At 44.2% G+C, this 96,691-nt stretch carries 84 protein-coding genes and 1 tRNA gene; 52 read left to right on the top strand and 33 right to left on the bottom strand.

From position 1 onward, the window contains the following. Positions 1 to 193 precede the first annotated feature (193 nt). From ACYVE4_RS24630 to ACYVE4_RS24645, 4 genes are all read left to right on the top strand, one after another. On the top strand, positions 194 to 964 hold the full coding sequence (locus ACYVE4_RS24630; protein WP_461042929.1) for a hypothetical protein: 771 nt from the start codon (positions 194 to 196) through the stop codon (positions 962 to 964). Between the two features lie 35 nt (positions 965 to 999). Beyond that, on the top strand, positions 1,000 to 1,281 hold the full coding sequence (locus tag ACYVE4_RS24635; protein WP_461042930.1) for a hypothetical protein: 282 nt from the start codon (positions 1,000 to 1,002) through the stop codon (positions 1,279 to 1,281). A 101-nt stretch (positions 1,282 to 1,382) separates the two neighbouring features. Continuing rightward, entirely contained in the window at positions 1,383 to 1,883 is a 501-nt protein-coding gene (locus tag ACYVE4_RS24640) for a hypothetical protein (protein ID WP_461042931.1), read from the top strand. A 232-nt stretch (positions 1,884 to 2,115) separates the two neighbouring features. Next, positions 2,116 to 2,202, top strand: a tRNA-Ser gene (locus tag ACYVE4_RS24645). A gap of 198 nt (positions 2,203 to 2,400) precedes the next feature. Here ACYVE4_RS24645 and ACYVE4_RS24650 read toward each other — a convergent pair. Beyond that, on the bottom strand, positions 2,401 to 2,598 hold the full coding sequence (locus ACYVE4_RS24650) for a hypothetical protein (RefSeq protein WP_461042932.1): 198 nt from the start codon (positions 2,596 to 2,598) through the stop codon (positions 2,401 to 2,403). A gap of 240 nt (positions 2,599 to 2,838) precedes the next feature. Between ACYVE4_RS24650 and ACYVE4_RS24655 the strand changes: the two genes are divergently transcribed. From ACYVE4_RS24655 to ACYVE4_RS24695, 9 genes are all read left to right on the top strand, one after another. Then, positions 2,839 to 3,084: a 4a-hydroxytetrahydrobiopterin dehydratase gene (locus ACYVE4_RS24655; RefSeq protein WP_461043016.1), complete on the top strand. Its 246-nt coding sequence runs from the start codon at positions 2,839 to 2,841 to the stop codon at positions 3,082 to 3,084. Positions 3,085 to 3,168: 84 nt separating this feature from the next. Continuing rightward, positions 3,169 to 3,900: a 16S rRNA (cytidine(1402)-2'-O)-methyltransferase gene (rsmI, locus tag ACYVE4_RS24660; RefSeq protein ID WP_461042933.1), complete on the top strand. Its 732-nt coding sequence runs from the start codon at positions 3,169 to 3,171 to the stop codon at positions 3,898 to 3,900. 10 nt (positions 3,901 to 3,910) lie between these two features. Then, the gene (locus ACYVE4_RS24665) at positions 3,911 to 5,143 is read left to right on the top strand and encodes a lipoprotein N-acyltransferase Lnb domain-containing protein (protein WP_461042934.1); all 1,233 of its coding nucleotides are present in this window, start codon (positions 3,911 to 3,913) and stop codon (positions 5,141 to 5,143) included. A gap of 63 nt (positions 5,144 to 5,206) precedes the next feature. Beyond that, positions 5,207 to 6,502, top strand: a complete 1,296-nt coding sequence (locus ACYVE4_RS24670) for an acetylxylan esterase (protein ID WP_461042935.1) — start codon at positions 5,207 to 5,209, stop codon at positions 6,500 to 6,502. A 71-nt stretch (positions 6,503 to 6,573) separates the two neighbouring features. Further along, on the top strand, positions 6,574 to 7,506 hold the full coding sequence (locus ACYVE4_RS24675) for a D-2-hydroxyacid dehydrogenase (protein WP_461042936.1): 933 nt from the start codon (positions 6,574 to 6,576) through the stop codon (positions 7,504 to 7,506). 20 nt (positions 7,507 to 7,526) lie between these two features. Then, positions 7,527 to 8,954 (top strand): enolase C-terminal domain-like protein, encoded by a 1,428-nt coding sequence (locus ACYVE4_RS24680; RefSeq protein WP_461042938.1) that lies wholly within the window; start codon positions 7,527 to 7,529, stop codon positions 8,952 to 8,954. 202 nt (positions 8,955 to 9,156) lie between these two features. Beyond that, positions 9,157 to 11,877 carry a DNA gyrase/topoisomerase IV subunit A gene (locus tag ACYVE4_RS24685; protein WP_461042939.1) on the top strand — a complete coding sequence of 907 codons (2,721 nt, stop codon included), beginning with the start codon at positions 9,157 to 9,159 and terminating at the stop codon, positions 11,875 to 11,877. 15 nt (positions 11,878 to 11,892) lie between these two features. After that, entirely contained in the window at positions 11,893 to 12,261 is a 369-nt protein-coding gene (locus tag ACYVE4_RS24690) for a VOC family protein (RefSeq protein WP_461042940.1), read from the top strand. Then, positions 12,262 to 12,963: a SanA/YdcF family protein gene (locus ACYVE4_RS24695; RefSeq protein ID WP_461042941.1), complete on the top strand. Its 702-nt coding sequence runs from the start codon at positions 12,262 to 12,264 to the stop codon at positions 12,961 to 12,963. Positions 12,964 to 12,987: 24 nt separating this feature from the next. On the opposite strand, the gene ACYVE4_RS24700 is transcribed toward ACYVE4_RS24695, so the two are convergent. Further along, complete coding sequence (locus tag ACYVE4_RS24700) at positions 12,988 to 14,499, bottom strand: capsule assembly Wzi family protein (RefSeq protein ID WP_461042942.1); 1,512 nt, start codon at positions 14,497 to 14,499, stop codon at positions 12,988 to 12,990. Positions 14,500 to 14,723: 224 nt separating this feature from the next. Here ACYVE4_RS24700 and ACYVE4_RS24705 point away from each other — a divergent pair, with 224 nt between their 5' ends. From ACYVE4_RS24705 to rplT, 8 genes are all read left to right on the top strand, one after another. Continuing rightward, on the top strand, positions 14,724 to 15,296 hold the full coding sequence (locus ACYVE4_RS24705) for a DinB family protein (RefSeq protein ID WP_461042943.1): 573 nt from the start codon (positions 14,724 to 14,726) through the stop codon (positions 15,294 to 15,296). 81 nt (positions 15,297 to 15,377) lie between these two features. Beyond that, positions 15,378 to 15,797, top strand: a complete 420-nt coding sequence (locus tag ACYVE4_RS24710) for an EVE domain-containing protein (RefSeq protein ID WP_461043017.1) — start codon at positions 15,378 to 15,380, stop codon at positions 15,795 to 15,797. A 61-nt stretch (positions 15,798 to 15,858) separates the two neighbouring features. Continuing rightward, positions 15,859 to 16,752 carry a class I SAM-dependent methyltransferase gene (locus ACYVE4_RS24715; protein WP_461042944.1) on the top strand — a complete coding sequence of 298 codons (894 nt, stop codon included), beginning with the start codon at positions 15,859 to 15,861 and terminating at the stop codon, positions 16,750 to 16,752. A 59-nt stretch (positions 16,753 to 16,811) separates the two neighbouring features. Then, positions 16,812 to 18,038, top strand: coding sequence for a tetratricopeptide repeat protein (locus ACYVE4_RS24720; protein ID WP_461042945.1), 1,227 nt, complete (start codon positions 16,812 to 16,814; stop codon positions 18,036 to 18,038). Positions 18,039 to 18,171: 133 nt separating this feature from the next. Then, positions 18,172 to 20,115, top strand: a complete 1,944-nt coding sequence (thrS, locus tag ACYVE4_RS24725) for a threonine--tRNA ligase (RefSeq protein WP_461042946.1) — start codon at positions 18,172 to 18,174, stop codon at positions 20,113 to 20,115. A gap of 193 nt (positions 20,116 to 20,308) precedes the next feature. Beyond that, positions 20,309 to 20,863, top strand: coding sequence for a translation initiation factor IF-3 (gene infC / locus ACYVE4_RS24730; RefSeq protein WP_461042947.1), 555 nt, complete (start codon positions 20,309 to 20,311; stop codon positions 20,861 to 20,863). Between the two features lie 151 nt (positions 20,864 to 21,014). Continuing rightward, positions 21,015 to 21,209 (top strand): 50S ribosomal protein L35, encoded by a 195-nt coding sequence (rpmI, locus tag ACYVE4_RS24735; RefSeq protein WP_461042948.1) that lies wholly within the window; start codon positions 21,015 to 21,017, stop codon positions 21,207 to 21,209. 128 nt (positions 21,210 to 21,337) lie between these two features. Next, complete coding sequence (gene rplT, locus ACYVE4_RS24740) at positions 21,338 to 21,682, top strand: 50S ribosomal protein L20 (RefSeq protein WP_461042949.1); 345 nt, start codon at positions 21,338 to 21,340, stop codon at positions 21,680 to 21,682. Between the two features lie 94 nt (positions 21,683 to 21,776). Here rplT and ACYVE4_RS24745 read toward each other — a convergent pair whose 3' ends face one another. Further along, positions 21,777 to 22,217 (bottom strand): nuclease A inhibitor family protein, encoded by a 441-nt coding sequence (locus tag ACYVE4_RS24745; protein WP_461042950.1) that lies wholly within the window; start codon positions 22,215 to 22,217, stop codon positions 21,777 to 21,779. A gap of 125 nt (positions 22,218 to 22,342) precedes the next feature. On the opposite strand from ACYVE4_RS24745, the gene ACYVE4_RS24750 reads away from it, so the two are divergent. After that, positions 22,343 to 22,891: a hypothetical protein gene (locus ACYVE4_RS24750; protein ID WP_461042951.1), complete on the top strand. Its 549-nt coding sequence runs from the start codon at positions 22,343 to 22,345 to the stop codon at positions 22,889 to 22,891. A 58-nt stretch (positions 22,892 to 22,949) separates the two neighbouring features. On the opposite strand, the gene ACYVE4_RS24755 is transcribed toward ACYVE4_RS24750, so the two are convergent. Next, complete coding sequence (locus ACYVE4_RS24755) at positions 22,950 to 24,662, bottom strand: hypothetical protein (protein ID WP_461042953.1); 1,713 nt, start codon at positions 24,660 to 24,662, stop codon at positions 22,950 to 22,952. 64 nt (positions 24,663 to 24,726) lie between these two features. Then, positions 24,727 to 27,135: a TonB-dependent receptor gene (locus ACYVE4_RS24760; protein WP_461042954.1), complete on the bottom strand. Its 2,409-nt coding sequence runs from the start codon at positions 27,133 to 27,135 to the stop codon at positions 24,727 to 24,729. Between the two features lie 186 nt (positions 27,136 to 27,321). Between ACYVE4_RS24760 and ACYVE4_RS24765 the strand changes: the two genes are divergently transcribed. The 3 genes from ACYVE4_RS24765 (at position 27,322) to ACYVE4_RS24775 (ending at position 30,669) form a co-directional block, all read left to right on the top strand. Further along, the gene (locus ACYVE4_RS24765; protein WP_461042955.1) at positions 27,322 to 28,167 is read left to right on the top strand and encodes a class I SAM-dependent methyltransferase; all 846 of its coding nucleotides are present in this window, start codon (positions 27,322 to 27,324) and stop codon (positions 28,165 to 28,167) included. Between the two features lie 187 nt (positions 28,168 to 28,354). After that, on the top strand, positions 28,355 to 30,280 hold the full coding sequence (gene dnaK / locus ACYVE4_RS24770) for a molecular chaperone DnaK (protein ID WP_461042957.1): 1,926 nt from the start codon (positions 28,355 to 28,357) through the stop codon (positions 30,278 to 30,280). A gap of 215 nt (positions 30,281 to 30,495) precedes the next feature. Beyond that, positions 30,496 to 30,669: a hypothetical protein gene (locus ACYVE4_RS24775; RefSeq protein WP_461042958.1), complete on the top strand. Its 174-nt coding sequence runs from the start codon at positions 30,496 to 30,498 to the stop codon at positions 30,667 to 30,669. A gap of 11 nt (positions 30,670 to 30,680) precedes the next feature. On the opposite strand, the gene ACYVE4_RS24780 is transcribed toward ACYVE4_RS24775, so the two are convergent. Continuing rightward, positions 30,681 to 31,091 (bottom strand): hypothetical protein, encoded by a 411-nt coding sequence (locus tag ACYVE4_RS24780; RefSeq protein ID WP_461042959.1) that lies wholly within the window; start codon positions 31,089 to 31,091, stop codon positions 30,681 to 30,683. A gap of 386 nt (positions 31,092 to 31,477) precedes the next feature. On the opposite strand from ACYVE4_RS24780, the gene ACYVE4_RS24785 reads away from it, so the two are divergent. Then, entirely contained in the window at positions 31,478 to 32,236 is a 759-nt protein-coding gene (locus ACYVE4_RS24785) for a DUF5958 family protein (protein ID WP_461042960.1), read from the top strand. Positions 32,237 to 32,298: 62 nt separating this feature from the next. Here the strand turns inward: ACYVE4_RS24785 and ACYVE4_RS24790 are convergent, their stop codons facing one another. Continuing rightward, on the bottom strand, positions 32,299 to 33,201 hold the full coding sequence (locus tag ACYVE4_RS24790; RefSeq protein ID WP_461042961.1) for a DUF2911 domain-containing protein: 903 nt from the start codon (positions 33,199 to 33,201) through the stop codon (positions 32,299 to 32,301). A gap of 149 nt (positions 33,202 to 33,350) precedes the next feature. Between ACYVE4_RS24790 and ACYVE4_RS24795 the strand changes: the two genes are divergently transcribed. The 5 genes from ACYVE4_RS24795 to ACYVE4_RS24815 all read left to right on the top strand — a co-directional run bounded on the left by ACYVE4_RS24795 (position 33,351) and on the right by ACYVE4_RS24815 (position 38,983). After that, positions 33,351 to 33,899: an NUDIX hydrolase gene (locus ACYVE4_RS24795; protein WP_461042963.1), complete on the top strand. Its 549-nt coding sequence runs from the start codon at positions 33,351 to 33,353 to the stop codon at positions 33,897 to 33,899. Between the two features lie 72 nt (positions 33,900 to 33,971). Then, the gene (locus tag ACYVE4_RS24800; RefSeq protein WP_461042964.1) at positions 33,972 to 34,376 is read left to right on the top strand and encodes a hypothetical protein; all 405 of its coding nucleotides are present in this window, start codon (positions 33,972 to 33,974) and stop codon (positions 34,374 to 34,376) included. Between the two features lie 127 nt (positions 34,377 to 34,503). Then, positions 34,504 to 37,629 carry a two-component regulator propeller domain-containing protein gene (locus ACYVE4_RS24805; protein WP_461042965.1) on the top strand — a complete coding sequence of 1,042 codons (3,126 nt, stop codon included), beginning with the start codon at positions 34,504 to 34,506 and terminating at the stop codon, positions 37,627 to 37,629. Between the two features lie 23 nt (positions 37,630 to 37,652). Further along, positions 37,653 to 38,390 (top strand): LytR/AlgR family response regulator transcription factor, encoded by a 738-nt coding sequence (locus ACYVE4_RS24810; protein ID WP_461042966.1) that lies wholly within the window; start codon positions 37,653 to 37,655, stop codon positions 38,388 to 38,390. Positions 38,391 to 38,653: 263 nt separating this feature from the next. Beyond that, positions 38,654 to 38,983 carry a hypothetical protein gene (locus tag ACYVE4_RS24815; protein WP_461042967.1) on the top strand — a complete coding sequence of 110 codons (330 nt, stop codon included), beginning with the start codon at positions 38,654 to 38,656 and terminating at the stop codon, positions 38,981 to 38,983. Positions 38,984 to 39,014: 31 nt separating this feature from the next. Here ACYVE4_RS24815 and ACYVE4_RS24820 read toward each other — a convergent pair whose 3' ends face one another. The 12 genes from ACYVE4_RS24820 to msrA form a co-directional block, all read right to left on the bottom strand. Then, the gene (locus ACYVE4_RS24820) at positions 39,015 to 39,566 is read right to left on the bottom strand and encodes a DUF4256 domain-containing protein (protein ID WP_461042968.1); all 552 of its coding nucleotides are present in this window, start codon (positions 39,564 to 39,566) and stop codon (positions 39,015 to 39,017) included. Between the two features lie 53 nt (positions 39,567 to 39,619). After that, entirely contained in the window at positions 39,620 to 40,084 is a 465-nt protein-coding gene (locus ACYVE4_RS24825; protein WP_461042969.1) for an SRPBCC family protein, read from the bottom strand. A gap of 6 nt (positions 40,085 to 40,090) precedes the next feature. After that, positions 40,091 to 40,414: an ArsR/SmtB family transcription factor gene (locus tag ACYVE4_RS24830; RefSeq protein WP_461042970.1), complete on the bottom strand. Its 324-nt coding sequence runs from the start codon at positions 40,412 to 40,414 to the stop codon at positions 40,091 to 40,093. Between the two features lie 108 nt (positions 40,415 to 40,522). Further along, positions 40,523 to 41,110, bottom strand: a complete 588-nt coding sequence (locus tag ACYVE4_RS24835) for an O-methyltransferase (protein ID WP_461042971.1) — start codon at positions 41,108 to 41,110, stop codon at positions 40,523 to 40,525. An 18-nt stretch (positions 41,111 to 41,128) separates the two neighbouring features. Beyond that, on the bottom strand, positions 41,129 to 41,632 hold the full coding sequence (locus ACYVE4_RS24840) for an O-acetyl-ADP-ribose deacetylase (RefSeq protein ID WP_461042972.1): 504 nt from the start codon (positions 41,630 to 41,632) through the stop codon (positions 41,129 to 41,131). A gap of 24 nt (positions 41,633 to 41,656) precedes the next feature. Continuing rightward, on the bottom strand, positions 41,657 to 43,282 hold the full coding sequence (locus ACYVE4_RS24845) for a S8 family serine peptidase (RefSeq protein WP_461042973.1): 1,626 nt from the start codon (positions 43,280 to 43,282) through the stop codon (positions 41,657 to 41,659). Between the two features lie 202 nt (positions 43,283 to 43,484). Continuing rightward, on the bottom strand, positions 43,485 to 44,537 hold the full coding sequence (locus ACYVE4_RS24850) for an acyltransferase family protein (protein WP_461042974.1): 1,053 nt from the start codon (positions 44,535 to 44,537) through the stop codon (positions 43,485 to 43,487). A gap of 166 nt (positions 44,538 to 44,703) precedes the next feature. Then, a complete protein-coding gene (locus ACYVE4_RS24855; RefSeq protein ID WP_461042975.1) occupies positions 44,704 to 45,282 on the bottom strand; it encodes a hypothetical protein in 579 nt (192 codons plus the stop codon). Positions 45,283 to 45,301: 19 nt separating this feature from the next. Continuing rightward, positions 45,302 to 46,348, bottom strand: a complete 1,047-nt coding sequence (locus tag ACYVE4_RS24860) for a hypothetical protein (RefSeq protein ID WP_461042976.1) — start codon at positions 46,346 to 46,348, stop codon at positions 45,302 to 45,304. Positions 46,349 to 46,447: 99 nt separating this feature from the next. Then, positions 46,448 to 47,461, bottom strand: coding sequence for a hypothetical protein (locus tag ACYVE4_RS24865; RefSeq protein ID WP_461042977.1), 1,014 nt, complete (start codon positions 47,459 to 47,461; stop codon positions 46,448 to 46,450). A gap of 86 nt (positions 47,462 to 47,547) precedes the next feature. Beyond that, the gene (locus ACYVE4_RS24870; protein WP_461042978.1) at positions 47,548 to 48,243 is read right to left on the bottom strand and encodes a hypothetical protein; all 696 of its coding nucleotides are present in this window, start codon (positions 48,241 to 48,243) and stop codon (positions 47,548 to 47,550) included. 158 nt (positions 48,244 to 48,401) lie between these two features. Continuing rightward, complete coding sequence (msrA, locus tag ACYVE4_RS24875; protein WP_461042979.1) at positions 48,402 to 49,088, bottom strand: peptide-methionine (S)-S-oxide reductase MsrA; 687 nt, start codon at positions 49,086 to 49,088, stop codon at positions 48,402 to 48,404. Positions 49,089 to 49,220: 132 nt separating this feature from the next. On the opposite strand from msrA, the gene ACYVE4_RS24880 reads away from it, so the two are divergent. Both ACYVE4_RS24880 and ACYVE4_RS24885 read left to right on the top strand, forming a co-directional pair. Next, a complete protein-coding gene (locus ACYVE4_RS24880) occupies positions 49,221 to 49,817 on the top strand; it encodes a MiaE family protein (protein ID WP_461042980.1) in 597 nt (198 codons plus the stop codon). Between the two features lie 566 nt (positions 49,818 to 50,383). Further along, on the top strand, positions 50,384 to 53,368 hold the full coding sequence (locus tag ACYVE4_RS24885; protein WP_461042981.1) for a PD-(D/E)XK nuclease family protein: 2,985 nt from the start codon (positions 50,384 to 50,386) through the stop codon (positions 53,366 to 53,368). Positions 53,369 to 53,419: 51 nt separating this feature from the next. Here ACYVE4_RS24885 and ACYVE4_RS24890 read toward each other — a convergent pair whose 3' ends face one another. Further along, on the bottom strand, positions 53,420 to 55,240 hold the full coding sequence (locus ACYVE4_RS24890; protein WP_461042982.1) for an acyl-CoA dehydrogenase: 1,821 nt from the start codon (positions 55,238 to 55,240) through the stop codon (positions 53,420 to 53,422). Between the two features lie 150 nt (positions 55,241 to 55,390). Between ACYVE4_RS24890 and ACYVE4_RS24895 the strand changes: the two genes are divergently transcribed. The 7 genes from ACYVE4_RS24895 to ACYVE4_RS24925 all read left to right on the top strand — a co-directional run bounded on the left by ACYVE4_RS24895 (position 55,391) and on the right by ACYVE4_RS24925 (position 63,971). Then, positions 55,391 to 55,924, top strand: a complete 534-nt coding sequence (locus ACYVE4_RS24895) for a DUF2911 domain-containing protein (RefSeq protein WP_461042983.1) — start codon at positions 55,391 to 55,393, stop codon at positions 55,922 to 55,924. 245 nt (positions 55,925 to 56,169) lie between these two features. Then, on the top strand, positions 56,170 to 57,045 hold the full coding sequence (locus tag ACYVE4_RS24900; protein WP_461042984.1) for a hypothetical protein: 876 nt from the start codon (positions 56,170 to 56,172) through the stop codon (positions 57,043 to 57,045). Between the two features lie 100 nt (positions 57,046 to 57,145). After that, on the top strand, positions 57,146 to 59,101 hold the full coding sequence (locus ACYVE4_RS24905) for a sialate O-acetylesterase (protein ID WP_461042985.1): 1,956 nt from the start codon (positions 57,146 to 57,148) through the stop codon (positions 59,099 to 59,101). Positions 59,102 to 59,646: 545 nt separating this feature from the next. Then, entirely contained in the window at positions 59,647 to 60,306 is a 660-nt protein-coding gene (locus tag ACYVE4_RS24910) for a response regulator (protein ID WP_461042986.1), read from the top strand. A gap of 25 nt (positions 60,307 to 60,331) precedes the next feature. Further along, entirely contained in the window at positions 60,332 to 60,907 is a 576-nt protein-coding gene (locus ACYVE4_RS24915) for a hypothetical protein (protein WP_461042987.1), read from the top strand. After that, positions 60,907 to 62,067 (top strand): hypothetical protein, encoded by a 1,161-nt coding sequence (locus tag ACYVE4_RS24920; protein ID WP_461042988.1) that lies wholly within the window; start codon positions 60,907 to 60,909, stop codon positions 62,065 to 62,067. Before ACYVE4_RS24915 ends, ACYVE4_RS24920 begins: the two co-directional genes overlap by 1 nt. Continuing rightward, positions 62,067 to 63,971: a T3SS effector HopA1 family protein gene (locus ACYVE4_RS24925; RefSeq protein ID WP_461042989.1), complete on the top strand. Its 1,905-nt coding sequence runs from the start codon at positions 62,067 to 62,069 to the stop codon at positions 63,969 to 63,971. The genes ACYVE4_RS24920 and ACYVE4_RS24925 overlap by 1 nt, the downstream gene beginning before the upstream one ends. On the opposite strand, the gene ACYVE4_RS24930 is transcribed toward ACYVE4_RS24925, so the two are convergent. The 3 genes from ACYVE4_RS24930 to yidD all read right to left on the bottom strand — a co-directional run bounded on the left by ACYVE4_RS24930 (position 63,959) and on the right by yidD (position 66,961). Beyond that, complete coding sequence (locus ACYVE4_RS24930; protein ID WP_461042990.1) at positions 63,959 to 65,890, bottom strand: tetratricopeptide repeat-containing sensor histidine kinase; 1,932 nt, start codon at positions 65,888 to 65,890, stop codon at positions 63,959 to 63,961. The two genes, ACYVE4_RS24925 and ACYVE4_RS24930, sit on opposite strands and share 13 nt — an antisense overlap. Positions 65,891 to 66,293: 403 nt before the next feature. Beyond that, complete coding sequence (locus ACYVE4_RS24935; protein WP_461042991.1) at positions 66,294 to 66,674, bottom strand: co-chaperone GroES; 381 nt, start codon at positions 66,672 to 66,674, stop codon at positions 66,294 to 66,296. 77 nt (positions 66,675 to 66,751) lie between these two features. Next, complete coding sequence (gene yidD, locus ACYVE4_RS24940; RefSeq protein WP_461043018.1) at positions 66,752 to 66,961, bottom strand: membrane protein insertion efficiency factor YidD; 210 nt, start codon at positions 66,959 to 66,961, stop codon at positions 66,752 to 66,754. A 145-nt stretch (positions 66,962 to 67,106) separates the two neighbouring features. Here yidD and lgt point away from each other — a divergent pair, with 145 nt between their 5' ends. The 4 genes from lgt to ACYVE4_RS24960 all read left to right on the top strand — a co-directional run bounded on the left by lgt (position 67,107) and on the right by ACYVE4_RS24960 (position 72,683). Further along, positions 67,107 to 67,955 carry a prolipoprotein diacylglyceryl transferase gene (gene lgt / locus ACYVE4_RS24945; protein ID WP_461042992.1) on the top strand — a complete coding sequence of 283 codons (849 nt, stop codon included), beginning with the start codon at positions 67,107 to 67,109 and terminating at the stop codon, positions 67,953 to 67,955. A 196-nt stretch (positions 67,956 to 68,151) separates the two neighbouring features. Further along, the gene (locus ACYVE4_RS24950; protein WP_461043019.1) at positions 68,152 to 70,242 is read left to right on the top strand and encodes a S9 family peptidase; all 2,091 of its coding nucleotides are present in this window, start codon (positions 68,152 to 68,154) and stop codon (positions 70,240 to 70,242) included. Between the two features lie 41 nt (positions 70,243 to 70,283). Beyond that, positions 70,284 to 71,933, top strand: coding sequence for a M1 family metallopeptidase (locus ACYVE4_RS24955; RefSeq protein WP_461042993.1), 1,650 nt, complete (start codon positions 70,284 to 70,286; stop codon positions 71,931 to 71,933). A 120-nt stretch (positions 71,934 to 72,053) separates the two neighbouring features. Continuing rightward, a complete protein-coding gene (locus ACYVE4_RS24960) occupies positions 72,054 to 72,683 on the top strand; it encodes a transposase (RefSeq protein ID WP_461042994.1) in 630 nt (209 codons plus the stop codon). Positions 72,684 to 72,736: 53 nt separating this feature from the next. On the opposite strand, the gene ACYVE4_RS24965 is transcribed toward ACYVE4_RS24960, so the two are convergent. After that, positions 72,737 to 73,684 (bottom strand): carbohydrate kinase family protein, encoded by a 948-nt coding sequence (locus tag ACYVE4_RS24965; protein WP_461042995.1) that lies wholly within the window; start codon positions 73,682 to 73,684, stop codon positions 72,737 to 72,739. Positions 73,685 to 73,765: 81 nt separating this feature from the next. Beyond that, positions 73,766 to 75,301 carry an MFS transporter gene (locus ACYVE4_RS24970; RefSeq protein WP_461042996.1) on the bottom strand — a complete coding sequence of 512 codons (1,536 nt, stop codon included), beginning with the start codon at positions 75,299 to 75,301 and terminating at the stop codon, positions 73,766 to 73,768. Between the two features lie 121 nt (positions 75,302 to 75,422). Here ACYVE4_RS24970 and ACYVE4_RS24975 point away from each other — a divergent pair, with 121 nt between their 5' ends. From ACYVE4_RS24975 to ACYVE4_RS24995, 5 genes are all read left to right on the top strand, one after another. Beyond that, positions 75,423 to 76,859 carry a BamA/TamA family outer membrane protein gene (locus ACYVE4_RS24975; protein ID WP_461042998.1) on the top strand — a complete coding sequence of 479 codons (1,437 nt, stop codon included), beginning with the start codon at positions 75,423 to 75,425 and terminating at the stop codon, positions 76,857 to 76,859. Positions 76,860 to 77,092: 233 nt separating this feature from the next. Beyond that, a complete protein-coding gene (locus ACYVE4_RS24980) occupies positions 77,093 to 79,051 on the top strand; it encodes an SPFH domain-containing protein (RefSeq protein WP_461042999.1) in 1,959 nt (652 codons plus the stop codon). 103 nt (positions 79,052 to 79,154) lie between these two features. Then, the gene (locus ACYVE4_RS24985; protein ID WP_461043000.1) at positions 79,155 to 80,909 is read left to right on the top strand and encodes an ABC transporter ATP-binding protein; all 1,755 of its coding nucleotides are present in this window, start codon (positions 79,155 to 79,157) and stop codon (positions 80,907 to 80,909) included. Then, a complete protein-coding gene (locus tag ACYVE4_RS24990) occupies positions 80,893 to 82,656 on the top strand; it encodes an ABC transporter ATP-binding protein (RefSeq protein WP_461043001.1) in 1,764 nt (587 codons plus the stop codon). Before ACYVE4_RS24985 ends, ACYVE4_RS24990 begins: the two co-directional genes overlap by 17 nt. A 70-nt stretch (positions 82,657 to 82,726) precedes the next feature. Beyond that, on the top strand, positions 82,727 to 83,314 hold the full coding sequence (locus ACYVE4_RS24995) for a hypothetical protein (protein WP_461043002.1): 588 nt from the start codon (positions 82,727 to 82,729) through the stop codon (positions 83,312 to 83,314). 5 nt (positions 83,315 to 83,319) lie between these two features. On the opposite strand, the gene ACYVE4_RS25000 is transcribed toward ACYVE4_RS24995, so the two are convergent. From ACYVE4_RS25000 to ACYVE4_RS25035, 8 genes are all read right to left on the bottom strand, one after another. After that, the gene (locus ACYVE4_RS25000; RefSeq protein ID WP_461043003.1) at positions 83,320 to 85,722 is read right to left on the bottom strand and encodes an ABC transporter permease; all 2,403 of its coding nucleotides are present in this window, start codon (positions 85,720 to 85,722) and stop codon (positions 83,320 to 83,322) included. A gap of 27 nt (positions 85,723 to 85,749) precedes the next feature. Next, positions 85,750 to 86,250 (bottom strand): hypothetical protein, encoded by a 501-nt coding sequence (locus ACYVE4_RS25005; RefSeq protein WP_461043004.1) that lies wholly within the window; start codon positions 86,248 to 86,250, stop codon positions 85,750 to 85,752. Between the two features lie 44 nt (positions 86,251 to 86,294). Then, the gene (locus tag ACYVE4_RS25010; RefSeq protein ID WP_461043005.1) at positions 86,295 to 86,648 is read right to left on the bottom strand and encodes a PadR family transcriptional regulator; all 354 of its coding nucleotides are present in this window, start codon (positions 86,646 to 86,648) and stop codon (positions 86,295 to 86,297) included. A 174-nt stretch (positions 86,649 to 86,822) separates the two neighbouring features. After that, positions 86,823 to 87,965 (bottom strand): energy transducer TonB, encoded by a 1,143-nt coding sequence (locus ACYVE4_RS25015; RefSeq protein ID WP_461043006.1) that lies wholly within the window; start codon positions 87,963 to 87,965, stop codon positions 86,823 to 86,825. Between the two features lie 56 nt (positions 87,966 to 88,021). Beyond that, the gene (locus ACYVE4_RS25020; protein WP_461043007.1) at positions 88,022 to 89,107 is read right to left on the bottom strand and encodes a hypothetical protein; all 1,086 of its coding nucleotides are present in this window, start codon (positions 89,105 to 89,107) and stop codon (positions 88,022 to 88,024) included. A gap of 121 nt (positions 89,108 to 89,228) precedes the next feature. After that, positions 89,229 to 91,244: an alpha-amylase family protein gene (locus ACYVE4_RS25025; RefSeq protein WP_461043008.1), complete on the bottom strand. Its 2,016-nt coding sequence runs from the start codon at positions 91,242 to 91,244 to the stop codon at positions 89,229 to 89,231. Positions 91,245 to 91,369: 125 nt separating this feature from the next. Continuing rightward, positions 91,370 to 92,440 carry a branched-chain amino acid aminotransferase gene (locus ACYVE4_RS25030; RefSeq protein WP_461043009.1) on the bottom strand — a complete coding sequence of 357 codons (1,071 nt, stop codon included), beginning with the start codon at positions 92,438 to 92,440 and terminating at the stop codon, positions 91,370 to 91,372. Positions 92,441 to 92,575: 135 nt separating this feature from the next. Continuing rightward, entirely contained in the window at positions 92,576 to 93,127 is a 552-nt protein-coding gene (locus tag ACYVE4_RS25035) for a cob(I)yrinic acid a,c-diamide adenosyltransferase (protein ID WP_461043010.1), read from the bottom strand. Positions 93,128 to 93,362: 235 nt separating this feature from the next. Here ACYVE4_RS25035 and ACYVE4_RS25040 point away from each other — a divergent pair, with 235 nt between their 5' ends. The 3 genes from ACYVE4_RS25040 (at position 93,363) to tyrS (ending at position 96,524) form a co-directional block, all read left to right on the top strand. Continuing rightward, complete coding sequence (locus tag ACYVE4_RS25040; protein WP_461043011.1) at positions 93,363 to 93,872, top strand: hypothetical protein; 510 nt, start codon at positions 93,363 to 93,365, stop codon at positions 93,870 to 93,872. Further along, on the top strand, positions 93,865 to 95,103 hold the full coding sequence (locus ACYVE4_RS25045; RefSeq protein WP_461043012.1) for an S-adenosylmethionine:tRNA ribosyltransferase-isomerase: 1,239 nt from the start codon (positions 93,865 to 93,867) through the stop codon (positions 95,101 to 95,103). Before ACYVE4_RS25040 ends, ACYVE4_RS25045 begins: the two co-directional genes overlap by 8 nt. 116 nt (positions 95,104 to 95,219) lie before the next feature. After that, complete coding sequence (gene tyrS, locus ACYVE4_RS25050) at positions 95,220 to 96,524, top strand: tyrosine--tRNA ligase (protein ID WP_461043013.1); 1,305 nt, start codon at positions 95,220 to 95,222, stop codon at positions 96,522 to 96,524. The last annotated feature ends 167 nt before the right edge of the window (positions 96,525 to 96,691 follow it).

The raw sequence follows: 96,691 nt of genomic DNA on the forward strand, positions 1-96,691 counted from the left end.
AAACGTATGTCCAGCCGCAAATCCCTCCTTGCCCAAAAACGTATACGCTAGTCGCTTGTTCCCAAAAACCACCACTTCATGAAACAGCCTTGTTAAAAACTTGAAACAAAATTCAGCTTAGCCCTTTGGGCAGTGATTTAGACAAAGAAGACAATAACTAATTAATTTTCACAACTGTACATCCGTACTTGCTATGAGTGATGATAAGCTATTAACGTATTTTTTTATACTGATGGGAAGTGTCATCGTGATTCCCATTCTATATGGTTTGTTTTCCCTGGTAAAGTCGTTGAAAAAAAGAAAAGCATTGAATGAAAAGGTAAACCAACGCCAGAAAGCCGAACAGGAAAAAGAAGCGACAAAACTGGCCAATCGGGAAATCGCTAATCGGCACTACTCGACGGTCAATCAGGAGGACTGGCAACAGGAAGCCTATGAGGGGCGGCTCGATAGAGCGCCAATGGTTGAATTTAAAAACATCATCCTCTATTACCCGCGACATATTGACGAAACCACAAAAACAAGTAACGACAGAGTCAAAACAGGCAACTATTCTATTGACTCAGTTGGTACGATTAGACCTGAAACATTCTCACTTACCCATACTACCCGGACGGTACAATTGAAATTTCTTTGGCTCAATAATAATCCCTTTCCGGTCGATCTTCTCTTGCGGTTTGATACGTACCAAGAGCCAATTCGTAACAAAGACGGTATCTTTATTAAGATGTATACCGATACGCCAGAAGCCAGCCGAACGGGTCTACCTCCAGGCGAGACCGGGTTCGTGACCTTGGATTTAGATGGCTCTTTTAACAAAAAAAATCCTCATCCTGATAAAAATTATTTAGGCCGCCCCATAAAACTAGAAAGCGTTTTTGTCAGGCCGAGTGCTTCACATGAGGGGTGGAAGGAACATAAAGTGGATATAAAAGTCACACGTTTTAAAAGAAGTAAATCCTGATAACCGACTATATAACAGTCAAAAAGATTATACCTATGCCTGAAAATTCTACTATCAATACTGTAGCCCTCTATTCTGAAATAGCCAGCATCGCTGCCTCCTCGCTGACCAGCTTTGAATTACAACTAAAGGATTTATCCAAAGCCGAGCAGGTTTACTGGAAGAACAAACGGCGCAAGGTGGAACTGGATATTCTGATCAAATTCCTTACCCCGGATGGTGAGCCAAAGCCAACCGATGCTCCCTACGAAAAATTAATTCAGGAGCGGTATGAATTATCAATGAAGTTACTGGAGTACTATTCCGAAAATCCGTAGTAGGCTACCCAGGGGAGTTAAACGGCTTTGGAAATTGAGCCAGTCCCCAATTCTATAAATACATAAACCTCCCACCGTGAAACCGCTAAACCGTTGTAGAGATGGACGAGTTTCAATTAATAGATCAACTTTTAATCACACTGGAATCTGGTGGAATTGTAATCATTACCAAAAGTACAAATGATTCTGAGGTTGATGCAATTTTCAGAGCCGAAGCTTATGGGCTATTAATTCAAAGTGGCAATCGATACCGATTGACTCAAAGAGGTTATGAAGTAATCAATTCTGGAGGATTTAAAATTTGGGAGGAGACCAATCAACAACGAGAAAATGAGGCACATCGGGCAGTAATAGACAGTGCAAGCGCCACTGTTGATGCGGCCGGCTCGGCAAAGCGCTCAACGTATGCTGCATGGTTCTCAGGTGTAATTGCTTTGGTGGCTGTTGGCCTGACCTTCTATCAGATCTGGAAAGGTTCTGAATCCGATAAAGAGTTCAACGCATTAAAAAAGCGAGTTGAAATAATAGACTCGCTAAGGCGAGTCCCGCAGCCAGTCCCGAAACCCATAAAGGCTCCGAAAGAAACGAGAAAAAAGAAGTAAGCCTTTTCATACTATAAAGTTAACCTATATACGTCGCTAAAAACCGATCTCCTTAATACTATTTCCACCCAGACTTGCATAACTGCCCCAAAATCCCGTATTTCGCGTTCCGTTCGTCAATCGTTCGCTTTTAGTTCTGCTATTTACTTCCGATTTCGGGGCAAAATGAAGTTGAGACGAAGTTGGGGACAAAAATAACTTCCTAATTATCAACCAATTGGGTAAGGAAAATAGAGAGGTGTCCGAGTGGTTGAAGGAGCACGCCTGGAAAGTGTGTATACGGGTAACCGTATCGAGAGTTCGAATCTCTTCCTCTCTGCATATACCCTTGTAAATGTCTGTATCCTAGGCGTTTGCAAGGGTTTTTTGTTTAGTTGCAATCTGATTGCAACGAACGGAGTAGTTGACTAGTTGATCTAAGTTGCTGTTATTGAAAAAAATAGAACAAGCTGCCTAAACTGACCTCAGTTTGGATCAATGATAAACGAAACATCGGCCCTGAAATTACTGGAAGGTTCTAACAGGGAAGTAATTCCAGGGCGTACTTAACCCGGTACTGGAGCCACTTCAGCGCAGCAACACTCTTTGTAGTTTCGTACTCTAAAGCGTCGATCTGACATACTATCGTAACCAATTCCCAGGCTGACTTATAGGGGTAGAAGTCGTCTGCACTCTGAATCACCTTCCAGAGCGTTTCACGAAATTCAATAAACATAGTGTCAAGTGATTGAGGGGATTTTAAGGAAGAAATCCTGTCTGATAGAATATGTAAGTATGAATGGTGTTTCATGAAAAGGCAACTAATTAGGTCTCTAAAAAGATTGCTTCGCCAGTAAATTGTGAGCTATCGGGCTGGTAAGTATTGATTTCATGCAGGATTATCATACCATATAGGTTATCAAATACAATAGTGAAAACACTCCTGTCGGCCTATAGTTTTATAGCATGCAGAACCATTAACCTACTATATATGTGGCAGGAAAAAGATAACCAACTTACTCGCGAATTTGAATTTGCTGATTTTAGCGAAGCATTCGCATTTATGACTCGTGTGGCGCTTATCGCAGAGAAAATGGATCATCATCCGTGGTGGTCGAATGTGTACAATCAGGTTACTATAAAACTGTCCACGCACGATGCAGGCGATGTGATAACCGATAAAGATCGCAAGCTGGCGGAAGCGATCGATAAAATTGTTTAAGATGTATCGTTTAAAGTTTCAGGCTGGCTGGCGAACTTTGAATCGCTTTGGCGATCCGGTTGAACCGTTAAACGTTGACTTATTTTGAAACTCTACCTTGTGCCGACTCCCATCGGCAACTTAGACGATATTACCCTGCGCGCAATCAATGTACTAAAGAGTGTCGATGCTATTCTGGCTGAAGATACCCGAACTTCCAGTGTATTATTACGTCATCTGGCTATCAGCAAACCGCTTCACAGTTACCATATTTTTAATGAACATCAGACCGTACAGCGACTGGTGAACCAATTGAAAGAAGGGAAAACATTGGCTTTAGTATCAGATGCCGGAACGCCGGGTATATCAGATCCCGGTTTTCTACTGGTGCGAGAATGCATTAAAAACGAGATTCCGGTAGAGTGTTTACCCGGCCCGACAGCCTTTGTACCAGCTCTGGTTAACTCTGGATTGCCTAATGATCGCTTTACCTTCGAAGGGTTTTTGCCACACAAAAAAGGTCGTCAAACTCGACTGATGGAACTGGCAGGGGAGGAGCGAACAATGGTTTTTTATGAATCTCCTCATCGATTGCTTAAAACACTCCAGCAATTTTCCGATGTGTTAGGCCCGGATCGACCAGCTAGTGTATCTCGGGAGCTATCCAAATTATTCGAAGAAAATCAACGGGGAACATTGTCCGAACTTATCGCTTATTTTGCCTCAAAAACAATAAAAGGTGAGATCGTTATCTGCGTGCAGGGAAAAGAACCCGTTCGAGGAAAGCCCAAACGAGTCTATGGCAATGACGTTGAGGATGAAGAAGATGAGCAATAGGGTATGGAGTATGAAGCTAGGGGCAGGGAGTAAAAAGTGGATCTGTGGCCTGGTGTGTGTGTGTTGTTTATCACTCATCGTTTATCACTCAGCACATGCTCAAACCCTTTCACCTGCATCAAGGGTTAGCCTGATTACCTATGGTCCTGGTAATGATGATATTTCGTCGGCATTTGGGCACACTGAAATACGAATTGTCGATCCGGTGCTGGGGTTCGATAGCAATTACAGCTATGGGGGATTTGATTACCGGGCCGACAATTTTATTCTCAAATTTTTGCGCGGTACACTGCCTTATTTTATATCGGTTCACAATATAAACCAAGTCATTTATTATTACCAGCAGACGAACCGAAGCATTCGGGAGCAGTATCTGAACCTGTCCCTGACTCAACGGCAGCGTTTATTGACTGCGCTGCAGGAGAATTACAAACCTGAAAATCGATTTTATCGATACAAATTTTATTACGACAACTGTTCAACCCGTCCTCGCGATATGATTGTTGACGTTTGTGGTGATAGCCTGACAATTCCTTCACGGGATCGTATGACGGGGAAATCGTACCGAGATTTAATGAATGACTATCTGACTGAGAAGCCCTGGTATCAGTTGGGTATGAACCTCGCCATTGGGCATCCCGCCGATGAACAGACTAATGGCTGGCTAGCGATGTATCTGCCCGATCAAGTGCATGATCAGTTTGCCCGCGCTACAGTACGCCAGGCAAATGGACTGTCCGTTCCATTGGTTCAGGGTGAACAAACGATTTTTGACCCTCCTAAACTATTTCGTCAGCAAGTTCCCTTTATTTTCGATCCAGATGTTGTTTTTACATTATTTGGTGTTCTGGTGGCTTTATTTACCATACGTCGGTATGTAGTAGCCGGGAAAGTTGATCGCTGGTTCGATCGACTTCTGTTTGGGGTTGTAGGCTTATTAGGGTGGCTTCTGTTTATTATGTGGATGATCAGAGACGATGGCGTGACGGGTTGGAACCCTACTATTCTCTATCTGATGCCACTTCATCTACCATTCATTTATTGGGCTACAAACCGTAACACGACAGCTCGTCGGCGTACGTTTTATTTTGGGGCAACCTCCATCCTGATCTTACTGGGTATTTTTCTGTCTAACATTCCCGGAGGTTTCGATGTGATCTTCCCACTGACGTTATTGATTCGGTGTATAGTGAACCTCCAACCTGTCCGAAAGGCGTACCGTCTGCCTACCCAAATTGATTGATGGCGGTTATAATTTGCCCGAAAGTCGCTTTACTGGTTTACAGTTTACGTCTCGCTACATTCCATGAAAAAACTACTTCTGCCCATTTTTCTATTGATATGGGTAAGTCAGCTACTGGCTCAGCCGTCACAACTATTAGTTACGGTCATCGTGACCCCTGATCACGAAAATTGGGTCTATAAAATCGGAGAGCCGGTTAAATTCACTATTTCCGTATATCGAAACAACGTATTACTCAAGGGCGCGAAACTCCGCTATGAAATTGGGCCGGAAAAGATGGAGCCGACCAAAAAAGAAACGGTAACGCTAAAGGATGGCACATTGGCATTGGAAGGCGGAACCATGAAAACGGCTGGTTTCCTGCGTTGTATTGCCACCGTTGAAGTCGAAGGAAAGGAATATCGTGGCTTAACAACGGCAGGTTTTGATCCGCAGGGTATTAAACCAACTGTTGAAAATCCGGCGGATTTTAAAACGTTCTGGGATAACGCAAAAGCTGACCTGGCCAAAATTCCTATCGACGCTCGGATGACTTTGCTGCCTGAACGTTGTACCGAATTGACTAATGTTTACCACGTTAACCTTCAGAATATCAACAGCTCACGCTTTTACGGAATTTTGTGCGTACCCAAAAAAGAAGGAAAATATCCGGCGATTTTGCGCGTACCTGGTGCAGGTGTACGTCCCTATGCAGGGATGATTGCCGAAGCCGAAAAAGGATTTATTACGCTTGAGGTAGGCATTCACGGTGTTCCGGTTATTATGGACCCCGGCGTCTATGCTGATCTCGCGCGGGGACCACTCAACGGATATCAATCGGCTAATCTGGATGATCGTGATCGGTATTATTACAAGCGGGTATATCTGGGTTGTGTTCGCTCAGTCGATTTTCTGACTAGTCTGCCGCAATATGATGGGCAAAATATAGCGGTTACAGGCGGAAGCCAGGGGGGCGCTTTATCTATTGTTACCGCTGGGCTGGATTCAAGGATCAAGTGGTTGGGAGCGTACTATCCCGCGTTGGCTGATGTGACTGGCTATCTGCATGGACGGGCTGGTGGCTGGCCACACTTGTTTACAGGCAAAGAACTGGCGTTCAACAATAAACCCGATCGGATCAAAACGACAGGCTATTATGATGTAGTCAATTTTGCCCGATTAGTTAATGTACCGGGACGTTATGCCTGGGGCTTTAATGATGAAACCTGTCCGCCAACATCAATGTATGCAGCGTATAACGTAATACCCGGCCCCAAAATACTGGATATTGATTATCTGCTTACTGGTCATTGGACGTATCCGGAACAAACCGAGAAAATGACTAACTGGCTACTCGGTCAGTTGAAAGGTATAAAATAACTCGGAATCAACTTTCTGAATATGGCCGGTTTAAGCGCAACTAAATCGGCCATTTCTGTGTAAAATAATGTATGCAACTATTTGTTAATACCAATCTCGACGATACGCTTAAAGCTGTACTTCAACAGCACCTTCCTGCCGACGTAACGGCGATCTTTCGACATAATTTGCCTAAAGAGGAGCAACAGGCAGCATTCCTGTCGGCTGATGTAGTGATGGGTAATCCACCAGCTGCCTGGTTTGGTGAAGAAGTTCCAAATCTGAAATTCTGGCAGTTAGATTCTGCCGGATTCGACGGATATAAGCAGGCTAAACTGAAAGGATTGGTCGCAAATATGGGCGATTATTTTGCCTGGCCCTGTGCTGAGACCATGATCGCGGGTATTCTGGCTATGTACCGTCGCATTCCCGAATTAGTTATGCTTCAAAACCGCTCGGAATGGGTGGGCGCGCCTATTCGCGACCGGACGGGATTACTACGTGAGAAGCGAGTTGTTATTTTAGGGACAGGTACTATTGGACAGGCTGTACGACAAATGTTGACCGGATTTAATTGTCCAACAAAAATGCTCGCCCGAACCGATCCACAGGCTGAACTGCACACTGTTGAAGAGTTGAAGCAAGAACTATCGCAAACGGATATTTTGATCAACTGCCTTCCAGGCACGGCTACCGGTTTTGTGTCGGCAGATGTACTGGCGGCTATGAAGCCCGGAAGCATATACGCCAATGTAGGCCGAGGAAGCACGACCGATGAGCCTGCCCTGATCCAGGTGCTGCAATCGGGGCATCTCGGCGGTGCTGTTCTCGACGTAACGGCTATCGAACCACTACCTTCTGACAACCCACTCTGGACGTTACCAAACGTATTGTTGACGCAACATACAGGTGGTGGACAACCGAATGAAGATTCTGGAAAAGTTAGCCATTTCCTAGGCAACCTGAAGCATTTTTTGGCTGGAGAGCCACTCGTCAATGCGGTGGATCTGAGCCGTGGTTATTAGTTAATATACCCTGTTGTTGAATGGCTGAAATGGATAATCAATTAACCCATAAAAAAGCGATTAATCGCCGGACATTTATTCAGGCTGCCGGTACGTTGGTAGCGATGGGAGTAGGGGAATCCATTCCAGCTGTTGCCAATAGCCATCAAGCATGTAATTCAGCGAAAACAATTCGGATTAAACAGGTCGATTCCAATTTTGAGCGGGAGCCATTAAATCCCTATCGATTCAAGGGAAGTGCTATTACCGAAAGCTGGCAGGTTGCTTCATTGCTCGAAAGTGATTCAGGTATTCGTAAAATAGGTTTATGTACACAGGGTGTCTTATGGTCTGATTCGAAAGTGTTTGCCGCTCATTCAGAACGGGTTGGCAATGCACTTATGTATGCCATTAGCGATCGGGCATTGCAAATGATAAAAGGTAATTCGTTTACCGATCCAGTTACCTTACTGGAAGAGGTTTTGCCTGAGGTATATTCCTACGCAAAAACCATTACACGTAATCCTGATCTACGAAAAACTTTCGCGCTCAATGCACTGGTGTCCGTCGATAATGCTGCCTGGTTACTCTACGCGCAGGAAAATGGCCTGACTCAATTCGATCAGATTATTCCAGGAAAATACAAACCGGGACTATCGTATCGTCATAAAAATGTAGCCAGTATCCCTTCGTTTAGCGTAGGTACAACGGCTGACACCATCAAAAAAGCAGCTGACGAAGGCTACTTCATCCTAAAACTAAAAACAGGAGCGGCTGGTACGCAAGCCGAAATGCTGGAGAAAGACATTGCATTTCTGACGGCAGTTCACAAAGCCATTGGTCAATACGAGACTCCGTATACCAAGTCTGGAAAGATTCCGTATTATTTCGATGCTAACGGTCGCTACGAAAAAAAAGATACGTTGCTCCGTTTTCTGGACCATGCCCGAAAAATTGGCGCTTTTGATCAGATTGCGGTAATTGAAGAGCCTTTCGAGGAGCAGAATGAAACGTTTGTAGGCGATCTGGGGGTTCGAATTGCTGCCGATGAAAGCGCTCACACAGTCGAAGATGCAGCTATACGGATTCAGCAGGGGTATTCGGCAATTGCGGTGAAAGCCATTGCCAAAACTCTGAGCATGACCATGAAAATCACCCAACTGGCTTATGAAAAAGGTGTCCCCTGTTTTTGCGCTGATTTGACTGTAAATCCTATTCTCGTCGATTGGAACAAAAATGTAGCCGCTCGATTGCCGCCTTTTCCTGGAATGACGATTGGCTTGCAGGAAACGAATGGACACCAGTATTTTAAAAACTGGGATCGATTGATGAGTTACCATCCTAAAACAGGCGCCCCCTGGACCCAAACGGTTCGGGGCGTATATCCAACAGGGGATTCTTTTTATAACGAAAGCGGAGGGATTTTTTTTTCCTCGGCCCATTACGAAGAACTGTTTCGTCAGTCTTGAGAATAGCCTGTAGATTGATTTGCCATCGACTTATACTGAAGAGTATAAATTTTGAAATATACCAAATGTACAAACCATATTTTTGCCGCGCCAAGCGTTCAGAAGCCCAATTCTGAAAAAATTTTCGTATATTTAAGGTATCGAATACGCCAAGAATTGAACCGATTATCCACCAGCTTTTTGCCGGAATAGTTCCCAGACTATGTCAACAACCAACGAAGAAAATGAGGGTTTATTAGATGACGATTTACCCCAGTCCGATGCAGCTCTACCCGCTGAAGAAGAAGGAGTGAATGAAACCCTTGAGTCGATTGACCAACCCATTGCTACTACTAATGAAGTCCTGCATGACCAGACTGTTGTGTCGGGCCTATACGAAAATTATTTTTTGGATTACGCGTCCTACGTTATCCTTGAGCGAGCCGTACCGGCCGTAGAAGATGGGCTGAAACCGGTTCAGCGCCGGATTCTGCACGCCCTCAAGGAAATGGACGACGGGCGTTTCAATAAAGTGGCCAATGTGATTGGGCAGACCATGCAGTTCCACCCGCATGGTGACGCATCCATTGGTGAGGCCCTTGTCAATATTGGGCAAAAAGAATTGCTGTTCGATACACAGGGTAGTTGGGGAGACGTTCGGACGGGCGATGGTGCAGCAGCTCCCCGGTATATTGAGGTTCGCCTGTCGAAATTCGCGCTTGATGCGATTTACAACGATAAGACCACCGAGTGGCAATTGTCGTACGATGGTCGGAAGAAAGAGCCTGTAACACTTCCTGTCAAGTTTCCTCTATTGCTCGCGCAAGGCGTTGAGGGTATTGCGGTTGGGCTATCGACTAAAATTCTGCCGCATAATTTCAATGAGCTGATTGACGCTTCCATTCAGATTCTCAAAGACAAACCCGTTTCGCTTTTCCCAGACTTCCAAACCGGCGGTCTCATCGACATCAGTAATTATAACGATGGTCACCGGGGCGGTAAAGTGCGTGTGCGGGCTCGCATTGAAGAACTCGACAAGAAAACGCTGGCTATTCGCGATGTGCCGTTTGGTGTAACGACTTCGCAATTGATCGACTCAATTGTTAAAGCTGCCGAATTAGGCAAAATTCGCATCAAAGCTCCTAGTCGAACGACAGCCGCTGTCGTCGATAATACGGCGAAAGATGTTGAGATTCTGGTTCATCTTCAGCCTGGCGTATCACCCGATGTGAGCATTGATGCGCTCTATGCCTTTACCGATTGTGAGGTGAGCATTTCACCCAATGCCTGCGTCATTATTGGTGATAAACCTCATTTTGTTAGCGTAACAGATATTCTGCGTGTCAACACACACCAAACCGTTCACCTGCTGCAACGCGAACTGGAGATTCGACGTAGTGAGTTGATGGAGCGGTTGCTGTATAGCTCGCTTGAAAAGATTTTTATTGAGAATCGGATCTATCGGAAAATTGAAGAGTGTGAAACCTTTGAAGCCGTCCTTCAAACAATAGACAAAGCGCTTAAACCATTTAAAAAACAGTTTTATCGGGAAATCGTTGAGGATGATCTTATTCGATTGACCGAGATCAAAATTAAGCGCATCTCGAAATACGACGGATTTAAAGCCGAAGAGTTGATGCGTCGACTGGAACAGGAATTGGCCGAAACGGAAGACAATCTGGCCAACATTGTTCGCTATGCGATAAACTATTATAAAGATCTACAGAAAAAGTACGGCAAAGGTCGAGAGCGTAAAACCGAAATTCGAGGTTTTAACACGATTGCTGCGAATGTGGTAGCCGCTGCTAACCAAAAATTGTATGTCGATCGTGAGGGTGGATTTATTGGATACGGCCTGAAGAAAGACGAATACGTCAGCGACTGTTCTGATATCGATGATATTATCGTGTTCCGGCGCGATGGTAAGTGCATGGTCACGAAGATTCAGGATAAAGTGTTTGTCGGCAAGGATATTGTGTATGTTTCCGTTTTCAAGAAAGCCGACGAACGTAAGATTTATAACGTCGTTTATCTGGATGGGAAATCCGGTATTTCGATGATCAAACGGTTCCCGGTAACAGGTGTTACACGTGATCGGGAATATGACTTGACAATGGGTAATCCAAAGTCGAAAATGACGTATTTTAGTGCCAATGACAATGGCGAAGCGGAAGTAATCACGATAAACCTGACAGCACAAAGTTCGGCGAAAATTAAGCAGTTCGATTTTGATTTCGCGACTATTGCGATCAAAAATCGCTCGGCGCAGGGGAATATTCTGACCAAGTATCCGGTTCGGAAAATTACCCAGAAAACAGGTGGTGTTTCGACGCTCGGCGGAGTGGATATTTGGTACGACGATCACCTAGGTCGACTTAATCGCGATGAACGCGGTAGGTTACTGGGTAATTTTGATGCCAAAGACAGTATTCTGGTTGTCTATAAAGATGGACAATATGAACTGACTAGTTTTGATTTAACGAATCGATACGAACCGGCTGATATTTCTGTATTAATGAAGTTTAGTCCGGAAATAGTATTGTCGGCAGTGTATTACGAAGCGAATCAAAAAGCCTGGTATGTGAAACGATTCAAAGTAGAGACTACCTCGCTGGATAAAAAATTCAGCATTATTGGTGATGCGAAGGGCTCGAAATCGTTAGCTGTAACAGCCGATCAATATCCGCGGATTGAAATCGTTCATCAGGTAAAAGATCGGGGGCCGCTGGAGAAAATGATTCTAGAACCCGAAGGCTTTATTGATGTGCGGGGTTGGAAAGCATTAGGCAATAAGTTGCCATTTGCTAAAGTGAAAGAGGTAAAATTGTTGGCCCCAAAAGTGGTAAAAGAAGCTGTCAAAGCAACCCCTGTGAGTCAAATTGCGTCTGTAGAAAATACAGAGCCTGATGAAAAGGAAACCTTGCAGTTAGGCTTATTTTCGTAGAACCAAAACCAAGCCATGGCTGAGGCTAATTTTTTAGGATTACGGACAGTAATTTACGCAGCTCCGAATCTTACGGAAACCAAAGAATGGTATTCGAAAGTTTTTGGTATCGCGCCTTATTTTGACGAACCATTCTACGTGGGGTTTAATGTAGGCGGCTATGAGTTAGGGCTTGATCCCAATCTGTCGATTGCTGAAGGAAGTACAATAACCTATTGGGGAGTTGAAGCTATTGATGCGAAGGTACAGTATCTGCTTGAGCTGGGTGCTACGCTTCATGCTGACGTTCAGGAGGTAGGAGAGAGTATCAAAGTTGCAGCTGTTCGTGATCCATTTGGCAACGTTGTTGGATTGATTGAAAATCCGCATTTCAGTTTACCATAAATGAATACAACCTTGGCTACCAGTTACAGTGATGAATTGCCGCATGAAGCGGTGGGCATCCGTGTGGCCAAGTGGTTAATCAAGGCCTTGATTGTACTCTCTTTTTTGGGAGCTACCGTAGTGCTGGTTTGTAATTGGTGGGTTGTTTACAACACCCGTAATCAAATTTATTTCGATATTAACGAATTACCTGCCAACGATTACGGTCTGGTTTTAGGAACTAGTAAGTTTGTTCGAACGGGAAAAGAAAATCTGTTTTTCCGCTATCGGATGGAAGCTACCGCCCGGTTATGGAAAGAGGGGAAAGTAAAATATCTGATTCTGAGTGGTAACAACGATTCAGAATATTATAATGAACCCGCCGATATGAAGCGTGCACTGACCAAACTAGGTGTTCCGGTATCGGCTATGTTACCCGACTATGCTGGCTATCGAACCTTCGATTCCGTTGTGCGGTGCAAAGGCTATTTTAAACAGGAAAAAATTACGATTATCTCCCAGAATTTCCATAATGCCCGTGCCCTTTACATTGGTAATCATGAGGGTATGGAAGCTATCGCATTTGCTGCTCAGGACGTACCTGATGGTTACTCCTGGCGTACGCTCATTCGCGAATACCTGGCTCGTCCAGCGGCTCTGCTGGATATTTACGTATTTCGTCCAGAGCCGGAGAAAGGTAATGCAGAACGGAAACGTAATTGACCGTTTACAGTATCCGGAATGTAACTACCTGGATCGACGACGTTTGGTTTGCCCTTCCTTCCGAATACCGATATAAAATCCCACGCTATTATCATATAATTCTCCAACATCAGTAGCGACTGCAGCGTTAGCGGTCACGCCATTGAGAATATAGAGCGGAGAGGATACTGAAAAAACTGAAGAAAATTGGCGAACTGGTCGACCAAATGGTTTTTCGTAAGTTCCCAGGTTTTCACTGTAGGATGCTTTAAACTGGAATCGAAAAAAGTCAAGAATCTGCCCAGAAAGACCCAGATGCAGAACCGTTACCCGGTTGTTGTTCGTAAACCCATAGCGAGGCAAATTGCTACGACTATCCGTTGTGGGAGAAATAAAAGGTGTACCCATCGTTAAGCCGTAGCGCGACCAGCCGTCCTGGTACTGTGAATGATTAAAGTAGTTATCCCGCCCACGTTGAGAATTAATTGTCTCTACAAATACATTACCTCCCTGACTTGCTGTATACAAATATTCGAAGAGAATATCGTGGATCTGCAAACCGTTTGGATTGGTTGGGCGTCGATTCCGGATACGAATTCCATTCAGACCGTCCTGAATATTAATGAGATAAAAAAGAGAACCATCCTCATAAATGCTCTGGCGGTAGGCAAAAATTGAAAATGTATTTGCCGTATATTCAAAACCAAGATCGACAGAACCCAGATGATTACCAATTCGGTTTTCCCGGTCGAAAGCACTTAAACGGGTCGAATCGTCATCAGTATTAGCAAGTGATTGGGCCGTTACCACTTTCATGTAATCACTGAATCGATTCGGGAGCTGATTGTTTTTGACTGTACTGCCAGGTAAACGCTCTGTATTACCACCCCACATAACCTCATGATTAATACCGGCATAGAGTTTTAATCGCCAGTTTGGTTTACCGAAACGGCCATATAGTGCTTTCTGATGCAACAAAGTATTGTTGATAAAACGCTCTTGTTCAAACCAGCCGTGTGCATAAAAACCTTTGAAGCTGAATAGACCATTTCGGGGCACGTAATCGGTTATGGCGAGTTGTATTTTCAACATCGGTAACGTATTGCCCGACCAGGCGTACGAACCTGAGCTGAGTGTCGAGTCAACAAGGCCAATTATTTCACGTCTTCTACCACCCCAAAACTCTATATTATTCCCGAATTTAAGCTTTACATAAGCTTCGGGAATGATTAATTTATAGTCGTAGCCCGCATTTAATATACCTTCGAATCCCCAACCCCAATCAACTCGTCGATTGGTAGCTCGCATGCTGTCGACCATCGATTTTGGTGCATCATGGTAATCTACCCGGAGGCTCTGACGCAGCGTCATGATCGCATGTTCGCTGGGAACAATGCCGTATTGATTTGCCCGAAGCCAGAAAGGAATAATACCAGTTGTAGAGAAATAACTACCTACTTCGGAGCGATAACGAAGAGGTTTGGTGGTTTGACCCAAACAGATCGAAGCTCCGAGCAAACAGGGAAGAAAAAAGCGCAGTATACCGAATTGAATCATAAACGAATTGTATCTTCCCCTCAATCGTTTACTAGTCCTTTAGTTTTGGACAAAGAAACAATTTGCGATAAATATTGTACATAAAATATGCCACTCTATCGATTATTCTGGATTTTATACTAAGCGGAAATTCAAAAAAGAATGTGTTTTTGTGGTTTCGGTTGATTTTTTCGGAACGACATAAATAATGACTTACCTTTGTATTTGATAAATTAAGGCTAACCATGATCCCAAATGACGAACTGATTCGTATCATCGATTTATTAAATACGACGTACGAAGGCGAAGAAGCCTGGCATGGACCATCAGTAGTTGAGGTGTTAAGAGGTGTAACCCCCGATATGGCGGGTCGCCGAATTGCACCGAATACACACAGCATCGCTGAACTTGTTTTTCACATGACAAGCTGGCGAATTTTCTGCGTAAAAAAAATGCAGGGCGACGCAACGTTTGATATTACTACGCCCGATAAAAACTTTGGGGCACTGCCCGATAAAATAGATGATTTCGAGTGGGAAGCCCTCGAAATGGAATTGAGTCTGAGTCAGGAAGAGTTAATTAACGAGCTCGACAAACGCGACGACGACGAGTTTCTGGAAGACATTGTTCCTGGTCGAGATTATACCTATTATGATATGCTTCATGGAATCATTAACCATGATCTTTATCATACAGGTCAGATTATGATTCTGCGTAAAGCGCTGGCTTTTAAAGGCACTGATTCCCGTTTTGATGATGACGTAGACGAATACGGATCATCCTACGGTAGCAGCCACGAACATGACGATTATTATTGATAAAAGAGCGAACGAGTGAATGAGCGAAAAGCTGATGCGAACAAACTTATTCACTCCTTCGGTCATTCACTCGTTCACTCATTGAATTTCTGGCTTGTCAAATCTGAACCCGATGCATTCGGGTGGCATCATTTTACGGAAAAAGGCCATGCCGTTTGGGATGGCGTTCGCAATTATCAGGCGCGTAATAATCTGAAAGCTATGCAATTAGGCGATCAGGTCTTGTTTTACCATAGTGTAACAGGTCTTGCTGTTGTCGGCGTTGCCAAAGTGGTCCGAGAATTCTACCAGGACCCCACAGTGCCGGATGATTCTCGCTGGGTAGTTGTTGAATTAGAGCCTGTTATGGCATTAGATGTTCCCGTTGCGCTGGCGCAAATCAAAGCTGAACCCATGCTGGCTAACATAAGCCTGATTCGTCAATCTCGACTTTCCGTCATGCCCGTACGCCTGGACGAATTTGAGTTAATTTTAAAAATGGGACAGAAGGAAAATATATGATGTAGGAAGTATGACGCAGGTTATTATACATCCTACATCATATAGCATATATTAAATCAACATGGCTGACATTCAGCTTATTAATCCCGCTCCATGGTCTGAGTATGAACTCATTGATTCGGGCGATTTTCAGAAACTGGAACGGTTTGGTGAATTTATACTCTCCCGTCCTGAACCTCAGGCTATTTGGGATAAATCACTATCAGATGACCAGTGGGAGAGTCGCGCTCATGCTATTTTTAGACGTGATCGCCAATCACCAGAGCGGGGTGACTGGCAAACCGCACCCGACATGCGCGATCCCTGGTATGTATCGTTCCAGCAGGAAGAGTTAAAGCTGAAGTTTAAGCTCGCACTTACCACGTTTAAACATGTGGGGTTATTTCCCGAACAGGCCGATAACTGGACTTATATCAGCGATAAAGTTAAAGGTATTGCCCACAACGTTTCCCGACCAAAAGTATTAAACCTATTTGCCTACACAGGAGGAGCTTCGCTGGCCGCTCGTCAGGCTGGCGCAGACGTCACCCATGTTGATGCCGTGAAACCGGTCATTAGCTGGGCAAGGGAAAATATGGATCATAGCGAATTGGATAATATTCGCTGGGTGGTTGAGGATGCGGTAAAGTTTGTTCGTCGGGAAGTCCGTCGGGGGAATCAGTATAATGGCATTATTCTTGACCCGCCCGCTTACGGTCGCGGGCCCGATGGTGAAAAATGGGTACTCGAAGAACAGTTGAACGGCCTTCTCAAATCCTGTGCCGATTTACTGGATCGGGACGACTTTTTCTTTATCATAAATTTATACTCACTCGGTTTTTCATCGCTGATTCTCGATAACTTGATGCGCCAGATTTTTGGTAAGGTACCCAATCCAGAATGGGGTGAGTTAGCGCTCGAGGATAGCTTTCAGAAACGATTACCTTTGGGTGTATTTTATCGGTTTGCGTCATGATGAACGAGCGAACGAGTGAACAAGTGAAGGAGCGAATAGCTGACACACCTTCAAAGAGTATGTGGCAGTCTTTCGCTCGTTCATTCGCTCACTCGTTCGCTCTTTTAATTTTCCTTCTTTCCTGCGATAGCGAAGATCGGCAAACAGCGCATATACCTGATTATCCAAAACCCGGCGATCCTAGTCGTACGGAAGGGGCATTGCGGGCATTGACTCGAGCAATTAATCAATCGTCGTCGCCTTCTGCCTATGCCAAACGTGCCGCTGTTTTGCTAACAATGGGGCGAGTCAACGAGGCTTTGAGTGATATTGACGAAGCCATCAGTCGAAATGATAACACTGGCTCCTACTATCTGATTCGGGCGCAGATTTTGCGATTGTTGCAGCAACCAGATAAAGCATTTCAGAATGCGCAACGAGCTGAAATTCTGGGTGTTGATACGCCAGAGCTGTACACGTTACAGGGCGATCTGCTTCAACAACAGAATCAATTCGATAAAGCAAAACTTTACATTGCCAAGGCCCTCCAAATGGCACCTTACGATGGCGAAGCTTATTTTTTTAAAGGCTTAATGACGGCCCGCCAGGGAGATACAACACAGGCATTGGCATTGTATCATCAGTCGCTTCGATTAAAACCGCGCTATCTGGAAACCTACAATCAATTGTCATCAATCTACCGTACGCTGGGTGATCTTAATTCTGCCTTGGTGTATAATGAACAGGCATTGCGATATTTCCCTACGAATCCGAAGCTTGCCTACAATCGGGGTTTGATTTACCATACGGAAGGAAAGCTTGATAGTGCTATGGCTGATTATTTACGAACAGTAAAAATTCAGCCCAATTATTACCAGGCTTATTTCCAGATGGCCTTGATCAATCAGAAATATCGAAATCATTACGCTGCATTAGCGAATTTCCAGCGTGTGCAACAGCTCCGACCACAGTTTCCACATATTGATTCTTATATTGGTTATAGTTACGAATTTACAGGGCAGTATGAGCAGGCAATTGCTGCCTATAAAAAAGCAACGGAGCTGGATGTAAATGATTATCAGGCAAGATCAGGATTATGGCGATCTGAGCGTAAGCAGTATGCAGTTCAAAACCCATATAGCTCCTTATTTTTGCAGGATAGTACTGCCGATAATACCTTGGCACCAACACGAACGCGACCTATGTTGGATACAACCCGCGTTCGTATTTCGACTATTCAACCGAAGGCAAATGTCACAAGCCAAACCAGTGATTCACTTCGCCGAACGGTAAAACCAATAAACTAATTTGCGATGTATGGTGTAAGAAGTATGAGATAGGATGTATAATTGCTGTAATACATCATATATCTTACATCAAATTTTAAGTGGCTTACAGTTGTAGGTAGGCTGCGGGTACCAACTATAAAATAGTAAACCAATGATTGCGCAGGACGAACAAATCCGCGTAACGCTGCCCGATGGTAGCGTTCGGCAATATCCTAAAGGTAGCACCGGGCTGGATATTGCTACTCAAATTAGCGAAGGGCTGGCCCGTAACGTACTGGCTGCCAAAGTAAATGGCGTTGTTCAGGATGTCACGCGCCCGATTGAGCAAGATGCCAATGTCCAATTGCTGACCTGGAACGATACAGAAGGAAAAGCAACCTTCTGGCATTCGTCGGCTCACTTACTGGCCGAAGCTCTCGAAGCTTTGTATCCAGGTGTCAAGTTCGGGATTGGTCCTGCCGTTGAAACCGGATTTTATTACGATGTCGACTTAGGCGGACAACCTTTTTCGCAGGAGGATTTTAAAAAGGTCGAGGACAAAATGCTCGAACTGGCCCGGCAAAAGCAGGCTTACATTCGTAAACCTATGAGCAAGGCCGATGCGATTGCCTATTTCGAGGAAAAAGGCGATCCATACAAACTCGATCTGCTCGAAGGGCTGGATGATGGAACGATTACGTTTTATACCCAGGGCGATTTTACCGATCTCTGCCGAGGGCCACATATACCCAATACAGGCTTTATTAAAGCTGCCAAGATCATGAACGTGGCGGGTGCGTATTGGCGTGGCAATGAGAAAAATAAACAACTGACCCGGATTTACGCTGTTACCTATCCGAAACAGAAAGAGCTAGATGATTATCTGTTTTTACTTGAAGAAGCTAAAAAACGTGACCATCGGAAGCTGGGAAAAGAATTAGAATTGTTCGCTTTTTCGGAGAAAGTAGGAGCGGGGCTTCCTTTGTGGCTTCCCAAAGGAACTATGTTGCGTGAACGACTTGAAAATTTCCTAAGGAGAGCGCAGTTGCGTGCGGGGTATTCGCCTGTAGTAACACCACACATTGGTAGTAAGCAATTGTATGTAACGTCGGGCCACTGGGAAAAATACGGTGAAGATTCGTTCCAGCCGATTAAGACTCCAGATCCGAATGAAGAGTTTTTGCTGAAACCGATGAATTGCCCGCACCACTGCGAGATCTACAAAACTCGGCCACGTTCATACCGGGATTTACCGTTGCGATTGGCCGAATTCGGTACAGTATATCGGTATGAACAATCAGGTGAATTGCATGGACTAACACGTGTTCGGGGTTTTACACAGGATGATGCACACATCTTTTGCCGACCAGATCAGGTGAAGGATGAGTTCATGAAAGTGATTGACCTGGTACTTTACGTCTTTAAATCGCTTGGTTTTGAAGATTATAGCGCTCAGGTTTCCTTGCGTGATCCGGAAAACAAAACCAAATACATCGGCTCTGACGATCTATGGGAAAAAGCCGAAGCAGCCATCATCGAATCGGCGGCTGAGAAAGGGCTACCAACAATAACTGAATTGGGCGAAGCTGCTTTCTACGGACCAAAACTCGATTTCATGGTGCGGGACGCACTAGGTCGTAAATGGCAATTGGGTACCATTCAGGTAGATTACAATTTGCCGAATCGGTTCGAGTTGGAATATATTGGCGCTGATAATCAGAAACATCGTCCCGTCATGATTCACCGGGCACCATTTGGCTCGATGGAGCGGTTTATTGCGATCCTGATCGAGAACTCGGCAGGTAACTTTCCGCTTTGGTTGTCTCCTGAACAGATCGCGATTTTGCCGATCTCGGAAAAGTACGAGAATTATGCCAACGATCTGTTTTTCAGTCTTCAGGAACACGATATTCGTGGCTTTGTTGATTTGCGGGACGAAAAGATCGGTCGTAAAATACGGGATGCCGAAGTAAATAAAGTACCGTATATGCTCATTGTCGGCGAAAAAGAATCTGCCGAAGGCACCGTCTCCGTCCGACGTAAAGGCCAGGGAGATTTAGGATCTATGAGTGTGGAAGAATTTGTGAAAGTCTTCCAGGCGGAAATAAAAGTTTAATAGTTTGATCTGTTTCTGGTTTAAAGTTAAGTGTAGTAGAATTTGAAACATGAAACTTTAGATCAGAAACAGATTTGTAACTTGCGCAGAGTTCGTATTTTGGCTAGATTCCCGAACTTTTTAGAAACCCTTACGTTATCAAAACGACTTTAAAAAGTCTATATTAAACAATTAGTTACCCTAAACACAATCTATGGCATTACCCCAGCGCAGACCACCTCGTCGTGTGGTTGAGGAACCGTACAAAGTTAATGAGCGCATTTTGGCCCGCGAAGTTCGGGTGGTCGGTGAAAATGTAGAGCAGGGAATCTACGACATTAATAAGGCACAGGCGATGGCCAAAGCACAAGGCCTCGATCTTGTTGAAGTATCGCCCAATGCAGTGCCCCCCGTTTGCCGTATTGTAGACTACTCTAAGTTTAAATACGAGCAAAAGAAAAAGCAGAAAGAAATCAAGGCAAATGCGACAAAGGTCGTCATCAAAGAAATTCGGTTTGGTCCCAATACCGATGATCACGATTTTGATTTCAAATTGAAACACGCCATTAACTTCCTGAAGGAAGGAGCGAAAGTAAAAGCGTATGTTCAGTTTGTTGGCCGAGCTATCGTGTTCAAAGACAGAGGCTTGCAATTGCTGGAACGTTTCTCCAAAGGATTGGAAGACTACGGCAAAATTGAATCAGAGCCGAAACTGGAAGGCAAGCGTATGACTATGTTCGTATCGCCTAAAGTAGTCACTAAGAAATAAGATATAAAGTTGTAGGGTTATAGAATTGTATAGTGGACCGGGCATATATGCCATAAAACTGTACAACTCTGTAACCCTACGACTTTATAACTTATTTTTTGTATCTTTGCGGCCTGTTTACTTAAAAATCCATATTTAGCGTTTTACAAAAATGCCAAAAGTAAAAACAAACTCGGCTGCCAAGAAGCGTTTTAAGCTGACGGGTACCGGTAAAATCAAGCGGAAGCATGCCTTCCACAGTCATATTCTGACGAAAAAAACAACCAAGCAGAAGCGTAATTTAGTACACCAAACGCTGGTTGATGGTCCTGACGAGCGTCGTATCAAAGCGCTGCTTAACGTCTAGTAAGACAAAAAAGAATGCGGTTGCATTCTGGTTCACGTTTCACCCGATGCCAGGCCTAAAGTGAATGATGGATGTTTTAGATTTTACACTCCTCTTCCGCCTGTTGTCAAAAAACAACTAACAATACAATGCCACGTTCCGTCAATCACGTAGCCTCACGGGCGCGTCGGAAAAAAGTAATGAAGCTGGCCAAAGGTTTTTATGGTCGCCGTAAAAATGTTTGGACAGTTGCGAAAAACACTATCGAAAAAGGATTAGGATATGCCTACCGTGACCGTCGGGCCAAAAAACGCGATTTTCGTGCACTTTGGATTCAGCGGATCAACGCTGGCGCCCGCATCAACGGGTTATCGTATTCGGCTCTGATGGGTGCTCTGAACAAATCAGGCATCGAATTAAATCGTAAGGTTCTGGCCGATCTGGCGATGAACCATCCAGAGGCATTTGCCGCTGTTGTGGAACAAGTGAAGTAAACAGAAATAAGAAGTCAGGAGCGAGGAGTGAATAACAGGAAAAGCTAACGCAGGTTATGTCTGAACCCTATTATTTATTCCTCGCTTCTTTTGTTTATGTCTGTACGACTTTAGTTTTTAATCCCGCCCGTTCACCTTCGGTCTGGAGGCCAAGTAAATACAGATCCATTTTTGAATCACCTACTCGAAATACCTGTCGAACGGTTAACGTTTTCTCCGCTATTTCTTTCAATTGACTAAAGGCTGCCGTACGGGCTTTTTCTTCATCCTCATACCAATCCTGGTCAGTAACCACAGGTGCCCAAAAGTCGGCCTCTGGAAGTTCTTCTACATAAATGGCAGGTGGAAGCATTTGCCAATCCTTAATCTGACTAACTGTTAGTGGTTCAGGCTGTTTTAAGTAACAGGTAACCACCTCAATTGGCTCATCAGACTCGCTAGGGTAAAGTAAATCAGGTAGGAGTGGCGTAGCTAATTCCGAAAATGATTTATTTTCTGAAACTTGATCGCTACTTTTTGGTTCGTCATTCGTCATAAGCGTGAAAACAGATTCGCGACAATTTAACCGTTTCGAATTGAAGTATCTCTTGAAATCTATCTAATTTTAACACGCGGGTGTTAAGTAAACCTATTCCCGCTTAACCCAAAAAGCAAGCAATCATGTTAGAAACATTGATGAACCTGGTTCAGCAGAATGCTGGACAGGCAGTGATTAACAACCCGGCTATTCCGAACAGCCAGAATAATAGCGTAATGGAGACCGTTGCCGGGAGTATTCTGAGTGGTCTAGGGCAGCAGGCGCAAGGCGGTGGCTTAGGGAATTTACTCGGCATGGTTGTCAACGGAGGAAATGTCCAACAAAGCCCTGTAACGCAAGGTGTTCAGCAGCACGTTGAGCAGAATTTGATGGAAAAGCTGGGTATATCACCTCAGGTAGCGATGTCCGTAGCGAGTGCCCTTGTTCCTATGGTTTTGAGCAAACTAATGCACAAAGCATCAGACCCAAACGATTCGAGCGTCGATGGTAACTCTATTTTAGGGGCAGCCACTGGTAATCAGGGCGTCGATTGGATGAGTATGGCTGGAGCAGCGATGGCCGATGGTAAACTCGATATGAACGATCTGCTTCGTGTAGCTGGTCAGCAAGGAGGATCGGGTAGTTCAGGCGGAGGACTAGGAGGTATGCTGGGTGGTTTATTTGGTCGCTAAGGCATAAATCAGATTTACTAATTTATATAGAAAGGCAACTCAAGCGAGTTGCCTTTTTTTAAGATAAAGTAATGGTATGTTGAAAAGGGGTGAAACCGGTGAGGTAAACAGATGGAGCATCCATAGCTGGCAAAGACCCTCGTAGTTGTATGTTTTTATGCTGTACCAATCCCGGTCCAAATGTGATGGTATCGTTTTGCACTTTATAAGTACCTGATTCAGTAAGAAGATAGGCGTTGTCGCGACTGGGATGCTTAGTGACGCCAGTAAATGTACCACCCGGTCGAAAAATGAGTTCTAGTGCTACCGGAACTCCTTCTGTACCTGACAGTTGGATAGAGGCTTCAATACCACGCTGTGTTTCGCGAATGGTAACCTGAGATTTTAGATACTGAACTTCACTTTGTTTTCGATTGGAACGAGGCATTTTCTCCCAATCACCATCGGGTGCAATATTTTTGGCGGGAAATGGTTGAAAATAGGGGCCATCTAACGATTGGGTCAACACCCACGTATCTCCTTGCTTCGTAATTGATTCGGTCTGGAATTGGCCTTTCCCAAAAAAAGAAGCCGCCACGCGCATGCCTTGTAAAATTGCGTGGCCTTTATGAAAAGTAAGCCAAACAGGATTAGCCGATAAAATAGTACTATCCCAATCTCCCCGCCGAATACGAACCAAGCCTGATTTTGGATATGCTTTTACATAAGTTGTAGGCAGTGGCTGATCTGGCGGTAATTCGCGCCAGATTGATGGATCGTCAAGAAAATAATCAACGTAATAAATGGATTTTGGCAACAGCGTTTTCTCGATTTGACGACACATAGCTGCCATTTCGCCATTTTTATCTAGCAAAGCAATGTACCGATACGCGTAGTAATAGCCTTCTGGTGTACCAATTAATGCTTTATCCTGACGGCCAGAGGCTTCCGTGACTAATTCGCCATTCGGATGCAGGTAATAAAGCGTCATCGCCAGATTCTTTCGAACGTAATCCAGCAGGTATGGTTTGTTTAACCCTTTGGCGATAGTGATTAGTAAGCGATTGGTCAGTGGGGAATAAATTAATGTACTCCGTTCGTTGTACTGCCCATCCATATCCATATCAATATGCTCGGCCAGCCATTGATTGACACGAGCTACGTAACGCGGATTAGGCCAGAGTGTATTTAATTTCGTTAAAGCTGCCGAGATAACCCAGCGGTGATTTGGTGTATGAATGCCACCAACAACTAGAGCCTCGCCAGCCCGGATCAAAAAAGTTTTGTAATCAGCCAGAACGCTTTCCATATCGGGCGTTCCAGAGTTGGCTAGTAATGTATAGGTTGTTGTTAATCGTTTGACAATGAAACCTGTATCGGGTGTAGAATGGAAATTGGTTGCTAATAAATCAATTGTACCATCCGTATGCTGAATCTTTAGTAGGTACTTGAGTGCCAGATCGATTTCATTTAACAACGTCTTTGAGCGATAATGCTCCGATTCTGGACACGACATAGCACTAGCCGCCCTCCGTACAAAATCGGCTGTTGATTGCGGATTCGGTATAGCGTCGCCGTCTTTCAGCCCGCCAAAGGCTTTATGCGTCGGTTCAGTGATTCGCAAGGCTCGAACGCTACTAAGTTGCTGATCATTACCTTTGATGAGTTCTAGTAGCCAGGCTGGTTTGTCGGCTAGTAGTTTACCCGCTGGGTGAGCAAAGAGCGGAGAAGGTACGATGGGTAATAAGCAAAGTGCAGCAGAACCACTACGTACGAACGTTCTTCTATTCATAAAGAAAGGGTTTCTCCTGAAACCCTTTCTCGTTCGTTATCTACTGACCTGTTGCTAATTCAGGTTAATTATTGCCGTCACCCGATTTTTTGTCGTCGTTACTGATCCGTTTCTTTTGGCGTTGATTGCTGTTCATTTTACCGAACTCGTATTTCAGATTCAACCGCCAGCCTCGACGATACATGGCCACATCCTGTGTTTGTACAAAGTTTGGACCGACGAAATCATTACGCCAACCGATCGTCTCGTTGAATGGATTGTCGTATCCAAAACCAATAGTTCCTTTTTTCTTCAGAACTTCTTTTTGCACGACCAAATTATAGAAGCCGAAACCGCCGTAAGAACCCTGCAAATTCACACGAGCCGAGTTGTAAAATCCAAAGAATTGTGCTTTGAAACCTTTGCCGAAATCAACGGTTGAGTTTAGATTAATACGATACATCCAGTCTGCGTTTCGGGTTTTTAATTCAGCACTTTCCAGAACATTGTAAAACATATTCAGCGACCCGTTCACCGTCCATTGCTTTGTCAGTTTGGTATTGGCACTGAGGTTAACACCGTAAGCCGAGTTTTGAGCAACATTCTGGAAGATCTGCATCAATACGCCTTCGTTATTTACTGTGTTGATGCTTTCAATAGCGTTGTTCGTCTGACGTAAAAAGAACGATGCATTAAAGCTGGTTTGTTTAATTGAAACACTGTAATTCGCTTCAACAGAGTGCGTTAACTCAGGTTGTAAGTAGGGGTTTCCACCATATAAATTTTTCGAATCGGACTGGTTGACGTACGGATTCAGGAAAAAAAACTGAGGTCGCTGAATACGTTGTGAGTAGCTCAGCCGGATTTGCTGTTCTTTTTTCAAACTGCGCGATAGGCTTATATTGGGAATGAAATTGCCGTATGTGTTTGAAAAGGGAGAAGTGCCATTCAGAAAGTTAGCCTGGATAAATGTATGCTCGTAGCGAGCCCCGACATTAATACCCCAATTTTTCCTGGGCGTACGGCTATAGACGGCATAAGCCGCAACGACTTGTTGGGCGTAGTCGAATACATTGGCTTGCGACGGGATATCCGAAAAATTCGTTGAACCATCAACGGCACTGGCTATACGATAATCACTCAATATCTGCCGAAAGATGGATTTAGTACCTATTTCAAGTTTACTGATACTATCTAATGGATTCGTAAAATCCAGCTGAATGGTCCCCTCCTTGTTGTTACTGATGTTGAAGCTCTTTTCCCGGTAGTAAATGGTATTCGCCCGGTTGAGCATATTCGACCAATAATCACTGTCTTCGCCTTCGAACGAGTAGAGCATCAGGAAGGTAAGTTCTTTCTTAGGCTTTTTAAACAAACGCGTATAATCCAGATTGACGGTAGCTCCTGACCAGTCATAGGTGCGGCTCATGTCCCGGTGAAAATACTGGCTGACAGCCTTTTTAGTGCTTTCTTCAAAATTGATGTCGAAACCGTTGGTATTATCGCCGTTGTAATAATTCAGTCCGGCACCCATCCGATTTAAAGAGTCAATATCCCAGTCGACATTTACAGTGCCGTAGAAATTTTTGCCACTCCCCGTAACCCATTGCGTCTGGTTTTGATCAGTAGTAATTCCTTCGGCAGTAAACGAGCGCAATAACTGCATATAACGTTTGTTTTTCCAGTCATTATAGCCTCCATTGGCTGAGATGCCGATGCTCTTCATGCGGTGATTGATGCTGGCGTTTTGCCAGTTATTCCACTGACTGAAATTAGGGCTAATTGAGCCACTGGTGCCTTGCAGCGTGTTTTTCTTGGTAATAATATTGATGATCCCTGCCGAGCCCTCTGCATCATACTTAGCGGATGGCGACGTAATGACTTCCACCTGTTTGATAATGTCGGCTGGAATCTGTTTCAGCGCGTCGGAAAGGCTTCGGGCAACAATGCTGGACGGTTTATTGTTGATTAGCACTTTAATGTTGGAACTACCACGGAGGGATACATTGCCCTCAATATCAACAGCGATGGATGGGATTTTCTTCAGTACATCGGTGGCATCACCGCCTTTTACAGTAAGATCTTTTTCTGCATTATAGACCATTCGATCTGATCGCTCCTCGAATAGCGCTTTTTGTTCGGTGACAGTAACTTCAGCTAATTTCTGAGCTGTTTGAGCGAGTTTTATAACGCCCAATTCTCGATCCTGTCCTTTGCTGATTTTGATTTTGTCAATTGTTCTGGTTGTGTATCCGACAAAGGAGAACTGTACGCTATAGTCGCCGGCATCTGCCTTTTGAAAGACAAATCTCCCCTGAGAATCGGCTGTTACACCTTCAATAATTTTACCATCTTTCAACAGAGCAGCCGTGGCAAATTCGACGGGTTTGTTGGCAGTAGAGTCAATCAATAGGCCGGAGATTTTGGCCTGTTGGGCAAAAAGAGAACTGATACTCACTGTAAACGCGAGTAGCGTACGTAGCAAATTGTTCATGAGGATAGTCGGTTAAGACTGTATTTGTTGTGTTTGGTGGTCGGAAGACTGATTTGCAGTAATGACGCAGAATTTAAGAGAACGTTGCAGTGAATCGCTCAATAATTAGTCATACCGTTGGCTAATTTTAATGAAATGTGCTCATTTTCAAATGGATAAATTCAGACTAACTAAATGAACACATTTATGCAACTATCTGAAGATGTCATTCGCGATCAGCAGCGGGCTTTGTGGAACCAATTCGCTCCAGGCTGGAAAAAATGGGATGTGTTTACTATGGAATTTCTCAAGCCAATGGGAGATGCCATCATTCGCGCGTTAGAACTGAAAGAGACAGATTCGGTTCTAGATATTGCTACGGGTACGGGCGAGCCTGGGCTGACTATAGCGTCGATGGTTCCAAAAGGAAAAGTAGTAGGTACGGATTTATCGGAAGATATGCTGGCTACTGCGCAGGGGAAAGCCAACCAGATGGGACTAGCTAATTACCAGACACAATGGGCCGATGCAAGTAATTTGCCGTTTCCTGACGAAAGTTTCGATGCCGTAAGCTGCCGTATGGGGTTCATGTTTTTTCCAGATATGGCGCTGGCAGCACGTGAAATAGCACGTGTACTAAAACCTGGTGGAAGAATTGCCACCTCAGTTTGGGGCGGTCCAGACCAAAATCCATGGATCAGCCAACTGATGGGTATTATCAACAAAACATTGCACCTGCCCCCTCCAGCGCCGGGTTCGCCAGGCATGTTTCGGTGTGCGAAACCCGGTTCGATTGCTGCCCTGTTCACCGAAGCTGGATTGAAAGATGTGCAGGAAACAGTTGTGTCGGGCAAGGTCATTTATCAGGATGCGGAAGAATATTGGGCGAACAAAACGGAGATTGCAGCGCCCGTAGTGAATGCGCTGAAACAGGCTGATTCGACTACAATAGCAAAGATTAAAGAAGAAATTTCGGCACAACTTCAGAAGCAATATGGCAATGGACCAATGGCTGTTCCCTTTGGTACGCTCATCATTCAAGGGACAAAGTGAGCGCATACTGACGGTCTGCCACACTTAATCGCCAAATAGCCTCAGAAAGCGACATTATGGCCCTGATTAATTGATTAGTCTGCCAATCTGACAGCAAATCAAACATTTTTCCTGGCTGGCATTTGTATTGATAGATAGGATATGTCTGTCAGTTTTACACAGCTACATAAAGAAACTAAATCCAGTTATGGGAAAAATTATTGGTATTGACTTAGGCACCACGAATTCGTGCGTGGCCGTGATGGAAGGCAACGAGCCGGTTGTAATCCCCAACTCTGAAGGCGCCCGGACAACTCCTTCGGTAGTCGCGTTTATGGACAACGGCAACGGCGAACGCAAAGTAGGCGCTCCCGCCAAACGCCAGGCCATCACCAACCCGAAAAATACGATTTCCTCGATCAAACGTTTCATGGGTAAACGCTTTAACGAGGTAACAAATGAAACAAAATCAGTCGCTTACGACGTAGAGAATGGTCCAAACGGTACACCTCGCGTCAAAATTGGCGATCGTCAATATACACCTCAGGAATTATCGGCGCTGATTCTGCAAAAGATGAAGCAAACCGCCGAAGATTATCTTGGTCAAACAGTAACGGAAGCGGTTATTACGGTTCCTGCTTACTTCAACGACGCTGAACGTCAGGCTACGAAAGAAGCCGGTCAGATTGCTGGTCTGGATGTAAAACGGATCATCAACGAGCCAACGGCTGCTGCGTTGGCGTATGGCCTGGATAAAACCAACCACGATCAGAAAATTGCTGTCTTTGACTTAGGTGGTGGTACGTTCGATATCTCAATTCTTGAACTTGGTGACGGTGTATTTGAAGTAAAATCGACTGATGGTGATACACACCTTGGTGGTGATGACTTCGATCAGGTGATCATTGACTGGCTCGCCGACGAGTTTAAGAAAGATGAAGGTATCGATCTTCGTCAGGACCCAATGGCGTTGCAACGGTTGAAAGAAGCCGCTGAGAAAGCAAAAATTGAATTGTCAAGCTCAAACTCGACGGAAATCAACTTGCCTTATATTATGCCAGTGAATGGTATCCCCAAACACTTGGTACGTACGCTGAGCCGGGCGAAATTTGAGCAATTGGCTGATTCGCTGATCCAGCGAAGCTTAGAACCTTGCCGTCGTGCGTTGAAAAATGCAGGTATGTCGGCTGGTCAGATTGATGAAGTAATTCTGGTTGGTGGTTCGACCCGGATTCCGAAAGTACAGGACGAAGTTGAAAAACTATTCGGTAAGAAGCCATCGAAAGCCGTTAACCCGGATGAGGCTGTAGCGATCGGTGCAGCGATTCAGGGTGGTGTTTTAACGGGTGAAGTAAAAGACGTACTGTTGCTCGACGTTATTCCGCTCTCGTTGGGTATCGAAACGATGGGTGGTGTATTTACCAAAATGGTAGACGCCAACACGACGATCCCAAGCAAGAAAGTTGAAGTTTATTCAACCGCTTCGGATAACCAACCAAGCGTGGAAATCAACGTCTTACAAGGCGAACGTCCGATGGCGGCTCAAAACCGTCAATTAGGTCGATTTATTCTGTCGGATATTCCACCGGCTCCACGGGGTGTACCACAAATCGAAGTAACCTTCGACGTTGATGCGAACGGTATCCTGCACGTAACGGCCAAAGATAAAGGCACGGGTAAAGAGCAGAAAATCCGGATTGAAGCATCGAGCGGTCTAACCGAAACAGAAATTAATCGGATGCGGGAAGAGGCTAAAGCCAACGAAGCCGCTGATAAAGCCGAACGAGAGAAAATCGAGAAAGTCAACCAGGCCGATTCGATGATTTTCCAAACGGAGAAACAACTTAAGGATTACGGCGATAAGTTGTCGGAAGGCAACAAAACCGCTATCGAAAGCGCGCTGACGACATTGCGTACTGCCCACGGCTCACGTGATGTAGCGGCCATCGACAGTGCCCTTGAAGGATTGAACGCTGCTTGGGCAACGGCTTCACAGGAACTGTATAATGCAACCGGCGGAGCGGGCGCTAACCCAACCGACGGTGCTGGATTCGCAGGTAATGGGCCTGGCGCTGAACAAGGCCAACCAACCGGCGACAACGTCTCAGATGTGCCTTATGAAGAAGTGAAATAGACCAGGATTGATCTGATTTTTGGATTAACCTGAATTGATTTTGTGAAAGGCCCCTGCTGGTAACGGTAGGGGCTTTTTTGCTACAGAAATATTCGCTGTTTAAATCATCTCTATTAATTCTTATATTTAGTAGATAAATAGGGTTTTACAATGACAGTTGAAGAACTGAGAAAGGACATTCATCAATTAGTGGATAGCGTTCAAAACGATATCACGTGGTTGATTTGCATGAAGCTGTGTCCTTAATTGTGGAGCAACAGTATATGCCTCTAGATGATGATCCTGTTTTGAGAGGGCGAATTAGTAAAGTAGAGGGGCAGATCAAACGGGGAGAATACATCACAAATGATGAAATGAAACGACAGGTACAACAGTGGCTCACGGAGTAACTTCATTGACCTTACAAACTGTCAAGGACGGCGCTGTAGCCACGCTGTGAGGCCTGTTGCTTGAGTCGACGCTCCAGACCATTGATATCCTGAAACGATTGGGGCGGAGTGGATTCCACGCGAATAATTTTTCGATAGACACGAATCCTCGATGGAAGACCGTCCGCGCCCTTACTAGTTGAGAGTAGAAATCCCCGATAACCAAGTTTATTTGTTTGTGTAGAATCAGAGATGGTCGGTAGTGATTTTACAGCAGCTATAAACTCCGCACTTTCAGCTTCTGATAAAGTCCAGGTTGGATTTGGTTTGCCGCTAAAAGCATCCAGTTCAACGGTGAGGTTAGTTGGTTGAGTGGTTGTTTCGGCAGAGCAACTTATGCATAGAATAGCCAACCAAAGGAGTAAATTCTTGCCAATAGCCATTTATCTGTTTGTTTTGAATAGACAAAAGCAATCTTCACTCTAAAGATAAATAATCGAATAAGTTTACTATCAAACTGAATTGTTAAATTCAATTAATCGACTCCATAGCGGATCCGGTAATTAAATCGGAGTTTTTTCATTTTAAGCGTTTGTGAGAGTTGGTCTAACTCGTCTGCTTCGCACCATTTATTGCCAAAAAATAGCTTGATGGATAAATTCTGCTAATAAACTATGACAATTAAGTAGTCTGAAACCTTATTAAGACTAATAACTTGATCGGAATTACTTAGTCGAGATAGGTAAACGAAAGAGCTTGTGAATTAGGTAATCGGTGGATAACCAGGAAGCTAGCTTAGTGAAATCAATCATTTTTTAAACACACCATCATGGATATCGAACAAGAAATTGCTATCTATCAATTTGGTCAAGAAGTTTATTCGATTGATGAGATGCTTGATCAATATGGGAAGCTGACAGAGCCAGACAGAGCGCGTCGGCAGATGGAGTTGTTCGGGCACATTTGTGAAGATAAGCCCACACAAGCGGAAATAGAGCAGGCACTAGTTGACGGTGATTTCTCTTCTGACTATAGTCCTTGTCTACGGGTTTCTAAGTTGCTTAAGAGTACAAGCATTGGCCTTTATTTAAATGATGACGAACCAGAACAGGATTATAAATTTTTACTGCATTTATTCAGAAGAGTCTATCTGCGACAATCTGAACTGGAAAAAGGGAATTTGACTAATTGGAACTATTGGGATTTGTCGGATAGCCATGTCGTGGAGGATATACTAACGATGAATAAAAAGCGAATAGATGAAGTTTACACAGATGCTAGTTTTCGAGGTGAATTTGCCAGTATAGCCAAATTACGGAATGCTGATAAATTACAGATGGAAGAAAGTAAGGCAAAGCCTGCTCCCGAAATTCAGACTCATTTTACGTTTGTGACTTATGACGAGATTACGGAAAAGTCAATTAATTTGATTGCCAACAAGAACTGGCGACCCATAACACTGTTAGCTAATGCGCTGGAGAGAGCTCTTTTAAAGCGTTATGCGTTATCGCCAAAGCATATTCAACGATTAATATGGAATGTTGTCGAGCGTCATTTAAAAGAGACCTATAATCGAGAGCTTTACTGACAAACAGAAAAGGGGCTTGGCAGCCCCTTTTCTGTTTGTCAGTAAATTTGCGTATCTGGCTATTAAGCCTTTTTCTTGCCTTTACCTGGTTTCATGGCAGGCATTGCAGGTACTTTCGCTGTATATTCTGAGATACTTTTCTCAATACCATCTTTGAAGAATGGGAATACGCCGTCGTTCGCTGACTGGCCTAAAGAAAGGGCTTTCTGGGCCAATGGCAAGGCATCTGTATACTTACCCATCTTCGCCAGAATTTGCGCTTTAACATACAAATTCCGATAATTTTCACCCTTGGCAATCGATTTGTCGATCCAACCCAGTGACTGATCTAAATTGCGACCTTTCGAGAGGTTGTAGCTAGCAGCAGCCTGTAAAACAGCTGCATCGTCTGGTTTTTCAGCCACAGCTTTGTCGACATTGGCTGCTGCGTTGGCGTTGACATCTACTTTCAGATCGGCAGAAGCTTTGACATTTGCCCACATGAAATTCAGTTTGGCGGTGCTATCTGTCAGATCGCTGAAGGCAATGGTAAATGTTTCCAGTTTTTCACTCAGTTCCGACGGGGTAATATTCACCCGAAGAGCATCTTCTTCCTGCTTATAGCTCGCTTCAGTAGAGGTTTTGTTTTTGCTGAAAATTAGGGTTGCAGATCCTTCGTTGGGAATGGATAAAATGGCATAGGAGCCAGCTGGAAGCGTTTTTCCATTCACCATCAAATCGGTTGAGGTCGTTAATAAGGTGGGCCCGTTAGCCCCTGTTCGCCATACTTTACCCAATGGAACAAATTGATCGGTGAACGGCTGACGACCTTTCAGACTGGGTCGCGAATAACTAATGGTTAAGTCGGTGGTGCCGATGGTTTGCATTACGGAGGCACCGGGGCTAGGCGATGGTAATTTAATTTGTGCTGTGGCTAGTTGAGCTGCCAAACACAATGTTACGCCACTCAATATGAGTTTACGCATGATGATAAAATAAATTGGTTTTAAGTGTTTGTGAAAAACGGCACCAAATTAATGGATATAAGTGACGATTTACGAATTCTTGTTTACGATTTTTGCCGACACGTAGGCGATCGGCCTGTAGCCGGTCGTTATCGAATTCTATTAACGTCATGTATCGACAACCTTTATTGCAATTACTGCGCCAGCATACGCCTGTTGACTCCAATGAGAAGGCCATGACAGAGGCCACGATTAATTTTGTAGAAATGCATCCAGACTGTTTTGACCGCTCTTTGCTGATTGGCCATATTACCGGATCGGCCTGGATTTTGAGTCCCGATCGCCAGCAAACTCTACTGATTCATCACCGTAAATTAGATCGTTGGCTACAACCTGGGGGACATGCTGATGGAGATCCGGATGTGGCAGCCGTTGCACTAAAAGAAGCACAGGAGGAAACCGGACTTACAACCTTACGATTACTTGATTCCGCCATTTTCGATGTAGATATTCATTCAATTCCAGAACGAAATGGAGTACCCGAACATCTGCATTATGACATTCGATTTTTGCTGGAAGCCGACCAGAAAGAGCCTTTCGGGTTTTCCGATGAAATCAAGAATATTCAATGGTTTCAAGTAGATATGGTCAAAAGTTTAACCAATTCGGAGTCAATTCTGCGACTAAATCGGAAAAATGTCAATAAACTAAAAACCTAGTAGCTGTTTTAATCGTTTTTTAATGTAAGTTCATACTACCTTTGTCGGACAACAAAACCATAGAAAACGATCATGAAAGCGCTAACTTTTTTGCTTACCAGCATCAGCTTTTTAGCGATGTTCGGACAAGCGTTCTCGCAGGATGTGGGGGCGGTTAAGCCGTTAAATAACCCGATGTATTCGTCTCATAATTATAAACATCCTAATCTGGCTGCGGCAGCACGGCGTTCGGAAACTAAAGGAGGGATTGTTGTTCAATCACCGAAGCCTAACGAAAACCAATTCGCAAATTATAAAAATCAAAATCCTGGAGTGCAACCGACTGGAGGTGTTACAGTCGAGCACACACCATCGGCAAGTCTGGCGGATCGGAATTATAAAATTCAGCGTACAAGCGAACCGACGCCAACTAGCAATGAATACTATGTGAAGAGTCGCCGTAAACGAGTTGATTCGACAGCGGTCGGTCAGGATTAGAATTAATAACTAATTTGGTTAAAACGAGCTTCCTATAATTGGGAAGCTCGTTTTGTTCGTAGACTCTTTGACGGAATATCGTTAGATTCGTCGTGAAATTTGATCGACTCTTCCGGCGCTGGATTCCATGACTTTTCTGATAAAACTCAACCCCGCTTTCCGTAAAATTCTTTGGTGTTGCGGAATACTAGTTGCGAGCGGATTTGTCAATACGGGTTTGGGGCAGCACATCAGTAGTAATCTCCAGTTCGATCATCTATCGGCCAGGAGTGGAATTTCGCATAATTCAATAACCTGTTTTTGGCAGGACTCCGACGGATTTCTTTGGTTAGGAACCAAAGATGGGCTGAACAAATACGACGGCTATGCTTTCACAATTTACAAGCCTAGTCCGAGCGATCCGACCAACACATTTGCTCATAACTGGATTACCGACATCTGCGAAGATAGGAAAGGGAGAATGTGGGTAAGTACGCTGGGAGGAGGGCTGCATTTGTTTGATAAACAGACAGGTAAAGTCACTAATTACCGAATTGAGCCTTCCCGCATTTCGCTCCGAAATGCTATGTTTTCCATAACGATAGATCGTCAGGGTATTTTGTGGATCAGCTCGCGGGAAGGGCTGAACCGGTTCGATCCTGAAACAAGAAAATTTACCCTGATTCCTGCGCCTAGCGCCCTGAAAAACAGTGTATATACAGTTCAGGAAGATAAGCAAGGCCAGTTGTGGGTTGGAGCGGGTAGTGGCTTGTATCAGTTTAATCGGCAGTCGGGGACTTACAGGCATATACCGCTACTGCAGGACGAAACAGATACTTCCTCCGCTGTCTCCCTTATTTATCCTGATCAAACAGGAAGCATCTGGATCGGCACACAGTCAGGAAAGTTTTATCGGAAAACATCCGCTGGCGAACTTCAAACCATTTATTCCTACGAGCCTAGAAGTAAGGAAATTTACCGGTATTATCCGTCGGGTGCTCTGGAGATGGATAAAGCCGGTAATTTATGGGGCTATCTTCCTGGATTGGATGGGCTGGTGCATGTACAGTCGAGTACGGGCAAGGTGAATCGCATCCTGACAGATCCGACTAATTCGGGTAGTTTGAGTAGTAATTCAATTTATTCCCTCTGTTTTGACCGGGAAGGTATTTTATGGGTAGGCACCGACAATGGCCTGGATAAGTACGTGTCACAACCTAAGAAGTTTCATACCTATCAGGTCGTCGCCAACGATGGAGCCGTTCGTTTATTGGAAAATAGCATTCGAGCGTTGTGTCAGGATCGTTCGGGAGTGATTTGGTTAAGCAATGAGCTTGGTGAATTATATTCGTTTCATCCGCAAACGGGACGTTATCAACGCTATAAGGCAGACGCTGATCAACCGAATCGATTATTTAGTAATGACGTAACGGCCATTTTTGAAGACCGTAAAGGGCGTTTATGGGTGAGCAGTGGATCGTATCTGCATCAGCTCGATCGTAAAACCGGGCGATTTAGTCGATATCAATGCCAGGTGAAAACCCGTAGTATTCGAGAGGGGATGGATGGGCGATTATGGCTGGCCGGTCAGGGGCTTGCTAGTTTTGATCCGCAAAATCAACGGTTTACCTACTACCAACACAACCCACAAGATCCGTATAGCCTGGTGGATGAAGCCTTGGTTATTGCATTGCCTACCCATGATGGAAGTGTCTGGGCGGGTTCTGCCAGGCGAGCGCTTAGTCGACTTTCGTTAAAAACAGGTCAGTTTACTCACTATCGTCCCAATTTTGAGCATCCGGAAGGCCATCCAACCGATAAGGATATTCGCTGCCTGTATGAGGATCGGAAAGGGCGATTATGGATAGGAACGAATCAGGGCGGATTGAATCAATACGACCCGAAAACCAATTCGTTTTTGGCATATACAACCGAAAATGGCTTACCGAATAACCATATCGTGGGCATCGTTGAGGATGACGATGGAAATCTGTGGCTTTCGACCAATCAAGGTATTTGCAAATTCAATCCTACGACAAAAGCCTGTCGAAATTACGACGAAAGTGATGGGTTACAGGGGAATGAGTTTTTTGAAATTTATGCCAAAGGTGTTGATAATCAACTGCTTTTTGGTGGGCCGAACGGCTTCAATGTTTTCTCTCCCCGCACAATTCGGGATAATTCACTGATTCCTCCGGTACGGATTACACGTGTTCTATTACGAGGCAGGACTGAGCAACTTCCTAAAGCAGACCTAACGTTGTCTTATCAGGAAAACGACCTTTCCTTCGATTTTTTGGCTTTAAATTTTATAATGCCAGAGAAAAATCGGTATGCCTATCAGCTGACGAATGTTGATAAAGATTGGGTATATAGCGGTACCCGCCGATTTGCAAGCTACACGAATCTGGCCCCTGGTGATTATGTATTTCGGGTGAAAGCATCGAATAATGATGGTGTCTGGAATCAACAAGGGACGATGTTAACGATTCATATTCAGTCGCCTTTCTGGCAAACTTGGTGGTTTCGTGGCCTACTTATATTGCTTGGGCTGGGGCTGGTTTATGTAGGAATGCAAGTTCGAATTCGGCAGATTCGGCAGCAGGAAGCCCAAAAAACAGCCTTTAATAAACAATTGGCGGCTATGGAAATGCAAGCTTTACGGGCACAAATGAATCCACACTTCATCTTTAATAGCCTCAATTCGATCAATCGGTTTATCATGAAGAATGAGTCCGAAAAAGCTTCGGATTACCTGTCGAAATTCTCCAAATTGATTCGGCTGATTTTACAGCATTCCAGTGCTCCCGTTGTGACATTGGAAAGCGAACTGGAAGCACTTCAGTTATATTTAACGCTGGAAGCCTTGCGTTTCGACGGTCAGTTTACATTCTCGATCAACGTAAGTCGGGAGGTTGAACCGGCCTATACAGAAATCCCTCCAATGGTTATTCAGCCTTACGTTGAGAACGCCATCTGGCATGGATTAATGCATAAGGAGGGGGGAGGACTGATCACGATTGATTGCCGGATCGAGCAAAATGTCTTGGTTTTTATAATTGAGGACAATGGAATTGGCCGTAAAAAAGCGGCTGAATTAAAAAGTAAATCAGCTACACGAACCAAATCATTAGGTATGCAAATTACCTCCAATCGATTGAAACTTAGCCAGCTGTTGGATGGTCGGCAACCGACCGTTCAGATTCAGGATTTAGTCGATTCGGAGGGCGAACCTGCTGGAACCTGCGTGATCGTGCGTATACCCATTAATTAGCGAAGCTGAATGCAACGCGGAGTATGATAAAAGCAATTATTATCGATGATGAAGCTCATTGCCGGGAGACACTCTCCATGCAATTAGCAAAATATTGTCCTCAGGTTGTTGTACTGGCCCAGTGCCGATCAGCTGCTGAGGGATTAGCAAAAATTGCGGAATTTGATCCTGATTTGCTGTTTCTGGATGTAGAAATGCCCGTTATGAATGGTTTTGAAATGCTTGAGCAATTACCATCCATATCGTTTGAGATCATTTTTACAACGGGATATGACACTTACGCCATTAAGGCCATTCGATTCAGCGCCTTGGATTACTTGCTAAAGCCAATCGATAAAGACGATTTGTTGAAAGCGGTTGCGAAGGTGAGCCCTCAGCCAGAAGCGCAGATGGCTCAGCAAATTGAGCTGTTGCTTCAAAAGCTAAATCATAAATCAGCCTTGCAGAAAATTGCCTTACCGAGTTTGCAGGGGTTTGAACTGGTTATGATTGATACGATTATCCGGTGTGAAGCTGATAATAATTATACACATGTTTTTCTGAAAACGCGCCAATCGCTACTGGTTTCCAGGACATTAAAAGAAATTGAAGAGTTGCTGGAAGGGAATTCATTTTTGCGCGTCCATCAATCGCATCTGATTAATCTGAATGAAATTATCCGCTATGTACGGGGAGAAGGCGGATATGTCGTGATGAGCGACAATGCAATCGTTCATGTATCCAGAAGCCGGAAAGATGAACTTCTAAAGATATTTCGATAAACACCAGCCTCTGGCCAATACTTTCCCAAGAAGGTCATTTGCTCACCCAAATTGACGCAATACTCATTTCACGTTGTATTTATAAGCCATCAGCCTGTAGTTTATGGCTCATTCGCACGTATTTCCGATTTGGCAACAAGAATATAAAAGCAAAAAACGCTTACTGGACTTAAGTAATAGTTAATTATTAAGGAAAGCAGGCTCCATTTTGAGAGCCTGCTTTTTTGTGCCAGCGTTATCGGGAGTCCCTTCAGAATTAACCTATGATGAAAAGTAATGCCCAGAACGGAAAAATCAATGGACAATGGCTAGCTGAAGCTATCGAAGCTCAGGGAGAAACAATACATTCTGTTGCCAAATCAATCAATGTAGACAGCCGCTATTTTTACGCGCACAAGGCTGGTAAAACGTCAATTTCAACAGCTATTCTGGCCTCACTGTGTTTTGCTTTTCCGACGATTTCTGAACGATATATTCTTACGGGGAGGGGCCCGAAGAAGATTACTCAAACGGGGGTAGATGCCGATTTACTGATTGATGCCTATCGGATAAAAAATACGATTGATCGGATAATCGATGAACTTAAGGAGTGAGTAAATCCAGAATGATCTACTCACTAGCGAATCAGACTTTCAACGATCCACGGAAGCCTCTGGCACCATAATAGGATTCTGCACCGTTATGATACAGAAAAACAGTATCATATCGACGATCACAAAAGAGAGCACCCCCGAGTTTTCTAATCTGGTCCGGTGTTTTCACCCAACTCGATGTTTTCAGATCGAATTTTCCGAGTTTTTGTAGCTCTCGATATTGTTCTTCCGTAAGAATCTCAACACCCATTGAAGCTGCCATATCAATGGCGTTTGTAGTAGGTTTATGTTCTTTCCTGGATTCCCAGGCTTCGCGATCGTAACAACTACTTCTGCGTCCTTTAGGGGTTTCTGGCGAGCAATCATAAAAAATGTATTCGCCCGTATTGGGGTCCTGACCAATTACATCGGGTTCGCCACCCGTATTTTCCATTTCATCGAGTGACCACATTTTTTCAGGATTAGCCTGCAGCTTTAATAAAACATCATCCCAGTTAATGTCTTTATGACGGTTCAGGTTTTTTTCAAAACGAGTCTTTAACGTACTCAATAATTCTTCTGTTTGTTCGGGCGTTACTTTCATAATTCAACTAGCAAATGTTGTGAAAATTTTATATCGTTTTGTTATATAGTGGGTCAGGCCAATTTACTGAGTACGGCTTGTATGCGGTTATGCGCCATATTAATTCCCTGAGCGAAAGGCAATTGCATTACCTGGTTCCGTTGGGCTACCGATTCATAGATCACATGCATCTTAAGTTTACTGGTCTCCCGGCTTAGCGCTTCAAATTCATATATCTCAAGCTGAACCCCAAACGGTGTAGACTCCATCTCGAAAGTCCGCGTGATTTTTTGATTTGGAATAAAATCATGAATCACTCCGTTGAAATAGTGTTTATTTCCTTTCGGATCAGTTGTTTCAAATTGGTAACTTCCATGCTTTTTGTTTTCTAATTTCAGCACTTTTGTTCCCATCCATTGCTCAACGATTTCGGGATCTTCGTAAGCTTTAAACAGTAGCTCAACTGGTAAATCAAATTCTCTTGTAATTACTAATTCCTGTTTACCATCTTCAGCATTAATTTTTGTTTTCTGTTCCATCGTATTTTATTGTTTGGGTTTATAATTTTTCATGATTGATTCTAGTTTATTGAATCGATCATCCCACAGTTGGCGGAATGGCTCAATAAAGTCGGCGACTTCTTTCATTTTTTTTGCATTGATATGGTAGTAAATCTCTCTGCCCGTCTGCTCCTGTTTTAACAACTCACATTCGGTCAGAATTTGCAGGTGTTTCGACACGGTTGGCCGGGCCGTATCGAAGTTTGAAGCGATGGCGCCAGCCGTCATAGCTTGCGAAGCGACCAATAGCAGTATGGCCCGTCTTGTCGGGTCGGCTATGGCCTGGAATACATCTCGTCTTAGGTTCATTGCGTAGTTATTTGACTACAAATATACATGTAGTTATTTGACTACGCAAATTGTCGTGAGAATTTACACGAAATGATAAGGAAAATAAATGTGAGTGTTTGTGTTGGCCTAGCGATGCTTCCAGATCATTAATTCGCCATTACCTATTGGTACAAGTGAGGTTTCGATTCCGGCTGTCTCCGTTACCAGAACGGTGAAAGTCGCCAATTCGGCTTCATGAGAAACCGCGTTATCGACTACCAGCAATCCACCTGGTTTTAGAATGGCTAGTAGGAGAGGCCACCAGCCAATGTATTGGCTGCGTTCGGAGTCGAGGAAGATAAAATCGATAGAATCTGGCTGAAGTAAAGGAACATGCTCTTCTGCTCTGGCAAGAATTAGTGTGATGATCGCATCGAGTCCTACATTCTGAAAGTTTGCTCTGGCCTGAATTACTTTCTGCTCATTCATCTCAACTGTTGTTACTCGTCCGCCCGTTGTCTGGGCAGCGTCGGCCAGCCAGATTGTTGAGTAGCCATTCGACGTGCCAATTTCAAGGATTGTTCTGGCCTGGGTGGCTCTGATCAGAAGCGAAAGAAACGGCCCCGTATCAGAGGTTATATTGAGCATTCTGTCCTCTCTCCGGGTAACGTTCTGGTCGTTTTCTTTTCCAAACCGGGCCAGTTGATCAAGATAGGCAAGTCGAGCCTGATTCATAAACGTATAGGGACAAACTCACAATAGCCGTTGCTGGTATAATGTTAGATTTTCAGCATCGAAACAGACAAAGATAATGGTCTCAATTGAGGTTGGGGTTTCCAGAAATTGCTGGACAGTTGAGATAGCTACGTCAGCAGCTTTATCTTTCGGATAGCCATAAATACCAGTACTGATGTTGGGAAAGGCAATATATTTGAAATTATTCTCGGTGGCTATCTCCAGCGATCGGCGATAGCAATTGGCAAGCAGCTCAGGTTCGCCATGCTTACCACCTCGCCAAACGGGTCCCACCGCGTGAATAATGTAGCTGGCTGGTAAACGGTAGCCTTTTGTTAGCTTGGCGTCACCCGTTTTACAACCGTTTAGCATGCGACATTCGAAGACCAACTCCGGACCAGCCGCCCTGTGAATGGCTCCATCGACACCGCCACCCCCAAGAAGACTCGTATTAGCCGCATTGACAATCGCATCAACCGACTGTTTGGTGATATCGCCCTGAATAACTTGAAAAGTAGCCATGCCCTAGAAACAGAGAATAAACCGCTACTGTTTGATTAATTTCAGCGTACGCTTTTTGTCGCCTGCTACCAGCGTCATGATATAAACACCGGTGGATAGCCCAAGATTGGGAAGTACAAATGCTGCCAAACCTGGCGAAGTGTATCGGCTCTGCCAGACAATTCGTCCAGCCAAGTTGGTCAGTGTAGCATCAAGGGGGGTGTTATCGGCAATTTCTCCCCATTGAACGCCTACTGGTTGGGTATCACTAAATGGATTCGGAAAGACAAACAACTGGTTGTATGATTCCGCAAGGGTCGATGCACGCTCAAAATTAGGAATACCATAACCAATTTTATCGTCGGGTGCTCCGTATTGGCTCCCTGAACGACGTAAAGCATCGGTAACCTGTTTAGCGGTCAGGCGTGGATGGGCTTGCCAGAATCCTGCTGCTAAACCGGCTATCAACGGCGTTGCGAAGGAAGTGCCACTTCCCGATACTATCGATCCAGATGGACTTCCTACAAATGTGTTTGCCCCTCTTGCCGCTAAGTCCGGCTTCACCCGGCCGTCGGACGATGGGCCGAATGAACTAAAAGACGCTTGTTGGCCTGCACTAGTAACTGCACCGACAGCAATGACAGAGGTTGCGTCCGAAGGAGCCGTAAGATAACGCCAGCTACTACTGCCTTCGTTACCCGCAGCAACTACTACGACCATCCCCGTTTCGGTAGCAATTTGAGCTGCTCGCGAACAAAGCGCTGTCTTGCCATCCATGTTCTGATATGTGTAGTTACTGGACGGGTCATCGAATTGCGAATAACCCAAGGAAGAGCTTATGACATCAACTCCTGCGCTGTCAGCATATTCAGCACCGAAAAGCCAGTTCGCTTCCTCAATCTGGCGCTCACTCCGGGCATCTTCGGTGCGGAGTAGAATAAAAGATGCTTTAAACGCAGTTCCGTAAAGTTGTCGGTCTGTAGCAGCGATGGCCGATAAACAGGATAAACCATGCGAGTCATCTTCATATACACTCGTTTCCTTATTGACAAAATCGTAAGTTGCCAGTACTCGATTTTCATCAAAAATGGGTTTTAAATAACTTACCTGATTGGCGTTTTGAAAACCAGCGTCCAGAACACCAATTAACATGCCTTGTCCATAATAACCCTGCTGATGCATTTTATCGGCTCCTAGCTGGGTGATCTGATCCTGGGAGTAGCCATAGTTGATTGGGGTATCAACCAACGTTCCGAATTTATTCGACGATGTGTTACTGGTTTCAGTAGTCCCAGTTCGGGCATTGGCCAGTGAGCGATTGAACTCCAGCCCTTTCACAAACGACAGCTTCTGGATAGTGGCAATGGTTGCATCGCTAGCTTCAAGTAGCACCGCATTGAGCCATCGCGATGAAAACCAGATTTTAGCCCCAGCCTGACGCAATTGTGATACATAATCCGGGTTTACTGGCAGATCCCGTTCCTGAATGACGATGTTCTGTTTCTGTCGTCGGAGAATGGATCGGCTCGATAAAAATTGCTGAGGCTGGTTTACACTGTAAGGCGAGTTGGCTTTATCGCGGAGGGTAACTAAATATTTCCGGGTAACCTGACCATAGCCGCTGTTGAAACTCAGCAGGATAAGAAGTAGCAAGCTCGCGATTTTAGTCATAGCCATACGTTCGGATACTTTATACTCACTGAATAGCATACGCTCTGAAAACGACCAATATTGTGCTAATGAGTTACTTTCCCAGTACGTAAATGGATTACACAACGTTGCGCACTAGGTAAATCGCCAAACATAAACCGTATAGAATGCAACGTGATCTGATTATGACTAGAAGAGAAGCAATTTAACAAAATCCTTGCTGCTACTTCAGCTTGTTTCGCAACCAGGTTCTTACGGGTTCGTCATACAACGTTAAACTGACATATGCCAGCACGATGGCTCCCGAAAAGGTGAGCAGAGCATAGGGCCAGGCCTGCCCTAGTGTAATACCCTTATGATTGCTTACCCAGGCTACGTAAAAATAGACAAGTACATAGTGCGTCATGTATAACGGGTAAGAAAGGTTGCCCAGAAACTGACAAATTTGAGCTTCCTTTTGACTTTGCACTACACCACTGGCACCAATATAAACAATGAGCGGAAAAACAACTGTAATGCAACATGCTTCGTATAAACCATTCATCCAGCGATGGTCTGCACCGCCTATTCTTGGCATAAACAAAACAACCGCTACCAGCAGGCTACTCCATAAAAAAGCATGTTTGATATAGACAGGGCGCGTTACCCGAGATAAAAGCAAACCGGCAAAAAATGGGAATAAGGTACGGGTTATTCCAATGCGCATTTGTTCCGCATTGAGTGTCCATCCACCGGTGACGTCTCCGTTAGGGTTCGTAACCGCAAAATGCAAAAGCGCGCACCCTGCCAGAACGACAAAACAAGTCAATGCTTTGTTCGATAACTTTCTCAGACCCAACGCGTAAAGAATATTGGCTATGTATTCGAAAAATAAGGACCAGGCGACACTATTGAGCGGATGCATTTCTTGCCAGCCGCGTATATCCATAGAAAGTGGTACCGGTAAAATTGTATACCCAATCAGCATAACGACCATTAGCTTCCAAACAGGAACGGTGTGGATAAGCGGCCAGATGGTTGAGTCGGTAAAGTAGAAGCCAACGGCACCGAGGGTCATGCCCAGAACCACGAGTGGTTGCAGCCGCTCAAACCGGCGCCGAAGGAAACCGCCAATGGTTAATTTGTCCCATCTATCGTCGTACGCATACCCAATGACGAAGCCAGACAGGAGAAAGAAAAAATCAACGGCCAGATAACCATGGTTGACAACATTGTCAAGATGGCTGCTGGCAAGTGGCTCTGCCAGGTGAAAGAATATGACGATTATAGCTGCCACCCCCCCGAAGCCCATCTACTATCTGATAATGTGGCTTTGTGCCAATTGTGCTATTATTCATTTCATCTGACCGATGTCTACGCATCGGGGCATAGCATTTTCTTCAGTTTTTAATCCTGAATTAGTGATAATCGGTGTAATTGAGTAGATAGTTGCGATGGAATGGTTAAAAAATGCGGCTCCAGGTGAAGCGAATAACCAGTAGAAGACCTATAAATCCAATAACAATGTAGGAAAAGGGAATATAGCTAATCGCATAAATGCGGGTTCGATCTATAAACCATAGGATACCTATTAGAGCGGCAATTAAGGTTAGAAAACTGGATAGTTTTCCAAATCCCGGAATATACTTGAAGGGTATTTTACGTCGAATAAGCATCAGGGTGGTAACCATCGTCAGAATTGGCAAAAGCTGAATAGCCAGATTCATATCCCAAATGCTTTGACGTTCGAACAGAAACAGATAAATATTTAGTGTAACTGCAAATATGCCGGGAATACAGGCAAGATAAATCAATCCTGCATAGACATATTTCCACTTTATAATATCCTCAGCCGTTTCGCCAGACCATAAATTCACAAGAAAAGCTCCTGCCGGTATCGCTGTCAGGAGCAAAAATAGCAACCCAGGTTGGCTCGAAACTACCTGAAATACGTCGCGGAGTGTCATAAAAGTTAACATGAGCGAAAGAGCAAATGAGTGAAAGAGCGAAGCGGTGACATAAACCGTTTTTCGCCCTTTCACTCATTTGCTCTTTCACTCTTTATTTAAGCGTCAACAAATAGCCGATGGTGAAATTAGAGTCCCAGTCGAAAACGAACTGATTACAGCTGGTGCCTTCGGCAATGGCTTTGTAAATATTCAGACCCGCTTTCGATTTAGCACTTTCCAATTTATAGGCCGATGGGGCATCAAGAACGGTATACCGTTCCTTGCCTTTTCGAACACTTTTGGCTAATTCAAAAGGCACACCTCCAATTATGAAGCAGGTCTGGCGATGATCAGAAGGCACTTGCTTGGCTTTGGCTTGTACGGCATCGAATACCGCGGCATCACTGGTTCCGTCGCTATAATATTTCGATCCATACGTTTCCAGTGCTTTCGTTGAGCCACCTTGTTTCCAGGAAATCTTCGTGTTCCCCGAACCTATATCCGTAACGAACGAATTGCCCTCATATTCGGCAGGAAGTACCGCCCTAAGGGCCAGAGAACCTTCCTGTTCGGGGGTTACCGTATTGACAAAATAATTCAACGATTTCAATACTTTAATGATTTTCTGAGTGCCTTCTGCCTTGACCGCGCCGGAACTAACGACAAAATGAATGTTTTTACCACCTACGCCGAAATCAAGCATTTTACCGATATAGCTTTTCAGGCCAGACCGCACATCGTCGTCGGAAGCCATATTTTCCAGCACAAGGCTGTTGCCAAATTCTGCTTTTTCGAGCTTCCAGCGTTTCTGGTCATCAATACGGACAATGAACGAATTAAAACCACTGGCTCCCAGCTCAACAACCCCTTTTAGAACACCATTCTGTGGTTCTGGGGCCGTGTAGGAAAAATCTTTCTGGGGCTGATTGCTAGTCGCTTCATCTGACGAATTGTTATCAGAAGCCTGCGATTCTTCGACGGCACCTTCTGCTGTTTTGTCGTCGGCACGCGGTAGGGTTTGTGATTCTGTATAGTCTTTGTCTTTCGGCTGAAGCTTCTTCAGGGCGTCATTGCCACCGAAATAGCGAAATGCGAAATAAATGCCAGCCAGAATCAGGGCCGTAATGAGTAGCCGACCGGCCACGGTTAAACGTTGCATAATGTTTAGAGAAAGAGTGAAAGAGTGAAAGAGTGAATGAGCGAAAGAGTGAGTATTTCTGCGTTAGCTTATTGCGCTTGCGCTCATTCACTCTTTCGTTTAATCAAGCAAATTCTTATACCCAGCGTCCTTTTGTGGGGCAGGGCCAAGATTGACGGTTTGGGCGGGGGCATCAAGCTGTACCATCTTGAATTCGCCCTGATTATAGGCGTCCAAAAGGGCCTGACCTTTATCCGACAAAATACCATTCTGGATGTCGACGCCATTAATGAAATCCATCGAGAGATCCATTGCCCGTTTCATTTCGCCGAGTTTCTTACTCATGTCGTCCTGAATGTATTCCATCGACTGATCGAAGTAGAAACGCTTATCAGGATCACCTTTGAAAATGCTGACGGCGGTTTTAAGAGCATTAGAACTCTCCTTAACAATTTGATACTCTGTTTCTTTCAAACGAACCTTAATTTCGGTTTCCTTAATAATATAGTCAGCGCTCTGGTTCACTTTTTCCATAAAAGCCAGCACCTGTTTCATATTGCGCTGAAGCGGTAACAATTTCTCGTTCATTTCCTGTAGACCAGCTCCTTCAATTGTAGCCAGTTGAGCGGCTTCACGCATTCCGGGCTTTTCGCTCATGGAATTAGCCTTGTTGGCTTCCGCGAACTTCTGTTTGATGGATTCATTGTTCTCGCCAATTTTCTTATTCAGCTTAACCAACTGCCCGGCTAGCGTATTGATCTGTCCCTGCATTTTTTCACGCTTTTCTTTCAAATCCTGAACGTAGATTTTCATGATCGCGATTGGGTTCAGTTGGATGACCGTCCCTGTAATACTACGCATCAGCGATTTGAACAGGAAGAAGATCGCTGTTCGGACATCCTTGCTCGTAAACAGGAAGATGAGCACACCTAGTGCACCTAACAGGAGTGACAGTTCCAGAATATTCGATGTTGCTCGAATCAGAAATTCCAGAATATCGTTCAAATGGATCAGACCGAAACCAGCAATACCAGCCAGCACGATCATGCCAAAAAGACCTTCGGGGCGGCTCCAGAACGATTTCTTATCGGGTTCTGAACCACCACCAAGTTGAGAAAAATCAGGAGTTGCCATGTTTTTGATGTATGATGTAAAATGTATGATATAGGGTGTAATTCTCTTGTTAACAGGTGTGTACAACACACATCCTATATCCTATATTACTTTAAATACTGTGTCATTTTGGCGATGTCGCCTTTGATTTGATCGGTAAAGTGCTCAAAAGTGGTATCGTAATTCTGGCGATTCTGCGTGATTTTTCCGCTTTGCTCCGCTATTTCACCACCAATATTAGATAGCCTTGTTGTATTGGCATCGATCTGCTTCTGGATCTCAACCAATTGTTTAGCCAACGATTCGTTTTCCGATTGTAGCCGTTTCTGTTCGTTCTGCAGGCCGCCAACTCGTTCAGTCAGGGCCGCTTCAACGCTTTTGCCGAACGCATCACGATCTTTGTTGAGAGCTGCAATATAACCATTTGCTGTATTGGTCAAAATGTTTACGTCACTGCCTCCACCAAGTGCCTTGAAACTCGCCCATGCGGCCTGATATTGCTTATCTTCAGCCAAACCCAGATTCGATAAGCTGCGCAAAGCTTCCCTAAACTCGAAGTAATCCGGTCCTGGTGGATTATTCTGGGCCAATACCGTCGCAAAATGCTCGGCGAATTTCGGATCAATACTTCCCGATGTGGCTACTGGCGTCGAAGGAACAGACGTCGGACTTGACGGGTTGGCTGCCGGTCGGGGAGGTGTTGGCCCGGTGGTGGGCGTAGTACCTTTGGCAACGCCTGGTTCTTCTTCTTTTACGAAAAACCCCAGGATTTTACGACCAATTGATTTGTCTGGTTCTGGCATAATTGTCTGTCATTGCGGGGCTTCCGTTGATAGAATCGCCCGTTTGATGAAATACGGAACAATGTTACAAGGTTCGGGTCAATCCCGCAATATGGGATTAGGTCGAACGGTTGCGGGATTGTGGAAATGGTCGTAGAACGGGCCGAATGTTCCGTAGATTATTCTATTCCGTCTTTCAACCTACCTTCCATTCGTTCTCGAAATGTTTCCACTTTAGGCTTCGAAACTAACTGTATATACATATTATAATCGTTGTGATCGTAGTAATCCTGATGATAAACCTCGGCAGGATAAAATGCAGTAAAGGGCACTATCTGTGTAACCACCTTGGCTTTGTGATGCCCCGACATATTTTCTCGGGCAATCGCTTTTTCAATACGGACTTTCTCATCAGGAGTTCGGTAGAAAATTGCTGAACGGTAATGTTTACCGATATCTGGCCCCTGACGATTCAATTGTGTAGCATCGTGTCCGGCAAAAAAGGCATCTAACAGTATATCATACGAAATGATCTTTGGATCATAATAAATCTGAACAGATTCGGCATGCCCGGTTTGATCGGTTCCTACCTGTTCGTAGGTCGGGTATTCGAGGTTACCACCAGCATAGCCCGATACCGCTTCTCGAACCCCCTTTAAGGATTTCATTTCTTCCTGAACAGCCCAAAAGCAACCACCCGCTACTGTAGCCACCGCTTCTCCGGGTAACAATGCCGGTAATTTTGCTGGGTTGATATCGAATGAGGTAGTGGTCTTTTGGTTCTCCGGTTGCTGATTGCAACTCATCAGGGAGAGCACGGAAAAACAGACCAGGAAAATAAGGATCGCCAATCTCATATGATGCATTCTATGGCCAGATAACACAAAATTGGCCAGCTAAGTTATGAGGTTGTCTGAGCAATGTATCTTTGTAGTAATCCTTCTTTGGCCATTTTTAGTGTATAATAGACTAGCAACAATTGACTGACGACTAACCTTATGACCCTAACCACATTAGGTCTCGAATTGCCAACCGACCCTCGCTGGGTCAATATTGCAGAAATGAATATTGGTGATATTCTAGTCGATCACGCATACTGCGAGCAGAAAGCTGCGTCGTCGTGTATTTCCCTTATCGTACAATATTCAGACAAACAGGAACTGGTGGAGACGCTGACGCCCGTAGTCGCAGAAGAGTGGGGGCATTTTCAGCGCGTGCTGAAAGAGTTAAAAAAACGGAATATTCCACTCGGACGGCAACGTAAAGATGAATATGTCAATCAACTCCGTAGCCGGTTGCGACGACCTATTGGCGATCAGAATGAGCAATTAATGGATAACCTGCTCATTAATGCGCTGATAGAAGCGCGTAGTTGCGAGCGTTTCAAACTCCTTTCTGAACATATTGCCGACGAGGGTTTACAGAAGTTCTATCGAGAATTGATGATCTCAGAAGCAGGCCATTACCATAATTTCATCGAATTGGCTGAAACATATATACCTGCCGAGCGCGTTCGGCAGCGGTGGAAAGAATTTCTTGCAGTTGAAGCGGATATTATGGCCAACCTCGAAGTTAGAGGTGATAGAATGCACTAAGTAATTATATATGGTAATCAATTGGCTACTCTTGTGTAATGATAATTATATAAATGTTAAACAAAAGTGAATTTGGATTTTGTTTGGATTAAATTATATATTTATATCATGTAACGAATTAACGGCCCGTTGGCGAAAAAAACGTTGACTAAGTACACCCTAACTTTAGTTTTTCGTTTGCCACTATTGAACTTTTACAAGTATGAGTCGTAAGAATTTTCTCCCCATTCCTGGCCCCTGGATTATTGTCTTTCTAATTTCATTTGCCTTGTTTGTCGTATTTGTTGAGTGGATCTGGAGTTTATTTTAATAATAGTTGAACCGTTGATTGTTGCTATTCGAATTGTGCTCATCAATTCTTGCAAATAAATGCCTAACAGATAAGAAGATAAAGTCAATCCGCACTTTTTGGGTAACATGGTTCAGTTTACTTTTACTAAGCCCAACCCCTCTAATACCACGAGTAAATCCTGAATTTGTCTCCTGGTGTCGCTGATAATCGTTCGCATAACGGTTATCTTTACTGACTGGCGACTACAATTGCCTGTTTATGTACACGCCAACTTATGACGTTTCTTCAGCAAACGGCCCAGCGCATTTTTGAAGTCCATGGCCCCAGTCTGAGCGATGTTTGGGTGATCTTACCAACTCGACGGGCTGTATCCGTTTTTTTAGACGACCTGGCCGCTCTCTCTGATCGTCCCTTTTTAGCTCCTCATGCATTGGCGGTCGACGATTTTATCAATCAGGCTGCGGGTGTTCAGTTGATCGATTCTATTAGCTTACTGTTTGAACTGTATGAGGTATTCAAGGAGATTGATCCCTTGGTTGAGTTTGAGCAATTTATCGGCTGGGCATCTGTCTTGCTGGCCGATTTTGACCGGATTGATCAATATTTGATTGATGTCAAAGAGCTGTTCAGCTATTTAACGGCGGCCAAAGCGCTCGAACGGTGGCAGGTAGACAGGGGCGAATCGGCGAAGCCTATTGTTGAAACTCCCGGTACAGCTCGTTATTTCAAGCTTTTTGACAACTTACACACAGCATATAATTCCCTTCACCAGCGTCTGACAGAGCAGGGTTTAGCTTATCGGGGTATGGCCTACAGGATGTTGGCACAGCAGGTTGAAACCCTGATTCGGGATAATCTGGCGTATGAACGACTTTATTTTGTTGGTTTTAATGCATTAAGCCGTGCCGAAGAACGGATCATTCGGGTGTTGGTCGATGCGAAGAAAGCGGAACTGATCTGGGATGCCGATCAATATTATATGAATGATTGGCGGCAGGAAGCTGGCGAATTTCTGCGTCGGTATCGTAACAATGGATGGTTTTTCTCGAAACAAAATCATGAAGACCTGGGTCAAAAATCGAACAACCTACTAAATACCCGAAAGACGGTTCGAATTGTTGGCGTACCGAATGCCAGTATGCAGGCAAAAGTGGCCGGAAAAATTTATAATGATTGGCAGAAGGAAGACCACAAAGGGCAGCGAGTAAAAACGGCGATTGTACTGGCAGATGAAACCTTACTTATTCCGGTACTCTATGCGCTGGATGAAAACGTTGTCGATCTCAATGTGACGATGGGGCTTTCGTTACGGTCGTCATTGTTATTTACGTTGATTGACACACTGTTTGAAATGCAACGGACAGTGCATGAGTTTCGCTCGAAAGATGGTTTCAACCAACGGATTCCTAAATATCACCATCGGCATGTAGTGAAGCTGCTAAACCATCCATTTATCAAACAATATGAGCGAATTCGGGAGCTGATGTGGCCGGGTGAAATGCGGGAATCAGGCGAAATAGTACCTCCTGAGCCTTTATTCCAGTGGATCTCCAAGGAAATTGTGCAAAATCAGCGTGTTTATCTGACAGAAGAAGAACTCCAGCTTTTAGGCCAGAATGATCCACTCTTTCGGGTATTGTTTGCCCGTTGGTCAGATCATAATCCAATGAAAGCGATAAGTACGTTCTATAAACTGATTGAACTCCTGCGCGATGTGTATCGAGTAAGTCAGGATGCCATCGAAATAGAATACCTGTACTTGTTTTTCACCTTGTTGAAACAACTGGAAGCAACGTTGGAAAGACAGGAAGCAGAGGGCATAGATTCACCCACCGTTACTGTACGGAGTTTTCGGCAGTTTTTATACGAATTGATTCGTCAGACGAGCATACCGTTTACGAGTGAAGGGAAGAGTCAACTGCAGATCATGGGGATGCTCGAAACCCGGGCGCTGGATTTCGAACGCGTCATAATTTTGTCCGTGAATGAAGGCGTTCTACCGCAAACACGAAAACTCAACTCGTTGATTCCCTTTGATATTGCTTCCGAACTGATGCTCCCCACGTATCGTGAACAGGAATCTGTAATGGCGTATCACTTCTACCGGCTGTTGCAGCGTGCCAGCGACATTGTACTGTTGCATACTACATCGACGGATGCGTATGGAAGCAGTAAAGGGGAGCAAAGCCGGTTTATTCGGCAAATTGAACACGAATTGGCACCACGTTCTGAAGGATTGATTCAAGTCAGTCATCCAACGGTTCGTTTTGCCCAAAAAGATACTCCTGCGGTAACTGATTTAACGAATATTCAGGTTCCGAAAACAGAAACGATTCGCGAAAAACTAATTACATTGCTGACAACGAGAGGATTATATCCTTCGTATCTGAATCAGTACATCAGCTGCTCTATGCGATTTTACTTAAGTCGGATTGTTAATATTGCGGAGGAGGAAGATATCGAGGAAAAAATGGGTGCTGCCGAATTCGGTAGCTGGCTGCATATGGTGCTGGAGCGTCTGGATAAAGATTACCGACTCAAGAATCTGCCGATCGACGAAACCATAATCAAAAGTCTGCTGGAAGAAGAGTTCACTAAGTCGATGAAAGGACGGGTTATTGAGTCGGGGATGAATTTGCTGTTGTATGAACTTGCTCAAAAACTCATGCTCGATTTTCAGCGAGAGCAAAGTAAACTTGAAGGGTTGGTCGTAATTGCTACGGAGCAAACACTCGAAACATTTCTGGATGTGCCCCTTGATAAAGGTAAATCAATTCGTGTTCGGGTTGCTGGGAAAGTCGACCGTATTGAGCGATACAGGAATCAAATCCGAATTGTGGATTATAAAACCGGTCGTGTCGATTTAGATCAGAAAACGCCAACAGATTTAACAGAAAAGCTTTTGAAAGATGGCAGGGAAGACAAAATGCGACAGTTGTGGCTCTATCGATACCTGACACTTAAAAATATTCGCGATTATGGCGGAGTACCACTTGATAAAGCAAAACGCGACATTTTTCCCGCAATTGGATTGCCGGTTGAAGCTGGATTTTATTCTTTTCGGGATTTGAATGGAGGTTTTAAAACGAACCCCGTCCGGTTTGATAATCAGGATAATCCGGATCAGTACATTGCTGATTCGGAGGAATTACTAGGTCAGTTGATTCGGCAGCTTCTTGATGTAGCCGAACCCTTTAAAAAAACAGATCGGCTGGAGACGTGCCAGTATTGCGATTTTAAAAGAATATGCGGACGATAATAATCCTGGTTGAGTGCCATACGTGAGGCACTCAACCAGGATTACATAGATTTACAATACCAACTCTTTCTCACTGACAATCGTCAAAACCGCAGGGTCTTTGAGTCGAACAGCCAGCCCTAGTGTTTTAGGCACTTCGTAGTGAAAAAAGTACTTCATCGTATGAATCTTTCCTTCGTAAAAGGCCAGATCGTCGCCCTGAGGATTTTGGGTAAGTAATGCCTGTTTTGCAACGATTGCCTGTTTGAGCCATTGCCAGGCTACAACAACGATGCCCATTAATTCCAGAAATAGCGTAGCGTCCGACAGATACCGTTCAATATCACCCTGCTGGGCATACGGCATCAGGCTCATGACGACCTCTTGTGTACGCTTGAGCTCGGCAGCTAAACTGTCGGCATACGGTTTCAGATCACTGTGAATACTAGCTTCTGTTATTGTTTTACTTATCTCGGCGAACAACAATTGAGGGGCTTTTCCGCCTTTCATCGTCATCTTTCGACCTAACAAATCCTGCGCCTGAATGCCTGTAGTTCCTTCGTAGATTGGCGTGATGCGGATGTCGCGATAGAGTTGTTCTACCGGGAAATCTTCCGTAAAACCATAGCCCCCAAGCGTTTGTACGCTTTGACTAACCGACTGAACACCCATTTCTGACGGATAAGATTTTGCCATCGGCATCAGCAGGTCGAGTAATAGAAACGCATTTTCTTTCACTTCACCCTCGGCTACCTGGCTAATGTCATAAAGCCGGGCTGCTTCAAGCAATAAAGACAATGAGCCTTCTGTGACCGCTTTCTGAAACAAGAGCATTCGCCTGACATCCGGGTGATTGATTATAAATGTTTGTGGTGAATCCAACTGGCCTTTCTCATTCAATCGGCGACTTTGCGGACGTTCTTTGGCGTATTGCAGAGCTGCATAATAAGCAGCCGTGGCAATAGCCGTAGCAGTCATGCCTACACCAATTCGAGCTTCGTTCATCATCTGAAACATATAGGGAAGCCCCTGATTGGGTTGGCCTACCAGATAACCGATCGTATTATCGTTGGAGCCCATGGTCAAGTGCATGGCTGGCACTCCTTTCTGCCCCATTTTATGATAGACACCCGTTGAGATCACATCATTGTCCACAAAAGCGCCGTGTTCGTCTTGTCGGTATTTTGGCACGACGAAGAGAGAAATACCTTTTGTGCCTTTCGGAGCGCCATCGATTCGGGCTAACATCAAATGGATAATATTTTCGGCCGCGTCATGATCACCCGCCGAGATAAACACCTTTTGCCCTTTAATTTTATAGGCTCCTGGTGCGGAATTGTCGTCAGTTATTGGTGTTGCTGAGGTGATTACATCAGACAGTGAGGAACCTGCCTGTGGTTCTGTTAGTGCCATAGTTCCCTGCCATTTGCCTGTCAATAAGTCGGGTACGTATTGGTCAATCAATTCGGGCGAACCAAAAGAGGTGATCAGGTGGGCGGCTCCAGAAGTGAGTCCCGTATACATCATACCGTTATTAGCAGCCATGATGACAAAGCCAACGCAGGAGCTGATCATTTCAGGCAATTGCTGACCACCATGTTCGAACGAAAAACCTGCCCCAATGAGTCCGGCTTCGCCCATCGCTTTCAGGTATTCTCTTATTTGCGGATGAACCGTAACCCGACCGTTTTTTAACTCAGGCTGGTTTTTATCAACATCCTTCAGAAATGGGTGCATGATCGTATCGGCAATATAGATGGCCGAATCGAGCACGAGGTTAAACGTTTCACGATCGTGTGCGCTGAAATAATCGTATTTTGTTAATTCCTCGGCTTTAAAAACTTCATGTAATAAAAATTGTAGATTTCGCTTGCTGAAATAGGTCGCTGCCATGTTGGGCTTTGGATTAAAAGGGTCACTAAACTAGGCTGAATATTCAGCCTAAAAATACTACCTTTTGGCCTAGTATTTGTACGTCAATTGAAAAACCATCGTTTACATTTTATCGTTAATAAACGGTAGACAACCATTTAATTTTTAGCCATGAAAAATCTTATTGGAGTATTTATTGCCTGTTTAACAATGGTATCGCTGGTGCAAGCGCAGGATTCCAAAGCGCCAGCAAGCCCGAAAATGACTGTCGAAAGCCCTGATAAAAACATTAAAGTAGTTTATGGCCAGCCATCCAAAAAAGGCCGGGTAATTTTTGGGCCAGAGGGTTCCAGTAGCCTGGAAAAATACGGAAAAGTTTGGCGTACGGGCGCGAATGAGGCAACGGAGGTAACGTTTAAAAGCGATATCATGTTCGGTGGGAAAATGGTGAAAGCGGGTACCTATACCTTATTTACAATTCCTGGCGAAAAGGAGTGGAGCGTTATTCTGAATAGTACATTAGGCCAGTGGGGCGCTTATGACTACGACAAAATAAAAGGCACCGATGTGGCTATGGTAAAAGTACCGGTTTCGATGAATAAAACGCCCATCGAAAAACTGACGATTACGCCATCAAATTCAAGTATTGCTATAGCTTGGGACAACATGACAGTTTCTGTCCCTGTAATGAAGCATGGTTCTTAAAAATAGATTAGTTTGCACAGAGGATTTTTTTGCCAAAAAGCCCAATTATTTAAATTGGGCTTTTTGCATTTTAAGCACCTTTTAATCAGTCGTTTTTGTCCTCAATAGGCTCACTTTTCTCGAAAACAGGCTATAAATTGGTCGTTAACTAATTTTATTGTGTATTTCTGAAAAAAAAGTTAGTAAGTAGTTAACAAACACACGTTTATACCGTTATTTGCGAAAGACATGAACTGAATCGCCTGATGAGAAAAATCTACTTGCTGTATGTACTGCTCGGCCTGGCCGTACTTCCTGCCTGTGGTCAGGGCGTTACGGACTATTATCAGCTCCCCGAAAATGGGCAGCAATACAAACGGTTACTAAGCCGTTACGGAGGCCCTCAGGTGCGCGATAGGTGGTATGTTGCCCTCGATGGCTTTGTCAGAACCGACCGGGCTCAACTCGATAATTCATTTAATGGATTGATACAAAGCGACCTTGTCGGAAAAGCCGGATGGGGTGTTGTGGTTGGCTGGGCGTATCGGGAACGCTGGATGGTTGAGGGCGGATATGCCCGAATGCCGATTCATACGCAGATGACAATTAGCAATACAACTCCTGCATTGTCTATCCGTTATTCAAACGATCAAAATTCGTTTGTTCTTAGAGGAAAGCGTCTTTTATTATCAACCAGTAAACCCTGGCTTCGATCAGGTTTTTGGGTTAGCGGAGGGATGTGGGTTATTCCAAACACTAGTCCCCAGGAAGGACGCGTATCCGTGACGGGTTTTCGGCGTCAGGGACGTTACGAAACGCAGGAAGCATTTCAGCTCACCAGCGAAACAAATACAAATGCCAGAACAGCTACTTTAGCCGAATTAGGGGCTGAATATAATGTTCGCTTAACCAACGCCCTTGATTTGGGATTGTCTGTCCGTAAAATATGGGGCCTCTCCAATTCAGTAACGACAGATATAACGTATACAGCTAGTCGGATGGCTCCCCAGCAAACGCAATTACTGGGTGCAGGTTCTGGAATGAGTTACGGCCTAACGCTTCGCTATAATTTTGCCGTTCGGCGTACGCTGTCGAATGTATTGGATATACAGGGTAAAACTCCCAAAGGTAAAATTCAATAAACGACTTGAGTTTCTGAACAGTAGGCGATCCAGGTGGTCGCCTTTTTTCATGGTATCCATCCCTAATTCGGGATCGAATCAATACTAAACCCTGAATAAAATGAAACGATTAAGCTGGGCAACATTCTTTTTGACGGTGTTGGCTGTGAACGCTGTATTGGCTGATGTGCGCTTGCCAAATGTATTTGGTTCTCACATGGTTTTACAACGACGCAAACCATTGCCTATATGGGGATGGGCTGAGGCTGGCGAGAAAATAACGATTAGTCTGAACAACCAGACAAAAACCGGTAAAGCAGATAAAGCTGGGAAATGGCAGATAATACTAGATCCAATTGAAGCGGGTGGACCTTATCAGCTTGTGGTGAAAGGCAAGAATAACACCGTTACATTCGACGACGTGCTAGCTGGTGAAGTCTGGGTATGTTCGGGGCAGTCGAATATGGAATGGCCATTACGAGCGGCAGCCAATGCAAAGACCGAAATTCCGTCGGCTAATTATCCGCAAATCCGGCAATTGCTGGTGAAAAAAGATATTAGCTTGACTCCAAAAGAGAATATAGAAGGTAATTGGAGTATATGCTCGCCCGAAACAGCGTCTGATTTCACCGCCGTGGGGTACTTTTTCGCCAAACAACTCCAGCAGGAATTGAATGTGCCGATTGGATTGATCAATACATCGTGGGGTGGTACACACTCCGAGACATGGACGAGTAGGGACGCTCTTAATCAGAATGATGAGTTACGAATGGTCGCCAGTAAATTGCCCGCTAACTATGAAGAAGTGTTAAAAAGTGGAGCTGACCGTATTCAGAAGTTGATTCAGGCACAGCAGGGAAGTTTACCAACTGCTTCGGAAGTTAGTATGTGGGCTGATCCGGCTTTTAATACCACACAGTGGAAGTCGATGAACGCCCTTGGCGACTGGGAATGGAAAGGCTTACCAACCCTGGATGGGGTAGTTTGGTTTCGGCGCGAGGTGATGATTCCCGAAGGTAGTAACCCGAAAAAAATAATGCTACAATTCGGCCCAGTTGACGATCGGGACTCGACCTATGTAAATGGACAATTAGTTGGCAGTACAAACAACCGTTCGCCAAGATCGTATTCACTACCCGACGGTTTAGTAAAACCTGGCCGTAATATAATTGCTGTTCGTATTCGGGATGTTGGTGGATCAGGGGGTATGATGGGAGACGCAGACCAGTTAAAACTAACAGGAGAAGGTCTTTCAATTCCATTGGCAGGCGATTGGCAGTATCGAATTGAATCCGTAAGTGAGTCTTCCTATAAACCAGGGCCAAACACCTACGCAACCCAATTATTCAATGCCATGTTGAAGCCCCTGATTCCGTACGCAATACAGGGCACAATCTGGTACCAAGGAGAATCCAATGCCGGACGAGCCTATCAATATCGAAAGTCGTTTCCACTGATGATTCAGGATTGGCGACAACATTGGGGGTATGATTTTCCCTTTCTCTTTGTCCAGTTAGCGAGTTTTAATGCAGCTAATGGCGATAGCCGAAAGGGGAGTACCTGGGCTGAGTTGCGCGAAGCCCAAACAATGACATTGCAACTACCCAAAACCGGTATGGCTGTCACGACGGATATCGGAGAACGGTCAGATATTCACCCAAGAAATAAAGAAGATGTGGGGAAACGACTAGCCGCTGAAGCGATGCGTGTCGCGTATAACAAAGCTGGAGTCAGTGCAGGGCCAATGTTTAATAAACTCAATATAGAAGGAAATCGGGCAATATTGACGTTCTGGAACGCTGAAAAAGGCTTACTGGTGAAGGACAAATACGGTTATCTGAAAGGTTTTGAAATGGCTGGAACCGACCAGAAGTTTCACTACGCCAAAGCCGATATACAGGGGAATGCCATTGTTGTTCACGCCGATTCAGTCTCGACCCCCGTTGCCATTCGATACGGGTGGGCCGATGATAACAGCGATGGAAATTTGTACAATCGGGAAGGCTTCCCGGCAGTACCCTTTCGAACAGACAACTGGAAGGGAATAACAGAAGCGGTCAGATTTGGTGAACAATAAAGCCCCGTTTTGATCTGCATCCGCCAGCGATCTTTATAATATACCATGTTATGGTCGAAAAACGAAGATAGTCAAACGAATCATTTCCTTTGTCAAGAGTAATAGTGATGCCATAGGTAATGACTTTGGTAAAGAAAAATTTGAGCCATACCTTAGCCTATTACGAATGAATGGCAACCATAAAATCTTCCGCTGAGAAGTACTTTAAAACTTTAAATTTGACGAGTGAAATTCGTTATTTTGTAAATAAAAAATCTTTGTAAATGTATTCCTATAGAATGCCAGGTTGTTTATTTGTTTCTGTGCGTAATTAAATAAGTTTTTGAATTGATTCACAGATTCATAAACTACAAATTAATTTGAAAGAATAGTTTTTGTTAAATATCTTCCGTTTTCGGATGATTGAATAAGTTACTTAGCTTTTAGGTGGGAGTTGTACTATTTATTAAGCAATTACTAATTGCTTAATAAGGCAGATTTATATTTCATAAGATAAGTTAGCTGACGACAAATTTGGGTTTTAATAACTGGATCTTCTTAAGGCAATGAAACCGATCAAAGTATTACTGGCTGATGATCATGATATGATGCTCGATGGCTTAACTGCATTATTAGATACATTGGAACATATTGAGGTTGTCGGTGCCGTAAGAAATGGAGTTCAGGCGCTGGTTTTTCTGGAAAATTATGAAGTTGATGTCGTTCTTGCTGACTTAAATATGCCTCTTTTGAATGGTTTGGGGCTTAACTGGGAAATTCGTAAACGATTCCCAAATGTGCGTGTATTGATGTTAACAATGATTGATGATGCAGACCAAATTCGTGATGCTATCCAGAGTGGTATTGATGGATATATATTGAAGAAAGCCAATAAAATAGAACTAGAACGTGCGATTATTTCAGTAGCGGCCGGAAATAAGTATTTCGAACATGCAGTTATTCAGCAATTGGCTCAAATTCCTGTCAGGAATTCTGTAGGAAACAATTTACAGCCAGACGATATTGTACCGCTTACTGCTCGTGAACGAGAAATTTTATTGCTCGTCGCTCAAGGATTAACGAATCAGGAAATTGCCGGAAAAATTGTCCGTAGCCAACTCACTGTTGACACACATCGCAAGAACATTTTCCGTAAGCTTGGCGTAAATAATGTAGTTGAATTAGTGCATTATGCTGTTAGAAATGGTCTTATACCAAACGCTTAAATCATAGTGATAAATAAAGTAACCTATGTATTCTAAAGAAGAACCGGATTTTGATGAAGTAAACAGGTTTCGAAGTGATCCTATAAACTTCCCTGTTACTGCATTAATTAATAAGCCTCCTGTGCTAACCAGAGTAGCGTTTGATACAATTCGTGATCAAATTATACGTGGTTGGGTTTATAAAGAAGCCACTGTGGGCCTAAAGCCATTCGTGAAAACGTTTATTATTCCTGAATTTGAACAGAATTACCCTGGGTTTGAGTGGTATGATGCAACGAAAACCTACGGCGTAGTTTATGTGAAAGGACACGGCCTGGAAAAAAAATTATTCTTTGAATGGTCTAGTGATGTTGTGTTTTATTGCCCTAAAATCTTTCAAGATGGGACAAATTTAGTTGCCGTTAAAAAAGAAATTGAAATAGTAGGAAACCCGGTAGGTAATCGATTTTTTAAAGATGAAGTTTTTCACTATCTGGATCAGAGACGTAAATTCTGGATTAGTTTTCCATTTGGTGAACTTGATACAATTAACAACCGATTCAAATCGCTGGCTGAGGGTAGTTATAACTGTGAAAGAACTAAAGCAATAAACAGAATATAATGATTGCACTAACTGGTTATACGCTTCCTGATTATCTTGTCAATCGTGGATTGCTCTCTTACGCAGACTTGAGGGACCCTAAATGGACATTTATAGAAAATCGATTTACTCAGTCGCTAAATTCGAATTTTATTGTTTTGTATTCAGCTGAAAACAGCACTAGGAATTACTTCCTGAAACAACCTGTCAGCCTCTATTTTACAGATGATGGATTACAAACTGAGGAAGATGTATTGCTTGTTTTGCAGAAAATAAATACGCTGCAACCCAATATTCTTAAGTTCATCAAACATCCGAACATCTACAAAGATGGTATTGTTCGATATGATAGTGTAAATCGAGTTCTTTTGCTGCAATATCAGAAAAGCAGTTCTATTCTGGATATTTTAAAGGGAACGATAGCTATTCCCAGAAGAAATTTTGATAAACAGAATGCTGTAATAGCACAATTAGGCAAAACATTAGCCAAATTTAGAGAAGAGTTACCAAGCTCTATAGTTGACAGAATCATTGTTACAATTTTTGAAAAAAGAGCTTTTTCTCCTGACTTTAAACCGTTCAAACCTTTCAAACCATGGTTATTGGACCTGGTAGATCGGGATGTTGATCAATTGACTTCAAGTAATTCCCCCTATGTTGAAAAACTAGGAACTTTACTTTGCAACACAAATGTCAAGAAAGTATTGAATGAGTTAAATATCGGCTGGGAATATTCTCATCTTATTAATTCAGACGCTAGCTTATCTAATGTTCTAGTTAAGAATGAAGAGCAAGAGATACCGGAAATACTATTAATTGATTGGGAAATGGCTGGATATGGTCCCGCACTTTGGCAACTTGCGGGCGTTGTCGCTGATTTTCTCTCATTTATTGTTTATGAGAATCCTCCAATTTCTGAAGAGCTCGTATGGAAACATCTGGAAGTAATATTTCATAATTATTTCTCAGTGATTCCTTTAAGGTCTTCTGGGGGAATTTATGGTGAGCTTATAACTACATTTCGGTATGCTGGTATTATTCTGCTTCAACAATATTATCGTTGGGGGGCAGCTTATTTACACTCAGGTAATTCTGTTCATCCTGACAAGTTTATGCTGGGTAAAGATTGTTTATTAACACCTGATATTGTTTGGAAAAATAATAAATTCCCTAGCCTGTAATGAAGAATAATTTTCGCAAACAGATTCAAGAGATTACTGACCACATTCGTGTCATTGGTGAGGAAATTTATTTACTGCCTAAACCAGATCAATTACCACCCAATTCTAGTAATAAAGATATAGAGATGGAGTTGGCTAGATTTGGTATATCTATTGATAAATCTGACCTGAAGTCATTACTATCATTATATATCTATCTTAACTTTTACGTTTTACCATTCAAAAAAGCACAGGAATGTAAAGAGACTGCTCTTTTGGCCCCTGACAATGGAACAGTTAGTGGTATAACCTATGAGGAAGCTACTGGTATACGTATAGACTACTGGGTTGATTCATACTGGAAATACGCAAAACCAGAATCTGATCATCAATATCCTACTAAACAAGCACTTCGAAAAGGAAGCCAAGGGCAATGGGTGGGAAATGGCGAGTACGTAGAGTCGAATCTGATTATTTTTGATGATGATCCAATTCTAAATATTCACCAACAGACCCACGAATTTGCAGTAGGTTCACGCGTTGGAAATTATAACTGGATTTATGGGAAAAATCTTCCCTATTACGACGATAATAAAGGAAGCGTTCGGTTCTACTTTCACTTAGTCCCTTTTCGTTATTCGGCAGCATTATTAGCCCGTGAAATTCAACAAGGTTTTGATTTATATGAAGTTCCGTTTACATTTAAGTTTTTAGCATTTGAAGAAGATTATCTATGTCGATCAGACACGGCTGTACTTTATGTGTCTAAGAAATACTTGTATGTAGTTATTCATCTTTTGGCTAATATTTATAGTTTATTTCGAGGAGCAACTTTCAAACATTCACAACCGGTTTTAGAATCCGAAACACCCCAGTTTACTTATCAATTAGGGTATGGCATTTCGTTTGGAGAAAATCCAGAAAACAATGATAGTTTTGGTTTTAATCGTTGTAAAATTCTTGCAGATGCGCTATTTAGAAGCAAAGCTGAAACTTCGGAAGGTCGTCTAAATGATGTCTTGGAATTTCTTGAGGATGAAAAGGGATTTCATGTTGATGAATTCTATAAAAATCCTGATAGCCGGACGGACTACAATTTCTTTTTTAAACTTTTTCACAACATAGTAATTGAAAATCTTCGCACTGGCCGACGTAAAGATGATAAACAATTTCGGGATGATGCTCTAAAGTGGAATGGATACCGACGTATCAAAATTCGTTTGTCGGATGAAGCTGAGTGGTTTGGACAACCAGGCGTTTATCGTCGAAAATATCTTGTAGCAGCCGTCCGAATTGCGATCCGATTATGCAGGGAAGCTGTATGGTATCCAGTTTCGGTTGATGGTACCGATCAAACGGATGTTTCCATATGGAAATGTAACTGGCTAAGTTTCCAGCCGTTCGAATCCAATTCCGAAGAAAGAGGATATCAATATCAAATGTTATCAAATTTTGGAGGTGCAGAAGTTGGAACCGAGAGTGTGCAAATATTTTTGGCTAAGATATATGTTAATTATTACGAGTCCCTTTTGTTCAAAAATACAGCAAAATGGGCGGATGTATCATTTGGCGAAGCTGATCCAGATACTAATAAATTATTGTGGGGTGATGAGAATATTCGGCTTGCCTGGGCATACCTTCAACTGCCTGAAAATGCTGAAGAACGTAAGAGATTTATAGACGATTTGAAAAAGAAAAGAGAGCTAACAAGAGAACAATTAGATTTTATTTATGCTAATGAGTTAACTAAAGAACAGGTAGAAAGACTAGCAGATTTTATTATTGAGCGTTTCATTGATTTAGGGCGTCCGTTAGGAAATGGGTATTACACAGAAGACCCAAAGACTAGAGAATTATTTTCTGCAAATAAACGATATGGATTGGCTGGTTTAGGTGAGTTTTTTCTGAAAGTTTATGAATTATAAGCTGTAACCAAAGTGAGGGTGAAAGCTGTTCCCTGAGGAACAACAGCAGCGATCTCCATTTGACCATTCAGGCTAATAATCCGATTCTGTAAATTCCTTAAACCCATACCTTCACTTCGGGTAAAAATATCGTCGGGTAGACCAATTCCATTATCAATAAAACTAAGAATCAATTGATTGGATTCTGGCAAAAAATCCAGTTCAATCGACGCTTCTGTAGCTTGTGCATGTTTTAAAATATTGGTAATTAATTCGAGGCTTATACTATAAAGCTCCATTTCTGCTTTTTTTTCCAAATGACCAGCGATATAAGTACTCATAAACGAAAATTGTGTACGATCCCCTCTGTTTAGATCGTCAACAAGATTTTGTAAAGCTGCCGTAAGACCATTTTTCTCCAAAACAACCGGCATCAAATTGTGGGAAAGATTTCGAACATCGGAATAAGCTTCGCCTATAAGGGTTAATACACGCTCATATATTTTTCGTTCTTTTGTCGTGTAATTATCTGTATCCAAGGCTTCAAACTGCCATTTTAAACCTGATAAGGTACTTCCCAGATTGTCGTGCAGTTCTGATGCTACACGTTTACGCTCCAGTGATTGGCCGTTGAAAAAAGCTTCCTTTATTTCATGGTTCATTCGAATTAGCTCCTCATTGGCAAGGGTCAAATCTTCCGTTCGTTGTCTTACTCTCGCTTCTAGTGTATTATTTAAATCTGTTAATTGAATGTTAGATTCAGCCAATCGTTCTTTCACTTCCATAATTTGAAAGCGCTGGGCTTCTATCTCTCTATTTTTTCTGTTTAGCGCTTGATTATTCCAAACCAACAAGCCAACAAATAGCAAGAACAGGATTAAGCCGCCAATTAATATTTTTCGCTCGGTTTCGTTTGACTGTATAATAGCTTTTTGATTATCATTTTCATATCGAATCCGCAAAGCATCAATTTGTTGACGCTGCATATCTGCCGTGTTAATATCCTTTAATTTAATAAGTTTCTGATAATAAGTTAAAGCCAAACGAAAATCTCCCTGCTTGGTATAAATTGTATATAGGGTATTATAGATATCTCTTGACGTTGCACTACGTATTTTATTTTCTCTATTCTCTGCCTGTTTGGCATATCGCAAAGCACCACCTTTATCACCCATTGCTAGCAAAATACGAGCAGTTTGGGAATCGGCGTCAGCTAGATCATCTGCATTTTTAAAATTAAGAGCTCTAAATTGACTTATATAGTGTAGTGCTTGTTTTAAATTGCCTTTCTTTTCATAGCATGTTGCTAGATTGATTAAGCCTAGAGCCTCCACTTCTTTTAGCCCAATTTGTTTGTTCTTCATAAGGCATATATTGAAATAAGTTATTGCTCTATCATAGTTTGCTTCATCGAGATAACCCAATCCGATATTATTAATAGTAATCAGATATCGGCGCCAGTCATGGGCTCGTTTTAGATGTGGAAGCGCTTTCAAAAAGAATTGTTGTCCTTTCTTCCTATCACCCATCTTGTTATGACTGTCACCTAAAAAGCGAAGGCTGTAGCCCATACAGGCTTCGTCCTTAAGGGTTTCAGCCAGATACAAACTTCTAAAAAGGTATTCACATGCCTTGTAATCCGACCCGGAACGCCCTAGCTTCAAGCCGATATAAGCGTTTGCCCACATCTCTCCTCGCACCCAGCTTTGTTGCTTGGCTAAGTCCAGCGCTTGATTTAAATATTGAAGCGCGTTCTTCATCGTTGGCTCTTCCAGTCCTAGTGCATTCAAGGTTTTGATTCGCAGCGTATCCGTGTTGCGCGATTGGCCTATAGGCGGCAAGTGGGCCAATATTCGATTGAGACTGTCTACTTTACCTGGCTGAGCCAATGAGAGAACAGCTAAGGTCATCATCCAACTGATAAGTACAATCTTTCGCATTTGCACCTAATTGATACTTTATTGCAGGAAGCTATTTATTGCTGAAAATAAGTAAGTAGTCAATCAAATACAAAAACCTGAAATTTCTTTCCTGACAGGTTATTCATAACCAATCACTACCAAGTAGATAAAATTTGTTAGTGATTCGCTAAAAATACCCTGATTCGGGTAGATAAATTACCGGATTCAGGTGATTGAGGAGCATGGTATTCATTCCGAATTTTGTAATGATCTTATTACTAAACAGTACAAAGATCTGCTATCTGCATCTTAATAAACTGAAAGATGCTTTCCGCATTCTAACCACTCCATGTAACATGCAAGCCGTAGCTTAGTCAATTCGACAGGGCTACGGCTTGACGATTTTTTATACGATATAATTGAAATTACTTCCCTTTAAGAGTTAGGACAGTAAATCCTCTAGTCTTTCCAGCATTAAAATTGAAGACTGTGGAACAATGACATATTGTTCACCTTCGTATTGTACATCGATCGCGTTTCGGTGTAGGTAGATGGCTAAATCTCCTTCCTGCGCCTGAAGGGGCATGTATTTTACTTTTTCCTCGGTTTCTTTCCAGGGCTCATCCTCGGTTGGTACAGGGATTGGATAGCCTGGTCCAACTTTGATCACGTAGCCAGCCTGTACCTGTTCTTTTTCCTGAACGGTTGGCGGTAAATAGAGACCACTGGCTGTGCGATCGGTCGGATCTTTGGGTTTAATCAATACTCGGTCGCCAACAACAAGTAGACGTTTCAATTTATTATCTGAGGTAATTCCAAGCATAGCAGTCGATAGTAGTGAGTCAAGTGTCAATGGTCAAAAATCGGGCGAGGTTAACTAATAAGCCAAAATGTCATAATCTACGGTACCGGGTCATACCCATGCCCACCCCAAGGATGACAACGACTAATTCGTTTAAGCCCCAGCCAGCTACCCCGAATTGGACCATGTTTACGAATGGCTTCAATGGTATATTGCGAACAGGTAGGAGTGTAGCGGCAAGCATTGGGAAAATAAGGCGATATGATTCCCTGGTATATCTTAATAAGGCCAATAAAAAAAGAAGTCATCATAAACCCTTAAACAGCAAAATCTCTAAAAACTTTCCCGCAATACGTATCTTTGCTTTTGATCGTTACCAGGATTGACGTTTGAGGGTTGTAGTGCTTAAACGTAATTCTCAAACTACGAAAGTCAAACGCATTCTTTTTTCTTATGCTTCAATACATCATTTGGGAAGTTAATCCCGAAATTTTCCACATTGGCTCATTCTCAGTTCGTTGGTATGGATTGCTATTTGCCCTAGGCTTCCTGATAGGGATGCAGATTATGAGCTATATTTTCAAGAAAGAGCATAAGCCCGTTGCCGATACTGATACACTGCTGATTTATATGGTGATAGCCACTATCCTGGGCGCACGGATTGGGCATTTCCTTTTTTATGAACCCGACGTTTTGTTGCATCATCCACTAACGGTAATTACTCCTCCATTTGCCGGACTTGCCAGTCATGGTGCTACGATTGGGATTTTAACTGGGCTATGGCTTTACTCGCGTCGGAAGCAAAGCAAGCTGACAAATCAGACATTTTTATGGGTGACAGATCGTATCGTTATTGTTGTTGCGTTGGCTGGTGCTTGCATTCGCTTTGGTAATCTGATGAACTCAGAAATCGTTGGCCGTCCGACGGATGTACCCTGGGCGTTTATGTTCATGAATAATAATGAATACGCCAAAATACCGCGTCATCCGGCTCAGCTGTATGAATCACTATCCTGTCTTGTTTTATTCTTTATTCTGCTGTGGTTCTGGAATCGCCAGAAAGAACGGACGCCACGCGGTAGTATGCTGGGGATTTTCCTGATCTGGGTGTTTGGTCTACGGTTCTTCTATGAATACCTGAAAGAAAACCAGGTTGCCTTTGAAAACGAACTTCCGCTTAATATGGGCCAATGGTTGAGTATCCCAGCCGTTCTGATGGGCATTTATTTCGTCGTTCGGAGCTATCGAACTCCGGTAGTTGTGCCTGCTATCAAGGATGAATCGGAAGAGATAACCTCCTGATAACCTCCGAATAAAAAGAGCTAATCGGTAGTTAGGCCTGCAGAGATAGCTTCACAGCAGAATTGATGTATTTTTGGTGATCAATAAACACCTCACAATCAATTTTGCAGTGAAGCTATCTCTTTCTTTTTTTCGTCAACAACTCGTTCTTTTTCTGATTATCAGTGCTGCAAAGGCACAAATACCTGGTCGACAAATGCAATGGTCGGCTGATGGAAATTCATCTATCTTCAGCGAACAGGGTGGTATTGTGCAAATGGATATTCGCACAGGGTGTAAAACTGTATTACTGTCAAAAGAAAAACTGCATTTGCCGGGGTCCAATCAACCGATGGCCATAGCGGCTTTTACCTTTTCGTCTGATAGCAGTAAAGCCTTGATTTTTACCAACACGGCTCGGGTTTGGCGATATAATACTCGTGGCGATTACTACTTGGTGAATCGAGTTTCGGGGGAGGTTCGGCAGGTAGGTAAGGGGCGACCCTCACAGTCGCTGATGTATGCCAAATTGGCGCCTAATGGTCAAAGCGTGGCCTATGTAAGTGAGCACAACCTGTTTGTAGAAGATGTTGCGACCGGAAAAATGACGCAACTCACCAAAGATGGAACCCGTAAACTAATCAATGGTACGTTCGACTGGGTGTACGAAGAGGAGTTTGATTGTCGCGATGGATTTCGGTGGAGCCCGGATAGTAAACAGATTGCTTACTGGCAGGTCGATGCGACCAGGATTCGGGATTATCTGATGCTCAACACTACCGATTCGGCTTATTCGCATGTCGTACCTGTTGAATATCCGAAAGTCGGGGAGAATCCTTCTCCGACGCGTATTGGAATTGTGGCTGCTACAGGTGGGTCCACCTCCTGGCTGAACATACCAGGTGATCCTCAGCAAAATTATCTTCCCCGAATGGCCTGGTTTCCGACAGGTAATTCGTTGATTGTTCAGCAGTTGAATCGAAAGCAAAATGAGAGTAAACTATTTGTCTGCTCGGTAGCTAATTCGACGGTTACTCCAATCTCTTCCGAAACCAGTACCGCCTGGATTGATGCAAAAGATGATCCGGCAGACTGGGACTGGATCGATGGCGGAAAAGCATTTATATGGGTTTCTGAAAAAGATGGCTGGCGTCACCTGTATCGAATGAGTGCTGATGGCAAGAAAGAAATTCCGCTAACCCCTGGCTCGTACGATATTGCCAGTATTAGTCAGATTGATGAATCTAGCAATCAGATTTACTTTATTGCTTCACCCCAAAACACAAATCAGCGATACCTCTACCGCGCACGACTGGATGGAAAAGGGAAGGCTGAACGAGTAACACCTGCCGATTTTTCAGGTACAAACAGTTACGTAATGTCGCCCAACGGGCGGTTTGCTCAACATTCATTCACGAACTACCAAACCCCACCGGTTCGGGAGTGGGTAAGTCTGCCCGATCACAAAGTCATTGGAACGGCTACTTCGGCTATGAAAATCAACACACTACCTAAGCCGAACATCAGTTTCTTTAGCGTGACGACCGATGATGGTGTAAAACTCGACGGCTGGATGGCGAAACCAACCGATTTCGACAGTACCAAAAAGTATCCAGTTGTCTTTTATGTATATGGTGAACCTGCCAGCAGCACCGTAAACGACGTATTTTCCGTGGGTCAGAACCGACTTTTCGCGGGCGATATGGCCAAAGCGGGTTATGTGTACGTAGCTCTGGATAATCGTGGTACACCGAATTTGAAAGGGGCTGCCTGGCGGAAAGCAATCTACCGGCAAATTGGCCGAATAAACGTCCGCGATCAGGCAATGGGCGCCAAGAAGCTGATGGCGCAGCATGCTTACATTGATACCAGCCGGGTGGCCGTATGGGGCTGGAGTGGGGGGGGATCCACAACCTTGCATTTGTTATTTCAATACCCGGACATTTACAAAACAGGTATTTCGATTGCTGCCGTTGGGAATCAGCTGTTTTACGATAATGTTTATCAGGAACGCTACATGGGATTGCCACAGGAAAATCGTGAGGATTTCGTTGCTGGATCGCCCATTACCTATGCAAAAAATTTGCGTGGAAATCTACTCTACATTCACGGAACGGGTGACGATAATGTGCATTATGATAACGCCGAAGTGTTAATCAACGAACTGGTCAAACATAATAAGCAATTCCAGGTAATGCCTTATCCGAACCGTACACATGGGATTTCAGAAGGGCCAGGAACAACTCAGCATTTGCAGACTCTGTACACAAATTATTTGCTCAAAAACTGCCCTCCTGGCGCTCGTTAATTCGTATTAATCTGGATAGATTATCGATAACTTGATTTCTCATGCGAACAAAAATCATACATTTTGCCATTCTTTTTCTCGGTCTGTTACCGTTCGGAACGTTGGCGCAGCGTTATCAATTTACACACGACGATACGTTACGAGGCTCTATTACACCTGAGCGTTCGTGGTGGGACCTGACATTCTACCATTTAAATGTTCGGGTGCAGCCGACAGACAGTACACTAAAAGGATCAACAACAATTCGATACAGAGTCCTGAAACCGGCGCAGGTTATGCAAGTGGATCTGCAGCGTCCGTTGCAAGTGCTGAAGGTTGAGCAGGATGGGCAGCAGTTAGCCGTTCGGCAGGATGGGAATGCCTATTTTGTAACGCTGTTAAAAAAACAGGTTCCTGGTCAAAACGAATCGGTTACAGTTTACTATGGTGGAAAACCTCATGTTGCCAAACGGGCTCCCTGGGATGGTGGGTTAGTCTGGAAGCACGATAAAGCAGGAAACTGGTTTATTGCAACAGCCTGTCAGGGATTGGGGGCCAGTGTGTGGTGGCCTTGCAAAGATCACATGTATGATGAGCCAGATTCGATGGCAATCAGTGTTACAGTTCCCGAAGATTTGACCGACGTTTCTAACGGGCGACTTCGTCGGGTGACGAAGAACCCAGACCATACCCGGACCTTCGATTGGTATGTGCAGAATCCAATTAATAATTACGGGGTTAACCTGAACATTGCCCGATACGAACATTGGACAGATGTATATAAGGGTGAAAATGGCCCACTGACTTTGAATTATTATGTTTTGCCCGAACATCTTGATTCTGCCAAAACACAGTTTCAGCAGGTTCCTAAAATGTTAAAAGCATTTGAACATTGGTTTGGGCCTTATCCATTTTATGCTGACGGATATAAGTTAGTTGAAACGCCCTATCTGGGCATGGAGCATCAAAGTTCGGTAACCTACGGCAACCGATTCCGGAATGGCTATTTAGGAACTGATCTGTCGGGTACTGGCTGGGGATTGCTTTGGGATTTTATCATTGTGCATGAGTCAGGACACGAATGGTTTGCCAACAATATTACCTATAAGGACATTGCTGATATGTGGATTCACGAGAGTTTTACGAATTACTCTGAAAATCTATTTATCGAATACTACTATGGTAAAGATGCTGGTGCGCAATATGTGATTGGAACGCGGGCTCGAATCCGAAATGACCGACCGATCATTGGTGTTTATAATGTAAACCACGAAGGGTCAGGAGACATGTATTACAAGGGCGGTAATATGCTTCACACAATCCGCCAACTGGTGAATAATGATGAGAAATGGCGTCAGATTCTGCGGGGAATGAATAAAACCTTCTATCACCAGACTGTTACTTCTGCTCAGATTGAGCAATACATGGTTCAGCAATCAGGACTTAATTTGAAACCGGTTTTTAATCAATACCTGCGAAACGCCCGTATTCCGGTGCTCGAATATCGGCCTGTAGCCAATGGTTTTCAATACCGATGGACCAATTGCATCCCTGGATTTTCCATGCCTGTGCGGGTTTGCCTGGGCGAATCAGGACCTTATCAGCAGCTCCAGCCTTCAGAACAATGGAAAACGCTGCCGGCCAATGGTGTAAAAGTGCTTACAATTGATCCTAATTATTATGTCCTAAGTAAACTGGTTAATGACGTGTAGCGTAGGATTTGACAAAAATCTAATCGAACGTTTACTCAAAAGATTGGCTACTGTATGTCAAGAAAATGTAGCTTGCTGGTAATTAAACTTAACCTTATTCTCATCTACAATAACTTGGGTATGCGAACGAAACGAAATGTACTTTGGGCTTTCCTGTTGCCAGCACTATTGTTGACAGGCTGTGGTAGCAGTAAAGAAAAGGAGGAGGAAGAGAAAAAAGACGAAGAGTCTGTATCGGCCCTGGGTGCTATGGGTGCCGTAAAAGATATGGTAGCTCAGGCAGAGGAGTTGCAGAAGAATGGGCCTGTTGAGACAGTTGATTTTCGCAAGTTGAAAGAGCTGCTTCCAGAGGATGTCGACGGCCTGAAACGAAAGGAAGCCACCGGCGAGAAAAATGGCGCGGCTGGGTTTGTTATCTCTACCGCCGAGGGTAAATATAGCAATGAAGACGGTAGCGAATCCATTGAGTTAGATATTGTTGACGGAGGTGGATCGGCAATGATGATCGGTTTAGCGGCCTGGTCGATGGTAGAGGTTGACAAAGAAACCGAACATGGCTACGAAAAGACGACGAAAATGGGTGATTACAAAGCCTTCGAAAAATATGATAATGATACTAAAAACGGCGAAATTGATGTACTCGTCAATAAACGATTCATCATTTCAGCAAAAGGTCATGGTGTCAGCATGGATAAAATCAAAGCCGCTCTCGAAGATATTGACCTGGATAAACTGGCCAATTTGAAGTAAGGTTTGGTGAAAATTAAAACAAAAGAGGGCTTATCGAATAAGCCCTCTTTTGTTTATTCAAAATCCCGGTAAAGCTGTTTCCGATCTACTTTATCTGGTAGCGGCCCTTGACGAGTTAATTTCAATTTGGCGAAAGCAGCACCCGCATGCGCACAGTTCCCAGGTGCATAACCATCCAGGTAAGCCGTCAGGAAACCAGCCCAATATGCATCGCCAGCGCCAGTAACATCCACAACGTCAATCTTTTTTCCGGGAATACGCGCTTGCTTCGCTCCGCCATCATACGATACCAGACTACCGTCGGCACCGAACGTCAGGCAGATCGTAGAGGCACCCATTCGATGGAAATCGCTTAAAACTTGCTCTGGGTTTTGAGGAGAACCGTACAATCGTTCTATATCATCCAGGCTTGCTTTGACTAATGCACCACCCGCGAAATAGTCTGTCAGAACCTGCCAGGCCTGGTCCCGGTCGGGCCAGATACTCGGCGCGTAGTTCGCATCAATGGTTATCTGACAACCCGCAGCCTTTGCACGCCGGGAAGCCTCAATAATCACACCCTGAGCTGGTTGGCGACTTAGGGCAAAACAAGTCGTGTGAAACAGTTGCGATTGAGCCAGTAATGAATCAGGTACTTGTTCAGAACGAAGCTGGCAATCAGCATGTCGATAAGCGACAAAATCAGGTGTACCAGATGTTCGGGAAACCACGACAATTGTTGTCGGTTCCAGCGGATCGGAGGTGATAAATTGAGTATCTACTCCTGATTCTTCAATCTGCCGAACCAAATATTTTCCGATGCTATCGGCGCCGACGCAGGCAGCTAAGGCCACATGACCGCCTAGACGAGCCATATTCGTCGCCATGTTGGCCGGGCTCCCGCCCTGGTAACGGCGAAAATCCTGCGCATCAATTAAACTGGTTGAAACATGATGGCCAATAAAATCAGCCAATAATTCGCCGACAGAAAGCAGGGCGTAGTGACGAGTTGAAGTTTCCATTCATAATATATTCCAATTGCAAACTAATTGACAAAGGAGGAGATTACAATCGGAACAGGAAATTTAAAATGAGTTTACCTATTAATGTCCACCGGCTCCAATTGGGAAGGCGGTTTCTTCAGTCTGTCGGATTTCTTTTACCAGGAAGCAGGAGGCCGCTGCCAACAATAGGCAGATACCAGCCAGAACAAGCGCGTTGCGGGGATCATCGCCCAATATGGGTTTATAATAAAGCGGTACGGTAAGCATCCCAATGAACTGCGGTACACAAATAAATCCATTAAAAATACCCATATAAACACCCATACGCTCTTTGGGAACTGCACTCGCCAGCATCAGATAAGGCATCGACATAATAGATCCCCAGGCAAGACCAATGGTTGTCATTCCAATGAGGTAGATCATTTTGTCATTGGATGTAAGTGTCAGAAAGAAGCCCATTGCTCCAATTGTAAGAAATACGGCATGGGTAGCACGCGCACTGCCGATGGCTTTAGCAATGCGCGGAATGAAGATAGAAATCACAGCACAGGAGATGCTAAACATAGCAAAGCAAAGCCCTCCCCATTTGGTACCTTCTTCAAACCCAGCCTTATTCGAAAGAGTATCTGGCGCGTTAAATGCGTATCTGGCGACGGATAGCGATAAATACTGCCACATAAGCGGGAGGCCGTACCAGGTGAAAAATTTAACCCACCAAAGTTGTTTCATGACGGTTGGCATAGCCGACAGGGAAGCTAACACTTCTTTAAAGATGGGGAGCATCAGAACCAAGTAGCTTCCGGCTAATACGCCAACTCCCCAAACCAAACCCGTTACCAGACCGCCGATGCGGGCTGCAAAAAAGAACGCCAGAATAGCCGCTCCCAATGCCAATGCCAAATGCCAGAACGAAATGGACTTTTTTTCTTCGTCAGTGAAAACGTGTTCGTCTTTGTAATTTTCATTAAGGGGAGGATACTCTTTCGTTGTGCGGATCGTCCAGAACACTGAGATTAAAATAGCAGCTGCCCCGATGTAAAACGGATACCGTACCGAGTTAGGAATTCCATTCGACAATTGGTCTTCCGACATAACCATCGATATCCCCAGAAGAGGCAACAAATAAGGCATCAGATTGGCTAAGGTTTGCCCGAACCCAACCATAAATGACTGTACGGCAAAACCAGTAGGCCGTTGTTTGTCGTTCAGCATATCGCCCACGAAGGCCCTGAAAGGTTCCATAGCCGAGTTCAGTCCGGCATCTAGCATCCACATCAGTCCTGCGGCCATCCAAACGTAGGACGAATTGGGCATAAATATCATCGCAATACTACCTAACAAGGCTCCAGCCAAAATAAACGGTTTCCGGCGACCCCATCGTGGCGACCAACTTCGATCTGAAACGGCTCCAATAATTGGTTGGAGCAATAGTCCGGTTAGGGGGCCAGCGAGCCAAAGACCAGGAATAGAAGCTTCATCGGCACCGAGGTAGCGATAGATAGGGCTCATGTTGGCCTGTTGGAGACCAAAGCCGTATTGAATCCCAAGAAATCCGAAACTCATATTCCAGATCTGCCAGAAACTGAGATTGGGCTTTGCTTTGGTGGAGGTTTTTTGAACACTTCCCGTTTGCATGGATTATTGTATCTTTAAGAGATTATCATAGGTGCTCCAGAAGAGCGAACAATAATACATACGGATTTGCAGGATACGGAGATATTCTTGTCTTATTTTTTGTAAAGCCGTACTTTTGAGAATGATTCCCCAAAAGTGGCTGCCCATTTTTTTGTTTCTGTTCGTATTTGGGGCTTCGTCTCAAACGGTGATTGCCTGTATATCAACCGACTCAACGCAGAAAGTTATCGTACGATCAGTAACGCTTAAAGGGAACTTTCGTACGCGCGATCGAATCATCCTGCGGGAAATGACGATCCATATCGGCGACTCTATTCGACTGGCTGATTTACCCGATCGTTTGGCCTGGGATCAGCGAAATATTAACAATACAACGCTCTTTGTTACGGTCGATATGGGGACAAGTTTGAGCCTTCCGACCGATACGACCCAGCTTGCTCAGCTCGACTTGACGGTGACGATGAAAGAAAGGTGGTATTTCATCGCTTACCCGGTTTTTGATCTGGCCGACCGAAACCTAAACGAATGGTGGTATGATCGGGGCCGTGATTTTAGCCGAGTTATTTACGGCGGGCGACTTAGCTATCGAAACGTAACCGGAACTAACGACCGACTTCAGATTGCCATTGAGCGGGGCTTTTTGCAGCGTACAGTTCTGTCATATGCTACCCCTTATATCGATAAAGCTCAGAAGATTGGCCTAAGGGTCGACTTTGGGTATTTGACCAATAAGGAAATTCCTTACCAAACCCAATTTGATAAATGGGTATATGTCAAATCGGAAGATGTACTTCGCGAGCGTATATATGCTATGCTTGTATTAACCCATCGGCGTGGGTTGTACCATTATCATACAGTCAATGCCAGTTATAACCGGGTCTCCATTTCCGATACAATTGCTCAGTTAAACCCAGATTATTTCCTCTATGGACGTACGATTCAGCAGTTTTCGTCGATAGGCTATAATTATCGATTCGACCGACGTGATAATGTCGTGTATCCACTACAGGGGACATTATTTTCGGCCGGATTCAGTGCATCAGGTTTACTGCCGAGTGATAATCTTAATTTTCTGGATATATCAGCTTCATTTACACGCTATTGGCCATTAGGGAAGAAATTTTACGGAGCCGTCAATCTACGCGGGCGCTCGACCTGGCCGAATCATCAACCGTATTATAACTTGCGCGGTCTGGGAAGTTCTGCTGATATGGTACGTGGCTACGAATTATATGTTATTGATGGACAGCGAAACGCCGTTTGGCGTAATAGTCTTCGTTATCAGCTGTTTGACGTGCGGAAACAGCTAAAATGGCTGCATGTTCGGCAGTTCAACACAGTGCCCATTTCTGCTTATTTAACAGCATTTGGCGATACGGGCTATGTGAGCAGTAGTCTGGCCGAGCGATACCAGAGTAATCTCGCCAACAAACTATTGGTTGGAACAGGCATGAGCCTGGATATCGTAACCTTCTACAATCTGGTAATGCGCTTTAGCGGAACCATTAATGCACAGGGTAAAACCGGATTCTTCTTCAATCTGGCGCAGGAGCTGTAAACTTCCCCACTCATCAATACCCGTGCACAATTCAGCCTGTAAGTAGCCAATCATCCTAATTCTGGTGCGTTGAATTAGAGACTTGCTGTACATTTGACCCGTCAATCTGACAAACAAATTGCTACTCCGATGTAGGCCTAACGTCTTCATTTTCCGCTTACTAAATGAGTCATTCGACTCTGATGGATTTCCACTTACTTTTCATTTCTTAACCGTTTAACAGTTTTTCATTCATGGAATATTTACCTCTTGTATCCACATGGGGCTGGGTTGTCCTGGTCTTCATGGCAGTAGTGCTTTACAAATGGGTACTGCGCTTTCTATTTGGGATGGTTATTGTACCCGAAGACAGGATTGGTCTCGTTACAAAAAAATATGTGCTTGTCGGTACAGATCGCGGGCTACCCGATGGCCGAATTATTGCAACTAAAGGTGAAGCTGGTTATCAGGCGCAAACGCTCGCTCCAGGTTTATATTGGTGGATGTGGCCCTGGCAATATGGCATTACGATGCAACCATTCACGGTAGTGCCTGAAGGAAATATCGGCCTAATCCTGTCGAACGATGGTGTTGAGTTACCGACGGGTAATATTCTGGCTCGCCGGGTTGATTGCGACAATTTTCAGGATACTGAACGCTTCCTGAGCAGTGGGGGCCAGAAAGGTCGACAAACTGCCGTGCTGACACCTGGTACGTATCGTATCAATACGTACGCTTTTACGGTGACGCTGGCCAATATGACGGTTATCAAGGAAAATATGGTCGGTGTCATTACGACGCTTGACGGCGCTCCCTTGCAACCCGGTCAGATCGCTGGTAAACAGGTTGAGGGGCATAATAACTTCCAGAACGTGGATTTATTTCTTCAAAATGGTGGGAATCGGGGACTTCAGCCGCAGGTTGTGCTGGCGGGTTCCTATTACATTAATCCGTGGGCCATTCAGATCGAAGAGATTCCGATGACGACTGTGCCGATTGGCCATGTTGGGGTAGTGATTTCCTACATTGGTGAAGATGGTGAAGACATTACGGGCGATACGTTTAAGCACGGGAATATTGTTCGGAAAGGTTTTCGGGGTGTTTGGATGGAACCACTGGGTCCGGGTAAATACCCAATCAACACCTACACGATGAAGGTGGAAGGCGTACCGACTACCAATCTCGTACTGAACTGGGCAAATGCTCGCTCGGAATCACATGATCTCGACCGAAATCTCTCAACAATTACGGTGCGTTCGAAAGATGGTTTCCCATTCAATCTGGACGTTGCGCAAATTATCCATATCCCATCAGCAGAAGCACCAAAAGTGATTGCCCGATTCGGAAGCATGGACAATCTTGTTTCTCAGGTGCTGGAACCAACGATTGGTAACTATTTCCGAAACTCAGCCCAGGACTCCGACGTAATTGCCTTCTTAAGCACGCGGAAAGAACGCCAGGAAGCCGCTCGTGAACACATTCGGACCGTTTTAGAGGTCTATAACGTCAACGCCGTTGATACTCTGATCGGCGACATCGTACCCCCCGATAGCCTGATGAAAACATTGACTGACCGGAAAATCGCGCAGGAAGAAGAAAAGACATACGAGACGCAGCGAATGGCGCAGGAAAAACGGCAGGGTATGGAACGAGAAACGGCACTGGCTGATATTCAACGCGAAGTGGTGAAAGCGCAACAAAGTGTTGAAATTGCACAGCGTACGGCTGATGCGGCCGTGAAAAAATCGGAAGGGGAGGCCCGTAGTTTGAAATTGCAGGTTTCGGCTGAATCCGAAGCCACGAAAATTCGGGCCGAAGCTAATGCAGAAGCACGTCGTCGTCAGGCGGCTGCGGATGCCGAAGCGACCAAGTTGACCGCCGATGCTGAAGCTGAGCGTATTGCCAAAACGGGTAATGCTGAAGCTGAGAAAATTCTGGCCATCGGTCGATCAACTGCCGAAGCGTATGAATTGCAGGTACGGGCGATGGGTGACGAGAACTTTACTCGTTTCAAAATCACGGAAGAGATCGGCAAAGGGCAGATTCGCGTCATCCCAGACATTATAATTAACGGATCGGGAAATGGCTCAGATGGTTCGCTCAATGGGTTGATGGGGCTGCAATTACTGGAGCAGATTGAAGAGCGAAAAACAGGTAAATCCACTAAGATTGTGGATATTATCAAATCGCCGGAGAAATCGGAGAAAAATTAAAAAGAGCTTAAAAAGGCCGATACACGCGTATTGGCCTTTTTTTGTTTTACCTACCTTTGGCAACTCATTTACACGTTGCTTGTCATTACACGGATAGACCCACATGGACAAAGCCACCCCGCAGCAGGCTCCCCGCGAAAAGGCCTCATCGCCCTTGTTGGGACTTCTAAAACCGTATTCCAGAATGATCCTGTTGTTAATTTTTCTGGCGCTGGTCAGCAACGGGATCAATCTAGTCCTACCCATGCTTATCTCGCACGGAATCGATGCGTACAACGCTGGCAATTTCGTGTTGAAAACGACGATGTTAGAGTTTCTGGCAGCTTCTCTGGTTATTTTTGTCTTTACCTACCTGCAAAGTGTTGTTCAGACCTACGCTTCTGAGCGAGTTGCCAGGGATTTACGCACTCAACTGGCAGACAAAATTTCACGGCAGAGTTTTCTATATATTCAGGAAGCCAATCCATCGAAACTACTCACCAATCTGACATCGGATATTGATTCGGTGAAATTATTTGTTTCTCAGGCTATTGTATCGCTGGCTTCGTCGCTTTGCATCATTATCGGAGCCAGTATTTTACTAATCAGTATTAATTGGCAACTGGCTTTAGCGGTGCTGGCCATTGTGCCGATTATTGGTGTCACCTTCTTTTTGGTACTGAAAAAAGTACGTGTCCTGTTCATCAAAAGCCGAGAAGTGATCGACTGGCTTAACAAGGTTATAAACGAAAGTATTCTGGGATCGGCGCTAATTCGGGTGATTAATTCACAGCAACTCGAGTACGATAAGTTTCTGGCTGCCAACACAAACGCGAAGGATTTAGGTATCGCTATTTTACGATTATTTGCCGGACTGATTCCTGTCATCAGTTTTACAGCCAATATGGCGGGATTAACGATTCTGGTGTTAGGCGGACACTTTGTTATCACAGGCAGTATGTCGCTGGGTGATTTTGCTGCTTTTAACAGTTATCTGGCACTGCTAATTTTTCCAATCATTGTGATCGGGTTTATGAGCAATGTGATTGCGCAGGCGTCGGCGTCTTACATGCGCGTCAATGCCGTATTGCAAGCGCCTGAAACAATCAGGAATGGAACGATTGATGTGGCGTTGAAGGGTGATGTTGAGTTAGAGAATGTGTCGGTTTATTACGGCGATAAAGCAGCCTTAAAGGACGTTTCCTTCTCGGTAAAAGCAGGTACGCGAACAGCTATCGTTGGTCCTACTGCTGCCGGAAAAAGTCAACTTCTGTTCTTATTGACAGGACTCATTAAGCCCGCATCTGGAAGCATTAATTACGACGGAAAACCCATCGACAGTTACGAGGAAGATGCGTTTCATCAGCAAGTCGGATTTGTGTTTCAGGATAGCATTATTTTCAACCTGAGTATCCGGGAAAATATCGCCTTTAACGTAACGGTTACTGAAGAGGCAATGAATCAGGCAATTGCAACGGCTGAATTGCAGGAGTTTATTGATTCGTTGCCCAATAAACTGGAAACCCTGGTCACGGAGCGGGGGAGTAATTTATCGGGAGGGCAGAAGCAGCGAATAATGCTGGCAAGAGCATTGGCATTGAATCCAAAAGTGCTGCTGCTGGATGATTTTACAGCTCGAGTTGATACAAATACGGAGCAGAAAATTCTGTCGAATGTGCAAAAGAATTATCCCGGAATGACTTTGATTTCGGTTACGCAGAAGATTGCTGCCGTTGAAAATTACGAGCAAATTATTCTGCTCATGGAAGGCGAAATCATTGATAAAGGCACACACCAGGAACTGATGGCGATCAGTCCCGAGTACGTTCAGATCTATCAATCGCAACGGAGTACGAACCAGTATGAATTACGATCTTAACCAGTTTGTCGGGAAGAAAGCGGAAAAAAATGCGACCTATAAAGCCTTACGCAAACTCCTTGCCTTGATTGATGATGAACGCCAGTACCTTATATTGGCTTTTGGGGCTATTATCATCAATTCTACGCTGACGTTAATTAGTCCAATGGTGTTTGGGATTACCATCGATAAGTACGTCCAAACAAAACAGTATGATCGGGTCCTGCAAAATGCGGGAATCCTGTTGGGACTATACGTTATTGCCTTCGGAACCAACTACATACAGACGCGTCTGATGGGGGGAGTAGGACAACGAACCCTGTTCAAATTGCGGAATGCTGTATTCAATAAATTACAGGAGTTACCCGTCTCGTTTTTTAATCAGAATAAAGCGGGGGATTTAATTTCCCGGATCAATAATGATACCGACAAACTGAATCAGTTTTTTTCTCAATCGCTGATGCAGTTTGTCGGTAGTATTTTTATCATGACCGGGGCAGGTCTGTTTCTCTTATTTATCGATCTGCCACTTGGTTCTGCTTCGTTAGCACCAGTCCTTCTGTTCTGGCTCTTTACAGCGTTAACCTCTGCTTGGGTAAAGCAGAAAAATGCTGTTAACCTAAAAAGCGTAGGGAATTTAAGTGCTGAAATTCAGGAGAGTCTGACGAATTTCAAAGTGATCATCGCGTTCAATCGGCGCGATTATTTTCGGAAACGATTCGATGAAGTCAACCAGCAAAGTTATCGATCCGCAATTGGAGCTGGCCTGGCGAATAATGTATTTATGCCGGTAATTGGATTAGCCGCTAGCCTGGCGCAGCTTATTGTGCTAACCTTCGGTATCTATTTAATTTCAACAGGACGTTTTACAATTGGTCTGTTAATCAGCTTTTTGTCGTACGTAAACAATTTCTACAATCCATTACGTCAATTAGCCACGCTTTGGGCCAATTTTCAGGTCGCACTGGCTGGTTGGGATCGGATCTCGCACATGTTGGCCATGCAATCCGATTTACAAACCGTCGAAAATCCGTTGACACTCCCGACCACATCGTTGCTGGCGTTTCAGAATGTATCGTTTAATTACCCCAACGGGCATGAGGTGTTACATAACATCAATTTTGCGCTAGAACGTGGTAAAACTTATGCGTTGGTTGGCCCAACTGGGGGAGGGAAAACGACAACCGCATCGCTGATTGCCCGGTTATATGACCCAACCAGTGGAACAGTGTTGTTGGACGGAAAGGATATTCGGTCATATAGCGCGGAGGAGCGGACACGGAAAATTGGGTTCATTCTGCAGGAGCCGTTTCTGTTTACGGGGACTATTCGTGAGAATATTCTGTACGGTAATGAACAGTATCAAAACTATTCCAACGAACAACTAGCCGGAGTGATTCGTCAGGCTAATCTGGAAGGGCTGCTGGAACGCTTCGACGAAGGGTTAGATACAAAAGTTCAAACAACTGGCGATGCAATTAGCCTGGGACAGAAACAATTGATTGCCTTTATTCGGGCCGTATTACGTAACCCCGAATTACTGATACTAGACGAAGCCACCGCCAATATCGATACGGTTACGGAGCAGTTGCTGGAAGAAATCCTGCAAAATTTACCCGAAACCACGACCCGTATTATCATTGCGCACCGACTCAATACCATTGAAACAGCCGACGATATTTTCTTCATTAACTCAGGGCAAGTTACGCGCGCTGGTTCGCTGAATGATGCGGTTGATATGCTCCTGCATGGGAAACGCATAAGTTAATGACCACATAAATCAATTTCTTCCTCAATCGAGTTTAACTTTCGGGGCAATTAACGACCTCAATACCTGAATGAAACAAATTGCTTTACCGATACTGGTTTTTATAAGTTTCTTTAGTCTTTATGCTTGTAACAGCAAGCAACAAAGGGATAATCAACCTGCTGATTCTACAGCTATTACATCTGAAACGGCTTCAACGGAAACGGCCAATGTATCCATCACAGGACATTTAGCTGATCTGGGCCTGACGATGGATAGCGATTGGCGCGGCCTGAACCTCGGCGATGAGTTTGCCAAAGTAAAAGCAGTCGAAAAAGGGGAGCCCTTCGAAAGCGATGCCGATCATATTGGGTATACCATCGAGTTCAAAAACCTCGAAACAGCGGATATGCTCTATTATCAGACAGATAAAAAGATTTCGGCTATTGATGTGGATTTATTTCTGAACGGTCGTCAATCTGTCGTGGATTTTCAGAAAGAATTAGAGCCCTATTTTTCAGCACGTTACGGAACGCCCAAGCCTAATCAAGGTGGAAGCCATTGGGTTGGCCCGAATGGTACATCTGTCACATTAAAAGATGTATCGAAAGGGAAAGATTTCGGATTGAAAATCAGAATTTCTTCTGCCGAAGGGAGTACGACCGCTTCGGTCAAATAGAATCATCATTCACTTTTAAGATAGTGTACCGGATTCGTACGAGCCGCTTTCAGTGCCTGACGGGATACTGTCAGTACAGTTATCACAACCGTTACAACGAAGGTTCCTGCCAATAACCAACCATTGACAGAAATTCGGTAGGAGTATTGCTGTAGCCATCCCGACAGCAACCACCCTCCAAGGAGTGCTGCTACCATAAAGCCTATGCCCAGTAGTTTTCCAAATTCTCGTCCGAATAACCAAAAGATTTGACCTGTCCGAGCGCCTAGTACCCGACGAACACCAATTTCCTTGGCTTTTGTCTCGCTTAGGAACGTAACCAGTCCGTACATTCCCAGACAGCTAATACCAATGGATATCAACGTAAACGCCACGATAAAGCCTGCCAGCAAGCGCTCGATTTTGGTAAAGTGTTCTATTAAATCAGTGAGTTTTTCGGCGCGATAGACCTGATCGGGGAGTACCTTATCCCAAACCTGCTGAATTGCCCGGAGTGTTTGATCTGAATGGGCCGGACTTAAACGAAGCATGGCAATTCGGCTGTGCGGGAGGTCGTGAATTAAGGTTAAAGGCAAAATCGGCTGGTGCAAATCACCACTGCGGAAATCCCGCACAACACCAACGATAACCCGATCGGCATCTTTTACCCGCATCGGTTTACCCACAATGGCAGCAGGCGAAGAAATGCCTAACTGTTTCACCAGCGTTTCAGTAACCAAAATTTCACGACCCGTTGTATCAGCTGATCGAACATTTCGACCTGCAACTAGTGGTAGACCAACAGTCGATAAATAGTGTTCATCGATTGTCCGCACTCGGGTTTCAAACCGTTCGGGTTCGGTCGAGGTATGATAACTGAACGGATTCGATCGGTCGTAAGGCGTTGCCGGAAAATCACTCCCGAAAGCAACCTGCTCAACACCTGGTACTTGCCCCCACCTCTCGTGTAGGGCCGAGAGGGGAGCGGAGCCATGTTGGGGCAAGAATACGGCTAAAATAGATTCGTGATGAAAACCCCAGGAGGTTTGCTGCATGTGCCGAATCTGGGTTGTGATAACCAATGCGCTAAGAATAAAAAACTGCATGAGCACAAATTGCCCTAATATGAGTCCTTGCCGAACGGTTAACCTACCGACGAGTCGAGTCGTTAGTTGATTCGTCAATACTGCAGCCGGATTGAAACGGGCGAGCACAAACGCCGGATAAAGCCCCGAAAAGATGATGACGCCGATAATTAGACCTACAAACCAACCGATGGCACGGGGCTCAACCAGATTCGTAATTGACAGATTTGGCTGAAGCTTTTCAATGTTAGTCTCCAGAATTTGATTGACCCATGGCAAACATAGCTGAGTCAATACTAAGGCAACAAACGTAGCCAGCAACACCAACAAAGTTGTTTCCAGCATAAACTGACCAATCAGTTGCCAGCGCGTACTGCCCATCACTTTTCGCACCCCGACTTCCCGCGCTCGTTTGAGTGCGCGGGCTGTTGCCAGATTAATAAAGTTGATGCAGCCAGCAATTACCAGTAAAATTCCTACTCCAGTTAAGGCATAAAGAATTGGTCGTGGAGCCATGCCACTACGCTTGTGGTTTAGTTCGGCCAGGGGCAAAACCTGGTAGTCGAAATGAGCGGCTTCCTTTGCAGATAGGTTTTTGCGTCGAATGGCTGGCAAACTCTGATGAAGTAGATAGGGATCAGTGCCTTCTCGCAATCGCACAAAGCACATAGCTTGCAAACCTTGCCAGTCGGCTAAAGCGGTAGGGCCTTCCAGTACCGGAATGGTAGCGTACGAAACGAACGCATCGAACCGAAGTTGGGTATTGGGTGGCGGGTCTTTAACAATACCTGTTACCGTCAGATCGGTTCGATTATCCAAACGCAATGTTCGCCCGATGGCTGGTGAGGTGTCGAAATACTTGTGGGCATAACGTTCACTAATTACAATGGTGTTGGGAGCCGCCAGGGCCGTTTTGCGGTTGCCGCTCACCCATTCTACACCGAAAAGGTCGAAATACTGCGGTTCTGTAAAGCAGACGTTACGCGCTTCCGCAAACTTTTTCACCCAGCCGCCCTTGCCATTCGGAACACTAATGGTTCGTCCGAAAAATGTCTCTAGTCTGGTGGCGTTCTCAACGAATGCATAATCACGTCTGAGTACCTCAGCTAGCGGACGAGGAGCCGCATCGGTCGGCATGATTTTTTCCCGTTTGATATCGGTTACAATCCAGTAAGAACGATCTATGTGTGGATGGTAGCGGTCAAAGCTAAGCATATAGTTGACCACTAAAAATATGATTAAGCCGCTGGCTAGTCCTATGGCTAATCCTAGTAAACCTACAAAATTGACATGACGATACTGCCACAGGTGGCGCTTGGCCACTGTGAGATAATGAATAACCATCGGAAAAGGGTATTAGGGTAAAGGAGTTTAGTTGATAGTCAGTGTGCGTTTTGACTTTCGGGATTTATTTGATAACCACCATCGTAGGATCAGTAAACCCGTTAATCCCACTCCTCCCCAAGCGGTTCGAAACGCGTCCATCGGCACGGCCAAAGGGCGACTGACCACAATCAGAAAGCCCATCAGGATAAAAAATGTGAGAACGCTAGACAGAAACATATACTGAAAGGGCTTAGTAGCGGGACGTCGTTTCTGCCGTATTCTGGTTCGTAAAGTTGTTGCTGCCATTAATGAGGGCTGGTTAGTAAATTCCCGAAAATAAAGCTGTTTCAACTGGGCCATGACTTGCGTGTTGGCCTGTTGCATAACCTGTTCAGTAGCATCTGAAAAGGTTTGCCCTGTGTCCATCCGCTGTTCAATCAGAGAAGCCACATGATCTATTAGTTCGGCCTGTAAAGCCTGATGTGGATTGGTTTGCTGAATCTGATCCGCGATGAGATCGAGCTGAGTGCGGGACAGTTTGGTCATAAATAAGTGAAGAGCGAAGGGAGAGAGGTAAAATAGATTATGAATTATTGCCCGAAGGCTACATCCGGCGCTGGATTGATAATCAATCGCATCAGGTGGATAAATCGCTCAAATTCCCCCGCTTTCCGAACCGCCGTTTCGCTCCCTGATGGGGTGAGCTGGTAGTATTTACGGAGTCGGCCATCAACCTCCTGACTTTGCGTAATTAATAATCCATCCGCTTCCAGTTTGTGGAGCACTGGATAAAGTGCTCCAAACGTAAGCGTTAATTCCCCGCCCGTACGTTCTTCAACTGCCTGTGTAATTTCGTATCCGTACATTCGCCCTTGTTGAGCCAGTAATCGAAGAACGATTGTTTTCAGTGTTCCCCGTAAAAATTCCTGATTACTTGAATCCATTGGCTTGGATGAGTCAAAGTTAATGTTGAAACAAAAATATATAAGAAAATTATATATAAAAATATTCGAGCAAGAATTTTATAAACTAACAGCGCAGCCAATACAATATCGGCTGCGCTGTGTAGAAGATAGACTTGAAAAAATAGTTAAGAAGAGAGTCTGCTACTTTTGAAGCTATTTAAAATAACCCCAAACTTCTTTACTGTCTGTAACGGGTTTCGTCACCGTTATTGGGACAGTTAACTCCTCAAGCATGGTTCTTCCGTCTAACCGCTCATCAGCCAATCGATTGATGGGAATATGCGGCTCTGTTGATTCTTTCGTATTGGTAAATGTAAAAGCGACGGGTAATGCATAACGGCCTTTATAGGTGGAACTGAGCACTGGCATCTTTTCTAACGCATTTCTGACTGATACGTCAAATCGGAAACCGTTGTTGTTGGGGCTGAGCGTTGTAATGTTTTTAATTCGACCCTGATCGTCAATATCAAATCCGGCATAAACACGCCCATACACACCCTGGCTGAGGGCATAAGATGGATAATTGATTTGATCATGGAGGGTCTGAGTAAATAGCGGATCGGCCATCAACGGAGACTTCGTGGCCCGATCCGCTACCATTAACCCGTCGTAGCGTGCCAGTACGTTAATGACCGTCTCAGGACTTACTTGCTTATCCGAGAATTGATCGCCCAATTTGTCGGCCTGTTCATACAAAACGGCTAAAATAGATGCTTTCTGGGCTAAATTGATTAACTCGGGTTTGGATTGCTCTTTCTGAATATAGTAGTCCGATAGGATTCGGTAAACACCTCTAATTGGCTTATCTGGATTATAGCGCGTAGGCGTCTCTGAGCTATTTGGAGTGTCTAACCGACCACTTAAGCTCTTTAGGAGTTTGGTTGGTCCATTGGATACTACCATTAAATAAGGTCGGTAACTTTTACCGGGTAGTGCTGTTTGAGGCCGAATGAATCGACTATCTTGAATACTAAAAGCTTCAGGCGTAATAATTTTTACAGCCGGATTGTCCGGGAAACGGCACATTAACTCATTGGTTACCAAATTGTAGGCTAACTCAGCGTCAATTTCTTTGCTGTTTTTATCTAATTGAACCTTGCCCGACTGCCAGACTGGATAGGTTAGAAAAGGACTTCCCAAATACGTTATTTGTACGCGAGGCCCGGTATTTACACTAGATGCGTAGGTTTCAAACGTGGTAAATAATTGTCCTTTATCGTCCTGATATACTGTAAACTGGCTAAATGCATTTGTGGACAGCAACAGGCTAAGAGCCAGAAAAAACCGTGATAACATAGTGGTACGGCTAGTTAAAGGAAAGCGAATGGATGGACAACAACTAGTTAATCCCCCTATTTATAGTATCCCCAAACCTCCCGGCTGGTGGTTACTGGTTTTTTAACGACGATCGGTACGATAACTTCATCGAGCATGGTTCGCCCGTCAAGCCGGTTTTCTGGTAAACGATTGATGGGTGTGTGTGTTTCGGTCGATTCTTTCGTATTCGTGTACGTAAACGCAATGGGTATAGCATACTTTCCACTGAGCGTAGGATCCAGGGCTGGAATTTTCTCTAATCCATTTTTGACTGATTCGATAAAGCCCAAGCCAACGTTTTCCGGACTAAGAATGACTATATTTTTCATGTTCCCTTGCGGATCAATGTCAAAACCGGCGTAAACCCGGCTATAAATTCCTTTTGTCCAGGCATCACCCGGGTAACTGATTTTATCATGAAGGAGCTGGGTAAATAAGGGCGTTGTCGTTTGTGACTCGACTCGGTTATCCATCAAATTATCGTAGGCAATTATGGCTTTCTCAACATCTTCTACGGTTAATTTTTTTGCTGGCAACATGGCCGCTAGTTTATCGGCTTGTTCATATAGCACATTCAATACGCTGTTAGAGGCCAGGCGTATCAACTCGGGCTTCGCTTCGCCTTTTTGAATATAATATTCGGTTATGATTCGGAATGTGCCGCTAACGGATGCATCTAAATCGTAACCATTTCGGGTAGTCTCAGGACTGTTTTTACTATCCAATCGACCAGTGAATGTTTTTAGAAGTTTTGTGGGTCCATTGTGTAATATGGTGAAATAAGATCGGTACTTAGAATTGGCTTGTGGTCGAAAAAACTGGGTATCCAGGATAGTAAATGTTTCAGGAGCAATAATTTTACCGACCGAGTCGCCCGGAAAGCGGCATAGCACTTCGTTCGTAACCAGATTATAGGCCATTTCAGCACTAACTGATTTCCCTAATTTATCCAACTGGAAACGGCCTTTCTGCCAAACCGGAAACGTTAAGAATGGGCTTCCTGCATAAAGGAACTGGTTATAGGCTGTTGAATTTATTTGTCCTGAACCATATACTTCACCCATGGACATTAATTGCCCCTTTTTATCCTGAAAAACAGTAAGTTGTCCGTAAGTTTTCAAGAGTGTAAGGCATACTATTGATACAAATAGAAGGAGACGTACCATTGCCTGAATGATTTATGTGAATAAGTAGGAGCTAATTAAGAAAATAGAACTTAAATAACAAAATATAGTAAGTTGCCTATTTGTTTGGTTCAACCACTAGCACAGAATGAATCGCTAAATGAGGTACAGTTACCGTAGCAATTCCGCCTTTATAGTGCACAGGTAAGGATCGATTTTCAGGTTGCTGTACGATGCGGTTTGGTTTATGATCAACTTGTATCTGAACTGTCAGATTGGTTAGAGGAGGAACCTCATCGTAGGTGAAAACTTGCGGGTCAGCGTGACGGCCACCTGTATTGATCAAATTGACAGCCAGCTGATTATGCTGTTGATTGAGCACCACATGCACCAAATGCGAACCACTGACTTTCACTCGCGGATTAGGGAGCAATGGCTTAACCAGCGAAGCGATAAAATCGCGCAAATCCGACGACTGATGAATTCGATAATCAGTACTTAAGTCGGCATAGATCGCGGTTAATTTTCCTTTTCCCAAAGTAGTTTCAGTAGCAATTACACCAGGAACTGGATCGCCCGCTTCGGATGCAAGAAATTGACCGATGGATTGAGTAGCTTTTCCAGTAATGTTTACGGAAAGAAATGGGCCGGTAAGTGTTACCGTTTTTCCCTGATACAATACTGTTTTTGGGAAATTGGGTTTCTGTACGCTACCTGTTTCCACTCCCAGCTCAATCGCAAATGATTGACAAGTACGAGCACCGATTAAGAGTAGATGTCCACCTTGTTCGGCGTAAGAGAGGAGATCATGACGAAAGGTTGGGTCAAGTGTATCTTGCTGCGACACTACTATTAATGGATATTCTTTCATTCGACCTTGCAGATGCTGTTCAGAGACAACTTCGACCGGAAGTTGAGCATCGAGTAATGCAGTCAAAATACCGCTGACCCGTCCCGTTTGACCATTGCCAAAAAGCGATTGATTAAACGCTCGAACAGTTGTGTTCGAATAAACCAGCCCAATTTGATGAACGGGTTTGCTGTTCTCACAATAAGGTTGTCTGGCGCGCACAAACTGACTTAATGCTTTTAAAGTGGGTAGAGGTCGGAGGGGGAGTGCTGCCGTTCGACTTTGTTGGTAATACGTTTGAAAACCACCGCCTTGAGCTAGTATCTGTGCCGCATCCTGCATTAGGTGAACGGCACTTTTCTGGTCTCCTTGGCGCGATGGGTTAAATGCGTACCAAAATCCCCACGTCATCAAATCCCACGGTTTTTGATAGAGCTGTCCCTGAGCTGCCATAATTCGAGCTTCCAGCGCGGCCGAATTGACACTATTCCCTGGCGTTAGATCACCCGACAGAAAATCGACATTGGCCGAAACTGGTTCGGGCATCATGGACGAAAAAGCCCAGTTCGAAGCAATCCTGAACGATGGGTATTGCTGATGAACTCCGGTTACATAACGATCAACGTAACGAACAAATGACCGACGAGCAAACTCGCGAAAGGCCTCATAACCAGGATCTTTCTCGGGCTTTGGCACAGTTTGGATACCCGTTTCTGCTCGGAATTTTGCTAGAGCTGTTGGGGAGTAATCAAGAATAGTAGCCCAGCATTCGCCATCAACCCAAACACCATTGGCTCCATAGCTTGCCAGCTCGCGCAATTGCGGTATGAGTAGCGAATCAACATAAGGGCCATGTACGGAAGTCTTTGATTTATCGAAAGAGCCATCCGTTTTTTGAGCTGCCCAGTTTGGGTGTTTGTCCAGGACCGCATCATCGTAAACGCCCGAATAATGAAGATACAAGTCTACGCCATGTCGGCGGGTGACCTTGCGATAAAAAGCTAACGGATCGTTTGTGATGTTTGGTGCAACCGTTGCATGGGCCACTTTCGATGGATAACTGCTAACGCCCGGATGCCCTTTACAATCAATCTGGATGAAATCAGGTTTAACTGCCGTCAATATCGAATCAAGCGTATGTTCGGATAAATTTTGGCCAATTTTTGAGTCATCTCTGTTGGCGTGAAAGTCGAAATGTATCCCGAAATAGCGTTTGAAAGGCTTTGTTTGTGCGAACGAATGAAAGCTAACGATGGCGAAGAATACGATTAAAAAGGCTTTCACAGGAAGTTATTCGAAGGTATAAATATGAAACGAGGAAGAACAAAAGTCACAAAGCCTACTCTGTGTCTTTCGTTCTTCCTCGTTTCAATGTTAAGCAAATTGCCTATCAGACAGGCTCGTTGCCTTTATAGTTTATACATCCAGCCAAACTGATCTGTAATCTTACCTGTACGAAGATCAGCGAGGTAATTCCGAACCTTTGCCGCAAATGCATCTTCTGGAGCAAATTCGGGCAGCATGTAATCTTTACCATTGTAGCCAATCAGCGAATAAGGTGATGAGCCGACAGCTGTTCCCGCACCAAAAGCTTCGGTCAGGCGTCCCGTTTCAATGCCTGAAATGACTTCTTCAATAGATACCAGCCGCTCTTCAACCTCCATACCCCAGCTACGGGCAATCTGTATAATCGAGTCGCGGGTAACACCTTTTAGGATGGAATCAGATGTAGCAGGCGTTACCAATTTTCCATCGATAATAAACATGATGTTCATCGTGCCCGACTCTTCAATGTATTTATGTTCCCGAGCATCGGTCCAGATCAACTGATCATATCCCTGTTGTTGAGCCAATAATGTAGGATACATTGACCCAGCATAGTTACCAGCGCATTTCGCATAGCCTACACCACCCGGTGCCGACCGAATATATTCGGTTTCAACCTTTAATTTTGGTGGATTGCTGTAGTAAGCGCCTACTGGACAAGTGAATATGCAGAAACGATAGGTTTTCGACGGAGCAACGCCCAGATAAGTATCGGTTGCAAACATGTATGGACGTACATAGAGCGAGCTATGTGGCGTGTTAGGCACCCAATCCGCATCCAATCGTAGCAATGCTTCCATGCCTCCAATGAACACTTCCTCGGGTAAGGTAGCCATGCACATTCGACGGGCTGATTCGTTCATTCGCTCGAAATTGGCGTATGGACGAAATAGTAAAACCTCGTTATTCTCATTTTTGAATGCCTTCATGCCCTCAAAAATCGACTGACCATAATGTAGTGACGACAGGGCAGGGCTTAGGGTGAAATTATCGAATGGCACGATCATTTGATTCCGCCATTCACCATCTACGAAATCGGCCACGAACATGTGGTCCGAGAAATGTTTTCCGAAAGGCAGATGATTAAAATCTACCTCTTGAAGGCGGGAGCGTTCCGCTTTCCGCAGTTCAATTTGCAATACGTCCGTCGTCATAACTACTTGTGGTTGCTGTATTTGCCTACCAATCATCAGGCTGTGGCAAAGCTAAAAAATTAGATTGAGTAAAGATAGTTGTCAAGACAACTTTTTTTTGAGCACTGATTTATCGATTAAAATTGGCTGAAAAAATCAGGTCCTTGGCTTCCAGGTAACTTCTTCGACCTGTAATTCATGCGCCATCGTTCGACCCAGCACAAACAGATAGTCCGACAATCGATTCAGATATTGTAATACCAACGAATCAACTGGCGATTTGTCATTCAATTCAATCACTAATCGTTCCGCTCGTCGGCAAACGGTCCGGGCCAGATGACAAAATGAAACCGCTTGATGACCACCGGGTAGAATAAACGCCCGCAGTTCAGGCAACTCCGTATCCATCTCGTCCATCGCCTGTTCAAGCAGCGAAACATCATCTGCCAGAATCGTAGGCATTGATCGTCTTAGTGCTTTCTCCGGATCCGTAGCTAATTCGCTGCCTATTGTAAATAATCGATCCTGAATTTCTTTTAACAGGTTTTTACGAGATTCATTTACGGGTTGATCGCGTACCAAACCAAGCCACGAGTTTAATTCATCGATTGTTCCGTACGCATCGATCCGTAAATCGGCTTTACTAACCCGACGGCCACCAATAAGCGCCGTTTGGCCTTTATCGCCCGTTTTGGTATAAATTTTCATGGTGATTAAAGAGCGAATGAGCAATGTTGCTATTTAGGTAACAATCGCATTCACTCAATGTGTTATGTAATTTGTAGTAAATGATAGTTTGGATGACTAAACTAACGGATTTCATCTGTTCCAGCCGTACCTTTGCGCCCTGATTTTAACGAGTTGACAGAAACGAATGAGATAACCAATAGTAGTTGCAACACTTCATCGCTCATTCACTCTTTCGCTCATTCACTCTTTTTAAATGAAAGCAGGTACTTTTTTTGTCCGAACTTGGCGCATCCTGTCAATGCTCGGTCTTCTGATTGCATTATTTACCAGTTACATTTCGTATCCTGATGAGGTTGCCGTTCGTTTCGACGAGCTCAAACAACCAATTCAAACAATTGATCGTGAAGTTATTTTTTACAGCGCTATTGCCATTTTTCTTGTCAACATTACCCTGATTAATGCCATTAACAAACTCTTCAAACGAGTACCTACGGCGCAAATCCCGGTGCCTAATCAGGCCGTTTGGACAACGCATCGCCCGGAGTTGAACGAGATTTTTACCAACTGGTTTTACGCGCTGATGGCAGCTGTCAATACCATTCTGGCGCTTGGGCTTTTTGTATTATCATTGCTCAATCGTTCTGATCGGAGTATGCAGGCCTACGATTATGCCTGGTTGCTACCTGTCAGTACTGCCATTCTGGTTGCAGTATTGATAGGGCTACCGATTCGTTTATTCATGAAGCCAGATAGTGATGAGTGAATCGACTGACTTTTTGCTGAGTCAATTTCAGTATAATCTACCCGACGAACGCATTGCTCGTTTTCCATTACCCCAGCGCGACACGTCGAAACTACTTGTTTATAAAGCTGGACAAATTAGTCACGAGCGTTTTTCAAGTCTGCCTAATCTGCTACCTGAAAACAGTTTCCTGGTTTTCAACAATACAAAAGTCATTCCGGCACGGCTGCACTTTACGAAACCAACCGGCGCCCTAATTGAGCTATTTCTACTAAATCCTTACCCTAATGATTTACCTATCAGTCAGGCGATGGAAACTACAGGAACAGCTATCTGGCAAGGAATGATTGGTAACCGAAAACGCTGGAAAAGAGATGAGATATTGGTATTGCAAGGAGGACAGCTTCCTTTCCCTGTTTTAGGAGAAGGTCAGGGTGAGCTGAAAATCACTGCTTCCTGGTATGATTACGATCAATCAATTGTTGAACTAAGTTGGCAACCTGCTGAGTTAACATTTGCGCAGATCATTCAGTATATAGGAGAGATGCCGCTACCGCCATACTTAAAACGTGAGGTTACCGAGGCAGATCGTGATACGTATCAGACCATTTATTCGAAACAGGAAGGAGCTGTAGCTGCGCCAACTGCAGGCTTGCATTTTACACCGGCGGTATTTGATGACTTGACCAAGCGAGGCATTTCGCACGATTACCTGACCCTACATGTCGGAGCTGGGACCTTTCAGCCAATTAAAACTGACGACGTTCGACAGCATCACATGCACACGGAACAAGTTGTTTATACGAAGGAAAATTTGAGAAATCTGCTGGCGCATCTGGGGGCAATCATTCCGGTTGGCACTACGTCGATGCGGGCGCTGGAAAGTTTGTATTGGATGGGAGTCAAATTACTTCGAAAAGAACCTAATCCGTTTCAGCTCGATCAACACTATGCTTATCAACTACCTATAAATCAACAACCATCCGTTGAGGACTCGTTGAGTGCAGTTTCATCTTGGTTAATTGAGGCAAAACAGGAGTCAGTGGTAGCACACACAGGTATATATATTACGCCTGGGTATCGCTTGAAACTATGTAAAGGCATCATTACAAACTTCCATCAACCTGGCTCAACATTGATTCTGCTGATCGCTGCTCTCATTGGCAACAACTGGAAACAAGTGTATGATGAAGCCTTACAACACGACTATCGTTTTCTGAGTTACGGTGACTCATCCCTGCTTTTGCCGTAAACCACTACTTTTGCAGACGAATTTAAAGAGTGCAAGAGCGAAAAAATGTAAGGGCGAACAATCTAGTCCAGTCAAATCGCTCTTTCGCTCTTGCACTCTTTCGCTCTTTACGTATTATGAATTTTATTGAAGAACTCCGCTGGCGGGGCATGTTAAACGACATGACCCCCGGAACTGAAGAACAACTCCAGAAAGAATTAACTGCTGGCTATATTGGTTTTGACCCCACCGCAGCGTCACTTCACATCGGTAACCTGGCGACTATCATGTTATTGGTACACCTGCAACGAGCTGGCCATAAGCCGTTTGCACTTGTTGGTGGAGCAACAGGTATGATTGGTGATCCATCGGGTAAAGCAGCCGAACGTGAATTTCTGTCAGAAGAAACACTACGTCGAAATCAGGACGGAATTCGCCAGCAATTAGCCAAATTCCTGGACTTTGAAAGCGGAGCTAATTCGGCTGAAATGGTCAATAATTACGATTGGTTTAAGGAGATTTCCTTTCTAGGCTTTCTCCGCGAGGCTGGTAAGCACATCACCGTTAATTACATGATGGCGAAAGATTCAGTCAAAAAAAGACTCGAAACCGGAATCTCATTTACCGAATTCTCATACCAACTATTACAAGGTTACGATTTTTACTGGCTCTACAAGAATAAGCAGGTTCGTTTACAAATGGGCGGAGCCGACCAATGGGGCAATATCACAACCGGGACGGAGTTGATTCGGCGGAAAGAAGCTGAAGTAGCTGAAGGGCAAGAAGGTAGCCATTTGGCGTTTGCATTGACGACTCCATTAGTGACGAAAGCCGATGGTACCAAATTTGGCAAATCAGAAAGTGGAAACGTCTGGCTTGATCCCGCTATGACATCGCCCTACCAGTTTTATCAATTTTGGCTCAACACTGCCGACGCCGATTGTCCACGATTGATTCGAGTATTTACTCTTTTGCCAAAAGAGGAAATTGAAGAGTTAGAGCGACAACATGTAGAAGCACCGCATCTACGAATTCTGCAGAAAGCGATTGCGCAGGATGTAACGATTCGTGTACACTCACAAGCTGGTTATGATTTGGCAGTAAAAGCTTCGGAAGTATTATTCGGAAAAGCGACGCTCGATACACTTCGGTCAATCCAGATTGATGAATTTGATACAATCTTTGAAGGTGTACCCCAAACTGAGATTTCTGATGAAGAAATAGCCAATAGTAAAGATATAACGGATCTATTATCAGTTGCTAGTCGGGGAGAGGTATATGTGTCAAAAGGAGAAGCGCGTCGGGCTATTACACAAAATGCAGTAAGTATTAACAAAACGAAAGTGTCCGATCCAACAGCCCCCGTAGCGTTAGAATGGCTTCAGGATCGATACATTTTAGTATCAAAGGGGAAGAAAAATCACCTGTTGAAAAAAGTTTAAAAATTTTATTTCTCATAAGTGTCTGATAATTGGCGACTTGCCGAATTTTATTTGGTAAGTCGCCAATTATTTTTGGATGGGGTCTTGACAAGGGTGAAAAAGCTCCCTACCTTTGCAGTCCCAAATCGAAAGAAACAGGGCTACTAATAGAGCTAACCACTTGACTA

The organism is Spirosoma harenae (assembly GCF_054776975.1).

Coding starts and splice junctions, on each gene's coding strand:
- ACYVE4_RS24630 (WP_461042929.1), top strand. CDS start 194: ATGAGTGATGATAAGCTATTAACGTATTTTTTTATACTGATGGGAAGT.
- ACYVE4_RS24635 (WP_461042930.1), top strand. CDS start 1,000: ATGCCTGAAAATTCTACTATCAATACTGTAGCCCTCTATTCTGAAATA.
- ACYVE4_RS24640 (WP_461042931.1), top strand. CDS start 1,383: ATGGACGAGTTTCAATTAATAGATCAACTTTTAATCACACTGGAATCT.
- ACYVE4_RS24650 (WP_461042932.1), bottom strand. CDS start 2,598: ATGTTTATTGAATTTCGTGAAACGCTCTGGAAGGTGATTCAGAGTGCA.
- ACYVE4_RS24665 (WP_461042934.1), top strand. CDS start 3,911: ATGAAGCTAGGGGCAGGGAGTAAAAAGTGGATCTGTGGCCTGGTGTGT.
- ACYVE4_RS24670 (WP_461042935.1), top strand. CDS start 5,207: ATGAAAAAACTACTTCTGCCCATTTTTCTATTGATATGGGTAAGTCAG.
- ACYVE4_RS24675 (WP_461042936.1), top strand. CDS start 6,574: ATGCAACTATTTGTTAATACCAATCTCGACGATACGCTTAAAGCTGTA.
- ACYVE4_RS24680 (WP_461042938.1), top strand. CDS start 7,527: ATGGCTGAAATGGATAATCAATTAACCCATAAAAAAGCGATTAATCGC.
- ACYVE4_RS24685 (WP_461042939.1), top strand. CDS start 9,157: ATGTCAACAACCAACGAAGAAAATGAGGGTTTATTAGATGACGATTTA.
- ACYVE4_RS24690 (WP_461042940.1), top strand. CDS start 11,893: ATGGCTGAGGCTAATTTTTTAGGATTACGGACAGTAATTTACGCAGCT.
- ACYVE4_RS24695 (WP_461042941.1), top strand. CDS start 12,262: ATGAATACAACCTTGGCTACCAGTTACAGTGATGAATTGCCGCATGAA.
- ACYVE4_RS24700 (WP_461042942.1), bottom strand. CDS start 14,499: ATGATTCAATTCGGTATACTGCGCTTTTTTCTTCCCTGTTTGCTCGGA.
- ACYVE4_RS24705 (WP_461042943.1), top strand. CDS start 14,724: ATGATCCCAAATGACGAACTGATTCGTATCATCGATTTATTAAATACG.
- ACYVE4_RS24715 (WP_461042944.1), top strand. CDS start 15,859: ATGGCTGACATTCAGCTTATTAATCCCGCTCCATGGTCTGAGTATGAA.
- ACYVE4_RS24720 (WP_461042945.1), top strand. CDS start 16,812: ATGTGGCAGTCTTTCGCTCGTTCATTCGCTCACTCGTTCGCTCTTTTA.
- thrS (WP_461042946.1), top strand. CDS start 18,172: ATGATTGCGCAGGACGAACAAATCCGCGTAACGCTGCCCGATGGTAGC.
- infC (WP_461042947.1), top strand. CDS start 20,309: ATGGCATTACCCCAGCGCAGACCACCTCGTCGTGTGGTTGAGGAACCG.
- rpmI (WP_461042948.1), top strand. CDS start 21,015: ATGCCAAAAGTAAAAACAAACTCGGCTGCCAAGAAGCGTTTTAAGCTG.
- rplT (WP_461042949.1), top strand. CDS start 21,338: ATGCCACGTTCCGTCAATCACGTAGCCTCACGGGCGCGTCGGAAAAAA.
- ACYVE4_RS24745 (WP_461042950.1), bottom strand. CDS start 22,217: ATGACGAATGACGAACCAAAAAGTAGCGATCAAGTTTCAGAAAATAAA.
- ACYVE4_RS24750 (WP_461042951.1), top strand. CDS start 22,343: ATGTTAGAAACATTGATGAACCTGGTTCAGCAGAATGCTGGACAGGCA.
- ACYVE4_RS24755 (WP_461042953.1), bottom strand. CDS start 24,662: ATGAATAGAAGAACGTTCGTACGTAGTGGTTCTGCTGCACTTTGCTTA.
- ACYVE4_RS24760 (WP_461042954.1), bottom strand. CDS start 27,135: ATGAACAATTTGCTACGTACGCTACTCGCGTTTACAGTGAGTATCAGT.
- ACYVE4_RS24765 (WP_461042955.1), top strand. CDS start 27,322: ATGCAACTATCTGAAGATGTCATTCGCGATCAGCAGCGGGCTTTGTGG.
- dnaK (WP_461042957.1), top strand. CDS start 28,355: ATGGGAAAAATTATTGGTATTGACTTAGGCACCACGAATTCGTGCGTG.
- ACYVE4_RS24780 (WP_461042959.1), bottom strand. CDS start 31,091: ATGGCTATTGGCAAGAATTTACTCCTTTGGTTGGCTATTCTATGCATA.
- ACYVE4_RS24785 (WP_461042960.1), top strand. CDS start 31,478: ATGGATATCGAACAAGAAATTGCTATCTATCAATTTGGTCAAGAAGTT.
- ACYVE4_RS24790 (WP_461042961.1), bottom strand. CDS start 33,201: ATGCGTAAACTCATATTGAGTGGCGTAACATTGTGTTTGGCAGCTCAA.
- ACYVE4_RS24795 (WP_461042963.1), top strand. CDS start 33,351: ATGTATCGACAACCTTTATTGCAATTACTGCGCCAGCATACGCCTGTT.
- ACYVE4_RS24800 (WP_461042964.1), top strand. CDS start 33,972: ATGAAAGCGCTAACTTTTTTGCTTACCAGCATCAGCTTTTTAGCGATG.
- ACYVE4_RS24805 (WP_461042965.1), top strand. CDS start 34,504: ATGACTTTTCTGATAAAACTCAACCCCGCTTTCCGTAAAATTCTTTGG.
- ACYVE4_RS24810 (WP_461042966.1), top strand. CDS start 37,653: ATGATAAAAGCAATTATTATCGATGATGAAGCTCATTGCCGGGAGACA.
- ACYVE4_RS24815 (WP_461042967.1), top strand. CDS start 38,654: ATGATGAAAAGTAATGCCCAGAACGGAAAAATCAATGGACAATGGCTA.
- ACYVE4_RS24820 (WP_461042968.1), bottom strand. CDS start 39,566: ATGAAAGTAACGCCCGAACAAACAGAAGAATTATTGAGTACGTTAAAG.
- ACYVE4_RS24825 (WP_461042969.1), bottom strand. CDS start 40,084: ATGGAACAGAAAACAAAAATTAATGCTGAAGATGGTAAACAGGAATTA.
- ACYVE4_RS24830 (WP_461042970.1), bottom strand. CDS start 40,414: ATGAACCTAAGACGAGATGTATTCCAGGCCATAGCCGACCCGACAAGA.
- ACYVE4_RS24835 (WP_461042971.1), bottom strand. CDS start 41,110: ATGAATCAGGCTCGACTTGCCTATCTTGATCAACTGGCCCGGTTTGGA.
- ACYVE4_RS24840 (WP_461042972.1), bottom strand. CDS start 41,632: ATGGCTACTTTTCAAGTTATTCAGGGCGATATCACCAAACAGTCGGTT.
- ACYVE4_RS24845 (WP_461042973.1), bottom strand. CDS start 43,282: ATGACTAAAATCGCGAGCTTGCTACTTCTTATCCTGCTGAGTTTCAAC.
- ACYVE4_RS24860 (WP_461042976.1), bottom strand. CDS start 46,348: ATGCAACGTTTAACCGTGGCCGGTCGGCTACTCATTACGGCCCTGATT.
- ACYVE4_RS24865 (WP_461042977.1), bottom strand. CDS start 47,461: ATGGCAACTCCTGATTTTTCTCAACTTGGTGGTGGTTCAGAACCCGAT.
- ACYVE4_RS24870 (WP_461042978.1), bottom strand. CDS start 48,243: ATGCCAGAACCAGACAAATCAATTGGTCGTAAAATCCTGGGGTTTTTC.
- msrA (WP_461042979.1), bottom strand. CDS start 49,088: ATGCATCATATGAGATTGGCGATCCTTATTTTCCTGGTCTGTTTTTCC.
- ACYVE4_RS24880 (WP_461042980.1), top strand. CDS start 49,221: ATGACCCTAACCACATTAGGTCTCGAATTGCCAACCGACCCTCGCTGG.
- ACYVE4_RS24885 (WP_461042981.1), top strand. CDS start 50,384: ATGACGTTTCTTCAGCAAACGGCCCAGCGCATTTTTGAAGTCCATGGC.
- ACYVE4_RS24890 (WP_461042982.1), bottom strand. CDS start 55,240: ATGGCAGCGACCTATTTCAGCAAGCGAAATCTACAATTTTTATTACAT.
- ACYVE4_RS24895 (WP_461042983.1), top strand. CDS start 55,391: ATGAAAAATCTTATTGGAGTATTTATTGCCTGTTTAACAATGGTATCG.
- ACYVE4_RS24900 (WP_461042984.1), top strand. CDS start 56,170: ATGAGAAAAATCTACTTGCTGTATGTACTGCTCGGCCTGGCCGTACTT.
- ACYVE4_RS24905 (WP_461042985.1), top strand. CDS start 57,146: ATGAAACGATTAAGCTGGGCAACATTCTTTTTGACGGTGTTGGCTGTG.
- ACYVE4_RS24910 (WP_461042986.1), top strand. CDS start 59,647: ATGAAACCGATCAAAGTATTACTGGCTGATGATCATGATATGATGCTC.
- ACYVE4_RS24915 (WP_461042987.1), top strand. CDS start 60,332: ATGTATTCTAAAGAAGAACCGGATTTTGATGAAGTAAACAGGTTTCGA.
- ACYVE4_RS24920 (WP_461042988.1), top strand. CDS start 60,907: ATGATTGCACTAACTGGTTATACGCTTCCTGATTATCTTGTCAATCGT.
- ACYVE4_RS24925 (WP_461042989.1), top strand. CDS start 62,067: ATGAAGAATAATTTTCGCAAACAGATTCAAGAGATTACTGACCACATT.
- ACYVE4_RS24930 (WP_461042990.1), bottom strand. CDS start 65,890: ATGCGAAAGATTGTACTTATCAGTTGGATGATGACCTTAGCTGTTCTC.
- ACYVE4_RS24935 (WP_461042991.1), bottom strand. CDS start 66,674: ATGCTTGGAATTACCTCAGATAATAAATTGAAACGTCTACTTGTTGTT.
- yidD (WP_461043018.1), bottom strand. CDS start 66,961: ATGACTTCTTTTTTTATTGGCCTTATTAAGATATACCAGGGAATCATA.
- lgt (WP_461042992.1), top strand. CDS start 67,107: ATGCTTCAATACATCATTTGGGAAGTTAATCCCGAAATTTTCCACATT.
- ACYVE4_RS24950 (WP_461043019.1), top strand. CDS start 68,152: ATGCAATGGTCGGCTGATGGAAATTCATCTATCTTCAGCGAACAGGGT.
- ACYVE4_RS24955 (WP_461042993.1), top strand. CDS start 70,284: ATGCGAACAAAAATCATACATTTTGCCATTCTTTTTCTCGGTCTGTTA.
- ACYVE4_RS24960 (WP_461042994.1), top strand. CDS start 72,054: ATGCGAACGAAACGAAATGTACTTTGGGCTTTCCTGTTGCCAGCACTA.
- ACYVE4_RS24965 (WP_461042995.1), bottom strand. CDS start 73,684: ATGGAAACTTCAACTCGTCACTACGCCCTGCTTTCTGTCGGCGAATTA.
- ACYVE4_RS24970 (WP_461042996.1), bottom strand. CDS start 75,301: ATGCAAACGGGAAGTGTTCAAAAAACCTCCACCAAAGCAAAGCCCAAT.
- ACYVE4_RS24975 (WP_461042998.1), top strand. CDS start 75,423: ATGATTCCCCAAAAGTGGCTGCCCATTTTTTTGTTTCTGTTCGTATTT.
- ACYVE4_RS24980 (WP_461042999.1), top strand. CDS start 77,093: ATGGAATATTTACCTCTTGTATCCACATGGGGCTGGGTTGTCCTGGTC.
- ACYVE4_RS24985 (WP_461043000.1), top strand. CDS start 79,155: ATGGACAAAGCCACCCCGCAGCAGGCTCCCCGCGAAAAGGCCTCATCG.
- ACYVE4_RS24990 (WP_461043001.1), top strand. CDS start 80,893: ATGAATTACGATCTTAACCAGTTTGTCGGGAAGAAAGCGGAAAAAAAT.
- ACYVE4_RS24995 (WP_461043002.1), top strand. CDS start 82,727: ATGAAACAAATTGCTTTACCGATACTGGTTTTTATAAGTTTCTTTAGT.
- ACYVE4_RS25000 (WP_461043003.1), bottom strand. CDS start 85,722: ATGGTTATTCATTATCTCACAGTGGCCAAGCGCCACCTGTGGCAGTAT.
- ACYVE4_RS25005 (WP_461043004.1), bottom strand. CDS start 86,250: ATGACCAAACTGTCCCGCACTCAGCTCGATCTCATCGCGGATCAGATT.
- ACYVE4_RS25010 (WP_461043005.1), bottom strand. CDS start 86,648: ATGGATTCAAGTAATCAGGAATTTTTACGGGGAACACTGAAAACAATC.
- ACYVE4_RS25015 (WP_461043006.1), bottom strand. CDS start 87,965: ATGTTATCACGGTTTTTTCTGGCTCTTAGCCTGTTGCTGTCCACAAAT.
- ACYVE4_RS25030 (WP_461043009.1), bottom strand. CDS start 92,440: ATGACGACGGACGTATTGCAAATTGAACTGCGGAAAGCGGAACGCTCC.
- ACYVE4_RS25035 (WP_461043010.1), bottom strand. CDS start 93,127: ATGAAAATTTATACCAAAACGGGCGATAAAGGCCAAACGGCGCTTATT.
- ACYVE4_RS25040 (WP_461043011.1), top strand. CDS start 93,363: ATGAAAGCAGGTACTTTTTTTGTCCGAACTTGGCGCATCCTGTCAATG.
- ACYVE4_RS25045 (WP_461043012.1), top strand. CDS start 93,865: ATGAGTGAATCGACTGACTTTTTGCTGAGTCAATTTCAGTATAATCTA.
- tyrS (WP_461043013.1), top strand. CDS start 95,220: ATGAATTTTATTGAAGAACTCCGCTGGCGGGGCATGTTAAACGACATG.